Raw genomic sequence first — 112188 nt, forward strand, 5'->3', positions numbered from 1 at the left:
CCCCACCCTGCGCGCTGACGAAGCCCCGTACCGCCGGGCCGTGGCGGCAACGGCCCGGGCCATGGCGGCCGCACCCGGGGTGGGGCAGGTGCTCACCGTCCCGGACACCCCGCGCGTCGGCCCCCACCACGCTTATCTGATCTTCGGGGCCCGGGGCGACGCCGACGCCCGGCAGCGGCTGTTGCCCGTATGGCGCGCCACCGCCCACCACGCCACCGTCGGCGCTTCCGACGGCCGGGTCACCGTCGCGCTGACCGGCGGGACGCCCGTCTTCACCGCCCTGCGCGACGCGGATCTGCGCGACCTGCGGTACGTGGAGGCCGTGACCGTACCGGCCGCCCTGCTGGTGCTCGTCCTGGGGCTGGGCTCGGTGGGGTCCGCCCTGGTGCCGTTGGTGGCCGCCGGGTTGGGAGTCCTCGTGAGCGCCGGGTCGCTCGCCGCCCTCACCTTCCTGCTGCCCGTCGACAGCATGGCGCTGACCGTCGCCACCACCGTCGGCTTCGGTCTCGGCCTCGACTACACCCTTCTGGTCCTGCTCCACTACCGCCGTCACCGCGACCATGGGCTCGTCCCGCGCGCGGCCGCCGACCGCGCGCGGGCGACGGCGGGGCGGGCGGTGCTGTGGTGCGCGGCGGCGGTGCTCGTCACCAGCGCGGCCCTGCTGACCGTGCCGCTGGGCTTCGTGCGCACGATGGCGCTGGCCACCGGTCTCTCCACCGTGGTCACCGCGGCCGTGGCGACCACGGCCCTGCCCGCCGTCCTGCCCCGCCTGGACCGGCTGCAGGAGTGGGGCCGGGTCCGGCGCGGGCGGCCCCAGCGGGGACGCTGGGAGCGGTGGGCCGAGCACATGATGCGCCGCCCCTGGCCGTATCTCCTCGGCGCCGTCGCCGTCCTCGCGCTCGCCGCCGTGCCCGCGGGCGACCTGCGGCTCGGGCTGCGGGTGGACCGCGCGGCGATCGCCCACAGCGCGGCGGGAGCCGGTCTGGCCCGGCTGGAACGGGACGGGCTGGCCGACATCACCCTGCTCGCCCTCCCCCACCGCGCCGGAACGGACCCCGTGGACACCACCACCCTGGTCGACGCGCTGCACGACGACCCACGCGTCACCACCGTCGGGGCCGTGGACAACGGAAACGACCTGACGGTCGTCACCGTCACCGACCGCCTCCCCGTGGACAGCCCCGGGGCCCGCCGACTCGTCCATGACATCCGCTCACTCGCCGCCCGCACCCTGCCGCCGGGCCAACCGGTGTACACCGGCGGTCCCGCCCCCACCCTGGCCGACTTCGTCGGCGCGCTGCGCTCCGCCCTGTGGCAGGTCGGCGCGCTCGCCCTCGCGGGTTCGCTGCTGGTGATGCTGGTGGCCTTCCGCAGCCTGCTGGTCCCGGTCAAGGCCCTGGCCATGAACGCCCTGTCGACGGCGGCCGCCTTCGGGCTGCTCGCCTGGATCACCCGGAACACGGCGGGAACGGTCAATCTCGCGGTGCCGCTGCTGGCCCTGACGATCGTCTTCGGGCTGTCCCTGGACTACGAGGTCTTCCTCGTCCACCACATCACCGCCCACTACCGCGCGGACGGCGACTGCCGCCGGGCCGTGGCGCGCGGGCTGAGCGAGACCGCCCGTCCCATCACGCTCGCGGCGGCCACCATGGCCGTCGTCTTCGCCGGGCTCATGGCCACCCACCGCCAGGACTTCCGCCAGACCGGCTTCCTCGTCGCCACCGCCGTGCTCCTGGACGTCACCCTGATCCGCCTGGTGGTCGTACCGGCACTCATGCGGTTGCTCGGCCATCGCAACTGGTGGCTGCCACGACCGCTGCGCCGGCTGCTGCCCCCGTTCCCCGCCGCCGCGCTGCCCCCGCAACGACCGGCCCCGCCCGTGCCGGTGGCCACCTCGCCCGCCCACCCCCAAGGAGACCCCTTGTGACCCCGCCACGCCTCCTCCGCCCGCTCAGGACCGCCGTCGCGGCGCTGCTCGCGTCGACGGCCCTCGCCACCGCCCCGGCCCACGCGACCGCCGCCCCCGCCGCCCCCACCGACCTGCGCACCGTGCTGCGCTGCCGCGTCGCGACGGCCACCGAACGGCCGATCACGTTCTCCCCCGAACTCACCCTCCAGCCCCGGACCATCCGGGTCACCGGCACCTTCCGCGTGACCCACTGCACCTCGCCGGACGGCTCCGAACGGAACCTGCGCGGCGGGATGGCGATGGTCCAGGGCAACGCCCTGGCCAGTTGCACCGGTGCCTCGCGGATCACCGGTTCCGGCAGGATCGTCTGGTACGACAGCGCGGGTCGCCACGCGGGCGTCTCCCACTTCCGGCCCCTCCGGGACACGGTGAACGGCCACAACCCCGGCGACGCCTTCCTCGGCGGCGTCGTCACCAGCGGGCCGCTCACCGGCGCGTACCTAGCGGGCAAGGCCACCCCCACCAGTGACGTGAGCCAGTGCGCCGGCCTGGGCCTGCGCACGGTGTACGGCACGGGCAGGCTCAGGTTCCTGCGATGAGCCACGACGGCACCGTCCCGCCATCCCCCGGCCTTCCCCGCCACAGCACGATCGCCCAGGTCGCCGTCCACGCGCCGGCCGGCCGCCAGACCGGCGAGGAGATCGAGGACGACATCCGTGCCCGCAACCCGGGCATCCGGCTCCTCCCCGGGCTGCTGCGGCAGATGTACGGCTTCGAGGAGCGCCGCGTGGCACCCGCCGGCACCTGGCCCTCCGACCTGGCCGCCGCGGCCGGGCGCCGCGCCCTGGACCGGGCGGGCCTCGGTCCCGACGCCGTCGACCTGCTGATCTTCGCCTCCGCGAGCGAGGACATGGAGGAACCGGCCACGGCCCACATCGTCGCCCACAAACTGGGCGTCACCGCGCCGGTCTTCGACGTCCAGAACGCCTGCAACGGCGTCCTCAACGCCGTCGAGGTCGCCGACGCGCTGATCCGGACGGGCCGCTACGACCGCGTACTCATCACCACCGGGGAGCTCGGCAGCGCCCTGTCCCGGCTCCCGGCGCGGCACCAGGACGAACTCGCCGCGCTCCTCCCCGCGTACACCCTCGGCGACCTGGGCGCCGCCCTCCTCCTGGAGGCGAGCGACCACCCCGGAGTGCTCGGAGCGACCTTCCACGCCAACTCCGCCGGCTGGCGGGCCGCGACCGTCACCAACCCGTACTTCACTCCCCGGTTCGGCTCGCAGTCCGCACGTTTCGACTCCCACGCCCTGGCCGCCTCCTTCACCGGCATGGAAGGGGCGGCGTTCGACGCGCTGCACGCCCTCGGCCGTACGACGGGCGACATCCACCTCTGCTGCGTCCACCAGGCGTCGGTCCCCTTCACCCACGCCATCCTCGAAGCCCTCGGCGTTCCCGCCGAGAGAGCCGTCTCCACCTTCCCGTGCTACGGCAACGTCGCCACCGCGACCCTGCCGCTGCAACTCGCCGAGGCGGAGCGGCGCGGCTTGCTGCGCCCCGGCGACCTGGTGGCCCTGTTCGGGCTGGCCAGCGGCGCCTCCTTCGGAATGCTCCTCATGGCATGGCACCCCTCCGGAACGCCGAAGCCACCGGCCCAGCGGACGCGGGAGCACACCACCTCCCTCGTGCCCTGACCCGCGGAACCGTCCACGACCGAACCGAAAGGAAACACACCATGACCGACACCTACGCCGTCATCCACTCCATCCTGACCATGACCTTCCGGGTGCCGGACCACGAGATCGGGCCCCAGGTCACGCTGGAGCAGCTCCAGTTGGACTCCCTCGCGCTCGCCGAGTTCGCCCTCCTCCTCGAGGAGCGGATCGGGGTGAAGCTCGACAGCGAGCACGCCACCCGCTTCACCACGCTCGCCGAGATCACCGACCACCTGGACGCCCTGCGGCGCGGGGAGGCGGTGGGAGCCCCGTGAACCCGCCGGGACCACCGGTCGCCGTCACCGGCCTCGGCCTGGTCACCCCGGCCGGAGACGGTGTCGAGGCCACGTGGAAGGGCGTCCTCGAGGGCCGTGGCACGGCGGCCCGCGACCCGCTGCTCGACGGCCTCCCCGTGGACTTCTCCTGCCGCGTGCCCCTGGGCGAAGACGACGTCGACCGGCGCGTCGGGCGGATGTCCTGGCGCATGGGCAGGCCGGCGAAGCTCGCCGTCCTGGCCGCCCGCGAGGCGGTGCGGGACGCGGGGCTGGACCCGGCCGGCTGGGACGGTTCCCGCGTCGCCACCGTGATGGGGTGCGGGATGGGCAACCTGGAGCAGGTAGAGGAGCAGTACCGGCGTCTGGGCCGGCGCGGCCCCGACGCCGTCTCGCCGCTCGCCATCCCCATGATCATCCCCAACCTCGGCGCCGGCGAGGTCTCCATCGACCTGAAGGCCCGGGGGCCGAACCTCGCCCCCGCGACCGCCTGCGCCTCCGGTGCCACCGCCATCGCCGTGGCACGCGACCTGCTGGCCTCGGGCGCGTGCGACGTGGCGGTGGCCGGGGGCGTGGAGGCGGCCATCAGCCGTCTGTCGACAAGCGGCTTCCGGAGCATGGGCGCCCTGTCCGGCCGGACCGACGCGGCCGCCGAGGCGTCCCGTCCGTTCGCGCCCGACCGGGACGGCTTCGTGATGGCCGAGGGCGCCGGCGTCCTCGTCCTGGAGCGCGCCGAGGACGCCGTCGCGCGCGGCGCCCGTCCCCGTGCCCTGCTCACCGGCTGCGGCAGCACCTCGGACGCCCACCACCCCACCGCGCCGCCGGAGGGAGCCCCCGGCGCGGAGGCCGCCCTGCGCACCGCGCTCCGCGAGGCCGGGCTCGCGTCGTGCGAGATCGACCACGTGAACGCGCACGGCACGTCCACCCCGCTCAACGACGCCACGGAGGCCGCGTTGATCGCCCGGGTCCTGCCGCACCGGCCCAGCGTCACCGCGTCCAAGGGCGTCCTCGGCCACACTCTCGGCGCGGCCGGGGCGATCGAGGCGGCGCTGACCGTCCTGACGATCCAGCACCGCCTCGTACCGCCGATCGCCAACCTCACGGCTCCGGCACCGGAGTTCGACATCGACTGTGTGACCAAGCAGCCACGTCGTCAGGACGTCCGCGCGGCCGTCAGCCACTCCTTCGGCTTCGGCGGCCACAACGTCGTCCTGGTGCTCACGGCCACCTGAGCGCCCGTCGCACTCGGAGCGTCACGCCCCGCACGTCACGCTCCGAGTGTGGCGAGCAGTTCGTCCCGGCCGCTCACCCCGGTCTTGCGGAACACCGTCTTCACATGCGTGTTGACGGTGTGCGGGGACACACTCAGGCTGCGGGCGATCTGCTTGGGCGCCGCGCCGGAATGCAGGTGCTGGACGATCTGGCGTTCGCGGGCGGTGAGGCCGTGCCAGGCCGAGAACACGGGCAGCAGCAGGTCCCCGGTGGCCTCCTGGAGGATCACCGCGACATCGCCGGTGCCGTCCGCGTCGAGTGGCTGCGCGTGCACGGCGACCCTGCGGCCGAGAAACGCGGCGGGGCTGCAGGCGACCGGGGCCGGCGCGCTCGGATCGATCAGGTGGCGCCGCGCGGCGAGGGTGATCTCACGCATCGCCACCATCGGCATCCACTCGGGCGCCATGCCGTGTGCCGGGTCGATCTCCCCCAGCCACGCCCGCGCCTCGGGGGTGAGGGAACGCACCTCGTTGTCGGCGCCGACGATGACGACTCCGGCCGGCAGATAGGGCCGGGCGGTACGGGGTTCACCGGCGGTGGCGTACCGGCGCAGCAAGGTGATCAGTGGTGAGGAGATCCGGGCGAGCCGCTCGGCGTCGTCGGGGCCGAAGGCCCTGCCGCCCTCCGACCTCAGCAGGGACAGCAGGCCCCACAGGCCCCGGCCGTCCCGGAGCAGCAACCGCAGCTCGCAGCCGGCGCCGTGCGCCGTCAGGACCTCCAGGGCGCGGCGGCGCCCGGGCGACCTCGGTGGAGGCGCCTGATCAGCGCGCTCGTCGCCGCCGATCAGGCCCACGGGCGCCGGCAGCCGGGCGACGTCGACGGGGCTGAAGGGGTCGTCGCCCAGATAGGACTCGTACAACTGGTCCCGGACGAGCCCGGGGCTGAACGTGTGCAGGAACCCGAACGAGACGGCTCCGGTGACCGGGTTCATCCCGAACAGCCGCAGCCCGTCATGCGCCACGCAGGGGCCGATCGCCCGCGAGACCAGCTCGGCCAGTTCGTCGCGGACGAACCGCTCCCCCACCGCCGCTTCCAGGCGGCGTGCCACCTGGGACACATCTCCGCGCACCGGTTACCGCCAACCGACGTCTTCCTCCGGCCTTCAGCATGTCGGGGCGCGGAGAGGGCGGGAAGCCGCCGGTCCGCTGAGCGGACCGTGAGCTTCCCGCCCAGCAACGGGTTCGGGGCGCGGATCGCGATCGGGGGCGGCGCGACGACATCGCCACCGCCGCCTTCGCGCCGCCTCGTCGTGGCCGTGGTCAGCGGACCACCTTGATGCCGAAGTGGCCGCCGAACTGCTGGCCGAGGCCGAAGGCGATGGCGGAGTGCATGTGGGCGTACATCTCCATGCCACGGGCGCAGACGAGGGGGCCGAGGTCGAGGACGTCGGTCCAGCCGTAGGCCTTGAGCAACTCCGTGGCCTGCCGCTTGGCGTCCGCGTCGTCGCCCGCGACGAACATGGTGTGATCACCGTCGCCGACGGCCTTCGGGTCGACGACGGTGGTCTGCTCCTGGGTGACGAACGACTTGACGACCTTGGTGTCGGGCAGGGCGCGCTGGATGCGCTCGCCGAGGCTGTCGGTGTCGACCGGCTCCAGCTTCGGCATGATCCCCCAGGGCGAAAGAACACTCTGAGTTCTAGGATAACCGCAGGTCAGACGGCGAGAGCCCCGCCCGGCGTTCCGGACGGGGCCCGGCTCTCTGCCCTCCCGGGCCCGCCCCAGGGGCGGTTATCGGCTTACAGGGCTGCGAACCGTTCATGTAGATCCGGGATGCGCTCGGCTGGCCGGCCTAGCAGGTAGACCGTCGTGTGAGTGCGCCGCACCTCATGCTTCAGCGTGAACCCTTGCCTCTCGTTGTAGGCGACCAGCTTGGGGAAGTTGCAGCCGCGTCGGACCCAGGTCCTACCCATGGCGGCGGCGCGGTCCACGGCCCACAGGGCCATGGCGGTTCCAGGCTTGTGTCGGCGGTACGCGGGGTCGGTGACCGACGAGTACAGGTAGTGCGCTGGCTCGGCCAGTTCCTCGTCCGTCCAGCCCCACGGCGGGGTCTGGTCCTGCACGGTGATGAAGCCGATGATCCGTTCGGCGTCGTCGCCGGTGAGGACCCATACGTCGCCGTCGGGGTTCTCCGCCTGTCCGGCGAGGTCGGTGGCGTTCTCCCGCCAGCTCGGTAGTCCGCGTTCCTCCAGCCAGGCCGAGCGGGCGAGGATCATGGTTTCGACGGCGGGGATGTCGTCGGCCGTGGCCGGACGCATGGCGAACATGTCTCTCCTTTTGCGTGGGGTCATGAGAGGAAGGCTTGGGCGGCGAAGTGGAGGTCGAGCACTTCGAGGAGCTGGGCGTCGCCGTCTTCGCGGTACGGCCCTTCGGACAGGCGGCGGACGGCCTGCCGGAGGCCGTCCGGGTCCACCACCTGTTCCTCGAAGAGGGGTGAGCCGTCGTGGAGCATGCGGGCGAACAGGGGGCGGGCGTGGGTGGTGAGGGTGTGCTGGACGACTTCGGCGAAGGATTCGCGCTCGCGGGATTCGGTGACGTCCGTGCTCAGCCCCAGGGCGGCGAGTCGGCGGCGCTGGAGCTGTTTGAGTTCGCGCCAGTGCATCGGCAGCCACTCGCCGAGCTGGACCATGCCGGGGTCGGCGAAGGGGTGCACGGGCCAGATGCCGGCTCGCATGAGGACGGGAGCAGTGGTCTCCAGGGACAGCAGCGTCATGCTGTTGGTGGCGGCCGGCGGGGCGATGTTGTCGTCCGCGTACTCCAGGGCCGCCCGTGCTCGCGGCCCGATCCATGGCAGGGCGTCGCTGATCTCGCCCGTCGACTTGTGCGGGTACTCGTCCTGGGACAGGGCCACCATCTCGTCACCACCGAGGCCGGTGACGACGACGCGGGCCCCGTGCTCGGCCAGGGTCTCGGTCAGGCGGGTGAAGGGGCGATGCAACGGTTCCTCGTACGGGCTGATGCGCTCGCCCCGCACTCGCGCGCACTCCGGGTTGAGCGGGGCGTGTTCCATCGCGTCGACCAGGTGGTCCGGCTCGGCGAAGGGGAGCGTCTTCAGGATCTCGGTTCGGCGGCGGATCTGGTGGGCGCGTCCCGGGCCGGCGATGAGAAGAGCGGCGGTCGGGAAGCGGCCGGGATGGCGTTCGGCGAGACGGGTTCCGACGGTCCCGGAGTCGAAACCGCCCGTCAGATGGAGCACGGTGTCGACCTCGGCCAGCGGGCGCAGGTCCAGGGCGTTGTCCATGGCGGCGACGAAGGCCGCGAGGACATCGGCGTCAGGGGCGAGTTCACGGGGGCCGCTGTGCAGGACGGGTTCGGGGTAGTGCAGGTGCAGATGGCCGCCGTAGAGGGCGGTCGTGCGTTCAGTGACGCGGTAGATGCCGCGGAAGACGGTTTCAGTGCTGTAGCGCGGCCGGTAGATCAGCAGGCGCGCGACCTCCCGGGGCGACAGGCCGGCGGCATGATCGGCGAGGTCGGCCATGTCCCAGGAGCCGTACAGGCTGGAGGTGTCGTAGGCGACGTAGAGCGGTGCGATTCCACCGGGGCCGGCCGTCACCCGGCACGGGAGGCCCGGGGCCGTTTCCACCAGGACGTAGTCGGCGGGCCACTGCTGGGCCAGCTCGGCCGCTTTGTCGAAGTCCCCGGGGGTGACGGTGGCGGGGCCGGGCTGGGCGAGCGGCCGGCCGGCGACCCGTTCGCGTACGACGATTAGCGTGCGGGTGCCATCGGTGACGGCGGTCTGTTCCACCATCGGGTGCTCGAACGGTTCGGCCTCGCTCGTGCCGTCGGCTGTGGCGAACCGGCGGCCGTCCCAGGCCCATGTAGTGCTTGCGTACGGGGTGAGGCGCAACTTGATCAAGGCGTGCTCTCCCTTCGAGAGCCCGAGGGGCACGGCGAGCCGGCCCCTCGGGCGGGTGGAGAAGATCTGTGGATCAGGTGGCGGTCGTGTCGTACGTCTTCGCGCCGTCGGAGGAGCCCGAGGTCTTCTTGTACTCGTGCGTCTCCGCCGGCGTCTGGACCCGGCGGTGCGCCTTGGTGGTGAACAGCCTCTCGAAGCTGCGTGCGCGCCTGAGCGGTGGTGTGAACTCGTTCACGATGTCACTCCTGGTGCTCTCCCGACGCGGGGACCGTCCCCGCGTGGCGGTGCTCTTGCGGACCCGCCCCGGCGGAATGGACCTCAACCAACAGCCGGGGCGGGGGTCGAAGAGGCACTCCCTCGTGGATCACGAGGGTGCCGGTAGTGGTGCTCGTCCGGCCGGTCGGCGGTTCGGGACGGCGGTCAGCGACGCCGAGGGCAGCGCCGGCGAGTTCCCGGTAGTCCGTGAAGGTCCTGGCGCCGCAGCGGCAGCGCATGACGCCGTCCTCGGCGGTGCGTTCCTGCGGAGGGTGGGTGCACCGCACCGCTCCTCGCCTGAGTCCCGCGCCGGCCGGTCTCCTCGAGGGAGAGGGGAAGTCCTCGGGGTCTTCCGGCGGGCGCGGGGAGTCGGTAGTCACAGCGCCGCTACCGACCGGGGGCGGGGCAGCACGGCAGCCCGGGGGTACAGCGGCGCGGCCGTCAAGAAGGCGAACGGGGCAACGACCAGGGCGTACGGCTCCCCGTTACACAACTCGGTCATGGCCTGTTCGTGAGCCTGTTGATCGGACGCCCACGCCCGCAGGATCTGGGTCGGGTCCGGCCGCCCCACCGGGTAACCGGCCCGGAGGAGCCCGAGGTGCTGCGGGTCGACCGGGGCGGGGTCGAGCCGGCTGGCCGCGTACAGGGCGTGCCACCGTAACCAGCGGACGGCCAGGCGGGGCGTTTTCGTCGGCTCTCCCGCCAACGGGAGAAGCCCGGAACCGTCCCGCGCAATACCGTGCAGCTCGCACCAGAACCGGTACGTCGGGCGGCTCACCGTCGCGCCTCGGACCACGGCTCCCGCCGCTTCACGTTGGCGTGCGGATTACCGCACGCGGGTTCGGTCTGCCAGTACGTCTCGGTGTGCAGTTTGAAGACCCGGCAGTCGGAATTGCGGCCGGCGTGACTCAGGGACCAGTACTGACCCGGACCCGCGTCGTTGTCGGTGACCTCCGACACCGCGCCACAGGTCATGCACTCCATCGAATAGATGGCGTCGGGCACGCCTTCACCCGTGAGCAGCCTCAAGGTCCACTTGGCGAAGGTCAGACGCAGCCGAGGAGTCACCGGCGGCCGCCCCCGTCCCGACTGGCCCGATTCGCCTCCGCCAGTCGTGCGCTGAGCTGAACAGACGCCGGGGCCGGCTCGATGTCGGCCGGAGCAGCTTCCCACTCCTTCCCGCCACCGAGCGGGCGCAACTGGTAGCACGGGCCGCATCGGTCCATGACGACCCCTACCCGTTGGTCACGGGTGTCGCGCACGACGTCGTGCCGTTCGTAAGTCCTCTGCCGTGAGTCCTCAGGTCTCACCGCAACCCCCTCGTGTTCGGCGGTTGGTGTGTGCGCTCAAGCGTTGGGGCTCTCGGCTGACATCTCGATGCCGCGGACTTGTCATCTCCACCACCTACGGATGACCCCGTGGGGGTCACATGCCATGGCGACGCCTTCTTGCCGCCGTCTTCACAGCGCGAGGCCCGTTTCCGGCTCCCTGGTGGTATCCCGGTCAGTAGGTGGGCTCACTCGATGATTGGAGAGACCGGGGTGGACAGCGCTCCCGAGACCCTGTTGAGGCGCTTGGCGCGTGCACGCGGCATCGAGCCGTACGCCGCGTTCCGCCCGAAGTACGAACGTGCGGCGCGCGAGTTGAGCACTCAGGACAACGACCCCGAAATCCGACAGGCCACGTTGAGCCAGCGACAGTACGCCCGGTGGCTCGCTGGGGATGTCAAGGAAGCCCCCTACCCCGTGGCCTGCCGGATCCTGCGCCATATGTTCAACCGCTCAGCCAGCGAACTCCTTGCCCTGGCACCGCCGACCGAGCCTTCCCCGCAAATCATTTGCACGGCACCGGCACCGCCGACCATCACGGAAGACGAGCTCCTCATGTCAGCACACGACGCCGCCTCTCACGCCGGCGACGCCGCTTCCCAAGCGCTTTCCCCCGCGACCCTTGACCTCCTTCGCAACGAGGTCTTCACCCTTGCGCAGAGGTACCACCTGAAGCGGCCGGACGATGTGTTCCGAGCCGCGCGTGCCGTTCGCGAGAAGGTCGAACGGCACATGCCGCTCACGCACCGGCCGGACCAGGAGACCGCCCTGTACGTCATCGCGGGCCAAGCGTGCGCCCTGATGGCCTCGGCTGCGTTCGACCTTGGCTCGCAAGAGGCGGCACGCACGCTGACGTACGCCGCGCTCGGCTATGCCCGACCGATCGACCACCACCCCCTCATGGCCTGGAGCAGTGGCAACCTGGGTCTCCTGGCTTACTGGGGAAACAGGCCGGCAGAAGCCGTCGGGCACGTCAGGGCCGCTCAGGAGATAGCGACCTCCGGAACAGGCCAGGCTCGACTCCATAGCATCGCCGCCCGCGCGTATGCGTACCTCGGCGATGCCCGCTCCGTCGAACGCGAGCTGCACGAGGCAGAGGAAGTGAACCGGGATCTTCGCGACGAGCTGCACGACGACGTCGGCGGAGAATTCTCGTTCCCCCCGGAGCGAGCAGCTATGTCGGCTGGTACGTCGTGGGTGCTCCTGGGCGACGGTCGTCACGCTGTGGCCGCCTCCACGAAGGCGATCACGCTGCTGCAAGGAATGCCCGCGCATCAACGGTCCACGAAGGTCGGTGCCGAAGCCGCTGCCGACCTGGCACTCGCCCAACTACTGAACCAGGACCTTGAGGCAGCGACCTCTGCCCTGGAAGCAGTGTTCAACCTCGATCCTGAGCAACGCGTCGACGGCCTCATGTTGCGGATGGCTGGGGTCCGCTCCCAACTGCTGTCCGCACCGTTCCGGCAAGCCCGCATCGCTACCGAACTGGGTGAGCGCATCGAAGAGTTCAGCCTGAACTCAGCCAGGTTGCTGCTGCTTCCGCCAGCTCCCCGAGCGCTCACCTAGCTTCACCCGCGGGTGGCTCGCCATTCCGCCAGGAGCGCCGCTTCCTTCGCGGCATCAAGGCCAATGGCAGCCGCCCGTTCATGCTCCACGGCGTTGTTTCCAGCGGATAGCCACTCCCAGGTGTCGGCAACTGTCTCAGTCAAAGACCGACACACGAGGCCCGCGTCCTGGGCCCGCCTTCCCGAAACCTGCCACGTTCCGGGGTAGGTCCGCCAGAGCGGAATCTCCGTCCACTGCTTCGCCCCACGCGACAGAAGGAAGTCGCCGTCCACCCACTCCAGTTCGACATCGGAACGGCCGGTGGCTTCGATGCAAGCGGCCAGGAAGTCGCCCATGGTCGAGTGCCCGATGGGTGCGACGGCGTTGAAGACCGCGTTGCCGTCGGCCTGTCCGGCCTGGTCGCAGGCGAACTTCGCAATGTCTCGAACATCCACGGGTTGGATTGGCTGCTCCGGTCGCCCAGGGGCAAGCACCACGCCGCCCTTGGCGATGCGACGCAGCCACCACGGCAGCCGCCCCACATACTCGTGAGGCCCGAGAATCACACCGGGCCGCAGAATCGTCAGGGCTTCCCTGGCATTGACTCTCGCGGCCTCCTCGCACTGTGCCTTGTCCTGGCCGTAAGGCACATTGACGTCCGTCGGCATCCCTTCCACCGGCTCGGCCTCCGCCAGGGTTGGCATGCCCTCGAAGAGCGGCAGCAACGGCCACCCTGCGTAAACGGAAACCGTAGACAGATAGACGTACCGGCCTGCCACAGGCCCCAGAGCCCGCGTAGCGGCCTCAACGGTGTCAGCCGACATTCCGGACGTGTCGACTACTGCGTCCCATCGGCCCCGCGCAGCGAGCCTCTTAAGGTCCTCCTCACTCGTCCTGTCCCCCTTCAGCGCGGTGACGCCTTCGGGGTTGGTGCCAGTGCGCCCCCGGTTGAAGACCGACACCTGCCAACCTCTTCGTAGGCCCTCCTCCGCGATACGGCGCCCGAGGAAGTGCGACCCACCCATGATCAGAACGTCCATGCCGAAGATCCTGCCCGCTTGAGTGAGCCTCGCACCACCGTTGGGGGCGCATCAGCTCATGGGTGCGCCCCTATTCCACCGATGCGTGGTCGACAGCCGGGCCGCTGCTCACCCACTGGCTCTCCGCGCGCCTCGCCGCTGTACATGACTTCCCCTCAATGGAGGCAGCGCGTCCGGGTCGTCGGTTACCCACTCCGCGATCTTCTCGTATCTGCCCTCCTTACCTCTGACATACACCACCAACGCCAGGGGCCTACCTGTCCCCTGGGCACAACAGACGAGGCGGAACGCGAACGGCGAGCCGAACTCGCTTCTCGGAGACTCGTACCAGTGTTTCACGGCTACTGAGTAACACCGGGTGATCTGGCCGACCTCCTCCAGCGTGTGTGCCGCACCGCGCATGGCGAACGGTCCGGCCCCTGGGAAGGGGGGCCGAGTCAGCGCTGTCCGCCACTGATCATCTGGCTGTTCTTTTCTTTGCAGTTCCAGATGGGCGTTCGTGCCCAATATCTGAGTGGTCACGTCTCCATCATTACTCGCTCTGCGCGAAGTGAAAACTCGGCGGGACGGCAGCCCCCGCCAGTCCTACGGTCAGTCACCCCGCGCTACACGCGGCACAGTGATGCATATATGAGCCACTGCCCGGGAAAACGTGGTTTAGTTTCAAGGTTGATTGTTAACCTGTAACCGCGCAGGTCAGCGTAATGGTCCACTATGAACAAGCCCTCATACGCGCGCGTTCTGCCAACTCATAGTTGTCACACTCCAACTTCACGCCTGGCGGGGCCAAAAGTTGGCGTGCGACGTGGTTACCGGTCAACTTAGTTGGCCGAGTTGTTTAACTGTTTCATTCGATGAACAGGGCAAGGCCCCCGCCCGGTGGGGCGGGGGCCTTCAGTGCGGATGCCGGCGAACGTTGGCATCCGGCCGGGTGTCAGTACCCGCCGGCCTGGTAGGCGATCTTCTCGAAGCTGCCGTAGGTCGCGTTCGCGTACCGGACGCCGGCGCAGATGCTCGCAACGGGGTCGTAAGGGTCGTCGGGCAGGCTCTTGAGCCGGTAGGCGCGGAAGGTCGGGTCGATCACCTGAAGGAGGCCCTTGGACGGGGTGCCGGCCGCCGCGTTGCTGTCGGTCAGGTTGATGGCCCGCGGGTTGCCGCCGGACTCGATCATGGCCCGGGCCTTGATCGCTGCGGCTGAGGGGACGAGGTCCCCGTTCTTGCGCAGTTCCTCGCGCGCCTGCTCGATCCAGCCGTCCAGGGTGCCGCTGACGGAAGCGCGAGCCCGGTCCTTCTTCGAGGCCGGCGAGGGCATCGGCGCCTTCGCCTTCTCCGTCGGGGGCGGCGTCGTCTTGGGGTCGGTGCTGTCCACGGTGAGGGTCTGTCCGGGGAAGATCAGGTCCGGGTCGGTGACCTTGTCGGCGTTGGCTCCGTAGAGGCGCTGCCAGTCCTCGCCGGAGCCGAGCTGCTGGGCGGCGATGTCCCAGAGGGTGTCGCCCTCGCGCACGGTGCGCATAGTCTTCTTGCTGGTCGTGTTCTTGTCGGAGGTGTCGGCCGTACTCGACAGTGCCGGCGTGGTCGGCATGGCCTTGTCCGGGGCGCCGGAGTACGTGCTGGTGGCGGTGGCCTGGGGTGTGGCATAGGCGGTGCCGGCGAGTGCACCGGGGATGGCGAGGCCGGTCACCAGGGCGGCCGTCCGTTTGCGGTGGATCAACTGCTGTCCTTCATTGCGTCCCGTCCGGCCGGAGCGGCCGGCGGTGTTCTAGGCGGCCTCGGCGAGGTAGCGCGCGAGGTCGAGTACGGCGGCGTGCGTGAACGGTGTGTCGCCCTGGCGGAGGAGTTCACGGGCGCGCAGATAGGCCCGCTCTGCGTTGACGGTGACCGGCTGGGGGATCATGACGTCCCCGATCGTCGCGGCAGCGGCCGCCGGCTGCTCCAGGTTGCGGCCCTCCTTGCAGGGACCCGATTCCACGGCCTCCTCGACGGCGTGAGGGATGGGCTCTGCGACCGTCTCGGTGTTGACCCGCGCGGGTTCAACTGCGGTGGTGAGTACGGGATGGAGGAGGGGGAGCGAGACGGTATCGGACGGGCTCACCGCGACCGGTTCGGGTTCCGGGTCGGTAGGGCTGGTGTCGCGTTCGAGGGCCAGGCCCTCGCGGTTCAGTGCCTCGGTGATCACGTCCTTGTGGTCCTGCTGGCCGTCCTGCGGTCGGGTGGCGCGCTCGGCGAGGTCGGCGAGTACCTGCATCAGGAGCCGGGTTTCACCGGCGTCCAGGTAGACCATGCGCGGTGTCTGCTCTTGCTCGTGGACGGCGAAGGCGATGTCGCCATCCGTGTCCAGGGAGACGGCCAGGTAGTCACCCGGGGTGGAGTTGCAGTTGAAGCGGTAGATCATTTCTCTGCTCTGTGGCGTCGGAGCCGGCGGGGGCTTACTGGTCGGTTTCGGGGGGCGAGTGGCACGAGTCCCAGGAGTCGTCCCATGTGGTCCAGTCCTGGCCGTCCAGGACGGACGCGCCAGCCAGTGCGGCGTCCTCGGGGGTGGCGTAGTAGCTCACCTGGTGATCGCTTTCGTTGATCAGATGTGGCCTACTTCCCGGGCCTTGCGCAGCTTGGTGCGGGCCCGTTTGAGGGTCACGTTCACGGTGTTGTGGGTCTTGCCGAGCACCTGGGCGGTGGTGTGCAGGTCGGGGGTGCCCTTGGCGGTGGCCTCGTTGTAGCTATAGGCGGTGCCGTAGGCGACGGAGACGACTTCCCGTTCGGCGGGGGACAGCACCTCGGCGACGCGTCCGGCGATGACGTGACCGACGGCTATGGAGCGCTCGCGCATCTCACGGTCGGCGGCGTGGTCCGCCAGGGCTCCGACCTCGCGCCAGGTGGCGCCCCTGCCCTGGGCTGGCGGCTGACCGGCGTGGATGCGTTCGCGCCGCTTCGCGCCGACCTGCACGCCCTTGCCGGTGGTCGCCACGCCCTTGCAGCGGACCGCGTCGCGTGAGAGGTCGAGCGGGTGGCACATGTGGTCGGGGAGCTGGCCCTGGTCTTCGGCCCAGCGGTCGCCGCTGGTGTACGCGGAGGAGGACGCGGGCAGGGCTGCCACCCCCGCCGCGGTCGCGGAACTTCCTTCGATCGGTTCGGGGCCTTCGAAGGCGCTGCGGACCAGTGCGGCGAGCTGCGGCGACAGCCGGCGCTCGGGGTCGTCCAGCGAGGTGACGATGTGTACGGCCTCGTCGAAGTTGCCGCCGCTCTGCCGCAGGGCGGCGGCGAAGGTGGCCCGCGCGACGTCGCCGATTCCGGGGACAGTCCAGCGCAGGGCCGCGCGGTGGACGTCGAACTTCGCCCGCTGGAACGCATAGGTCGTGAAGGCGGCGGCGTTGTCAGCGTCGACGTCCCAGTCCTGGAGTGCGCGCCAGAAGGCCAGCCGGGCCTCCTGCATGAGGTCGTCGCGCATCTGGGTCCCGCCGGCGATGCGGGTTGCCCGATCGGCGGCGATCTTCACGGCGGCGCCCTCCAGGGCGTCCAGGATCTGCTCGGCAGCGGCGGCGTCACCGTTCTGGGCGGCGGTGATCTGCTCGGCCGTGATGGTCGTGCGCAAGGGTGGTGCTCCTTGTTCGGTTCTCCGCCGGGCTTGAGTTCGGGTTGGGTACAAACCCGGAGAAAGCGCCCGACGAGGGCCGAAAAAGGGCATGACGAAGCCCCCGGACGGCGGGTAGGCCGGGCGGGGGCGTGACTGGTTACAAAGGGGCCCCTGTGCCGTGATCAGCGCAGGGGCGTGGGAGTGCCGCCCTGCGCGCTACGTGCAGGGCTCGGCGAGGGTGAGCAGGCGGGCGAAGACACCGTCGGCACGGCAGCGCTGTGCGGCCGCGACGCGGGCGGCGCGGAAGAACGCGCGGTACGACCATGCCCGGTGGAGGTGGAGGGCAGGAAACGCGAGGATCAGCCGCACGATCACGCTCGGACGCAGACCGGTAAGCCAGTGCAGCGCCAGGCAGCGCAGACGCTCGATCAGCGCCCGAATGAACACCTCGGGGGCCGCCGATCGGCCGGTGAAACAGCTCTGACAGGATGACGCAGGGCGGATGGTTGAAAGCTGCACAGCCCTTCCACCTCCTGCTAGTTACTCACCAGTGCGCAATTCGCACCGCAGTACTTAAACACGGCATAAACCCCGATTGGCCGTGCCGTGACCCAAATCCGCCGCCGGAACGAGAGACCGTCGGGCGCCCCCTCCATGTGGGGGATGAGGGCGTGATCACCGTGATACTTGCGTGATCTGGGCGAGATGTTCCGTGACCTGATCACGGGTGGAAACCACCTCTGCCCAATCGCTTCCGGGCCCGGGTCCGGGTCAGCCCAGCACCTGGGCCCGGAGGTCGGCGGTCCGGGATAGGTAGGCGGCGGCCTTTTCCAGGACCGCCGGGTCGTCGGCGAGCAGTCCCAGCGCGGCGTTGCACGTGGAGTGCAGGAGGCCACGGGGCAGTCCGGAGACGTGATCGTGGTCGACGACGAGTCGGCCGCCGGAAGCCGGCCCCTCCCCGCAGACCGGGCAGCGCCATCCCTGGGCGGCTCCCATCGACCGGTAGTCCTCGCTCGTGATCCCGTAGGTCCGCCGCAGCCGTCGGTCCCGCTCGCGCGCGGGGACCCGGGCCTGCTTCCTGCGGGCGGTGGTACACGCCTGACAGCGGGAGGTGCGGCCGTCTCCGTTGGAGCGGTGCCGGGGGAACCGGGCGAGCGGCAGCAGGTCGCCGCAGTCGCAGCAGGGCTTGACGCTCATCTGCTCCCGCCTCCTCAGTAGTCGCCGCCCTTGAGGCTGCCCCATGATCTTTTGCCGATGTCCGCACTTGCGGTGATCGGCACGCCGTACAGGTCGAAGTTCATCGCCTTCTCGACGGCTCGCGCGATGTCCTGGGCGTCCTCGGCCGGCGCGGACACAAGGACCTCGTCGTGCACCGGCAGCCGGAGGTAGTCCAGGACGCCGGCGTCCTGCATGTCGCACAGCGCCTGACCCAAGCAGTCGCGGGCGGCTGACTGGACCTGGTAGTTCACGACCGCGTACGTGCGGTCGCGGTCGAGCGGGAGCCGGCGGCCGGTCACCGTCGTGGTGATCATGCCGTTGGCCATGGCCTCGCGCTGCCAGGTGTTCGAGGCCCGCTTGATCTCGGGGAAGACGTGGTCGTAGGTGCGCATGGCCGAACGGACGGCGCCCTCGTCGGCTCCCGTCATGCGGGCGACGCCGGAGGCTCCGCCGCCGAAGATCTTCCCGAAGCCGATGCCCTTGCACAGCGCCCGCAACCGCCCGTCCGGGTCCGGGGCGTCGCCGTAGACCAGGGAGCGGGTGTAGCTGTGCAGGTCCTCGCCGGCGAGGATGGCGGCCTTCATGCGCCTGACGTCCGCGAGTGCGGCCATGACCCGCATCTCGACCGCGTCGAAGTCGCACGAGATCATCACGTGGCCCTCGTCGGCCAGGATGGCGCGGCGGATCATCACGTCCCGGCCGGGAAGCGTCTGCAAGGCCGGCCGGGTGATCGACATCCGACCCGTCCGTGCGGCCAGGGAGTGGATGAAGGGGTGCACGCGCCCTTCGGCGTCCAGCGTTTGCAGGAACGTATCCGCGTACGCCGACTTCCACTTGCCCGCCCTCTTGGAGCGGATGACCGCATCAGCCAGCGGGTTCGGAGTCCGGGCACCAAGGCGTTCCCACGAGGTGTTGAGATCGGCCAAGGCCAGCAGGACGGCCTTGTCGACGCGCAGCGCGCCGCCGGCGGTCCGCTCGGTCAGCGTCTCGCCCATGCCGAGGAGGGCGTCCGCCACCTGCTTGGGCGAGTTGATCGACTCGACGCCGTAGCGGCGGGCCTTGTGCTCGAACTCCTCGGCCTGCGCGTGCAGCCGGTCGGACAGGGCCTTGGTGTACTCGACGTCGCACAGCAGGCCCGTGCGCTGCATGTGGGCGCAGATGAAGGCGATGCGGTGCTCGTACTCCAGCAGCGTCGGCCGGATGCCCAACTCGGCGTGCACGCCGTTCAGGGCATACAGGAGCCGGGCGGTGAGCAGGACGTCGAGTCCTGCGTACGTCTCGTAGGTCGGGTGATCGAGCGGGATGCCGGCGAAGCCCGCGGCCTTGGTCAGGCCGAGGGACCGGAAAACGCGGGTCAGGTCCTCTTGGGTGTCGGGGGCGGCCGGGTCAATGTAGTGAGCGGAGAGAGGCTTGAGGCCGGTGCCCACCCCGCCTTCCTGGGCCTGGCGGGGGTCGACGAGGGTGGCCATGATCTTGGTGTCGACGGTGCGCGGGTAGAGGTGCTCCAGCGGTACGCCGAGGCAGCGGTCCGCCACGAGCCAGTCGAAGGCGGCGTGGTGGATGACGACGCGCGGCAGGTCGAGAAGGACTCGGCGTGCAGCGTCGGCGAAAAGCCGGCCACGTTCGACCGGCAGCACCCACGCGGTGCGCTGGTCGCCGAACTGCGCGAGGCGCAGCCGGTAGTCGGCGCTGAAGATGTCCAGACCGCTGGTCTCGGTGTCGAAGGCGACCGGGCGGCCAGCCGATATGTGGCCGGCCGCCCAGTCCTGGAACGCCCGCACGTCCTGGGCGTCCTCCACCACGTGGATGTCGACCGGCTCCCCGGCGATGACGTACCCGTGCGTACGCAAGCGTTCTTCCTTTAGTTATCGCCCCCGAAAATGCCGGGGCCCCGCCGTGCGGGTTGTGAAAGGTCCAGCAGGTTGCGGAACCCGCGCGAGCCGTCGGAGCGCTGTCCTTCGACCACGCCGGGGAAGGTCCGCACGGCGTCGTAGAAGCGATTGCGGCTCATGGGGTGCTTGATCCCGCATTCCTCGACCCAGGTGCGGTAGCGCTCCCAGGTATCCGGCCGGCGCGTGAAGGCACCCGGTTCGACGGCGAACTCCTCGCCGATGAATCCGGAGAGCGGGTGTGAGGCATCCCGGTAGTGGGCGGTGCGCTTCTCGACCGACGGCGGGAAATCGAGTCCCTGGCCGGCTGCGTGCTTGGCGAACCAGCGCACCGCGCCGGCCACCGCCCATGCGGCGATGCCTTCGCGTTCGCGGTGCAAGGTGGTCGACAGGTGCCGGTCTTCCCGGCCCCGGAAGTCCTGTTCCCAGGGGATGACGCGGACGCGCTGCCACAGTGCGGCGTCGGTGGCGTCCACGTCCGGGCAGTAATTCGTGTCCACCTGCACCAGGCAGGCCGGCCGGAACGTGATGTCGTGGCGGGCGTAGACGCCGCGCGCGCTGATGGTCTGGTCCCCGGTGATGGCCTTCATCAGGGCCTGGTCGAGCTGCATCGAGGCCGGCCACTCCGAGCTGATCACCAGCCGCTTTCCGCGCAGGCCCACGATGTCCGCGCGAGGTCCGCCCGACTCCCGCCGGCGCTGGAACAGGGACGCGTCCACTCGGTGTGCCGCTGCGCCGAACACGTCCTCGAGGGTGCCGGTGAACGTCGTCTTGCCGTTGGTCGTTGGACCGACGTGCATCACGAAGCACCGCTCGACCGACAGCCCGGAAAGCCCGTATCCGACGAGTTCCTGGAGGAAGGCCGGCATGGCCTCGCTGTCCGGGTGGCATTCGCGAAGGAACCGTTCCCAGCGGGGCGCGGGTGCCTCGGGGTTGAAGTCCACGTCCACGAAGAACGTGTTCATGTTCTCCGGCCGGTGCTCGCTCAAGTCGCCCGTGAACAGGTCGACCATGCCGTTTCGGAAGGCTAGCTGGCGGGGGTCGGCGTCGAACTGGTCGACGCTCGCGTAGACGCCGGGAATGGAGGACAGCATGTCCACCATGCCGCGCACCCGCTGCGCGCTCTGGGAAAGGCTGACCCACTTCGCCAGGGCGTCCGGGTTGGCGTGCCCGGACTCCTTGGCCATCTCCGCGACGACGGCCCGAACGTCGGCGTACAGGGCTTCCTCCGGAACCTGGGCCCATTTACGGCCCTGCCATCTGAAAACACCTGCCCCGGGGATCATGCGGACGTTGCCGCCGAGCTTGCGGTAAAGCCGCTCGGCGTTGCCGAGGTCGGTCAGGGGCAGCGGCCCCGGCTCCTCGGCCCCGGTCGGCGCGTGTGTGGCCGAGGCGGGCTCGAGGGCCTTGACCAGTTGCGCCGACCGGACGGCCCGGTGCAGCCGGCCGGCGAACTCCGACGGGTCCTGCTCGCGCCACTCGGTCAGGTCCAGGCCGGCCGGGATGCCATCAAGGCGGCGCACCGGGACACCGGCCCGCAGTAGGGCGCGCGCCAGGTCGTCGGTGAAGGCGTCGCCGGCCCGGTCGCGGTCGCCGGCCAGCACCACGTCCCGGTCGCCCAGGCCGTCCGCCAGCTCGGCCACCAGCAGCTCGTTGCGCGCCAGGCCAGCCCCGCGTACGGCGACCGAGTCGTAGCCGGCCGCTGCGGCGGTCAGGGCGTCCGAGGGGCCCTCGGTGATGATGACGGTCTCGAAGCCGGCTCCGCCCCGGAAGATGCCGTACTTGGCCCAGGTGCCGCCGGTGTTGGCCAGGGAGACCCAGCGGGCCGGGCAGCGGCCGGAGATGTCCCGGCCCTGGGCGCCGCGCGCGACGCCGTCGAAGCCGATCAGGGGGACGACCAGGCGGGGGAAGCGGGCGAAGGTGTCGGAGACGAACTCCGGGTACTCCGCGGCCGGCTGCCACTCGCCCAGTTCCAGGGCCTGAGCCTGCTGCGCGGTCAGTCCGAACCGCTCGGCGACGTAGTCGTAGACCGCGTCACCGGCGGCCATCATCCGCTCGTCCAGCCACACCCGCAGCGCGGCGACCTGCGCCGGGCCGACCGGCGACGAGCGCAGTGCCGGGGCGGTCAGGCCCTCACCTTCGGAGTTGAAGAGGTCGGAGAACGTCAGGCCGGCCGCCTTCAGCACGTCGGCGGTCTTGCAGGCCGCGCGGCACACCATGCGCACCTTGCGGTCCTCGCCGCGCCAGATGCGCAGCGAGGGGTGGTGGTCGTCGTGGCCGGCGCACCGGGCCAGATAGCCGCCGTCCGCGTGCTCCGAGACGTCCTCGAAGCGCGCCAGGATCGAACGGAACTCCACTTGCTTGTCTCTCTTCTCAGTCGTCGGGGGCATCGACCCCCAGAAGCCGGGCCCGGACCCGGCGGAAGGTGCGTACGTCCATCACGGCGTAGCCGTCGCCCACGCCCTTGCGCGGGCGCTTGATCAGCGCCACCCCGAAGGGTGAGCCGGCGTTGTGGGCCTCGCGGTTGGCCTGCTCGACGAAGCCGGCGAGGTCGTACGCCTTGACGGCCTTGGCCTCGCCGGTGAAGGGGTAGGCGTCCAGGTCGCCGATGTCGTTCACGCCTGTCTGCGCGTTGCGGCGCACCTGGGCGTTCCGGTCGGTCAGCCCCTCGTTGAGGTAGGTCCGCAGGGCCGATTCCCAGGCCGTGCCTTTGGCTTTGTTCACGTTGGCCACTACTGGACGTGCCGCCAGCTCGTGCCGTCCACGATGTGGCGGGTGGCTCGTTCGGAGATGCCGAAGGCGTGCCCGAGGGTGGCTAGGTGCGCGCCGGCTGCGGCGGCCGACCGGATGGCGCGGACCTTGTCCTCGTTCAGCTTGGCCGAGCTGTTGCCGGTGCCCGTCGACGGGTGAAGGTCGGGCAGGAGGGCGTCCTGGCGGAACGGCCATCGCATGATCTCCTCGGCGCTGAGCATGCGGCGGCCGGGGAGGGTGGTGCTGGTCAACCTGTCGATCTCCATGGGTTGTCGGTGGTCACGGGGCCGCCGCGCTTCGTCGACGCGGCAGGCCCGCGGAGTCACGTCCGGGTGCTAGAACGGGACCTCGGCCGGCTGGGCGGCCTTGTGGACGTCAATGACGGGCTTGCGGTACCGGACGTCGATGCCGCTCTTGGTCTGGAACTCCACGAGTTCCAAGCGCAGCGTGCACAGCGCGGGGCCGCCGACGGCTTCCAGCTTGTTCTCGACCTCGTGCAGGACCTTGACCAGTTCCCAGGAGCCGGACACGAAGCGGAAGCGGCCGAGGTCGGGCTGGTCGGCGAGGGAGAACGTCACCTCGACGGAGGGGGCCGGGCCCCGGCCGGTCTTGGCCGCGGCCTTGCGGTCGGCCAGCAGGGCGGGACAGCCGCACGGGGTGCCCTTGTCCTCCTCCGGGCTCAGGAATTCCACGCCGTCGCACTCGTGGATGGGGCCCTGCCGGCCCCACAGCACCATGCGGGAGCGGATGCCCTGCGGCCCGTCGATGACGATCTTCACCGCGTCGGCTTCGGTGAGGACTTCCAGCCGGTCCTCGGCCGAGGTCTCCCACTCCTCCGGCCTGCCGCCGTACGCCTTCGCCACTGCGTCGGCGACCTCGGGGTCCCCGGTGGTCACGCGCCAGGCGCTCAGCGATTCCGGGCGGTTGCCCGCCATCCGGCCCGACCGGAACCGCCCTACCGTGTCGCTGCTGAATCGCGGCTTCGGCCGGCTCTCGGGGTCGGTCTCGAAAATGCGCAGGCTCAAGTAATTCTCCGTGCTCTGACTTGCGTTGATGAGCGGAGAGAGGCGCGCGGCGGCTCAGCCGGGTCAGCATGGCCCCTCTCTCGGAGGGCTTGAGTTCGGGTGGGGTACAGCCGCGTTCAGCGGCGTGCCCCGGTCGCCAGCCACAGCAGCACGGCCGCGACCAGGGCGAGCACTACGACGGGTTCGAGGGTCACCGGGACGCCCGGCGCTGGGTCCCGGTGACGAGGGTGGAGCCGCCCGACATCACCGGCTTGCCGATGACCACCTTCGACCGCTCACGCTCCCAGTCGAAGGTCTCACGCAGCGCGAGGAAGTGGCCGAAGACTTCGTCGGAGATCTCCACGGGCTTGAGCGCCCACTGGTCGGCGGTCACGTGCAGGACCGCACCGGCCTCGCACCGGGGCATCGGATGCTTGACCCCGTCGGCGTCGATGATGTGGTCCGCCCGCGCGTAGGCCGTCAGCTGAAGGGAGACGTCCGCGTAGGTGTCCTTCGACGTCTTGTAGTCCAACATCACCGTCTCTCCGTCAATGCGACAGATGGTATCGAAGGACCCGGCGTAGACATGCCGGTCGCTCCAGGCGACGTCTTCCATCCGCAGGAACTCCGGCTGCGCCCGCTCCAGGAACTCGCAGAAGTGCGCCCGGTACGGTTCGAGGTCGGGGTGGACGCGGCGGACGGCCTCCCCCCGCGCCAGGCGCTCGAAGAGGTCGTGGGCGTCGGAACCGAGGGCGGCGCGCTGCTGGGTGTACCTCCTCGCGGCCCCCTTGAGGTAGTCGACCGCCCCGTCCGCGTCGTTCAGCGCCAGTCCCACCACCGAGCCGAGGTTCTGCACCGCGCACTCGGCCGTCATCTTCGCCTGCCAGAACGCCAGGAACGGCTTGGGCAGGCACGAGATGATGGAGGTGACTCCGGGGACCTTGATGCCGCTCTCGGGCTCCACGTAGAACCGTGAGCCGCCCCGCATGATCGTGTTCGCGCCTGCCATCGCACCCTCTCCGCAGCCCCGCCGGCAGCGGGGGTCGTCTCTTGCGAAGGGCTTGAGTTCAGGCGGGGTACAAGATCGGTGGCGACAGCAGGAAAATCGCTGTCGCCACCTTCTTTCCTTATATGCGGGTAGGGAAGAAGGTACGTGCAGCAGCTGTTTTGCTGCACCGCGCCCAGACCCTGGTGATCACTACTGAAGGTCGACGGACGGTCAATAGCGCGGGACGCGCGCTGATCCCCGCTCCTGACTACTGGATAGAGGGGCCGCTGGTGCGCTGGTCACCGCTTGAGCGGAGCCCGCTGCCTTGGACTCCCAATCGCGCCTGCTTCATACAGCGTCCGGCGTCGCCCCTGTCGAAGTCGCCCGCCGCGCGGGCCACAGCATCGCCGTCCTCTTTCGCTTCTACGCCAAGGTCATCCACGGCCTCCAGCAGGAAGCAAACGAAAGGATCGAACGAGCCCTGACAAAGGCCGCCGACACATCAACCGGATAGCCCCTATAACCCCGAAGCCGAGTGCGGGCTGTAGCTCACAAAGAGCCACGGCCCGCACTCATGCTGCGTTCAGACGGGTACTCTGGACGCCAAATACGGTGCCTCCAAGGCAGTTGCTGGCCAGCAAGCCTGGCCAGCACAGCATCAGCACCAGTCTTCGTCGGGTCCGGCCAGCCAACGGATGGCATGTTTCACCGCATTTCGCAGATCTTCATCGCCCCCGGTCTCCGGGCTCCATGCAGCGAAGAAGAGCGGTGGATCAATTGTGAGCCCCCGTAGTTGAGGGCACTCGCTCAGATTCTGGGCGCCACAAACGACAGCCACAATGGGGGCGAGGGCATCTTTGCCTCGGGCGATGAGTCTGTCCAGACGACTGGAGGGATGAATCAGAGCAACATCAAAAGTGCGTCCCATAGTCAGCCATACCGTCATGTCCACCGGCATAGAGTCATGCCGAACCTCGGAGATGGCGACAACGCTACTGAAAAGTATGTGCAGGCGCGCGCTCAAGAGGTGGCGGTAGAACTCGGCCTTCTCTGGCCAGGAAGCCCACGTGGTTTCGCCTTCAATGTCCCAAGCGAGCAGCCCTTGTAGACCCTGGAGCTCGGATGATGGCCGCGCGAGTGGCTGGATCTCCACAACGGACTGCGCGCTCAGCTCCTGAGTAACAGGCACGTGGATCTTCCACCCCTTGCCCGTCGAAAACGCAGTTTGCCTGCTGACGTGCTGCCAGTAGACCCTCTGAGTTTCAGGGTTGTAGAGCATCACAAGAACTGGCAGTGAATGGCCCAGCCAGTACTCAATATGTGCCGTGTCGCCGACGAACCACCAGCCATCTTCAGTAGGTGACGCGAAATAGCTCAGCCCTGCCTTGATCTGCACAGCAAGGAGTTGGCCGGTCGCCTTTGAAGTGGTGCCGTCCACAACCTCTAAGTGCGCGTCGATACCCACATCGACAGTCGGCTGCTCCCTGAAGACCCAACCAAGCTCCCGGGTGACGAGGTGGCTGATCCAGGTCACCCCCTCTCGCTCAAGTTGCTGTGACTGCCGAACCTGCACGACCGCAACCGCCCCCCTGGAGAGTGTGAGCATCCCGTCAGCATCGTACGGCGCAGAGGGTCACGGTGGGCACATAGTTCAGGCAATCGATGCGTACGTCCATGCCGTCGGTAGCAGCAGCCCGGACTGAGATTGGCTGACGAGTTCAACCATCCGTTGGCCCTCGAAGGCCCGGGCCACAGATGGGCCACACGCACTGATCAACGCCGGGATATCAGTGATCCAGACTGAGATAGACCCCACACGAAAGGGGCGCCCCGATCCGGGGCACCCCTTCTGACCTGCGTCAACGCAGAACTGACGGAGGCTGTGGGATTTAAACCCACGGTGACATCGCTGCCACGACGGTTTTCAAGACCGTATTCCTCGGGGAACGCACGAAGGCCCCCGCAACCGATCCAGAGGACCGACCATGGGGGCCAGGAGGGCGGGGTCAGCGCGCCCGGTTGATGGACGGCACGCCGTCCCGGTAGCCAGGCACCTCAGCGCGCACTCGGGCGTCCGCCGCCCACTGCTCGCGCAACTCGTGCGGCGATACCGACACCCGCGGACTCTCGTCCACGGCGTTCAGCACGTTCTCGACGGGCACGGCTCGCAGGAGCTTGATCAGTAGGTGTCGCATCGGCTCTTCCTGGTCTGTTCCATGGCCGCGTCCACCTGGCGGTGAAGCGCGGCAAGTGTTCCGTTGTTGTTGATCAGCAGCTCCCCGTGGTGGAGGGACAGTCGCTCGGATTCATGCACCGTGTCCCGGAGCCCTGGCCGGTCGACGGACCACAGGGCGAAGCCGTGTGCGGCCAGGGCGCGGGCCTCATTCTCGAAACGGACGTCCGGCACGACGACGGGACGGACGTCCCCCGCCCGGCAGGCGGTGCCGGCCTCCTGGAGCAGCACGTCTACCCAGTAGTTCGCGTTGATGTGGTGGCGTACGCCTTCTGTGCCGAGGCGTTGCAGGAAGCGCCGGGCCTCGGGGTAGCGCTCCTTGACCGTTTCCCAGCCGAACAGTCGTACCGCCTCGGCGAGACGCAGGGTGCCGCCGTCCTGCACTGCGGGGGCGATCAGGGGGTCTATCCCGAAAGCCATGTCCTTGAGCGGGTCGGCCAGGGCCATGCGCCGGAATCCGTGTGCTGCGACGAGCCGTGCGGCCACGGTGTCCTTGCCGCTGCGTGCCCGTCCGATGATCCCGATGCCTCGCACCCTTCCCCTTCCCTCGACCGTCGCGAGGGTTGAGTTCGGGAGGGGTACAGCTCAGTCGAGCCGGCCGCGCCCTTCGGTCTTCTTCGAGACGGCGGGCAGGAGCGCAGTCGGCTGCTCGGTGGGGCTGGCCACCTGGGCCAGGATCGCCTCGGCCTCCTCCCGGAGTACGGCGCGGTGGTTGGGGGTGACGCGGGCTCGTGCGCTGTGGCCGAGGAACAGCGTCACGGCGGCCACGACGGCACCGACCAGGGGTTCGGTGTGCTCGATGCCGGCGAGGGCGGGAACCCACGCTCCCAGCAGGGAGAGGGCTGCCACGACGATGGCGCGCACCATCACGGGGTTGTCTCGGATGTCGTTTCTCAGGGTCATGCCTTTCCGGTGACGCGGATGGCCTCGGCGACGATCGCCCCGAGGGCGGAGACGCCGGCCAGGGGCGCGGCGTAGCGCCACCGTTCGATGGCGCGCAGCCGGTTCTCGTGGTCGGCGAGTTCGGCCGCGGTGGTGGTCTGGGTCTGGGTCAGTCCTCGGACGTCGTCGCGCAGGCCCACGATCTGGTCGTAGATCTCGCGGGCGGAGATGCTGACGCCGAGGGAGTCGCGTTCGCTCATGCCGCCGTCACCAGCTCGGGCACGGTGCGCGTCAGCTCGGTGCGCGCGGCGTCCTTCTTCGAGGCCGGCTTGACCGGGCGGAAGGTGATCGAGCCGTCCGCGTTCTTCTGCATGGTCCACAGCCCCTCGCCCAGGGGATCGGCCGGCGCGGGCTTGGCCTTCTCCGGCGGGTCGGTTGGCTTGGCGGGCTTCGGCTGTGCCGGCTTGGCCGGGGCCGGCTCCTGCGGTGATGTCGGCTTCACCTTCGCGGGAGCGGGTGCCAGAAGCCGACGCAGGGATGCGGGCCCGGGGATGCCGTCGGCGTCCGGGCCAGTGAAGCCGAGGGAGCGCTGGAAGTCGGCGTAGTTGAGCTGGTCGGCCAGCGACCAGCGGGGGCCGGGTCCTTCCGTGTAGTGGCGGCTGAAGCCCTTGTCCACCAGTGCCTTGCTCAGGGCGGTGATGTGTGGCCCGGTCGCCCCAGGGCCATACTCCCGTCCGTCGATGGTGACCCGGCCGGTCGGCGGCTCGTCCTGATCCCGCAGGGGCGTGTCGGGTGCCGGTGGGGAGGGCTTGGCCGGAGCGGGCTTGGCGGTGGCCGGGACGGTCAGCTCCTGACCTTCCGTGATCCGGTCGGGGTGGTCGATGCCGGGGTTCAGGGACAGGAGGGCGGAGACGGTGGTTCCGCACAGGGCGGCGATCACGCTCAGGGTCTGCCCGCGCTTGACGGTCCACCGGCTGGGGCCGGCCGGGGCGGTGGTGTCGCCGGCGACGGTGGCGAAGGCGGGGCGGCCGAAGCCGAGGATCATCGACCGGGGCCGGGTGCGGTAGTACACGCCGTCGCCGTTGTTCTGCGAGCCGGCCGCGCCGCTGGAGGTGTTGCCCTCGACCGTCCTCACGCTCACCCCGGGCTCAGCGTCGGCCAGGACGATGCCGACGTGGTAGGCGACACCGTCGCCGTTGTGGAAGAAGACCACGTCGCCGGCCCTGGCCTGCGCCTGTGCGCTGTACCACTGGCCTCGGCCCTTGAAGAACTCGACGTGCGAGGGGCAGTAGGCGAACTTCCCGACCGCCGCCGCGTTGCCGGTCCGCTCGGCGCAGTACGAGACGAACATGTCGCACCAGGGCTGCCAGTTCATCGGGTACCAGCGGCCGAAGACGGTGTCGTTGTTGCGGCCTTCCTTGTACTTCTGGTCGGCCCACTTCCTCGCTTCGGCGAGGAAGGCGTTACGGGAACCCAGTGCGGGTTCCTCCTTTCGAGATGAGAATGACTTGGCCAGGGCCCACATGATTCACAACGGAGCCCTGGCAGCCAAAAATTACCTGACCCTGCCTCCAAATAATGCCTTGAGTGCCAGCAATGCACGCTCTCTGATCCGGGGGTCCGGATGCATGACCGCCGTCAGCAGTACTGCGGAGACTGTTGCCAGAAACCCCGTACCCGGTAGGACAGTTGTCATCTCCATGGCAGGAACATAGCGCGACCGTTCCGCTGTGCGCAAATGGCGACCTTATATATACGGCTCCACCTTATGCATAAGGTCGGCGTGAATTTCTGGAATACCGGAAACAGTAATCCGGAAATTGGCAGGCTAAACGAAAGTGGGCGCCCTGTCGACCTTCGCGAGCTCTTCGTCGCTCAGGTCGTCCTCGCCCAGGGCGGTGACGGCCGGCACCCAGAACGAGGCGCTGGAGGTGTCGGTGGCGGGGGTGTTGCCGCGTAGGAAGAAGCGGTCCGCGCCGTCTCCCTCGGACCAGCCGGTGCGTCCGGGCCAGCGCCAGAACCACCGCAGGGTGCGGTATTTGATCGTGCCCTTGCCGGGGACGTCGTAGGACTGCATGTCCCCGGGACGGACGACGGCGCAGGGGTATCCGCCGGTGTTGTGGGTGGTCTTGCCGGTGTTCGTCTTCAGCTCGACTTGCCAGTCCTGGGCGGAGAACAGGCGCGCTTCCACTCGCAAGATGGGTTTGTTCATGCCGGAGATCGGCACTTCGGCGAGGTCCACCCAGCCGGGGCCCTGGAAGCGGTGGGCGGAGCCGGGGTAGACGGCCACCGACTGGAACCGGTCGGTGCGCCCGCCGCGCGGGGGTGTGCGTTCCAGGTCGCGCAGCCGGCGTTCGAGGTCGGCGAGCTGGTCGACCAGGCTCGGCTCACGGACTAGTGAAGCTCTCCGCATCAAACAGTTCCTCTTGGCACAGGGACAGCTCGCACCGGTCCGAGCCGTCCGCGTTGACCGCGACGCGCACTTCGGTGAGCACGTACGAGCTGTCGATGCGCATGAATTCGTTGGCTGAGACGAGGCGGAGTTTCTGGCCCATGTTCGGGTCGAAATGGTGGGGGGCGTAGACGTCGGGGTAGGTCAGCACGCGCGGGGTGACGATGCCCGTGGCCCCGAAGTGCAGGGCGGTGTCCCCGTGGAGATCGAGAGTGCTCTGGTGCTTGATCGATCCCATGACGTTGACGATGTCGCGCTGCGGGAAGAGCCGGCGCAGCGGTGGGTTGTCGCGGCGGGACCAGACTCCGGCGGTCTTGTCGCTGCCGCTCGCGCCGATGGTGTACGCGGTCGTCGCGATGTTCTCGCCGTTGAGGAACAGCTCCTGCACCTCGCACGTGGTGCCGTCCACCAGGTCCGGCAGTGGCAGACCGGCCGGGTCGGTGGCGGTGCGGGGCGTGCGGTCGACGGTGTTGCGGATGTCGTGGCGCAGCTCGGTGCCGTTGTGGGCGCGCCATGCCGCGCTGCGGAAGAAGAAGCCGCCGATGTTATCGGCGAGGTCCTGCATCACGTCCAGCGAGGGCTTGAACTCGTTCTCGAGGAACGACAGCTCGCGCTTTCGGGGCATCGCGGTGATGGCCGCGGTGCTGGTCTGGATGCCCCACTCGGCGCGCAGGGCCATGCGCTTGAGGATGTCGGACTGGAAGTCACCGCCGGCCTTGGTGGACCATCCGCCGTAGGCGTGGTTGGTCTCGTAGTACGACAGGAAGTCGCGGGCGGCCAGCTCCAGCGTGCGCTCCTCCAGGTCGACGCGCAGGTTCCACACGATGCCGCCCCAGACCATGTAGCCGTCGCGGACGATGCCCAGGACGGTGCGGAACGGCTGGATCGCCGGGTACCGCAGGCGGGCGTCGTCCAGGGCGGCCAGCGGGATGGTCACGGTGGCCTCGGACGGCTTGTCCATGGTGCGCCGCCAGCCGACGCTCACGAAGCGGGGCGAGGCCCGGTAGACGGCGCGCCAGCCCTTCTGCCGGAAGCTGTCGGGGTGCCACCCGGTACTGCCGGTTCCCCGGGTGAAGTCGAGAGCGGGGTCTCCGTCGGGGATGAACTCGTACAACCGGGCTTCGTAGCCCGATTCGGTGACCGCCAGGGCGGCCCCCTTTCGTGCGGATGGTGCGGGTGGATCAGCGCTTGGGATAGGCGACGGCGTGCAGGTAGGTGACCTGGTAGCCGGTGCGCAGGGTGGCGCGGGTCTTGTCGCCGGCGTGCAGGCCGGCCAGGGCGCGGACGACGACGGGCACGCCGGCGGGGGCCTCGAACTGCGTGGCGATGTCCGCACCGCAGCCCTTCGGGGAGCGCTGCGGTCGGGAAGGGGCGCGGAAGACGGTGGCCAGCTTGGTCTCCGCCGCCGTGCCGAGCTGCACCCGGATCTCGACGTCCGCCGAGGCCGGGGGCTGGTCGGAGAAGTCGCCCCACCACGAGGCGGTGAGTTCGACTTGGCGGGCGTACGGCGTGGGTTCGAACCGGACCTCGCCGAAGGGGTTCCAGCGCAGGTGACCGGTGATGGTCAGGCCCAGCTCGGCGTAGTCGCTGCGGAACTGCGCGCCCGGCGTGCCGACCGGCACCCAGGTGCCGGCCGTGGTCCGGGCGTACTCCGTGCCGGCCGCGGTGTCCAGATACAGGGTTCCGGGTGCGGTCACTCAGTCCTCCCTCGGGTAGAGGGCGACGCGCAGGTAGGTGTCGTGCGGCCGGTCGGGGCTGATCTTCAGGCGCATGCCGGCGGTGTCCTGCCCAGCCTCGGAGCGGAAGGTGAAGTCCATCGCGTACGTGACGGCCGTGCCGGCCGGGACGGGATGCATGGTGACGGTGTCAGTGCCGCCGGCACTGCTCCAGGCCGGGGCCCGGAACATCACGGCCAGCTCGTTGCCGCTGCCCTCACGCACGCGCAGCGAGACCGACTCGGGCGTGTCACCGGAGAACGCGGCCCAGGCCATGGCCTTGATGACCGCCACCCGGTCGTACGCGGCCGGAGCTATGGTCACGGACGTCAGCGGCGTCCACCGGCCCTCGTCGGCCCCGGTGAGCGTGACGGCGGCCGGGAACGCTTCGGCGTAGGCCATGCCCCGGCCGGCGCGTTGCCAGGTGCCCGTACGGTCGGCCCAGTACCGGTCGCCGGTGCGGGTGTCGGTGTACCGGGTTCCAGGGGTTGCTATGTCGTGCTCCCTTGGTCGGGGTAGGCGGTGGCGCGCAGGAAGGTGCCCGGTTCGGTGTCCTCGACCTTCACCGTGCACGCGCCGGTGCTGCGGGGTTCGATGCCGTTGCAGTGCCCGACCAGGCGGTAGGTCGCCGACGCGCCGGCCGGTAGCCGGTCGTAGGTGGAGACGTCCGCGCCGCCGCCGTCCGGCCAGCACGGTTCACGGGTGGCCTCGCCGACCCGGCCGGTCAGGGTCCGGCCGTCGGCGAGGCGGACGTCCCGCGTGATCGTCGTGGTGGTGCTGTTGACCCGGGTGGTCTTCCCGGGTCCGTCGGAGTGCCAGGCGATGGCTGCGTCCACCGACACGATCCGCGGGTACGGCGCGGCCGGGACGAGGAGCGAGCCCAGCTCGACCTCCGGGGAGGCGTTGCCTGCGTACCCCATCCGGAAGGCGTAGCGGTCGTTGTCAATGCGGGCCTGCGCGCTGAACGGGCGGCGCTCCGCCGGCTGCCATGTTCCGTCGCCCAGGGCGGTGTACAGGCTGCCGGCGCGGGTGTCGACGTAGGTGGTGCCGGGGGCGATCGGGTCAGCCATTGCCGCCGCTCCCGGTGGTGGCCGGCACGGCGGTGAAGCCGGGGGGCGGGCCTTCGCCGGCCATGACGAGGTCGGCGGAGCCGACCTTGAACGTCTTGCCGGTGCTCCCGGACTCGGCGACCCACAGGGCCCCGTCCTTGGCGTACAGGACCGCACCGTCCTGCGGACGGTCCGGAGCTGCCGCGCAAGGGCCGAGGGTGACGACGCCGGCCGGGGTGACCTTGAACCGCTCGGTGGTGATGTTCTGCTTCACAACCAGATCGCCGCCGACCGTCGCGCCGGTGTTGGCCTCGACCGTGCCCGTCTCGCCCTTGGCGCCCTTGAGACTGCCGAGGAACGCCCAGTCTCCGCCGGCCTTGTTGAACAGGCCCATGGTCGCGGTATTGATCCACTGGTCCCCGTTCAGGCCCTCGGCCTTCGCCGGGTCCACCGTGGCGGCGTAGAACTTGTTGCCGTCGCGGTGCCACCCCTCCTCGGTGCGCACGAAGCGATTGCCGGAGGAGAAGTTGGTGTACTGCGTGCCGAGGCGGAAGCGGGCCAGCTCGGCCGGCGCGGGGTCCTCGCCACGCGCCGGCCCTGTGCGGGTGACCAGATACTGCCCCCACCCATAGGCGTACCGCTGGTCGTAGTCCGGGGGCAGGTTGAGGGTGCCGTCCGGGTAGCGGCCGAACTTCGCAACGACCAGCCGCCGGCCCTCGTCCGTGGCCGGCGGGGCGTCGTCGGGCACCACCTGGGGCACCAGGGCGTTGCGCCAGTCGCCGTGGGCGATGTCCTCGACGTACAGCACGACGTAGCCGGACTGCACGGACGTCGGCACCGGGACTTGCAGGGCGGTGTCGGATTCGACCCAGTACACGCCGCCGGCCTCGTCGCCGTCCTTGATCCACGCCCGGCCCGGGGCGAGTGCGATGTAGCCGGGGCCGTGGAGGGCGGACAGGGAGGGCTCGAAGCTCTCGCGGCTGTCGAAGCCGGCCACGAAGTCCTGCATGGACCCGAACATCCGGCGGAAGCTCTGCGCCGAGTAGTCGGCCTCTTCCTGAAACGCGACGGTGATCACACGAACCTCCCGGGTTGCCACTCGACATGGCCGCTGGCGGCCCCGTCGTAACTCGTCTTGCTCTGCTCGATGGAGACCTCCACTGTCCGGCCGGCCTCCGCCCGCCCCCACTGGGTGAGGGTCGGCGCGACGGGCGTTCCCGCGCTCGCGCCGTCCGCGTAGTGCGTGAGCGCCGGAGGGCCGGTCACGGGGACGTCGAGCACCAGGCGCTCGCCGGCGGTCAGCCGGAACGGCGTGCCGTCCGGCCACCGCTCGACTCCCATGCGTCCCACGATCTGGCCAGCCTCCTTGAACACCAGGACCGGCCCTTCGACGGGTCCGCGGATTTCCGCCCGCAGCGCGGCGGTGTCCATCGACCCGTTCGTCAGCATCGCGGTGCGGGGCGGGCCCCAGCCGCCGTTACGCGGGATGCGCAGCGGCATGCGCAGCGCACGGTGCCGACCGAAGCGGTAGCCGCCGCGCTTGAAGTCGGTGGAGGCGGCCAGCTCCTTGCGGATCGGGCGCACGGCCCGAATCCACGGTTCGGTGCATTCGAGCTGCACGTCGACGAGGGGATGGAACTGTCCGTACGTCTCGTCGACGCTGGTCTCCCGCTTGCGGACGCGGCCGGCGACCTGGGCCCAGGCGCCTTGGGCGACGCCGGGCAGGCAGAAGGAGAACGGCCGCTCGTCGCGGGAATGGGTGAAGGCCGCGGCGACCTCGCCCATGAGGAGATCGAGGTGCTCGGAGGAGTCGGCCATCACCCGGAACGTGATGCTGACGACGCGGCCGCGCATGTAGTCGCGGCCGGGCAGCAGCCCGTCGTAGTTGACGAGTTCGAGGTCATGGGACTTCACGTCCGGCATCGCGGCCAAGCCGTCCACCTTGACCGGCAAAAGCGGGGACTCATCCCCCAGGAGCACGCCTCCGTACGCGAGTGTCCACGGCGTGCCTGTGAACGGGATGCGCGCCGACTTCATCGTTTACCGTCCAATCCGAAGCTGCCATGCGACTTCGCGGCCGATCTCGCGCGGGTCCGCGTTCGTGCTCGCGTTGATCGTGATCGGCCTCTCGGCCCTGTCCGTCTTGCCGTCCCGGTGCTTGTCCCGGTTCTCGTCCGCGCTGCGGCCGGCCTTGCGGCCGAAGTCGCCGACCAGGGATCGGGAGACGATCTGCTGGAGGGGCTGGAGCGCGTCCGCGATCGGATCGCTGTACCCGATGGGCGACGGCCCGAAGTCGGACATGACCGGCAGCGCCATGAACGGCGAGGGCGCCGCGTAGCTCATGGGCATGGCGGCCAGGGACATGAAGCTGGAGAACGGCGAAGTGATCGCGTCCTTGATCCCGGAGATCACGCCGCCCACGGACACCGACTTCAGGCCGGAGATGAAGCCGTTGACGACGTCCTTGCCCTTCTGGACCAGCCACGAGCCGGCATCGCCGATCGCGCCGAGGACCTTGTCCTTCAGGCCCCGGCACCAGCTCACCAGGTCACCCAGCTTCGAGACCGCGCCGTCCTTCGCCCGGCCGAACCAGTCGACGAACTTGCCCGGCAGCTCGCCGAGCTTGGCGCAGGCGTCGCGCACCCAGCCGACCGCGCGGGAGACGGCGTCGGAGATGGCCTGCCAGATGGTCGCCGTGACGTTTCTGCACGCGTCCCAGGCGGACGAGACCTTGTCCTGCACCCACTGCGCGCCCTGCGACGTCGCGTTGGTGATCCACTGCCAGGCGGAGCTCACCTTGTCGGAGCACCACTGCCAGGCCGCGCCCGTCTTGTCCTGCACCCACTGCCAGGCGGCCGGCACCTCGGAGCGCACCCAGTCCACCGCCGTGGCGATGGCCGAGCGCATGGCCTCCCAGGCTTGGGCGAAGAGGTTCAGCGCCCCCATGGTGGCCTGGAGCCCGGCGACGAACTGCATCAAGATCCACGATGCGAGGTCGACCAGGAGCTGCATGGCCTCCGGGTTGTCCGTCAGCGCCCGCATCACCCCTCGCAGCGCCTCGGCGAGGGTGTTCAGCGCCTGCGGCGCGAAGTCGGCCAGGGAAACCAGCAGATCGGCGAAGGCGCTGGTGACGACCGACAGGAAGTTGATGAAGGCGTCGAAGACCTTCGACAGGACCGGCGCGTTCTGCGCGAGCTTGTCGAAGAAGTCCCCGACGATCCGGCCGAGTTCGGCGAACCCCGTCGAGACGTGCTCGACGAAGTCCTGCATCCCCGACTCGTTGAGCGCCTTCGTCAGGCGCGGCAGGAGCTTGTCCGCGAAGCCGGTCAGGCTGCGGACGAGGGGATCGACGTACTGGGTGCCGGCCTCGAAGAAGGACCGGAACATCCCCCGGGAGGAACCGAGCCACCTGCGGATGTGGTCCAGGGCGGCCTTGACCGGTCGCTCCATCACCGAGGCGGCGTCCGCGAAGACGGACTTCGCCTCCTTGGCGACGCCGGAGAACGACGACTTGAGCTTGTCGGTCCCCAGCGCCAGGGCCGCGACGCCGGCCACCAGCGGCAGCAGGGGGACCGCCGCCAGGGCGGCGACGGCGACGAGGCCGGCACCCGCGACGACCGCGAGGGTTGTCAGCGAGGCGACCGTGGCCATCACGGCCACCTGCACGCCGCTGCCGATCGCGCTGCTCGCGGCCCCGGCCGCGCCGGCGATACCGCTGAACGTCTGCCGGCCGCCGTCCAGCAGATCGGAGAAGCCGGCCCGGACGGAGGTGAACGCGGTGCCGAAGCCGGCCGCGATCATCTCTCCGGTGCCGGAGAGGAGCTGCCGGGCGCCGTCGACCGCGCGGCCGACGTTGCCGAGGAAGCCCCGGTCCACCCGTGCCTGAATGCGCACATCGCGCCGGCGGGTGAGCGCCATCAGGCGCGCCTCGGCGCGGCCGGCGTCCACGTCCGGGCGGATGGTCGGGGTGATGCGACGCGCGCGGCGGGCCAGGGCGTCCAGCCGGCCCCGTGCCGTGGCGTCGTCTACGTCCACATGGACACGCACTCGCGCCTGCCGCTCGATGCGGTCGAGATACCGCTGGAGCGACTGGTGAAAGTTGCTCGTGTCCGGGAGAACCTTGATATGGACGCGGCCGCCTTCGGGCCCGCCCGGCCCCGCACCTGCCAAATGGTGCTCCTTGCTAGTTGACGATGAAGGGGGGCGCCTCCGGCTGCTCCTTCGAGCGCTCGGCGACCACGGCCGGGATGGCGACCGACGCGCGGACGGGCGCGAGGTGCGGCGCGCGCGGCCGTTCGCCGGCCAGCGCGGAGACGAAGGGGTTCGAGGCCCGCTCAGCAGTGCCCGAGCCCTTGCCGGGGCGCGGGTAGGGCGTCGGTTTCTCCAGGGCCCCGGGCCGCTTCGCGCGCTGCACGAGAGCCACGTAGGTGTTCCACTGCACCGCGTCCACCAGGTCCGCGAGGATGTGCGCGTGCACGTCCCACCCGACGGCCTGTCGGCCGCCGAGGAGAGCGGCCATGACGGCCGCGTCGTCGGGAAGGTTCTCGACAAGCGCCAGGACGGCGCGGGCCGACATCTCACCCCGGAAGTACGCCAGCAGGTCTACCGAGTAGAACCGGCGCAAGTCCGCGTAGATGGCGGCCCCGTGCTCGTCCAGCAGCCTGACGAGACTCAGGCTTCCGGGACCTCCGCAGCCTCCATCCACGCCTCGAAGATCCGCGAGCGGCCATCCAGCGGCAGCTCGTCCAGAGCCGCCGCCATGGCCTTCTTGTCGGTCGCGACCGCGACCAGGGCCGCGTCCATAGCGTGGATCTTGGTGACGTCCGAGACCTTGTCCGAGCCGAGCGCGTCGATGTGCGCCAGCACGGCCTTGAGGTCGCCGCCCGGCACGGTGGCCAGCGGACGCAGGTGGATCGTTTCGCCGGCGGGGCCGATGAAGGTCAGGCCGGCGGACGCCTTGCTCTCGGCCTCGGCCTTGAGATCAGCGAAGTTCAGTGTGGTCAAGCTGGGTCCTTCTGGGGCTCAAGTTGCGCAGGAGGTTCCCCTGCGAAGAAAGTCGAAGCGTCGGCCGGTGGAGCGCGGGGGCCCGTCCGGCGGATAGGTTCACTGCTCGTCCAGTGGCCGGTCTTGCCTGAGCACGCTGAAGTCATCGTGCTGGCAGCCTGACTTGCTCAGTTCCAGTTGAATGAGGGCGAGTTCAGGACATCGTCGGCAAACCTCTCACAGAGGCACACCCCCTTGGTCAGGATGAGCGGTGCCCTTGGCGACGGCGCAGGTCTCTGGCCCGTGTAGTCGCCCGCTCATACCTAGAACACGTGATTGAGGTCAACATGAGCGGAACCCCCGCTGAAGGTGAAAGCTCCATCACTCCCGAGCCGATCCTCTCCCAGGACAGCGCGGAACTTTCCCTGCCCTCCCTGGAGCTACCAGCACTCGAAGAGGACCTCCTGCTGTCCCTGATGGACGGGGTGGATGCTTCCCTGCTGCCGGAGTCGGCAGCAGGGGAACTCGCAAGCACCGCCGAACCGCTGACGCCCACAGCCAATTCCGACTGGATGGCAACTGTCCCCGACGGTGTCAGCCTGGCCAACATGTCCATCCCGGGCACGCATGAGAGTTGCGCGCGGGTCGGGGACTGGTCGTTCGGCTTTGGTAAGTGTCAGGACACCAGCATCACATGGCAGCTGGATGCGGGGGTCCGATTCTTGGATATTCGCTGCCGGTCGGTTGGAAGCGGTCCAGGTGTCTTTCGCATCCACCACGGTGACATCGACCAAGAAATGATGTTCGGTGACGTCCTGATGGAATGTGCCGAATTTTTGCGGGAACACAATCAGGAAACGATCCTGATGCGGGTATCGGAGACAAAATCTAACGATGCCACTGTATTCAAGAGGATCTTCGAGGAATATTACCTCACGAAGATGGGATGGAGATACCTCTTTCACATCGGGACGAGCATCCCAACCCTAGGGCAAGTCCGCGGCAAGATTGTACTGATGACGCGCGACCCCTATATGGGAGGGCTCGATAGCGGCCATTTCGACACTCAGGACAAGTGGAACAGTCCGAGCATGTCCGAGAAGATCACGGCTATTGACGACCATCTCAATAGAGCGGTAGCCACCACGCCCAAGTCAAAGATCTTCTTGAATTACACCAGCGCCACCAACCCCCCGGGCACGACGCCATCGGACTTCGCGAGGGGCCTCAACCCCTACGTGCTAGCACGCGTCCAGTCCATCTACAATCCCGCCAAGACCGTTGGTGTAATCGCGGCAGACTTTATCGACCGCACCGCCTTCATGGGCGGCGGTGGGAGCTACGACCTGGCATCAGCCATCATCAAGATGAATGACCACAGCCGCCCCAAGCCGCCGCCACGGAAGCGGGTCTCGCTATACATGAAGACAAACGGTCAAGTGGGGGGGCGCCCCTACACGGGTGACCGTGATGAGCACTTCTACCTTTGCGGCGTTGGAGGTGGTTTGGTAATTATCCCTTCCGGATTCGTCCGAATCCGCAGTAGGTATGACTACCGTTCGCTGGACGTGTCCCCCGGTGGTACGGTAACCGTTCAGCAGATGGCAAACACAGCGAGCCAACTCTTCTTCTTGGTGCCAAGGGGTGATGGCTCCTTTGGCATTCAATGCATTTCGACGCCCGGCCGTTTCCTGTACATGCACCAATCCGGCAGTGTGGGAACTAGGCCAGAAACGGAGTTTCAGGACACAAGTTGGAAATTCTCCATGCAAGCCGAAACCATACCCGGGTTCGCTATCCAAAGCTGGTATTACTGGGGGAACTAGCGCCATTCCGGGTGCTCTGAAAATCAGCGATTGAGCGGCCAGCGGCAGAGTAAAACTAGAGCGCGTAGCGCTCGGTCACAGTGCCGGTGGAGCCGCCGTAGCCGAGGATGGTGGCCTTCACGGGCACCTCGGACAGGGCGGCCGGGTCCAAGGTGATGGAGTCGCCGCCGATGATCGCTACCTTGGGGTAGTGCCAGGCGACGGCGTTGTCCCCGTCCGTGCCGACGATCAGCAGGGCCTTTTCCGTGGCCGTGGGGTTCAGCGGGATGTTGAAGCCGACCGGCTTGGAGGTGACGGGGTCGGTGATGACGGCCTCGTCCCCGGCCCCGTAGTAGAGCTTGTACGTCTCGACGGTGAAGTCCTCAAGATTCACCGTAAGCGCGTAGGTCTTCTTCGGGTTGGTCTGCTTCAGGTTCGGGTTCTGCCAAGACCCCAGAGTCTCGGCGTCGTCGCCGTCCACGGACATCTCGATGCCGTTCTCCAGCGACGTGTTGCCCACGTCCCGCCAGGCCGTGGACTTCGCACCGCCGACCTGCGGCATCGTCGCGTTCGGGTCCTTCGGAAGGATGGGAAGCGCCGGCATCGGGGTGCCGACTTCCGCCACGTAGACGTACCCCTGCGAGGGGTTCATGACGGGTTCGATCTTCTCGGCCAAGGGCCGCCTTTCCAGCATGCCAACGGCCCGCCCAGGAAGCCCCAGGCGGGCCGTCGTCGTTCGTTCGTATGCGGTGGGGTTACAAGCCGGCCCACTGGTGGGCGACGCGTGTCGACCACGCGTCCGTGCCCTTGACGGAGACGTCGTACTCGTAGACCTGGCCGACCACCGGGTACGGCTCGGGGGCCACGTGGACCTGCCGGTATCCGTTCTCGTTCGGGGGCCGGCCGGGGGCGGTGACGGTTCGCAGAAGTGCGCCGTCCTTGAAGATGCGGATGGTGTAGTCCTCCGCCCCTTCGACCGGCAGCCACATCACGTGCACCTCGTTCGGCGCGCCGCCGTCCCGCCAGACCTGCACGTCCTTCGGGGCCTCCGGGGCGGGGGCCGGCAGGGTCACGGTGAAGGCGAAGCGCCGCCCGGCCCGGTCCTCGAAGGAACCCTCGAAGGTCGTGGCGGTGCCCGGGTAGGTGTGGTGGCAGGTCACCACGGAGCCGGGGCCGGGAATGTCCACGATCTCCGCCGCCATCAATCACCCCAGGTGATCTGGCCCTTGCCCGCGACGGCGTTGCGGATGGTGGCGGACACCTTGCGCGGGTCGTCCTCGAAGTAGCCGAGCTGGACGTCCAGGTCACGCGGGAGCCGCACGGTCACCGTGGCGGTGGCGGTGTGGCCCTCAAAGCCGGCGTCCTTCCAGGACGGAACGGTGACCGTGACGGTCTTCTCGCCGTCGGCGGTGAAGACATGCCGCTCGGTGACCTTGCCGGCCGAGACAGCAGGAGTGGCGAGCGGAGAGCCGTCGCCCCAGTCCACCGTCACGCCAGGCTTGACGCCGGTGGCCGACAGCACGCCCTCGAAGTTCGAGCCGACGTCCATGGCCCAGGAGATTTCCACGGGCAGGACAGGCGCGGTCCTCACGGTCTTGGTGTTGCCGTCGGCGTCCGTGACCGTGACCATGTGCGCGCCGAGCGTCTTGTACTCGTGCTCGACCACGACCGGGTCGGATCCGATAGTGATATCGGCCATGTGGCCGTCTCCCCAATCCAGGCGCGCGGGGCCGGCGGCTGCGCCGGCCACCTGCGCGCGGTAGTACCTGCCGTTGCCCCGGTCCGCCGCGAGCGCCACCGTCATCGGCGGGCGGGCGGTCAGAGGGCGGGCGTTGAGCTGATAGGTGGCCGTGAACCGGCAGGCTCCCGGGTGGCCGGCGGTCAGGGCGTCGCCCGTCATGAACGGGCCGGTGACCTCGGTGAAGCGGCTGAGGTAACCGTCCGGTCCCCGATGCTGGTCCCGGCATGCGGCCAGCAGGGCACCCCGGGCCTGCCGGGCGAGGAGCGAGGCGGCCGGCCGGGAGGCGGCAAGGGCTTCAACTGTGAACATGCCGGAGTCGATGAAGCGCGGGTCGCAGGCCTTGCCGCCCACCCGCCGGGCGACGACCAGCGGCAGGAGCCCGGCCCACTGCTGCGGCATCGCGACCCGTACCGCCGTGCCGGCGGGCAGGTAGGCGCGCAACGCCTCCAGGACGAGCGCTTCGGTGTCGGGCAGAACGTACACGTTCACCTCCGGCTGCGGGGGCCGCTACCCGCGCCCACCACGTGCTCGATGGCATGGATGCCCTCGACCCATTCGCCAGCCTTGGTGAAGTGGCCGTAGTTGATCGAAGCGCTGTTGCGGTCCTCCAGGTTGACCGAGTAGCCCTTGCGGTGCCGGCGGACCTTGATGCCGTGCTCGAACGCGCCGGTCTTGCGGTGCGGCGCGGCCGCGGCCTTGATCTCGCCCGCCACGACCGTGGCGTGGGCCTTGAGAACCTGCATGACGCCGGGCATCCCGGCAACGGTCTTATGGATGTTGGGCTTCACGTACGCCACCGCTGCCCCCTTCGATCACGGCGGACACGTAGCGGGTACGGCGCGAGGCCCCGTGCACGCGCGGCGGGTCCACCACGTGCCACAGTTCGCCGTCCATCTCGACCCGCGCCCACGTCTGCACCGCCTCACACGGCCCGGTGATCACTTTCCGGCGTACGGGTGCCGCCCAGCCCGTCGCCACCCCTTCCGGGGCGTCCAGGGGCTGCACAAAGGCGCGGATGGTCGCAGGCCGGCCCAGGCCCGGGGCGGTGCCGCCGTACCCGTCGTCGGTCTCAGCCGGCGGGTACACCCGCAGCTCGACCGGGACCCGGCGATCGAAGATCACACGAGCCCCCGCTGGTCGGACGGGTCCGGGTACGGGTAGCCGGCGCACCGGTCGGTGAGGGCGACGGCCCGGACAGTCTCCAGCGAGCGCAGGGCGCTACGGCCTGACAGCCGCTCGATCAGCAGCTGCTCGCCCTTCGACAGGGAGCCACCCACCGCGCCCTGCTCGGGCATGCGGTAGCTGTACTCACCGGCCGATTCGCTCACGAACCCCTCGGGGTTGCGCACGCGGCGCTCGGCCACCGCCAGGACGATGGCCTTGACCGCCGCCGGCACCGGCCGGGGCCGGCCGTCGACGACCGCGCCCCAGGACGGATTCCCGTACGCCCGCACGATCGCCGAGGCGTCGTCCAGGGCGGCCTCGGCCTGCTCACGGTCGGCCCCCGTGAAGGTGCCGCCGTAGCGGCGTTCCAGTTCGGCGAGGTCGGCGAGCCGGCCCGCGGACTGTGTGTCCGACACGTGGGGCCCGCCTTACTTGCCGGTGCCGTTGCCCTTGAGGGTGATCGGCACGTACCGGCAGAACTCCGCGAGACCGGTGATCGGGTCGGGGCCCTCGAACAGCGGCTTGGCACCCGCGAAGACGTCGCAGATCGACAGGTCGGAAAGGCCGGCAGTGTCCCAGTCCTGAATCCAGCGCATCGCGTAGCCCTGGTAGGACTCCGAGCCCGAGTGCTTCACGCCCATGGACGCCTGGGGGGCCCGCACGACCAGGGCGAACGCCTCACGGGTCATCGCCAGCGCGCCGCCCTTGATGTAGTTCGACTTGAAGACCTGGAAGTTGAGGATGTCGCCGACGTTCGCGCTGCGCAGGGCCTCGGTGCTGCCGGACTGGTCGGCGCGGACGAACAGATCGTCCTTGAGCAGTTCACCGTAGAAAGCGGGCGAGACGACCAGGATGCGGCCGGTGTCCGGGACGTTGGCCTCGTCCATGGTGACGCCGGCCGCGATGATGGCCTCGCGCACCGCCTTGGCCTTGGACGGGTCGACCGTGGCGGTCTCCGGGACGGCCTTGATGGCGGCGTTCATCGGCTCCGCGATGGTGCCCTCGATGCGCTCGCCGATCTTGCGGACCTGCGGGGCGAGGACCTGGGCGGCGAAGCTCTCGATGTCCAGCGTCAGCTCGCGCGAGGTGACCTTGACCGGGTGAATGAAGTGGTGGTCCAGGCGGACCGGCACCGAGGACTCGCGGACGTCGAGGTAGCCCTGGGTGCCGCTGCCGATGTTCGGCGTGGCGGTGCCGGCGTCGTGCGCGTCCTGCGTCTGGCCGGGCTTCTTGATGTTGACGACGTTGCCCACGCCGCCGGCGAACTCGCTCTCGGCATCGCGGTGGACCAGACGGCCCAGGACCAGCTCGGCGGCGAGGAGGGAGAGGGCCTGACGGGCGACCTTGCCGCCCGCGTTCTCCGTAGTGATGAAGCTATGAGCCAAGGGGTGGTGCAACTACTTTCGGTACGCGAAAGCCCCTGGGTGCAGGGGCCGGGGGAAGGCGCGCGGATCAGAAGCTGATGGCGCGGATGCGGCGGGTGATCGCCTCGGGGTCGTGCTCGGCCGGCGCGTCGGGCTCCAGCCCGCCCTTGCCGGTGACGGGCTTCGGGGCGACCAGTGCGGCGAGCTTGCGGGCGTCGGCGGCGATCTCCTCGGGCGTCTCGCCCTGGAGGCGTGCCGCGAGGTCGGCGGGCAGGTTGACGCGGGCGGCTTCCTGGTGCCGGAGCACCGAGACTTCCAGCTCCGCCAGCCGGTTCTTATAACCAGCGGCCTCGGCGTCTGCCGCCTTGGCTGCGTCCGCGAGGGAGCGGGCCTCCGCCTGCGCCTTCTCGTACAGCGCGCGGTAGTCCACCGCCGCCTCGGCCTGCTCTCCTGCCGGGGCGCGCTCAGCGGTCGGCGACTCGGCCGGTACCGCTGCGGGCTCCTTGCCGCCGAAGACTTCGGCCGGCGTCGGGGTCGGGGCGGCCGGCGGCTGCTGGGGGGCGCCCACCGGGGTCTGCTCGCTCACGTGGTGCTGCTCTCTTTCTCAAGTTCTCGACGCCATTCGGCCAGGGTCAGGCCGTCCTTGGACTTCTCCTGCCACAGCCGCATGTAGCGCTGGTTCGCTTCGGGGAGCGTGTGGGTGCGGGAGAAGATCGGGCGCGGCTGGCAGTGACAGTCAGGGTGGTAGCGCACCCCGTCCGACATGCCGGCCGTCGCGGCCGACTTGTAGACCGCGCCCCGGCTGGCGAGCATCGCGCACCAGGCGCACGGGTCGGCGTCGGTCTCCCGGTAGTAGCCCAGCGCCTTCGGGTCGCAGCGTACGGCCTCGGCCAGGGCTTCGCGGCCGCCGTCCTCGGCGATCTGCGATCCGGTGCGGGCGGCTTCCTGCCGGGCGGTCGTCATGACCTCGGCCAGTTCCTTCTCGAACTGCGGGTCATCGAGCCGGCCCCGCCGCTCGGCCGCGCCCCGCGCCTTGTCCAGGCGGGCCGTGACCTCGCGGTGGAACGCGCCCTCGGCGCGCCGCTGCTCGGTGCGCTCGTCGTAGCCGACCCACGGGGAATCCTCCACCAGCAGGTGACCACCGCGGCTCGCTGTGCCGGCCTGCGCGCCGGCGGCGCGGTTGAACTCGCGCCACAGCCCTTCGAGGGTCGGCCCCTCGGCCGTGGCCGCGCCGGGCAGGTTGACGACCGTACCGGTCTCCAGCGCGCGCAGTAGCCGGTAGAAGGCGACGGCCAGGGCGTAGGACTTCCGCCGGCCCCGGGCGACGCGGGCCCGGTACTCGCGGCCCAGCGGCCCGGCACCGGTCCGTACGTCCTGCGCGGAGATGCCGGCTAGCCATGCGGTCAGGTCGGCGGCGACCTCAGCGGCTGTGCGCTCCTGCGCCCGCCGGTACGCGGCTGTCGCCCGCAGCGCGTCCGCGCTCGTCGCCATCGTTCACCCCCTCGTCGGGGGCCTTCGCCTGCTGGCTCGCGGCGATCTCGCGCAGCCGCTGTTCCTGGGCGGCCTTCCACTCCTTGACCGCCTCGTCGATGTCCGACTGCGTGAAGCCGGGGACCTTGCGCAGGACGATGCCGAGCGGGACGCCGATCTGCGACAGCTTCAGGCCGGCGTCGGCGGCCTGGGCGAAGGAGCGGTTGCCCCGGTCGGCCCAGACGACTTCGGACTCTTCGTCCTCGAAGCCGGCCCGGTCGCCGGCTACCAGGGCACACAGCCTCATGACCGATTCCCAGCTCTCGCCGAACGCGGCCTGCACTTCGGCGACCTTGCGCATGAACGCGGACTCGGCCGCCGCAAGCGCGTCGGCCGCCATGTTGACCATGTCCGACATCACGTAGTGCGGCGGGGTCTCGGTGACCATGCAGGCGTGCTTGACCGCCATGGCTATGGAGTCCTGGAGATCCTTCGTGGACTGGGCGGGGAGCTGTCCGAACTCGGTCTCGGCGTTCGGGGAGACCAGCAGCGTGGAGGGGTCCAGGACCGGTGGGAGGAACGTCGGCTGCCCGTTCTCGTCGCGCACGGGGTCGCCGTACTCGTCCAGCACCTCCACCGGCGCGAGGCCGGTGGCGAAGCGGATCGCGAACGCGCCGTAGTGCTGGGCGATGAGCATGTTGAGCGTCATCTGGTTGATGCGGTCCTGTGTGGTCATGACCCGCTCGACCAGCCCCTGAGTGCGGCCCTGCAAGTCGACCGCCGGCGCGAACCGCACGACCGGGCACACGCCCATGCCGTGCTGCTCGACCTTCGTGACCTTCGGGTCGCCGGACTCGAAATCCAGGTGGTAGACGGCCTGGTCGTCGATCAGCCGGCCCGTGTGCGGCTCCTGGCCGCCGTCGCCCGGTGTGCGGTCCAGGTGCAGGGCGTACAGCGGAAAGGGGTCGAAGGTGGGGTCCTCGTAGACCGCCACCGTCTTGACCGCGTCGTACGCGCGCACCTGCGGCCGGTCCCGCTTCTCGCCCGGCCGCATCCCGGGCAGGACGGTCACGTAACTGTGGCCGGCGGCGAGCGCGCCCCGGTGGACCTGGTGCTGCCGCTGGTCGAGCCGGTTGGCCTGCCACCACTTCCACTCGGGCGCGTTGGTGTCGCTTCCCGAGCGGCGGTAGCCGTCCACGCCCATGGCGTTGGTCGGCGCGTCCACGATCAGCGGGACGATGTTGTCGAAGGACCGTTTCACCAGGGCCCGGAACTCCGGGTTGGCCTTCTTCGGGATGAACGGTGCGCGGTGGAAGCCCCGCAGGTACCGGTCGGCCAGGTTCAGCCGCTCGTAGTCCCGCTGGATCAGGCCACGGGCGTGGCGTGCGCGCTGCGTGAGCACGCTCGCGACCTCGGTCAAGCTGTCAATACCCTTCGTACGCGGTCAGCTGTGCCACCGCGCGCTGTGGCTTGAGCTTGCCGGACTCGATCAGTCGCCGACGGGCAATCCAGCACAGCAGCAGTGCTGCGTACGCATCGACCTTGTGCCGGCTCTCGCGCGACTCCTTGCGGAAGCTGATGCCGTACTGATTCGGCCGCTTCCGGGCGTTCTCCACGTGCCTGCGCAGTGTGAAGTGGCCTTGGTGAAGGAGTTGGTGGGCTTCGATGGCCCCCACCATGGCCATGTTCTCCGTGGTGATCTCGCGCTGATTGGCGCGCATGTCGTACCCCACCGCGGACCGCGCGTTCGAGCGGATCAGCAGCTTCGGGCCGTACTTCTCGGACCACTGGGCGGTGTAGGTCTCCCAGTACGCCACGTCGGAGAGGAACGCCACCACGTTGTAGGTGGTGAAGGCGTTCGCGACGGCGTCGCTGACGACTTCCTTGTCCACCTCCCAGCCGGCCCCGGCGGGACCGTCGGGCTTCTCCCACACGCCCAGCGGGACGCACATCGCATCGCGCACGCGCATGGCCACCAAGGCTGTGCTGTCGTCGGCCTCGCCGCCGTCCAGGCCCAGGACGATGCGTTCGCCCGGTCGCAGGTCCCGGCCTTCGACCTCGCACCGGCCCCAGTCCTCGGGGTCGACCAGCGCGTCCTCGGCGACGGTCGTCTGGTTCAGGTACTTGCGGCGGGACTCGTCCTCGGTGGTGGACGCCGACCAGATCTCCGGCATGACCCGGTCCGGATTCACCCAGACCGCATCACCCCGAGTGCACAGCAGCGCGGCGCGCAACTGCTCCTCATCGCCGAGGTCGACGCCGGAGGGGGCTTCGACGCTGTCGTAGTACAGGCCCGTGGCCCGGTTCTTGCCGTCACGCTGCTTCTGGAAGTCGTACAGCGTGTTCTCGGCCACCGAGTCCTCGCCGACCACCGGGGCGTTGGTGATCTCCATGTACCGGCCGGAGACCTTGGCGCAGTTCGCGCGGATCGTGGCCGCGAGCTTCGGGCCGTGGTTGCCGGTGACCCAGTGCCACGTCTCGTTCATCAGGGCGAAGCTCGGGCGCCCGCCTTCGGCGGCCCGGTAGCTCGACGCCTTGGCTTCCAGCCGGCAACGCCGGCCGTCGGGCAGCGTCGCGTAACACTTCTCCTGGCCCAGATCGACCGCGTACAGCGCGATCGTCTCGTCCGTCAGCAGCCCCAGCAGGGCCGACATGGTGTTGGTGTTCTGCGTCGCCGAGGTGGCGAAGATCTGAACCCACGGCTCCTTCGCCGGCACTCCCCGAGGCGAGCCGTCCGCGCGCCAGCCGCCGAAGCGGCACGGGCCCATCAGCTCGACCCAGCACACGGACGCCATCATCGGGTCCTTGCCCCAGCCCTTGAGGCGCCTGAGCGTCCCCGAGGTATATGTGAACTCGCCCTCGGCGTCGATGGCGTACCAGCGGGCCAGGATGCGCACCTGTTCCGGGGTGTACCGCCAGTCGGCCCGGAAGCGGTGGGCAGTCCACCGGAGGATGTCCCGGGCAAGGGTCAGCTCGGGGACGGTGTCCTCGACGGTCCGCACGGGGGCGAAAGCCGGCGCGGGCAAGCGCCACCCCCGTTCGGTTCAGTCGGTCATGTACTGGCCTCCGCGTCGCGCCGGGCCTCGGCCTCCAGCCGGGCCAGCAGCACCGGCGGGACGTCCTCCGGGCAAGAGGTAAAGGGCTGCGTCATGTCATGCGCCCACAGGGCCCGCGCCTGTTCGTGCGTGACGCCTCGATCGAGGCAGGCCCCGTAGTAGGCGATCGTCCGGGCGATGCGCAGGGCCTCGTTCGACGGGCCGTTCCCGGCCCTGCTCTTGCGGCGGGCCATCAGCGGCGACCCGCCCACCGGGCACCGGCCGCCGAGCGGGAGTTGTGCCCACGCTCTGGCCCGTCGCCTTCGCCGCGGACCTTCGCCAGCAGCGCGCCGGCCGCCTGCCGGAGCTGCCGGGCCTCGGTGATGCCGGGGTGCAGCACGAACATGCCGGCGCGGTTGCCGCCCGGCACCATCTGCCCCTCGCGGCGGACTAGGTCGTCCAGCGACGCGGCGCGGGCCAGCATGGGGGCGGCGATGTCGATCGCCGCCAGGTCCGCCGGCTCCAGCTCCAGCTCGACCTCGAACCCGTCGACGAGAGCGGCGCGGATCTTGTCCGCGTCCTTCAGCTTGGGATCGATGCGCAGGGCGTCGTCACCTCGGATCTCAGTACGTGGGGGATGCGGCTCTCGGCCAGGCGGCACAAGGGGCGAAGCGGGGAAAAGAGGCGGCCTCGGGATCGCACAGAAACCGAGCTGCTGTCACGCCCCGGTCAGGAAGAATCATGATCAGGGAGCCACCCCCCTGGGGTCGCGAGGTTCGCGATCACTCAACAGCGACCGATCACGCGACACGAACGACAAGTGATCAACAACGTTGAAGCGACAGCGCAGGAGCAAGCCGCACCACCAGGAGCGGCAGCACCCCGGCCCAGCCCACCGAGGGCACGCCACGACGGACACCGCACCCAGACACCACCGTCAGGGCCCGCGCACCAGCACTGTTCCCGAGAACCCGTTGAGCGATGCAGCGAACGCCACCGACCCCCGCCCTCCACACCCACCGGCCAGCGCTCCGCGCGGCCCACCCTCCGGGCCCGCCCCCGGGGTACGGACGGGAACCACCCTGGGTGCTGGTGCAGGGAGGAGGGGGCTTACAGCGCCCCAGGGTGGGGCCTGCGACTTGTGGGACGCTCACGGGTCTCACGGGCCCGCCTTCGGCCGGCCGCGGCTTCCTGCGCCGTCTTGCGGGCGTGATGCCAGTGGCACAGCGACCACAGCGCCTCGGGCCGGTGGTCGTGCGGATCGAAGCGGTGGTCCACCTCGGACGCCTCCTCGAAGCACGGCAAGCCCGTGTCGTAGCGGATCCACTGGCAAAGGTGCGCGTCCCGGGACAGGACAGCGGCGCGGATGCGAGGCCAGTTTCGTGGGAGCTGAGCACGGCGGGTGCTGGTAGACCAGTTGCCGCTCAGGCATCCTCCCTGCTGGCATATGGAAGTCGACGCTCAGCGCCCCGCCCGGGGTCGAACCGTGGGAGGAGAGTCACCACGGGACCGCGCCGGGCGGGGCGGTTGCAGGGCCGCGCTACGGGGCGTCACTCGTCTTATGCGCACGCACGCGCGTGGCGCTCTCGGCCTTGCATCCTGATTAAGTTCGGGTGGGGTACAGCAGGCTGAGGCGCCCGCCGCGAGCGCCCCGAAGGGCCGCGCTGGACGCCGCGCCCAGCAGAAAAGGTGCTGCCCGCCCCTTCTTCCCCTATTACGCGTTTAGGAAAGAAGGTACGGGCAGCGTCTCTTTCGCTGTTCCTTCAGTACGAGATCACGCGGCGGCTTGCCCTGCGGTCCCGCTGCCGAACTTCCTGTCGCGGCCGTGCGGCACCGGCTCCCCAGCTTTCGCCCACTTGATCGTCACTCGTTCGCTGCCGTTAAACCTTCCCCCTCTCTTGGGGACTTCTTCACGATCACGTAATCGATCGCCAAACGGAGCAAATCCCGCTGCATGGACAGGGTGGCCGTATTCCACAGCTCTCGAACCTGCTCCGGCTCGGTCAGGAAACCCACGGCGTCCAACGATGTCGTGGGGCCATGCTGGGCAAGGTCCCTATTGGCCTCGCTGAGAACTTCCCGGGCTTCCTGTTCATGCTCCTCAAACAGGTCTTCCATAAGGTCGTAGCGGCCCTTGTTGCGGTCCTCCATGAGCCGCCGCAGACGCTTTTGCGCTGCCTCCACCGCTTGCACAGCTTCCCGGTGGGCCTTGGTCTCCTCCGGCTTCGTGAGCAAAGCCCATCGCTCGGCCACAGCCAGCAGCAACGGGTCTCCCGCGTCAGAACCACCAACTCGGTTGATCCAGCGAACCGCCATGTAGTCCTCGATGGCCTTCTTGTTGACGGAGGCCGGGGCGGGGCAATCAAGCCCAAGGTAGTGATGCCGGTAGCAGCCGTAGGAATCGCTACCGCACATAGTCATGGCGCCTTTGCAGCCCCCGCACCGCAGGGCGTCCGTCATCAGGTGGATAGCCACGCCCCTCTTGGTTGCTGCGGGCTTGTGGTGTTTTTCGACCTCGGCGAGGGCCTGCGGTTGTCGACGGCTCAGGTTCTCGCGCGCCGCCTTCACGATGTGCAGGGGAATCGGCTCTGTGCCCTCGGCGAGGACGGACACACGCTGTCCGCGTGAGTTCTTGTACGGGATGGTCGGTGGCGCGTTGCCTGCCGGGTTCCGTATGGTCTGCCATCCCTCGTACACGGGGCTGTTCACGAGTCGGTGCACTACAGAGATGGTCCAGGCCCCGCCCTTGGGGGACGTAACGCCGTCCGCGTTCATGCCGTGGCAGAGCTGGCGGCCGGATACCTTGCCCTCGGCGAGAGTGAAGAAGATCCGTTCCACGGTGTCCCATCGATCACCGTGCTCTAGCTTCCGGTCCCCGTTGACCTTGAATCCGAACGGTGCTTTGGCTAGCCACTCTCCCCGATCGCGCTGTGTGCGCTTGGTCTGCACGACGCTGTCAGAGAGCCGCACCGAATACTCGCGGGCCTGCTCGGCGTAGTCGATGATCCTTCGCCGGTCTCCGGGCTCCATGGAGTCCAAGCGGTCGTACCAGAAGATGACGCGCACCTTGCCGATGACCTTTAGGAGGTCTTCCGCTCCCTTGCGGCTGAACCGGTCGAGCCGGTAGCACCAGAGGACGTGAATCTTGCCCGTGGCGAGAGCGTGCAGGGCCTCGTCGAAGTCTTCGCGCTCCCGTTCCTTGAACGCTGACCCCAGCTCTGACCACACGTACTCCGCCGGGACCAGCGCACCAGCTTCTGCGGCCTCTCGGTGGCCCTGCTCGATCTGGGCTTCCGTGCTCAGCTCGCGGCGTCGGTCGCCCGCCCCGTAAACCTTCGACTTACGGGCCAGGATGCCCCAGAGGGGGCGGCCAGCGGTGGAGCCCATGTCTTCCATAGTCGCTCTGACCTGCGGTTTTCGCTCGTTGTGGCAGAAGGCAGAGTGTTCTTGCCGCCCAGGGGGTCGGCCAGGGGTGCTCGACGTCCGGGTTGTAGATGTAGGGCACGGCGTAGTCGATCAGCGTCTTGCCGGCGAGCCGGTCGGCGATGGCGGACAGGGCGGCGACGGCGTTGTGGCCGTCGATGCCGTTGATCACCAGGCCGTCGGAGGCGGCCGCCGCGTCACCGAACGTGTGGAGCTGGATGCCGGGGTGCTCGGCGAGGAACTCCTTGAACGGCGGGGTGCCCATCATGTCGGGCTCCGTGCGGGCCAGCGTGGCCCGGGGGTCACGGGTGCCGACGTGGACCTCGTGGCCGAGGCCGGCGAGCTTGGCGATGTGGGCGCGGGCCCCGCCACCGGTACCGAGGACAGTGATTTTCATGGGAAACCTCCCGTTTTGCTCTATGCGGACAGGTCCACCGTAGGGTCCTTTCAGGACAGAACGTGTCCTCTGAGCGGCATCATGGAATTCATGACGGGATGGAATTCATGACGAGCGGCATGACCGCCCGGCTGCTGCGGCTGCTGTCCCTGCTGCAGACCCGCCGGGAGTGGTCCGGCGCCGGCCTCGCCGAGCGCCTCGGCGTGACGGTCCGTACCGTCCGCCGCGACGTCGACCGGCTGCGCGAGCTGGGCTACCCCGTCGACAGCGCCCGCGGACACGCCGGGGGCTACCGGCTCGCCTCCGGCACCGACCTGCCGCCGCTGCTCCTCGAGGACGACGAGGCCGTCGCCGTCACCGTCGCCCTGCGGACCGCCGCGGGCGGCCTCGCCGGGATCGAGGAGAGCGCCCTGCGCGCCCTCGCCAAGCTCGAGCAGGTCCTGCCGCGACGGCTGCGGGGACAGGTCACCGCCCTCCAGTCCGCCCTCGCCGGCATCGTCTGGGAGGACCGGGGGCCGCGCGCCGACCCGGCGCTCCTGGCCACCCTCGCCGTGGCCTGCCGCGACCACGAGATCGTCACCTTCGACTACACCACCCGTCACGGCACCACCACCCCGCGCCGGGCGGAGCCCTGCCACCTGGTCGACTCGGGCGGCCTCTGGTACCTCCTGGCGCACGATTCCGGCAAGGACGACTGGCGCCTCTTCCGCCTCGACCGGATCTCGGACGCCAGACCGACGGGCCGGCGCGTCCCGGCCCGTCCCGTGCCCGGCGACGACCCCGCCGCGTTCGTGGCCGGCCGCCTCTCCTCCGTCCCCACCCGGCACCGCGCCGTCGCCACCGTCCACGCCCCCGCCGACCACGTCCGCGCCCGCGCGCCCGGCCTGGCCACCCGCCTGACGCCCGTGGACGACGCCACCTGCCGCGTCGACGCCTCCGACGACCACTTGCCCCGCGTCGCCCGGACCCTGGCCGGTCTCGACGCCGACTACACCCTCGACGCCGACCCCGCCGTCCTCGACCACCTCCGCCGCGCCGCCCACCGCATCCTGCGCGCCACCGGCTGAGGCCTCGCGCCGAGTCCTCGCGGCGGGGAGCAGCCGAGCCACCGGGGGGGGAGCGGCCGGCGCGCGGCGCGTCAGACGGTCGAGCCCAGCAGGGTGCCGACCCCGTACGTCACCGCCATGGCCAGCGCCCCGCCGATCACATTGCGCAGCGCCGCCGGGCCGATGGTGGCACCGCCGAGCCGGGCGCCCGCCCAGCCGGTGGCGACGAGGGCGGCGAGGACGGAGAGGACGGTCACCGGGAGCCGCCAGTCGGCCGGCGGCAGGACGATCAGCAGCAGGGGCAGCAGCGCACCGGCGGTGAAGGAGAGGAAGCTGGCCACGGCCGCGGCCCAGGGGTTGGTGAGGTCGTCCGGGTCGATGCCGAGCTCCACGCGCGCGTGCGCCCGCAGCGCGTCGTTCCCGCTGAGTTCCCGGGCGGCGGCCTGGGCCACGCCATGGCTCAGGCCGCGCCGCTCCAGCGCGGCGGTCAGCGCCGCGAACCCGGCGCGGGGATGCGCGCGCAGCTCCTTCTCCTCCAGCTCCAGCGCCGCTCGCTGCGCGTCGCGCTGAGCGCAGACCGACACGTACTCGCCGGCGGCCATCGAGAGCGAACCGGCCAGCAGTCCCGCCAGTCCGGCGGTCAGCAGGGTGCCCCGATCCTCGGTCGCGCCGGCGACGCCGACGACGAGTCCGGCGGTGGACACCACTCCGTCGTTGGCGCCGAGGACGGCGGCACGCAGCCAGTTGAGCCGCGCTTCGGTGGCCTGGACGGGCCCGACGTGGTGCGGCGGGTCATGATCGCTCACGGGGCAAGGATCCCGTCGGGCCGGGCGGGGCCGGTGCGCGGCGCGCCGGAGCCCGAAGTTCCTGTGATTGTCAGCCAGTTGGCGCGCATTCTCCCTCTGTGACATAAAGGATGACATGGCGGATACGTTCAGGAACGCCGAGGCCGAAATCAAGATCATCCTTGCGGGTGGGACGGCGGAGGACGCGCGCCGGTCTCTGGGGCTGGAGCCCGGGAACGGCAAACGCCTCGGCATCCACTTCTGGGACGCCCCCCGGGAGGACGGCGAGGGCATCCGCCTCCCCCTGGCGGAGGCCGGGGCCATCATCCGGCTGCGCAGGCCGGACAGGGGCACCAAGGGAAACAAGGGCGGCGGCAAGGGAGACAGGAGCGATCTCACGGCGAAGCTGCGGCCGTGCGACCCGGCCGCCCTGCCCGCGAAATGGCGCGAGAACCGCGGCGGCAAGGGGTGGGAGTTCAAGGTCGAGGAGGACTGGAGCGGCAGCGACCGCGTCTGGTCGGCCTCGCTCAAGGTGGACGGGACCTTCGAGCCGCCCGCCTCCGGCGACGGGAACGGGCCCGCCCCCTGGCCGCCCCCGCTCACCCCCGGCCAGCGCGACCTGCTGGCGCACGCCGGGATCACCGACGACGGCCTGCGGGACGCCGTCGCCCTCGGCCCGGTACGGGCCGCCAGGTGGAAGCTCTCGCGGCCGGACCTGGCCCGGCCGCTCACCGCCGAGTTCTGGAGCGTCGGCGACGACGGCCCGTGCTTCCTCGAACTGTCCCTGCGCGCCCCGCACGCCGACGCCCCGGGCGCCCAGGAGCTCCTGGAGCGCATCGTGCGGGAGCAGGGCCTCCGGCCCGCTCCACAGCAGGCGTCGAAGACCCAGACGGTCATGACCGAGCTCGCCCGGAACCACCTGCGCGGGGCGGGATGACACATCCGGCGGCCGCGAGGCGACCGCCGGACCGATCTCTTCGGCGGCCCGTCAGTGAGCCGTGCGGGTGTTCCAGATCGCCTGGCTGCCGTCGTAGATCACGACATTGCCGTCGTCCTGGACGGCCAGGCGCGAGCCGGGGTGCCCGGCGGTGCCCGAGTTCCAGACGGCCTTGCCCGAGCGGGTGTAGACCACGAAGTTGCCGTCCTCCTGGAACGCCGCCCGCCAGCCGCTGTTGACGGTGTTGGAGGCCCAGCGGGCCCGGCCGAACTCGTCGTAGACGACGAGGTTGCCGTCGGACTGCATGACCAGCGTGGCGGTGTCGGACGACACCGACTGGTTTCTCTCGAGGACGAACGGCGCGTTGCGAACTTCTGTCGACATGGCTGCGGATGCGCTCGTCCGGGTCGCGCCGGTCGTCGAGGAGGTGTGATCGAGGGTGGCCGCGCCGGCCTGGCCGCCGAGGGTGACGGCCATCAGTGCCGCGGCCGCGAGCGTCGTTGCGGTCTTCTTCCCCACGAAAGGATCCCTTCGTCGAGTTGCTCTTCCACCGGTGCCCCCGGGTGAAGGCGGGCGGAAACGAACTCTCGCAGCTTCCCCGGTCACGGAGGACCGCTCGGTTCCCGTATGACGGGTTCACACCGACCTTTGGCCAAGGAACTCGCGTTCGATGCGTTTCCGCCGGTGAAAACCCGCGCGTTTGGCGGGAACAAGACCGGTACGGTCCTCTCATGTGGTCCTGCTGGAGCGGCGCCACAGGAAGTTGACGGCGGCGTGGACGGCGAGCGCCACCGCCAGGGCCGGGAGGACCTCCCAGGGCACCGCGCCGAACGCCGCCAGCAGGGCCAGGGCCGGGACGGCCAGCGCGGTGGGGAACGTCCCGATCAGTGCGAGGCGGATACGGGTACGGGTACGGCGGTGGCTCACGGCCGGGCTCCTTCGGCGGAAGAGGACGGGGGAAGAGGGCGGAGGGAATCGGAACGGGCGGCGTCCAGGTAGTCGGCCAGTTCCCGCCAGCCGTCGGCCGGAGCCTCCGGCTCACCGGACATCGCGGCCGGGTCGTCACGCCACGCCGCCCGCACGCCGGTGGAGATCCCCGCGTCGCCGCCGGTGAACAGCGTGCTCAGCTCGTCCATGCGCGTCACCAGGCGCCGGACCTTCGGATCGGTGGGCGGGACCCCGGCCGTACGGAGCCGGTCGGCCCGGCGGTAGAGCTCCGGCCATTCGATCTCCAGCAGATAGTGCGCCGCGGGTCCCAGGGCGGCGGCGCGCGTCTCCAGCACCCGCAGCTGGTCGTCGTCCAGGTGGCGGCGCAGCGTGTGCTCGCCCTCCGGGCCGGTGCCGCCGAGGGCGTGCAGCGCGTCGAGCAGCATGCCGGTGGTCGGGTACTGGCCGGCCGCGAGGCTGTCGTCGAGGCGGCGCAGCCGTTGCCGCAGCACGTCGAGCGCGGCGATGGAGGCCTCGACCTTCGCCAGGTGGTCCCGGACCAGCCGCCCGGGGTCCACTCCGGCGTCGAGGCAGGCGGCGATGGTGTCCAGGCCCAGCCCCAGGCCGCGCAGGGCGAGCACCTGGTAGAGCCGGACGAGGTCGTCCTCGGTGTACTCCCTGTGCCCGCCGGCGGTGCGCCGGGAGGGGCTGAGCAGGCCGATGGTGTCCCAATGGTGCAGCGTACGGACGGTCAGCCCGCTGGCCTCGGCGAGCGGACCGACCTTCCAGGTCGTGGAAGCGGTCATGGGGACAACGATGCATCCTCACGCCGCGTGAGGTTCAAGCCGGGACGGCGATCAGGCGACCGGTACGGCTAGTAGCGCAGCACCGCCGCCAGCCGGTCCTCCTCGGCGAGGGTGTCGTCCCGGACGAACTCGACGTCCGCCCCGTTGTCCAGCGCCGCCTCGACGATCTCGTCGACGACGTCCTCGCGGATGGCGGGGTCCGCCGTCAGCGGCTCGGCGGGCTCCTCCAGGCGCACCGGGTGGCCGCCGTTGCCGTCGACGCGGGCGGTGATCTGGTAGTGGTCCTCGACCGCGAGGAGCGCCACCCGGCCCTGGCGGACGGTCTGCCAGATCTCGTCCAGTCCGGAGGTGAAGCGCTTCTGGCCGCGCGCGTCGCTGAGGCGGCGCAGCACCTCCCCCTGCCGTGCGGCGCGGCGCTCCTCGAACGCCGGGCGCAGCACCTCGGCCAGCGCGTGCGCGGACAGGCCGATCGCGCCGCCCTGCTCGGTCCGGGAGGTGATCGCGCCGGGCCTGGGGCACAGCTTCTCGAGGAGGGCGATCTGCTCGCGCAGCCCCACGACGTACAACGGCCGGGGTTCGCGGTCCAGTACGGGCATGAGGGCCCCGACGACGGTGCGCGTGTACTGGCGTTCGCGCTCCACGTGGGCCTCCTCGCGCGCGGTCGTGGCGTGGCTGCCGACCTTGTCGAAGTTGGCGCCGGGCAGGGCGTCCTCGTGGTCGGGGAGGGAGGGGCGGACGGGGAAGCCGTTGGCGATGGTCTCCACGAGGTGGTCCCCGGCGCCGTCCCACAGCCGGGTCTCGGCCTCGGAGAGCACCAGCACCCAGTACGGCTCCTCGGAGAGCCGGGCCGCGACCAGGTTGCGGGTGAGGAAGGTATCCGAGACGACGACGCGCTGCGGCACGGTGCGGGGCAGGTACCAGACCTGGTGCTCGCCCGGCGCGGCCAGGATGAGCAGGCCGTCGCTGGAGTGGGCGAGGTCGACCTCCTTGACCGCCGCGTCGATCTGCGCCTCGACGTCGATGCGCGCCGAGCGGCTCGCCTTCGGGTCGTCGGCGAGCCGTCGCTTGGCCTCCGCGACCGTGTTGCGCAGCCTGACCTGGTCCTCGGTGCTGGTCGGGGCACGGCGCGTGGTCGGCAGGAGCAGTGACACGGCCGGGTACGGGCGCTCACGGCGCAGGTCGCGGAGCGTCTCGTCGGTCAGCTCGCCGATGTCCATCAAGGTCCTCCTCGGGCCTGCGGGGTGTCTTCCAGCTCACCAGAGGCATGGCCGAACGGCCAATCGAGCGGGTCCACCCGGTGCACGGGCGCCGTGCGCCTACCCGTGCGGGGCCCTCCCACACGTCCTACCCGTCTACCCGTCCTACTCGTACGGATGACTTCCCCCGCTCGTCCGACGGCCGGATCGTGGGTCGCGGTAGCGAAGAGTCATGACGAAGCGCACCGCCCGCGGCGTTCTGCTGTCCCTGCTCACCGCCGCGGCGCTGATCGGCGGCGCGTCCGGCCCGTCCGGTGCCCGCTCGTCCGTCCCGCCGGACCACCGTGCGCACGAGGGGACCCGGGCGGCCATGGAGGCGCTGGTACGGGCCGGGATGCCCGGCGTCGTCGGCCAGGCGAGCGAGGGGCGCGACGGGAGCGGCGCCGGCGACGGGCGCCGCGTCTGGAACGGGTCCGCCGGGACGGCCGATCTCGGGCGGCCACGGGCACCGCGGGCGCGCGACCGGTTCCGGATCGGCAGCAACACCAAGACGTTCGTCGCCACCGTGATGCTCCAGCTGGAGGCCGAGCACCGGCTCCGGCTCACGGACACCGTCGAGCGCTGGCTGCCGGGCCTGGTGCGCGGCCACGGCAATGACGGGCGCGCCGTGTCCCTGCGCCGGCTCCTCGACCACACCAGCGGGATCTCCGACTACGCGGCGGACCCCGCCCTCCACAAGCGGCTCTTCGAGCGGGACTTCCTCCGCCACCGCTTCGACACCTACACGCCACGGCAGTTGGTGCGCACGGCCGTGTCCCATCCGCCGGTCTTCGCGCCCGGCAAGGGCTGGAGCTACTCCAACACCAACTATGTGCTGGCCGGGTTGGTCATCGAGAAGGTCACCGGCCACCCCTACGGCCGGGAGATCCGCGACCGTGTCCTGCGGCCCCTGGGCCTGCGCGCCACCTCCGTACCGGGCCGGTCGGCCGCCCTCCCCCGGCCCTCCGGACGCGGCTACATCCGCTTCCCGGACGAGCCGGGTACGCCGTTCCACGACGTCACCGGCATCAACCCGACGGAGGCGTGGGCCGCCGGCGAGATGATCTCCACCGTCGGCGACCTGAACGCCTTCTACCGGGCGCTGCTGGGCGGCCGGCTCCTGCCCGCCCGCCAGCTCGCGGAGATGCTGACCACGGTGGACACCGGGCTGCGCCCGGCGGCGCGGTACGGGCTCGGCATCGCCGCGCGGAAGCTGTCCTGCGGGGTGACGGTGTGGGGGCACGACGGCGGGATCCAGGGCGCGGTCTCCCAGGTGAGCGGCGTCCGGGACGCCTCGCACACGGCCGCGTTCGGCGGCAACGCCCTCGGGGTGCCCTTCGACACGCTCGCCCTGGCGGAGGCCGAGTTCTGCGGGAGGGCGCGGTAGCGCCTCGCGCGTCCCGGGTGGGATTCCATGAGGCGGTCGCGGTCAGCGGAGCTATTCCGCGAAGTCCGGCCAGGAGCCGGGATCCACATGGGTGTTCTCGGGTACCTGTGCGTGGGCGTACCAGCCGCCCTTGGTCTCCCACACCGTTTCGGAGCGGTGGGGGGTGAAATCCACGGGGTGCCCCATGGGCCAGGTGTCCGGCACCTCCCAGGAACGCACCCACGCGTTGAGTGCCGGCCACCCTTTGCACGGGGTGTCGGCCAATCGCCGGAACACCTTGCCGTTGACGCGGCAGAACGGGAAGAACAGCGCCTCGATCTGAATGACGACCTTTCCCGCACGGTTGGTTCGCGTGCCGCCCGCGAGGTCGTGCACCGCCTTGCTCCGGGACGTCGCGGGGAAGAACTGGGCGAAGGCGCCGGCGAACGGGTCCCAGAGGATGTGCGGCGCCTTTTCCTTCCCGTCGTGGGTGAAGAAACCCTGGAGATTGGTGAAGGGAACAAGGTCCAGCGGATGCTCCGGCGTGGCCTTGTCAGTGTCCGCCGTGATGTGCGCGATGGCTTTCGGCGGAAAACCCGGATCGTAAGGAGCGTGGTCACCGAGGTCCATGTTGATGGCGTGCGGCATCCATATCTCGGCCATGATCCGCCTCCTGCCGTCATGTGGTGTTCTTCAAGAGTGATCCCGTGTGCGCGGTCCGGCCACTGGTGGGCGGACCGCCTGTGCCGGGCGTCTCAGCCGCGCACGCGGCAGCGCCGTACGAGCCGTCCCAGATCGGCGAAGCCGTAGCCGTGGGCGCGGGCCGAGGCGATGATCCGCGGCAGGGCGTCGGCGTCCAGCACGGAGTGGCGCGCGTCCGTGGAGCCCACGTGCATCTGGATGATCGCCCCCGGTGAGAACGCCCGCTCCGCCCGCCGGACGACCATGTCCACCGTCACGCCCCCGTCGGGCCCGCGCCAGCCGGCCGTGTCGTCCACCCACTCGACGACGGCGTACCCGAGCGCGTTGACGTCGCGAACGTTCCGCTCGGTGAACTCGCCGTACGGGAACCGGAAGGCCACGGGCATACGGCCCGTGGCCCGGCGGATGGCGCGTGCGGACAGGACGGCCTCCCGGCGCTCCTCGGGGAAGGACAGGCCGGGGAACCGGGGGTGGCTGTAGGAGTGGCTGCCCACGGGGTGGCGGGCGGCCAGCGCGCGGGCCGCCTCGGGGTGGCGGTCGGCGAAGTCCCCCGTCAGGAAGAACATGGCGGGCACCCGCTCCCGGCGGAGCACGGTCAGGACGCGGGTGATGCCGTCCTCGTTCCACGCCGCGTTGAAGGTCAGCGCGATGACCTTCCGGTCCGTGGGGACGCGCCGGAGCGCGGCCCCGGAACAGCCCGGCCGCCCGGAAACGGAACCGGCGCCTGGCCGGCCCACCGCGCCCGGAGCCGCGATACCCGGAGCCGCGGCGGCGAGCATCAGCAGGAGGGCGGCCGCGACCGCTGGCCACCGACGGGACCAGAACATACGCACACTCCTCCCGCGCGAAACCCGGGACGATCTCACGCGATCCGGTGCCGTCCGCTCGCACGCCGTGCCGATAGATCGTTTCTCCTTCCCCCGTACGGGCGATACGGCGCGTGCCGTCCCGGCACCGGGGCAGACCCCTAACGTCCAAGCCGATGACCGGATAAGAGGTACTTCATGCGCCGCACCCCTGTCATGACCCTTGGCACCGCCGCCGTGCTCGGCCTCCTGCCCGGCTCGCCCGGGACCGCCGACAGCGGCGCCCCCACCATCACCGCGTGCCGGCTCCCCGCCCCCACACGGCCGGGCACCCGGTTGCGCGGCACCGTCCCGGTGGCACGCTTGACCTATGGCCCGGCCCAATGACGAGGTCGAAGCGGTCCTCCAGGAGTACGCCGACCTCGTCGCGATCACCGGTGGCGACGCCTTCAAGGCCCGTGCCTACGAGAAGGCCGCCCGCGCGATCGGCGGCTTCCCCACCGACATCTCCACCCTCGACGCCGAGGGCCTGCGCGAAATCCCCCATGTGGGGAAGTCCATCGCCGACAAGGTCCTGGAGTATCTGAGCACCGGCCGCATCCCGGCACTGGAGGAGACCAGGGCGGCGATCCCGCCCGGGGTCCGCGAGCTCATCGCCGTCCCGACGCTGGGCCCCAGGAAGGCCATGACGCTCTACGAGGAGCTGGGCGTCTCCTCCGTGGAACAACTCCTCGACGCCATCCACGACAAGAAGCTGCGCGACCTCAAGGGCTTCGGGCCCCGGACCGAGGAGAACATCCTCCACGGCATCGACCTCGCGCGGAAGGCGGGCGGCTCCGGCGGCCGCATCCTCATCGACGCCGCCATGGACGTCGCGGAACAGATCGTCGCCGAGCTCTCGGGGACGGCCGGCTGCGAGGGGTGCGCGTACGCCGGGTCGCTGCGCCGGATGCGGGAGACCATCGGGGACATCGACGTCCTCGTCGCCGCCACCCGCTCGGGCCCGTTCATGGAGGCGATCGCCGCCCTCCCGTACACCGCCGAGGTCATCGCGCACGGCGAGAAGAAGACCTCGATCCGCACCACGAAGGGTCTCCAGGTCGACCTGCGCGTCCTGCCGCCCGGCTCCTGGGGGGCGGGGCTGCTGTACTTCACCGGCTCCAAGGCGCACAACATCCGCATCCGTGAACTCGCCGTCCGCCACGGGTACAAGCTGTCCGAGTACGGGCTGTTCCACGCCAAGAGCGGGCGGCGGATCACCTCGGCGACGGAGGAGGACGTCTACGCCCGGCTGGGCCTGCCCTGGATCCCGCCCACCCTGCGCGAGGACCGGGGCGAGGTGGCGGCCGGGCTCCGCGACGAGCTGCCCGAACTCGTCGAGGACGGCGACATCCGGGGCGACCTCCACACCCACACCGACCTCACGGACGGGCTGGCCTCCCTGGAGGACATGGTCACCGCCGCCGCCCGGCGCGGCTACTCCTACTACGCCGTCACCGACCACGCGCCCGACCTGTACATGCAGCGGATGACCGACGCCAAGATCCTCGCGCAGCGCGAGCGGGTGCGGGAACTCGACGGGAAGCACCGGCGGATGCGGCTGCTGCACGGCGCCGAGCTGAACATCGGGCCGGACGGGGAGGTGGACTGGCCCGGCGAGTTCCTCGCGGGGTTCGACCTGTGCGTCGCGTCCGTCCACTCGCACTTCAACCAGAGCCGGGCGGAGCTGACCCGACGGCTGGTGCGGGCCTGCGAGAACCCCCATGTGTCGGTCATCGGGCACCCCACCACCCGGCTCATCGGCAAACGGCCGGGAATCGACGCCGACTTCGACGCCGTATTCGAGGCGTGCGCGCGGACCGGCACCGCCCTGGAGATCAACGCCCATCCGGAGCGGATCGATCTGTGCGACGAGGACATTCTGCGGGCGAAACGGTACGGGGTGAAGTTCGCGGTGAACACGGACGCGCACTCCACCACGCATCTTCCGTATATGCGCTATGGCGTGGGAACGGCGCAGCGTGGCTGGCTGACCAAGGATGACATCATCAACACCTGGCCGCTGCAACGGCTGCGCCGTTTCCTGTCCCCGAAATGACGGGGACTCGGCAGGTCAGGATCAGACGGCCGTGGCGGCGGCCTCGGCCGCCGGCGCTGTGGCCTCGGCGTGGCCCTTGGCGCGGGCGCGCTTGGAATGGGTGATCGTCCAGGCGATCAGCAGGGCGGGGACGCCATAGGCGAGGACGGAATTCACGGCGACCATGGCGCCGGTCGACAGCGCGTAGGACAGTCCGACGCGGGCGATCGCCTCGACGACGTATCCGAGGCCCCAGACCATGGTGATCAGGGTCATCGTCCGCCGGAAACTCTCGTGCCGCCAGAGGCCGTTCCAGTGGGCGACGGCGTTCGCGGAGCCGTCGGTGCCGAATTTCCGGCCGAGGTAGAACATCAGCGGGCGAGGAGTGGCCAGGCTGATCAGGCAGACGACGCCGAAGAGGCCGGTGATCAGGGAGTCCTTGACCAGCAGCAGGCGGGCCGAGTGCGGTCCGACGCCGGTGACGGCGATGGTCAGCACCAGGAAGATCAGGGTCAGTACGGCGAACTCGTCGACGCGCCGGTGCCAGATCAGGTAGATGACGACGTCCACCACCGGCCAGACGCCGGAGGCCACAAGGGCGGAGAAGTCGCTCCAGCCGGCGCCGGTGAGCTGGTTGTAGGTGACGAACGGCAGCACCACATTGCAGGCTATGGTCACGGCCCAGCTCAGCATGGCACTGGGCCCGAAGCGCCGGGACGGCGCGGATGACACGTCGGTCATCGATTCCCCCAAGATCAAAAGAGCAAAACGGGGGGACTGTAGGGGAAAGGCGTCACCAGCAGCAAGATCGTTAATCTCAGCCCCTCTTTTATTCACCATATTGGGCGGAAATCCTACTTTCCCTCACCTCCTCGCCCACTCCCCGCCATAGCGTGCCCCCGACGGTCCCATCCACACCGAAAGGCCGCGCACGCGATGCCCAACCCCTTCGAGCTGCCCCGCTTCTACACACCGCACCCGGCCCGTCTCAATCCCCATCTCGAGGGTGCGCGGCGGCATTCGAAGGCATGGGCGCGGCGGATGAACATGGTCGAGGGATCGGGCGTCTGGGACGAGGGGGAATTCGACTCCCACGACTACGCGCTGCTGTGCTCCTACACCCACCCCGACGCCTCCGGCCCCAAGCTGGACGTGGTCACCGACTGGTACGTGTGGGTGTTCTTCTTCGACGACGACTTCCTGGCCCGGTTCAAGCGCACGGGCGACACCGTGGGCGCCCGCGCGTATCTCGACCGCCTCCGCGCCTTTATGCCGCTCGGCCCGGACGACCCCGTGGCGGAGCCCACCAATCAGGTGGAGGCGGGGCTGGCCGACCTGTGGGCGCGTACGGTGCCGGACATGTCGCCGGAGTGGCGGCGGCGCTTCCGGGAGAGCACCTGGCATCTGCTCGAGGAGTCGATGTGGGAGCTGTCGAACATCAACGAGGGCCGGGTCGCCAACCCCGTCGAGTACATCGAGATGCGCCGCAAGGTCGGCGGGGCGCCCTGGTCCGCCCACCTCGTCGAGTACGCGGCGGGCGCCGAGGTGCCCGACGCGGTGGCGGCGAGCCGGCCGCTGCGCGTCCTGAAGGACACCTTCGCCGACGGGGTCCACCTGCGCAACGACCTCTTCTCCTACCAGCGCGAGACCGAGAGCGAGGGCGAACTCGCCAACGCCGTCCTCGTCTTCGAGCACTTCCTGGGCTGCGACACCCAACGGGCCGCCGACGCCGTGGGCGACCTCCTCACCTCCCGCCTCCAGCAGTTCGAGCACACCGCCCTCACCGAGGTCGGCCCGGTCCTGCGGGAGCACGGGCTGGACGCGCGGGCGTACGCCGACGTCTTCGCCTACGTCAAGGGCCTCCAGGACTGGCAAGCCGGCGGCCACGAGTGGCACCTGCGCTCGAGCCGCTACATGAAGAGCACCACGGGCACCCCCCGGGTGCCCGAGGCCCTGCTGGGCGGGCCGCTCGGCATCGGCACCTCGGCGGCCCTGCTGGTGCCCTCGATCCTGGCGGCGCTGCCCGCGCGGCTGCGCGGGTTCACCCACGTCCCGTTCGAGAAGGTGGGCCCGCTGCCGCGCCCCGACTTCGAGATGCCCTTCCAGACCCGGCACAACCCCCACCTGGAGGCCACCCGCCGGCACGGCGTCGACTGGGCCCGCCGCACGGGCATCACCGTCCCCAGCCCTACCGACCCCCTCGCGGGCCACTGGGACGAGGAGAACCTCCACGACTTCGACCTGGGGCTGTGCGCCGCCGGCATCAGCCCGGAGTCGAGCCCCGACGAACTGGACCTCGCCACGGACTGGCTCATCTGGGGCACCTACGCGGACGACGTCTACCCCGCGCACTTCGGGCGGCGCGCCGACGGCCTGACGGCGGCGAAGGACTGCACCGACCGGCTCAAGCTGTTCATGCCGCTGGACGCCGTCGTCACCGAGACACCGCTGAACTGCCTGGAGCGGAGCCTGGCCGACATCTGGGTCCGGACGGTGACGCCCATGCCCGCCGCCGACCGCGCGGTGTTCCGGCGGGCCGTCGAGGGGATGCTGGACAGCTGGCAGTGGGAGCTGACCAACCAGCGCATGAACAAGATCCCCGAGCCGGTCGACTACATCGAGATGCGCCGCGACACCTTCGGCTCCCCGCTCACCATGGCGCTCGCCCGGCTCCGCCACGGCAAGGCGCTGCCCCCGGAAGTCCTCGCCTCCCGGCCCGTCCAGGCGCTGGAGAACGCCGCCTCGGACTACGCCACGCTCATGAACGATGTCTTCTCCTACCAGAAGGAGATCGAGTTCGAGGGCGAGGTCCACAACTCCGTCCTGGTCGTCCAGAACTTCTTCGACTGCGGGCGCGAGGAGGCCCTGGGCATCGTCGCCGACCTGATGAGGTCCCGGATGCGGGAGTTCCTCCACATCGTCGCCACGCAACTGCCCGCCCTGTGCGAGGAGTTCGCGCTCGACGTGAAGGCCCGCATCGCCCTGGACGGCTACGTCCAGGAGCTCAAGGACTGGCTGGCGGCCATCCTCACCTGGCACCGGGAGTGCCGGCGCTACGGCGAGGCCGACCTGGTCCGCCGCCGCGCCGCCTCTGCCGCCGCGCCGCCCCTGCAGGCACCCCTGGGCGCACCGGCCGGCCTCGGCACCTCGGGGACCCGGCTCACGTCCCTCCTGCGGGGCTGACGCCTGGGGAGTACGGCGAAGGCCCCCACCGACCGGTGGGGGCCTTCGCTGTCGTTCAGTGCGCCACCAGGGACTCGAACCCCGGACCTGCTGATTAAGAGTCAGCCGCTCTGACCAACTGAGCTAGCGGCGCGAAACGCATACTACCCGATCGGCTGACGGGCTTGGTGCCATTGGCCCATGGTTGCCCTCCCCTCCTCAGGGGCATGATCGCCCGGTTGGCTCCACCCCTTGCCTACTTCAGGAGATCCCATGCAGCGGATCGGTATCGCCGCCACCGCGGCGGCCGCCGCCCTCGCGCTCGTCCAGATGCCCGCCTCCGCGCAGCCGCCCACCACCGCGGCCGACGGACCGGCGTCCTGGACGGCACCGTCCTGCGCCCGTGTCACCGGTGACGGCTCCGTCACCTTCACCACCGACGACGGCAGGACCCTCGCGCCCACCTCCGGCACCCTCAAGGCCACCGGCTACACCCACGGCCTGGTCGCGCTGGACACCCCGGGCACCCTGCTCGCCACCCACAACGACGCCCTGCTGCGCTCCACCGACGCCGGCTGCGTCTGGCAGCGCGTCGCCACGCTCGGCGGCGCTTCCACGCGGCTGGCCGCGGCACCCGGCGGGCGGGCCTTCGTCTGGCAGAAGAACGGCCGCTATCTCGCCCGCGTGGACGGCACCACCGTCACGCCCCTGAAGGCGCCGACCGCGCGCGTCAGCGGGCTGGGGACCGACCGGGCGCGGCCCGGTCATGTGCGCCTGGCCGGGGCCGACGGGCAGTTGTACGACTCCGTGGACGGCGGGGCCACCTGGCGCCGCGCCGGCACCCCGGCGTTCGGCGGCACGGCGAGCGTCTACGGCGTGGCCTTCGACCCGGCCGATCCGGATCACGCCGTCGCCGGTGGCATGGCGACCGGTGGCGCGGTGACCACCGACGGCGGCGTCACCTGGCGGGCGGCGCGCGGGCTTTCGGCCGACGGCGGGCGGGCGAACCTCTTCGACGCCGCCGTCTCCCCCGCCGACCCTCACGTCGTCTACGCCCTGGGCGTCGACCTGGTGGAGGCCGCGCCGGGCTCGTCCTCCGAGGGGCGGCATCTGTACCGGTCGGCCGACGGTGGCCTGACGTACGCCAAGGTCGTCGACGACTCCGCCGCCGTCAAGCTCACCAACGGCACGCTGCTGGCACCCAGTCCGGTCGACCCGAAGGTCCTCCACTTCACCTTCGGCACATACTTCCAGAACTACGGCACCGATCTGTTCCGCTACGACGCCTCGACGGGCCGGGTGACGGCGACGCACAACGCCTACGACGGCGTCTCCGCGATCGCCTTCAACCCGGCCCGGCCGGAGGTGATGTACCTGGGCGTGGAGGAGGTGCGGGTCGACTGACCCGCAGGACCCCGCCCGTCACGTCACGCGCGCCCACCTTTCTCGCGCGGGGTGCCCTTCACCGTCACGGTGATGCCGGACCGCGCGTTGGCGACGGTCACCGCGTACGGCCCGAACACCCGCTCAGGAGGCGGGAGATAGCCGTCGGGCACCACGGTCTCGCGCAGGTAGTACGCGCCCGGCGGCAGGCCCCGGAAGGCGCAGCGGCCCGCGCGGTCGGTGGTGCAGCCGGGGTCGGCCCGGCGGTCGGGGGCGGCGCCCGCGATCTGGAGCCCGGGGCGGCGGTTGGTCTCGCGCCACAGCTCGAAGCGGGCCCCGGGCAGCGGTCGGCCGGTGCGGGCGTCCTTGGTCACCAGGTGGATCGAGCCGTAGGAGGCCGGGTCGGGGGTGCTGCCGACGGTGAGGGAGACGCCCTCGGCCGCGTTGACGGCGGTGAGCTCGAGCGGCCCGAACACCGTGCGGTCGGGCAGCTTGTAGCCGGGCGGGGGCTGGAGCTCCTGCCAGTAGTAGGTGCCGGGTTCCACGGTGGTGCGGCACACGCCGTGGGTGTCGGAGACGCACTCGTCGGCGGAGCGGGTGTCGGGCCGGTCGCCGGAGGTCTGGAGGCCCGGGACGCCGTTGGTCTCCCGCCAGAGCTGGAAACGGGCGCCCTGCAGCGGCCGGCCGTCCTGGGCGTCCCGGTCCACGACCGTCACCTCTCCGGTGGGCCGGGGCGGGGGCGCGCAGTCGGGGAGGTCGCCGTTGAAGGGGTAGGCGTGGAACTCCTGGCCGCTGCCGCCGCCCGTGGCGGAGGTGTGGGTGAGCGAACCGGCGGTGAGGAAGCGGCCGTTCATGCCCGGCAGGGTGACCGTGGCCTCGCTGGTGGGGTCGCCCACCAGGACGCTGCCCTGGAACTGGCCGGTGCCCAGGAAGTCGACGCGCCGGGCGTCGGGGACGTTCCACAGGAGGCGCTCGCGCAGCCGGTTGAAGGGGTTGTCGTCGGTGGCACCGCCACTGAAGGTGTTGACGACGCGGGAGGTGCCTTCGAGGTTGACGAGGACGGTGGCGCCGGCGGGGATGCCGGTGAAGCGAATGGCCTGCTGGCCGCCGTCACGGCCGACGAGGTCGAAGTTGACGTGGAACACCTGGAGCCGGGAGGTGCCGTCGCCGGTGAACACGGTCTCCGTACCGGTGTTGCGGGCGGTGCCGGTGGCGGGGCGGCCGCGTCCGTCCGCGCCGCGGGCGTAGCAGCGGCCGGCGGCGAGGAGCCGCTCGCGCAGTCCGGCGTAGGGCCGGGCGGCGCCCGAGGCCGCGACGTCGCCGCCGATGACCAGGCCGGAGACGTCGCCCGCGTGCCGGACGACGCCGCGTTCGGCGTCCAGCCGCTGGCCGGGGGCGACGAGGACGTCCCCGTCGGTGGTCAGGAAGTCGGCGCCGTCGGACGGGGGGACGCGGGAGCCGAAGTGGAGGACGCCCACGGTGTAGAGGGGGCCGCCGGAGGTCTTGTTGACGTCGAAGTCGCCGAGGGTCACCACCCGGCCCTCGGCCCCGGCGGCGCCGCCGCGTACGCGGAAGTCACCGCCGGTGAAGAGGTTGATGTTGTCGTCGCGGCCCGTGAACGGCCTGTCGTTGAGGGCCGGGTAGGTCCGGGGGCAGCTGCCCGGCAGGCAGGGGCCGAGGCCGCCGGGCAGCGGGGCCGCCTGGGCGGGCAGGGCCAGGCCACCGAGGGCGGCGGCCGCGGTGGCGGCGCCGGCCGCCGTGCGCCGCAGCCATGTGGTGCACCGGGCGCGGAAGCGGGTCCGGGGATCGTCGGGGGGCCTGGCCGTGCCTTCGTTCACTTTGTCTCCGCCTGGTCTAACCGATTTGTCGACGTTTTCGCCGCACGGTCCCGACTATGGCTTTGACCATCTCTTCAGATATTCCGACGCGCCGGGTCGTGACCCGAACAGCCCCCTCCCCGGCGCGCCCGGCCGGACGGCGTCACGGACGCGGCGTCACCTCGGCCATGGCCGACCAGCCGGTGCCCGGCGTCTCGACGTGGATGATCTCCGGCGTGCTCGCGACGACGTCGGGCATCCAGGCCATGGCGGTCTTGAAGTGCTCGGTGTTGACGTGCGTCTCACCGGCCGCGCTGTCCTTGAACGCCTCCAGCAGGACGAACTGGTGGGGGTTGTCGACGCTCTTGGACCACTCGTAGAAGACGTTGCCGTCCTCCGCGCGGGTGGCCTCGGTGAAGTCCTTGACCAGGTCCAGCCACTCGGCGCTGCGCTCGGGGCGGATGGTGAACTTGACGGCGATGAAGATCATGCGTGCTCCTGGGGGGTGCGAACGGCTGATGCGGACGGCTGAATCGCCACCATCGTGCCCCGGTCCCTCGCGGCCCGCGAACGCCGGTGCGACCGATTCCGGCCCTGCCGGAAAACCGGCCGCGGCCGTCACCCGTTCACCCCACCAGTGCGGCCGCCCGGTCTCGGAGCTCCGCCAGGGCCAGCCGCAGCAGGGGGTGCCCCTCGCTGCCCCGGCGGACCGCGGTGAACACCCGGCGCGTGGGGCCCGGGCCGCGCAGCGGACGGACGGCGGGGGTGAGCGCCGGACGGATGCCGTGGAGCGCCGAGCGCGGGACGAGCGCGACGCCCGCCCCGACGGCCACCAGCGCGCAGACCGCCGAGAAGTCGTCCGAGAGGCACTCCACGCGGGGCCGGAACCGGGCCTCCTCGCAGGCCCGCACCACGGCCTCGTGGACGGGATTGCCCGGCCAGGGGGTGATCCACGGGTCGTCCCGCAGGTCCGTGAGGTCCACCTCGGGCTTGTCGGCGAGGCGGTGGCCGGGCGGCAGGACGGCGTCGAAGGGCTCCTCGTAGAGGGGGGCGTGCAGCAGCCGACCGGCGTCGGAGGCCAGGGCGTCGCGGTGCTCGACGGCCACGGCGATGTCGGCCTCGCCGTCCAGGAGCAGCCGGGCGCTGGTGTGCCCCTCGGCGTCCTTGACCCGCACCCGGACCTGGGGCGCCCTCCGGCCGAGGGCGGCCACGGCGGGGGCGACGACCTCGGTGATGGACGTGGCGAAGGCCGCGACGGTCACCTCGCCCACCAGACCGGTGGAGCACCGGGCCAGGTCGGCCTCGGCCCGCTCCAGCTGGGCGGCTATCTCCACCGCGTGCCCGGCCAGGACGCTGCCGGCCGCCGTGAGCCGGACCGTGCGGCCGCGCCGCTCCAGCAGGGCGTGCCCGGTCTCCGCCTCCAGGGCGGCCAGCTGCTGGGAGACCGCCGAGGGCGAGAGGTACAGGGCGTGGGCGGCCGCGGTCACGGTGCCGTGGTCGGCGAGGGCGCTCAGCACCCTGAGCCGGCGGGGGTCGATCATTTGTCCACTATCGCATTCATGAAGCAGAGCTTCACAGGTGTCATCGCATAACGTTGATGGACTTCACAGTCCTCAGCCGCCACAGTGATCCCCCATGAGGGCATTGGTGAAGACCGCGGCGGGGCCGGGTCTCGAACTGACCGAGGTACCGACCCCCGAGGCCGGTCCCGGGCAGGTACTGATCAAGGTGCTGCGCACCGGCATCTGCGGCACGGACCTGCACATCGACAGCTGGGACGACTGGGCGGCCCGGGTGGTCCGCGCACCCCTCGTCGTCGGTCACGAGTTCGCGGGCGAGGTCGTGGAGACCGGCGCCGGCGTGAGCACCGTGAGCGTCGGCGACATCGTCAGCGGCGAGGGCCACCTCGTCTGCGGCACCTGCCGCAACTGCATGGCCGGCCGCCGCCACCTGTGCATCCGCACCATCGGCCTGGGCGTCCACACCGACGGCGCGTTCGCCGAGTACGTGGTCCTGCCCGAGTCGAACGTCTGGGTCCACCGGCACGAGATCGACATCGACGTCGCCGCGATCTTCGACCCGTTCGGCAACGCCGTGCACACCGCGCTGTCCTTCCCGGTGCTCAACGAGGACGTCCTCATCACCGGCGCCGGCCCGATCGGCATGATGGCCGCGGCCGTCGCGAACCACGCCGGGGCGCGCTCCACCGTGATCACCGATGTGAGCCCCTACCGGCTCGCCCTGGCGGAGAAGATGGGCGCCACCGTCGCCCTCGACGTCAGCGACCGGCGCATCGCCGACGTCATGCCGGAGCTCGGCATGACCGAGGGCTTCGACGTCGGCATGGAGATGTCCGGCCGCGCCGACGCCCTCCAGGACATGATCGCGACCATGTCCCCCGGCGGCCGGATCGCCGCCCTGGGCCTGCCCACCGGCGACGTGAGCATCGACATGGCCACCGTCGTCACCCGCATGCTGACGCTGCGCGGCATCTACGGCCGCGAGATGTTCGAGACCTGGTACGCGATGTCCGTGCTGCTGCGCAGCGGCCTCGACATCTCGCCGGTGATAACGCACCGCTTCGGTTTCGAGCAGTACGCCGAGGCCTTCGCCACGGCCCGCTCCGGCCAGTGCGGGAAGATCGTCCTCGACTGGACCCGTCCGGTCCTCCCCTGACGCCGTCCCGCCCCCACGCCGGTCATCCCCCTGGCGTACGACCACACCACGAGGAGTCCCCCGTGTTCGACAGCATGCGCGAGCACCTGCGCAAGGAGCTGCAGGACATCCGTGACGCCGGGCTGTACAAGTCCGAGCGCGTGATCACCAGCCCGCAGTCCGCGGCCATCAGCGTGGGTGACGGCAAGGTCCTGAACTTCTGCGCCAACAACTACCTCGACCTCGCCGACCACCCCGAGGTCATCGCCGCCGCCAAGACGGCCCTGGACGACTGGGGCTTCGGCATGGCCTCCGTCCGGTTCATCTGCGGTACCCAGGCGCCGCACAAGGAGCTCGAGGAGAAGATCTCCCGGTTCCTCGGCATGGAGGACACGATCCTCTACAGCTCCTGCTTCGACGCCAACGGCGGTGTCTTCGAGACGCTGCTGACGGCCGAGGACGCGGTGATCTCCGACGAGCTCAACCACGCGAGCATCATCGACGGCATCCGCCTGTCGAAGGCGGCCCGCTTCCGCTACCGCAACCGTGACATGGCCGACCTGGAGCGCTGCCTCAAGGAGGCCTCCGGCGCCCGGCACAAGCTGATCGTCACCGACGGCGTCTTCTCCATGGACGGCTACATCGCCCCCCTGGACGAGATCTGCGACCTGGCCGAGCGCTACGGCGCCCTCGTCATGGTCGACGACTCCCACGCCGTCGGCTTCGTCGGCGAGGAGGGCCGCGGCACGCCCGAGCTGTTCGGGGTGACCGAGCGGGTCGACATCATCACCGGCACCCTCGGCAAGGCCCTCGGCGGGGCCAGCGGCGGCTACGTCGCCGCGCGCGCCGAGATCGTGGAGCTGCTGCGCCAGCGCTCGCGCCCGTACCTCTTCTCGAACTCCCTCGCGCCGTCCATCGTCGGCGCCTCGCTGCGGGTGCTCGACCTGCTGACCGAGTCCGGTGACCGCCGGGCGCGGCTGCGGGAGAACACCAAGCTCTTCCGCGCGGAGATGACCGCCGCGGGCTTCGACATCCTGCCGGGCGAGCACCCGATCGCCCCGGTGATGGTCGGTGACGCCGCGCTGGCCGGCCGGATGGCCGCGGCGCTGCTGGAGAAGGGCATCTACGTGATCGCCTTCTCCTACCCCGTCGTGCCCAACGGCAAGGCGCGCATCCGCGTCCAGCTGTCCGCCGCGCACTCCCGCGAGGATGTGCTGCGCACGGTCGCCGCGTTCCGCGAGGTCCGCGACGCGCTGGTCGCGGCCTGAAGCTGAGGTTCATGGGGCCCGTCCCGGTCTTCCGGGGCGGGCCCCACGGCGTGCGCCGGACCTACTCCGCGAGGCCGGCGACGCCCGCCTTCGCGTACTTCTCGTCGAGATCGCCGCTGGGCGCGCCCGCCACGCCGATGCCCGCGACCGGGGCGCCCTTGTCCTGGACGGGGGCGCCGCCGGGCAGGAAGAGGGTGCCCGGGATGTCCTTGAGGTTCGGGGTCTGCTGGAGCCGCTTGACCAGCTCCGAGGTCGGGGCGTTCCAGGAGACGGCCGTGAACGCCTTGCGCTCGGCGGACTCGTAGGACTGCGGGCCCGCGCCGTCCCCGCGCAGGGTCACCACGGTGTTGCCGTCGCGGTCGACGACGGCGACGGACACCTTCTGCCCGTCCTTCTTCGCGGCGGCGAGCGCGGCCTGCGCGGCCTTGGTCGCCGCGTCCACCGACAGCCGGTTCACCTGGACCAGGCCCTTGGCGACCGGGGCCGGGGCGGCGGCGGGAACGGGGGCCGCCGTGGCAGCGACGGCGCCGAAGGTGACGGCACCGGCGACGGCCACGGCGACGGAGCCGGCGATCACACGGGCGCGGACGGAGACGTTCTGGAGGCTCTTCATGGGGAACTCCTGACGGAACTGATCGGAGCCGATCGGGACGTCTCCATCCTCGAAGCGATCACGACCCCTTCCGGTCGTCGGTCCGGAGGGCATCCGCGCGCGGTTCGGACGACCCGGGGTCGACCGATCGGATGATGCGAGGGCGATCACCAGGGGTTAGGACAGAAGACGTGAACACGTACGTGACCGGCACCGCCCCACCGCTCCCGGACCGCGACCCCGACGCGCGGTGGTTCGCCGTCGTCCGGCACACCGCGTTCTTCCTCCTCCTCGGCGCGTCCCTCGTCCGCTTCCTGATCCGTCACGCGGGCCACCCGGACACCCCGTGGATCATCGCCCTGAGCACCCTCCTCGGCATCCTCTACGTGCTCGGCGCGGGCCTCGACGACGCCGCCCCGGCGCACCGGCGGCTGTGGCTCGGCGCGGTCGTCGGGGTGTGGGTGGTGCTGGTGGTCGCGGCCCCGAGCTTCGCCTGGTGCGCCGTGCCGCTCGTCTACACCGCCCTGCGCACCCTGCCCGTCCGGGGCTCCCTCGTGCTGATCGCGGGGCTGACGGTCTTCGTCGTGGCCGCGCAGATCAGCCTCTTCGGCTTCGACCCCAACCTCGTCGTCGCGCCGCCCACCGTCGCCGCGCTGGCCACCGCCGCCTTTGTGCACATGGAGCGGCAGCGGGCCCGGCAGGACGCCCTGATCGGCGATCTGCTGCGCACGCGCCGGGAGCTGGCCGCGACCGAGCGCCGCGAGGGCGCGCTCGCCGAGCGGCAGCGGCTGTCGATGGAGATCCACGACACCCTGGCCCAGGGCCTGTCCAGCCAGCAGATGCTGCTCCAGGCGGCCGACCGGATCTGGACGGCCGACCCGGGCACGGCCCGCCACCACGTCCGCGCGGCGGCGGACGTCGCCGCCCGGGGCCTGGCCGAGGCCCGCCGCTTCGTCCAGGACCTGGCCCCCGCCGATCTGGCGGGCGGGGTACCCCTGGCGGAGGCGCTGCGCGCCCTGGCCGAGCGGGAGCCGGTGCCCGGCCTCGCGGTGCGCTTCCACCAGGAGGGGACGCCCGTGCCCCTGCCGGAGAGCGCGGAGTCGGCGCTGCTGCGGATCGCGCAGGGCGCGCTCGCCAACGTCCGCGAGCACGCGGGGGCGAGCACCGCGGCCCTCACCCTCACCTGGCTCGACGACCAGGTCGTCCTCGACGTCGCCGACGACGGGCGGGGCTTCGACGCCTCCACCGCCCCGGCGGCCGGCCCGGGGCGCGGCCACGGCCTGCCCGCGATGCGGGCCCGCGCGGGCAGGCTGGGCGGCCGGCTGAGCGTGGAGTCCGTGCCCGGCGAGGGCACCGTCGTCTCCGCCGCCCTCCCCCTCGTCTCCCCCGACTCCCCGGAGCTGCCATGAGCGCCGCCACGCCCGTCCGTCTGCTGCTGTGCGACGACCACGCCGTCGTCCGCGCCGGGCTGCGCGCCCTGTTCGCCAGCGAGCCCGGCATCGAGGTCGTCGGCGAGGCGGGTACCGGCGAGGAGGCCGTCGCCATGGCGGCGAAGCTGCGGCCGGACGTGGTGCTGATGGATCTCCAGCTGGGCCCGGGCATCGGCGGGGTGGAGGCCACGCGCCGCATCACCGCCGCGCCGGACGAGGTGCGGGTGCTGGTGCTCACCACCTACGACACGGACGCCGACGTCACCCGCGCCCTGGAGGCCGGGGCCACCGGCTATCTGCTGAAGGCCGAGCGGCCCGAGGAGCTCTTCGCGGCCGTCCGGGCCGCCGCCCAGGGCCGTACGGCGCTCTCCCCGCCGGTGGCCGGCCGGGTCATGGCCCGGCTGCGCGGCACCCGGCCCGCCACCGGCACGCTCACCGACCGCGAGCGCGACATCCTGGACCAGCTCGCGCGCGGCCTCGGCAACCGGGACATCGCCCGGGCGCTGTTCATCAGCGAGGCCACGGTCAAGACCCACCTGGGCCGCATCTACGCCAAGCTGGGCGTGGACACGCGGGCGGGGGCGGTGGCCGTGGCGAAGGAGCAGCGGCTGCTGGGCTGACTTTCAGCCCGTCCGGCGTTTGAGGACCGGGGTCTGGGGCGGAGCCCCAGGAAACGGTGAGAGGGCGGGACCGGGGCCTCATCCCCCACACAGCTAGTAGGACTCCGTTAGGTCTTCCTGGCGGGTTTGTTCGGTGGCATGTTGGGTGTATGGACGCGCTTGAAGTGGGCCGTGTTCGGGTGAAGTTGGGGTTGTTCGTCGCTGATGTGTTCGCGTCGGTGCCGCGGAAGGACCAGCGGGCCAAGAGCGACTGCTATCTGCGGGGGCTGATGCTGGACGGCCGCCGGAAGTCCGTCCAGGCGATGGCCGCGCGGCTGCCGGACGGCAACGAGCAGAACCTGCAGCAGTTCGTGAACCAGTCGACGTGGGACCCCGTTCCGGTGCAGCGCCGTATCTGTGAGCGGATGCTGCCGCTGATCGACCCGGTGGCCTGGGTGATCGATGATGTGTCGGTGCCCAAGGACGGCCGGATGTCGGTCGCGGTGGCCCCGCAGTACTGCGGGGCGCTGGGCAAACAGGCCAACTGCCAGGTCGCGGTCAGTATCCACGCCGCCACCGACACGGCTTCCTGCCCGCTGCAATGGCGCCTGTTCCTGCCCGAGGAATGGGCATCGGACACCGCCCGCCGGACCACGACCCGGATCCCGCCCGGGGTCACGCACCGCGAGAAATGGCGACTGGCCCTGGACATGCTCGACACCCTCGCCGGCTGGAACATGAGCCCACCGGTCGTGGTCGCCGACGCCGCCTACGGCACCAACGCACACCTACGGGCCGCACTGGCCGACCGCAAACTCGCCTACGTCCTGGCCATCCGCGCGGACGTGACCGCCCACCCCTTCGACGCCGAGCCTTCGGCCCCGGCCCGCAACGGGCCCACCGGATGCCGGCCCCAGCCCCGCTACCGCCACCGGGCACCCTCGGTAGCAGCCCTGGCCACCGGCCTCGGACAAGAAGCCTTCACCACCGTGACCTGGCGGAACGGATCAAGAGGGAAACTGCGTTCCCGGTTCGCCGCCGTGCGCGTCCGTCCCGCGGGCAAGGCCGTCGAGCGTCCGGTCAAAGCCGCGGCCTCGGCCGGGCAGGGCTGGTGGGACGGGGTCCTGCCCGACTGCTGGCTGCTGGCCGAATGGCCCGAAGACGCCGAGACCCCCACCGGTTACTGGCTGTCCAGCCTCCCGGCGGACACCCCCATCGCCGACCTGGTGCATCTGGCCAAGATCCGCTGGCGGATCGAGCACGACTACCGCGAACTCAAACACGGCCTGGGCCTGGACCACTTCGAAGGCCGCTCCTGGCCAGGCTGGCACCACCACGTCACCCTCGTCACCGCCGCCCACGCCTTCCTCACCGAACAACGCCTGGCCCCAAAAGCCCCCACACCGGTCTCACCCTCTACCAAATCCTCGACACTCTCCAGGACATCCTGAGGTGCTGGACCGGCATCTGCACCACCTGCCACCAACCCCTGCCCACCAGGACACACACAACAAGACCAAGACAGACCTAACGAAGTCCTACTAGTGGTGGAACGCCGTCGCCACCCGCTCCGGCCGGTCCAGTGGCGCGCTCTGCCGCCGCAGCTCCGGCAGCAGCGCCCCCAGGTCGTCGAGGAAGACGTCCGCGAGGTCCTGCGAGAACCCGTTGCGGCACACGACCCGCAGCACCGACAGGTCCTCCCGGTTCGGCGGAAACGCATACGCGGGGACGAGCCAGCCCCGCTCCCGGAGCCGGCGCGAGACGTCGAAGACGTCGAAGTTGGTGATGCCGTCGGCCGTGGTGAAGGCGAACACCGGCAGTTGGTCGCCGCGCGTCAGCAGACGGAAGTCGCCCAGTTCCCCGATACGCCGGGCGAGACCGCTCGCGACGGTGCGGGAGTTGCGCTGGACGGCCCGGTAGCCCTCGCAGCCCAGCCGCAGGAACGTGTAGTACTGCGCGGCGACCTGCGCGCCCGGGCGGGAGAAGTTGAGGGCGAAGGTGGGCATGTCGCCGCCCAGGTAGTTGACGCGGAAGACCAGTTCGTCGGGGAGCGCCGCCTTGTCCCGCCACAGGGCCCAGCCGACGCCGGGGTAGACCAGGCCGTACTTGTGGCCGGAGGTGTTGATGGAGGCCACGCGCGGCAGCCGGAAGTCCCACTCCAGGTCCTCGTCGAGGAAGGGGGCGATCATCGCGCCGGACGCGCCGTCGACGTGGACGGGGACGTCCAGGCCCGTACGTTCCCGGAGGGCGTCCAGCGCGGCGCAGATCTCGGCGACCGGTTCGTAGGAGCCGTCGAAGGTGGAGCCGAGGACGGCGACGACGCCGATGGTGTTCTCGTCGCAGAGCGCGGCCGCGGCGTCCGGGTCGATGTGGAAGCGGTCGCCCTCCATGGGCACCTGGCGGGCCTCGACCTCCCAGAAGTTGCAGAACTTGTCCCAGCAGACCTGGACGTTGGAGCCCATCACCAGATTGGGCCGGGCCCCGCCGCCCGGGTAGCGGTCGCCATGGGCGAGGGCCCAGCGGCGTTTGAGGGCGAGGCCGGCGAGCATGCACGCCTCGCTGGAGCCGGTGGTGGAGCAGCCGACGGCAGAGGCGGGGTCGGGGGCGTGCCACAGGTCGGCGAGCATGGCCACGCAGCGCCGCTCCAGCTCGGCGGTGCGCGGGTACTCGTCCTTGTCGATCATGTTCTTGTCCCGGCACTCCGCCAGCAGCACGCCCGCCTGGGGCTCCATCCAGGTGGTGACGAAGGTGGCCAGGTTGAGCCGGGCGTTGCCGTCGAGCATCAGTTCGTCGTGGACGAACTGATAGGCGGCGGACGGGGTCATCGGCCCGTCGGGCAGCCGGTGCTGGGGTGGCTCCAGCGCCATCGAGGAGACGGGGTCCGCCTCCCCGTAGAAGGGGTTGACCGCGTAACGGCGGGCGGCGTGCCGGCCGCCGCCGCCCTTGTGCAGCGCCATGCGCGCGTCAGCCCTCGCCGCCCTCCGCGGGCTGCTCGGCCTCGGCTCCCTCGGCCGGGGCGGCGGCCTCGGCGGCGCCCTCCTCCTCTTCCTCCTCGGGGACTTCCTCCGCCTGGGCGGCGACGACCTGGAGCAGGGCCGTGCTCCCGTCGACGGCCAGGGTGCTGCCGCGCGGCAGCTCGATGTCCTCGGCGCGAATGGTGTGACCGGCCTCCAGGCCCTCGATGGAGACGGTGAACGACTCCGGAATATGGGTGGCCTCGGCCTCGATCGGCAGCGCGTCCAGCATGTGCTCCAGCAGGTTTCCGCCGGGTGCCAGCTCCCCCTCGGTGAGGACCGGGACGTCCACGGTGACCTTTTCGCCCTTCTTCACGGCCAGGAGGTCCACGTGGATCAGAAAGCCCTTGAGCGGGTCGCGTTGGACGGCCTTGGGGAGCACCAGCTCGCTCTTGCCCCCCTCGATGTCGAGCCGGATGAGCACGTTCGGCGTCTTGAGGGCCATCCACAGCGCGTGGCCGTCCAGCGCGAGGTGCTTGGGGTCGGCGCCGTGGCCGTAGACGACGGCGGGAACCCTGTTCTCGCGGCGGATACGCCGGGCGGCACCCTTGCCGAAGTCGGTACGCGGTGTGGCGGCAAGCTTCACTTCGGCCATGGGGGCGCTCCTCGGAATTCGTGGCTCTCCGGCCGCCGAGTTTATTCCGGGTTCATCCGGCCGGACCGCCCGGGAAATTCTCGATTGCTCCGTTCGGCCGAGAAACCCATTTCCTTGAACGACGCCCGGCGGCCGTGCCGCCGGGGCCGCGCGGGCGGGGCGAACCACCCGTCCGTGCGCCCTCTCCGCACGCCGGAGCACAGCCGGGCGGCCGCGCTTCGGCCCACGGGCCGTCACCCGTGAACACCGGTGACGACCGGAAAGCACGGTGAAATCATCGGTGCCGCGCAGCATTCCGCATCCGGCCGCCGCCGGGTACCGCCCGTCTGCGCGGACGCGAGGAAAGGGTGGCCCATGCCAGAAATCCGCCTCGAACCACCGCCGGACCGACCGGGCCTCCCGGAATTCCCAGCCGTCGTGGAGCCCGCCGTCCGTGACATTCCCGGGCCGCCGCCGGCCCCCGGCCCCGCCGAACCGGTGGCTTGGGAGCGCACCGCGACCCCCTCCGGCGAGGAGCTGCTCGACCGCGCCGCCCCGGCGGTGCTCGCCGACTCCCGGGCGCGGGCCGCGCTCGACGGACACCGGTACGCCTTCCTGGGCGCCGGCCTGCTCGCCGACGACAAGGACCGTACGACGCCCGCGATCCTGGTGCTCGTCTACGACTACACCGACGACCGCACGCTGGAGTTCACCCTCGACGACGGCGAGCCGCCGGTCCTCACCGGCATGACCGCGGGCCCCGCCCAGCCCGCCCTCTCGGACGCGGAGATCGAGCGGGCGGTGGAGATCGCCCGGGCCCAGTCCGAGGCCGCGCGGCGGGCCCCGGCCGACGCCGTGCCCATGGTGCTGCTCACCAGCGACGAGCGCGGGGGCGACGAGCACCACGGCCGGCGCCGCGCCTATGTCGCCTTCGGCTCCCCCGACCGGCGCATGCCCCAGGTGCGCGTCCTGGTCGACCTCGGGGAGGAGCGGGTGGTCGACGCGGGAAGGAGGGTGGGCGATGAGTGAGTCGGGCCGGATCAGCTGGCCCGCCCAGCAGCCGGTATGGACCTTCGACTGGCGGCTGGCGGACGCCCCCGATGAGGAGGGCATCGTCATCCTCGGCGCCGCCTACCGGGGGCACCAGGTCTTCGCCAAGGCCAGCCTCCCCTCCTTGCGGGTGCGGTACGAGGGGCCGTGCGGCCCGTACAAGGACCCGCTCAACTACAACAACGCGCACCCCACCTCCCGCTGCCCGGGCAGCAGGGTGTGCGTCTACGCCTACTCCAGCGGGGGCCTGCGCGCCCTGAGCGTGGAGTCGTACCACACCATCAGCGCCTACCGGCTCACCCACCGCTGGGTGTTCTGGGAGAACGGCGTGATCATGCCCCGGCTCTTCAGCGCGGGCATCCAGTGCCCCTTCGACCACCGTCACCACGTCTACTGGCGGCTGGACTTCGACATCGACGGCGCGGGGCGGGATCTGGCGCTGGAGTACAACACATATACGGGTGAGGAGGGTTGGGGGGCGGGCTGGCACCCCTTCCGCACCGAGACCAAGCGGCTGAAGAACCCGCCGTCGCGGCGCAGCTGGGCCGTCGTCGACCTGGACAGCCACCGTGGCTACCACGTGCTGCCCGGGCCGAACGACGGCACCGCGGACGCCTTCTCGGCCTCCGACCTGTGGCTGCTGCGCTACCGCGCGAGCGAGGACCGCTACGGACGGCAGGGCAGCGCGGCCGACGACGGGCTGAACGGCTATCTGAACGCCGAGAGCACCGACGGCCAGGACCTGGTCGTCTGGTACGCCGCGCACCTCTTCCACCGCGTCGCCCAGGGGGGCGACGACTGGCACGGCGTGGGCCCGGACCTCGTCCCGTTCGGGCCGTGGTGACCGCGTCAGCCGAGCAAACCTCGCACCAGCCCGCTGATCAGGTCGTTGACACCGCCCACCACACCACCGAGCGTGTTGACGAGCCCGCTCAGCAGGCCCTGCACGGAAGGGATGAGCCCGGCGCCGTCGAACCGGCCGCCGTCGTGCGCGGCCCGCTCCTTGGCGAGCCGTACGGTCGCGACGACCGCGTCGGTCGTGGCGAGCGTGACCGCGCGGAGCTCCGGACGCCCGCTGCCCGCCTGCCGCTCCAGGCCGGCCCGGGCCCGGCCGAGCGCGTCGAGGTTGTCCCGGACCGTCCCGCAGTGCCCGGCGCGGGACCGCTCCGGGCCGAGGGCGGCGCAGCCCGCAGCCTCCTCGGCCGCCTCCTTGCCGACGGCGTTCTCGTCGATGGCCCGCATCGCCTGGCCCGCGGCCTTGCGCAGGGCGTCGGGCGAGGGGGCCTGGACGTGGGCGGTGGCGCCGGACGCGCCGGCCGGCGCGGACACCGTGCCGGCCGTGGTGGGGGCCGCGGTGCCGAGGAGGAGCGCACCGCACACGGTGGCGGACACCAGCAGGCCGGATCTTCGGGGGACACCCATGGAGGTAACTCCTTCGAACAGAAGGGGATCTTCACGAAGACCCTGCGCCGGGTGCGACGCCCCCGCAAATCGGGCCACCCCTCCGGTGACGACGGGTCCCTGACGCGGTGTGCCGCGGTGCGGTCGTCAAGTCGCCAAAACGCTTCAGACCTCCAGCTCGGCCTCGATGCGCCGGAGCTGATGGCGGGCCATCGCGAGGTTGGCGCGCTTGCCGTCGAGCACCAGGTAAAGGAACAGCCCGCTGCCGCCCCGGCCCGTCAGCAGCCTGATCAAGTGGTACTGCGTGCCGAGGGTGATGAGGATGTCCTCGATGCTGTCCTGGAGGTTGAGCATCTCCATGGCGCGCAGCTTGGCCCGGACGACGTCCGTGTTGCCCGCGGCCGCGACGTTGAGGTCGAGCGACGACGAGCCGCCCAGGGTGCCCAGCGCCATGCCGCTGCCGTAGTCGACGAGGGCCACGCCCAGCGTGCCGTCGATCGAGTTCATCGCGTCCTTGAGGGCCGTCTCGGTGTTCGCCATGGGAAATCCATTTCTTTGTCGATGAATTTGTCGATGAATTTATGGATGGATACGTATGGGGCACTACGCCTGGCGTTGTCGCTCCAGCGCGCCGTCGACGAGCTCGGCGATGCGGGCGCCCGCTCTGCGGGCCTCCAGGTTCAGCCGCCCCACATTGGCGTCGGCCGACGCCAGCAGCGTCAGCACGCTCGCGGCGCCGGCCGCGTACGTGGCCACGTAGCCGAGTTCGCCGCTGACGACGAGTTCGCGGAACCCGCCGTGGCCCACGGCGTCCGAGAGCCGCGCGCCGACCCCCAGGGCCGCCGCGGTCAGCGCGGCCAGCCCGTCCGGTTCGGCACCGGTGACGAGATGCGCGATCACCAGCCCGTCGGTGCTCGCCACCATGGCACCGGTCAGATGCGGTACCCGGACACGTAACCCCTGGAGCTCGGCGAGCACCTCGGGTGCGGCGGTCATCGGCTGCCTCCTTACGACGAATTGCCTCAACGCGCGCCTCATCATGGGATCGGTGGGACCCGGCCGGCACCCGGCCCGGTCGCGGAGCGTCTCAGGGTCACAAGGCCTCCAAAGCGTCGCGGATCCGTTGGAGCAGGAAGATCTCCGGTGCGTCGGCGGGGACCTTCGCGGCCGGCGCCGCCGGGCGGGCCCGGCGGGGCGGTGGCGTGCCGGGGGCCGGGGTCCGCACCAGCCCCGCCGCCGCCAGCCGCCGGACGTCGAGGAGGGTGGCGAAGGCGGGGCGGCCCAGCGCGCCGGCGATCTGCGTCGGCGTCCGCACCCCGTCGGCCGCGGCCAGCACCGCGCCGGACGGGGACCGGCGGACGGCCCTGGGCGCGGGGACGGGTACCGGGACGGGGACGACCGGGGACACGTCGAGCGCCGGGCAGGGCCAGGCCCGCTCCAGCAGGCCCCGGCGGCGGCGCACTTCACGCCGCACGGCCGCCACGGAAACGGGACGGACGGGACCGAACCAGTGGCGGGCGCCCCGCAGGAACCGGTCGGGGGCCCGCTGGGAGCCGTCGAGCGGGGACAGTACGAAGTAGGCCGCGTCGAACAGGGCGCTGAGATGGCACAGTTCGAGCTCGCCCCGGCTGAGCCTGCCGCGTTCGACGAGCAGGCTCCCCGCGCGGTGGTCCGGCCCGCCCTCGGCCACCGCCTCCTCCCAGCTCTCCCGCGACAGCCGGCCGCTCGCCGTCAGCCGCCACCCCACGTCCGGCACGACCGGGCTCTCGGCGTGCACCAGGGCGCCGTCGGCGAGGTAGAGCGCCCCGGCCCGGCCGTGCAGCGCCCCCGTCGCCCGCTCCCGGACGAGCCGGTCCAGCGTGGCCGTCACCACGGCCCCGCCCGTCACCACGGCCGTCATGCCGACACCAGCCGGGTGGCCAGGTCCTTCATCCGGAACAGCGCCACGGCGAGATTGGCCTCCGTCCGGTCCAGCCAGACGTAGAGGAAGACACTGCTGTCGAACGAGGTCGCCACGTACCGGAACAGGTGGTAGCTCCCCCGCGCCGTGACGATCAGCTCCTCGACCGGCCCGTCGTGGCGTGCGCCGCCCGTGAACCCACCGTTCTCGACGGCGAGCCGGGCCAGTTCGGCGGCCTCCGCCGCCGACGCCTCGTGATCGCCGTCCGGTCCGTCGCCCACCGCCCCCAGGGTGAGCCCGCTCGTCCAGTCCACCAGACTCGCGCCCCGCGCCCCGGGAATGGCCATGGCCTCCGTCAGGCACCCGTCTATTCCGGTCACACGATCCTCTCCAGCCGCGCGACGGCAACAGGGAGCGCCGCGTATCGGTACAAGGCTCGGTACATGGGGGGTGATCACCAGGGGATGTGACCCATGCGACGGAAGGTAACCGATACGGATGGCAGAGGGTGAGGGTTTTGGCATTTTCCTTCGGCACATGTGCGGAGGTGCTATATGCCTGACGCGTTGGGCGTTAGGGTGAACGCCGCCGGTCCCCCCACGTTCGGCGGCGATGCCCGCCTGCCCGTCCGTACCGATCGTGGAGTTCCGCCTTGGCCATAGCCACCGTGTCCCGTCCCGCGTTCCGCCGGCGCCTCGCCGCCGCGTGCGGGCTCGCCCTCGCGACCGCGCTGACCCTCACCGGGTGCACGGGGGACGACAAGTCGCCGACGCGCCCGTCCGCTTCGCCGTCCGCGTCCGCCTCGGCGTCGGCGTCCGCGTCCGCGTCGTCCTCACCGTCCCCGGACCCCACGGGGAGCGCGACGCACGCCACCACGCCGTCCCCCGGGTCGGCGACCCACGTGCCGAAGGCGCCGCCCAAGACGCGCGGGCCGCAGACCGAACCCCCGGCGCCCGGCGCGGAACAGACGGGGGCGGCGGGGGCGAAGGGGTCGTCCACGTCGGAATCGTCCTGCGAGATCCGTTCCGACGCCGGGAACTGCTACAAGGCGGGCCAGTTCTGCCGCAAGGGCGATGTGGGCGCCGGTACGCACGACGCCCACGGCCGCCCCATCACCTGCGGCGGCGACGGCGGTCGCCCGCGCTGGCACTACTGACCGCCGGGCGGCCGCCGCGCGCACGATCCGGGCGGGCGGCGGCCGGGCACCCGGGCGGGGCGTGCCGCCGGGGCGGCGTGCCAGGGCCGGCCATCGGCTTCCGGCCCCGGCACGCGCCCGGGGGACCGAGCGGGGACGACATCCCGTCCGGGCTGTGACCAGCATGCCGTCGCGCGGCCGCGGCGCGCAGGGGCCGAACGGTCCCCGCGCGGGGACACCCGGGCCTTGCCGTCGCCCCGGGCCCGGCGCACCGTGGAAGGAGCGAGGGCTCGACGGCCGGAGGTGAGCACGATGACGGTCCCCGAACCGCAGGCTCCGCGCTCCCCCGAGCCCGGAGCCGCCGTGGCGGCTGGGGCCGCCGTGCCGCCCCCGACGGAGACCATGGCCTGGGTCGTCGACCACACAGCGCCCGCCGCCGAACGGCCGCTGCGCCGGGAGCGCAGGCCGCTGCCGGAACCGGGCCCGTACGATCTGCTGATCAAGGTGCGGGCGTGCGGGGTGTGCCGGACGGATCTGCATCTGGCGGAGGGCGATCTGCCGCCGCGCGCGCCCCGCCGTACGCCCGGCCACGAGATCGTCGGCCGGGTGCTGGCCGCCGGGCCGGCCGCGGAGGGCTTCGCCCCCGGCGACCGCGTCGGCGCCGCCTGGCTCGCGGGCACGTGCGGGACGTGCCGGTACTGCACCGGCGGCCGGGAGAACCTCTGCCCGGACTCCCGCTACACCGGCTGGGACGTCCACGGCGGGTACGCCGAGCACGTCGTCACGGACTCCCGTTTCACCTACCGGCTGCCGGAGGGCCCGCCGGACGAGGAGCTCGCGCCGCTGCTCTGCGCGGGCATCATCGGCTATCGCGCCCTGCGGCGGGCCGAGCTGCCGCCCGGCGGCGCGCTCGGCATCTACGGTTTCGGCGCGTCCGCCCATCTGACCGCACAGCTGGCGATCGCCCAGGGCGCGTCCGTGCACGTCCTCACCCGTGCCGAGCCGGCCCGCCGGCTGGCGCTCGAGCTGGGCGCGGCGTCGGCGGGCGGCACGTACGACGATCCGCCCGTGCCGCTCGACGCGGCGATCCTCTTCGCTCCCGTCGGGGATCTCGTGCCGGTGGCGCTGGCGGCCCTCGACCGGGGCGGGACGCTGGCCGTGGCCGGAATCCATCTCACCGACATCCCGGTGCTCGGCTATCAGCGGCACCTCTTCCAGGAGCGGACCCTGCGCAGCGTCACCGCCAACACGCGGGCGGACGGGCGCGCGTACCTGTCCGAGGTCGCCCGGCACCGGCCGGTGGTGCATGTGCAGCCGTATCCGATGAGCCGTGCCGACGAGGCGCTCGCGGACCTGGCGGGGGACCGCGTCACGGGCGTGGCGGTGCTGGTCGCGGAGGAGTGAGCCGAGCCGGCCCGGCGGCGCGTCCTGGCCGGATCGGGGCCGTTCGGCCCATGGCGGTCCGACAAATGTTGGATCATGATCCAAACAGGACGGCATGCCGACGAAACGATGAGGAGCCGGAGCGGTGGAGCAGCAGTCAGCGCGAGCGGGGGCGTTCTCCGCGGAGCGGCCGATCCGGGTGTTCCTCCTGGACGATCACGAGGTCGTACGCCGGGGTGTGCACGATCTGCTCGACGGCGAGGACGACATCTCGGTCGTCGGCGAGGCCGGCAGCATCGCCCAGGCGCTGGCGCGCGGGCCCGCGCTCCGTCCCGACGTGGCGGTGCTGGACGTCCGGCTGCCCGACGGCGACGGCATCACGGTCTGCCGCGAGCTGCGGTCCCGGATGCCGGGGCTGACCTGTCTGATGCTCACCTCGTTCGACGACGACGACGCGCTGCTGGACGCCATCATGGCGGGGGCGTCCGGCTACGTCCTGAAGCAGATCAAGGGCTCCGACCTGGTGGCCGCCATCCGCACGGTCGCCTCCGGCCAGTCGATGCTGGACCCGGCGACGACCACGCGCCTGATGAACAGCCTGCGCGGCGAGGACGAGCAGCCCGAGCCGGAGGACGAGCGCCTGGCCGGGCTGTCACCGCGCGAGCGGGAGATCCTCGGCCTCATCGGCGACGGCATGACGAACCGTCAGATCGCGGAGCGGCTCTACCTGTCCGAGAAGACGGTCAAGAACCACATCTCGCGGATGCTCGCCAAGCTCGGTGTGGAGCGCCGCATCCAGGCGGCCGTGCTCGCGTCGAACGTCGCCCGGCCGTCCTGACCCTCTCCCCCGTCATACCTCGCCCGTCGCGCCTCGCGTCACACCCTCGCGGGAGCGGTCCGGCAGCGGGATGCTCCACGTCAGGGTCGTCCCGCCGCCCTCCGGCGCTGTCAGCCGGAGCCGGCCGCCGTGGCGGGCGGCCCGCTCGGCGAGGTTGCGCAGGCCGCTGCGGCGGCCGCCCTCGCCCTCCGGCATCCCGGCACCGTTGTCGGTGACCGTCAGCGTCAGCCGGCGGCCGTCGTTGACGACGGCGACGTCGGCCGACCGGGCGTGGGCGTGCCGGGCCACATTGGCCAGGGCCTCCCCCAGGACGGCGGCGACGTCCTCGGTGACCTCGCGCGGCACCTGGGTGTCCAGCAGCCCCTCCATCCGCAGGCTCGGGGCGAAGCCGAGGAGCGTGCCGCCCTCGCCGACGGTCTGGACGACCCGGGTGCGGAGCCCGTGCTGGGGAGCGGTCTCCCGGGAGCGCAGACCGAAGATCGTGGATCTGATGATCTTGATGGTCTCGTCGAGGTCGTCGACCGCCCGCTGGACGCGCTCGGCGGCCTCTGGGTGGTCGATGAAGCGGTCGGCGCTCTGGAGCGTCATACCGGTGGCGAAGAGCCGCTGGATGGCCAGGTCGTGGAGGTCGCGGGCGATGCGGTCGCGGTCCTCCAGCACGGCGATCTGCGCGGCGTCCGCGCGGCGTTCGGCGAGCTCCATGGCCACGGCGGCCTGCCCGGCGAAGGCGAGAAGGGGTTCCGTCTCCTCCTGGGTGAACGGCGCGCGGCCCTTGGCCCGGGCGAGCAGCAGCACACCGCGCACCGCGTCACCGGAGGTGAGCGGCACGGCCACGGCGGGACCCGCGGCGCGGCAGGGCCCGGCGGCGTTCGCCGGGTCGGCGGCGAGGCCCGCGCTGAGGACCGGCCGGCCGGAGGCGTACGCGCTCCCGGCGAGGGTGCCGTCGGCCGGCAGCACCGTGCCGCGCAGGTCGTCGGCCTCCTCCCCCAGGACGGCCTCGACGGTCAGCGCGGGCTCCCCCTCCGGCAGGGGCAGGGAGACGGTGACCAGGTCGGCGGAGGTGATCTCCTTCGCCCGCTCGGCGATCAGGCCGATGACGTCGGCCGGCCGGACGCCGGACATCAGACGGTTCGTCACCTCGGCGCCCGCGCGCAGCCAGCGCTCGCGGCGGGTGGACTCCTCGTACAGCCGGGCGTTGTCGATGGCGACGCCCGCGGCGACGGCGAGCGTGGCGAGCACCTCCTCGTCCTCGTCCTCGAAGTCCGCGCCGCCCCGCTTCTCGGCCAGGTAGAGATTGCCGAAGACCTGCTCACGCACCCGGATGGGCACGCCCATGAAGCTGTCCATCGGCGGGTGTTCCGCCGGGAAGCCGTACGAGGCGGGGTGCGCGGAGATCCGGGGCAGCCGCAGCGGCTCGGGATGGCGGATGAGCTCGCCCAGGATGCCGTGGCCCGAGGGATACGGCCCGATGGCCTTGATGTGCTCCTCCGGCAGCCCGACAGTGAGGAACTGCGACAGCGTCCGCCCGTCCGGCCCGATGACGCCCAGCGCGCCGTACCGGGCGTCCACGAGCGCCACCGCCGCCTCGACGATCCGGCGCAGCACATGCTCCAGTTCCAGCTCCCGGCCGACCGACATCACGGCTTCCAGGAGACTGTGCACCCGGTCCCGGGTGCCGCGCGCGGCGTCGATCCGGGCCTGGAGCTCCTCCAGCAGCTCGTCCAGTCTGAGCTGGGGTAAGCGCACCACCATGCCGTGCCTCCTCGTAGGCGCGTCCGAACCTTCACGGACGGACGACCCGCCCACCCGAGGACCACCGTATCCGCTGGCGGGGGCACCGGAGGAGCCGGGTCCGGGCCATGAAGTGGCCCGGACCGGGCATCGGCCGAGGCGTCGGATCAGGTGCCGCTCTTGCGCCCGTAGACGTAGACGTCGTCGCCGTTCTTCAGCATCGACCAGTACGTTTTCGCGTCCCCGCGCCGCATGTTGACGCAGCCGTGGGAGCCGGGTGCCGACCAGACGCTGCCGTCGATGGAGTGGAACGCCTGCCCGCCGTCGAAGAACTGGCTGTACGGCATCCGCACCTTGTAGATCGTCGACCAGTGGTCGACGCTGCGCCAGTAGATCCGCTTGAGCCCGGTCCGCGTCTCGTACCCGTCCCGGCCGGACCGTATCGGCACCGGCCCGAACGCCAGCCGCGAGCCGTCCTGTATCCAGCTCAGCTGACGGGTGAGGTCGACGCAGGCGATCCGCCCCTTGTCGACCGGGCACTTGCGATCGGCGTTGGGGTTGCTCCCGGCGGCGCGCTGTTTGGCGACGAGGTCCATGACGCCCCAGGTGACGGGCCCGGCGTAGCCGACGGCGGGGCTGATGCCGTGGTCGAGCTGGAAGTCCCGGATCGCCCGGCAGTCGGCGGCCGACTGCCGCCCGTCGACGGGCCGCCCCAGGAACCGCTCGGCCTGCTTCTGGTACGGCCCGGCCCCGGCGGTGCAGGAGGCCGTGGCCGCCTGCGCGCTGCCCGCCCCCACCACGCCGGACAGCGGCACGGCCAGCACGGCCGCCGCGCCGAGGAGAACACCGAGTCGTCCGCGTACACGGACGTTCGCTCTCTTCACTGCTGCGCTTGTCATGCCCGTAGGACACACGGGGAGGCCACTTGGTTGCGCTTCGAATCGGTCGGCATGGTGCCGCCTGTTGGGGTGCCAGAATCCGCCCTCCTGGCGACCGCTCCTCGACCAGCTCCTCCCGTTAGCTGGACATGTCAGCTACTCCGGCGAAGGGAAGATCTCATGAGGAACATCCCCCTCAAGGCGGCCATGGCCGGCGCGATGGTCCTGGTGGCTCTGGGCAGCTCCGGCTCGACCGCCAACGCCGTTCAGGCCGGCGGCGGCACGGCCGACACCGTCTCCGCGAAGCCCGTCCACCTCGCCGGCTCATTGATAACGAACGACAAGAGCGGCAAGTGCCTGGAGGTGGAGGGCTCCAGCTCCAAGAACGGCGCCCGCGTCCAGCAGTGGGACTGCAAGGGGCAGGCCGGTGCCAACTGGGGCTCCAGAGCGGTGGGAGGCGACTACATCCAGATCGTCAACCTCAACAGCGGCAAGTGCCTGGAGATCGCGGACTCCCGTAGGGAGAACGGCGCTCCGGCCCAGCAGTGGGCCTGCGTCGACGGTGTCGCGACCCAGCAGTGGATCGCCTACTCCAATGGCGTGATCGTGAACAGGAACAGCGGCAAGGTCCTGGAGATCGACAATGGCAGCACCCGCAACGGCGCCCGGGCCCAGCAATGGGAATTCGCCAACGTGAAGCAGCAGATCTGGACCTACTGACCGGCGCGGCACGGGGCGGACAACCGAGGGGGCGGCATCAGTTGCTGATGCCGCCCCCTCGCTCGTCGCGCCGCACAACGGCCTCGTACGGGCGTGAAGACCCCCGTACTCCACAACCCCGTACTCGGCCGCATGACTCCAGTGAAGTCGGTCAGCCGGTCGGTGTCGGGTCGGCCTTCGGGCGGATCCGGGTGGCCAGCCGGGTCAGCAGTGCCGCGGCCGACGGATTGCGCACCACGAAGTGGACGTCCCACCGCGCGCCACGCGCCAGATCGGCCTCCACGGCCGCCCAGAGCGCGCCGATGCTGGTCCGGTACGGCAGCCCGCCCCGGCCCGCGCCGAGCAGGGTGAAGCACACCGAGCGCAGCGGCGGGCCGAACTCGTGCTCTTCCTCAGCCAGGATCGCGAGTGCCCGGGTCGCGGCCCGGGTGACGTCGGCGGGCTGGACGTCGTAGTCGTTCGTGCCGCCCCGGGGCACGGCGACGGCGGCGTGGTAGACGCGGCGTATGCCCTGGCCGGTGAGGGCGCCGGCGCCGGTGGCGGCCACCGTGCCGGCCGGCACGGGACGGCCCAGGGCGCCCTGCCGCGCGACCCAGGCCCGGAGCTCGTCCCGGATCCGGTCCTCCAGGATGTCGCCGGTCACTCCGCGGACGGCCCCGGCCCGGCGCAGGGACGCCGAGACCGACGACTTGTAGGGCTCGGGCAGCGCGAAGAAGACGTTGGTGGGGGCCACCACGACGTCGACGTCCCGCAGCAGGTCGACCGGGTGGACGTGCACGGTCACGGGGACGGTCCGGCCGCGGACGGCGACGGGGACGACGCGATGCGTGGTGCCGAGGTCCCACCGGTCCCCGGCGGCCTCCTCCCCGAGGCCGTCTATGGCCTCGGCGACCTGACCGAGCAGCATCAGCTCCTGATCCTTGCGGAACCGCTCGATGCTCACGCCGTAGATCTCGGCCGCGCGTCTTCGCCGGTCGGCGCCCGGCCAGTCGCGGGTGCCCTGCGCCAGGCCCAGGGTGTACTCGGCGGCCGCCCGCAACGTCCCCTCGTCGAGCCGGCACACGGCATGCCGGATCAGTTCCTCGACGGAACCGTTGGACGTCCGTGCGGCCGCCGTCCGCTGCAGCACCGGTACCCGCAATGTGCGCAGCTTTACGAGCCCGGCTCTTCTGATTTCTTTCAATTCCCCCAGCATCGACGCGTAGTCTTCGTCGTTTATCGGCACGTCCGGCACCATGGCACCGTGCGCCGCGGGCGGACAAGTGACTACGTGGCCAGCATGAGAACCCGGGTCAGTGCCATGGGCTGACGACGGCCGCGCGCAGCGGCGCCAGGATCCGGTTCACCGCGGCGACACCGGCGGGGGATCCCAGGTCCTGGAATTCCTCCACGGGAAGCACGGTCAACGGCTCCTTTCCGCACCGGTCCTGGAAGAGCACGGCGGCCAGGCGGGGCCGGCGTCTCCGGGACTGCCAGACCAGGCCGGCGGCGTCGGGGTCCTGCGCGCGCAGCTCGCTCGCCCACCGCCGGGTCTTCGCGTACCCGTCGCCCTCCGTCTCGAGCAGCCAGGAGTCCTGGCAGACGGCCGCGAGGTCCTCCTCGCTGATCAGGGAGATGAGCTTGTGGTCGCACCGTGTCCGCACCGCGCTCAGCGTCCTGTGGGCGATCGCGGCGTACGGGACGAGACGCATGCCCGACTCGGTGTCGAAGTCGAGCGAGCGCAGCAGCGTCTCGGCCAGCGCGGTGGCCGGATCGCTCGCCAGATAGAGATAGGGATAAGGGTCGTACGACGTGCCGTCGAAGCGGTTGCCGCCGAAATGGGCGTCGGCGGACACGGGATTGAACTGCGTCGCCGGACGGGCCCTGTTGTGCACGCGCCACCATTCCGTGCCCGCCGGGAGCAGATACGCGCGGGGGCGCATCGTGTACAGGGCGGGCGATACGTTGCCTGTCATCAGTCCCCCTCCACCAAGGCCCGGGCCACCCCCGTGAGCTCTTCGTCCGGAACCGCCCCGAGGAACGAGACGGGTGGTCCGCCCAGCCAGGTGTTGCCGCTGAGCCACCAGTCCGCGGCGCCCCAGGGATCGACGTGCGCCATGAGCAGCCGGTTGACCTCCCGGACGACGGGGACCGGGGGCCCGCCGGAGCCGAGGGCGAACTGGAAGGCCGGGTAGCGCGCGCCGCGCAGCGGGTCGTCCAGCCGGATGAGCTCGCGGGGAGGCCGCCCGCCCGCGCACCGCGACCGTGCCTCGTCGGCGGAGAACGAGGGCGCCGTCAGCACGCGGCGCCGCACCTCGGTGACGACGGCGGCGGTGTCCGCCCCGGGTTCCGGAATGTTCATTCGCTTCACGATGGATCCCTCCTCGTCCCGCTCGGCGGCCCGCGCCGTCGGCCTGGTCATCAGCGCGCCCGTGGCGGGCACCGGGCCGTCCGGCGCCCGAGGAGCGGGGACGAGCAGGGCGTTGAGCGCCGGCCAGACCGGATGGTCGCCGGGAAGTGCCCTCAGGACGTGCCGGATGTCATGAACGGCTCGCAGTGCGACGGCGGGATCGTCCGCCGCGTCCACGAGGTGCCGGACGAGGGCCATCAGCGACCGGTACCGGTCGTCGTCCAGTCGGCCCCGGAGGCCGCCCGCGTCGTCCCTCAACACGGCGAGCAGTTCTTCGGCGTGGTCCATCCGGTCTCCCCTCCAAAAACCAGCGATCTGCGCCGCACGCATCGTGAAGCACGAATGAAACGGCTGAATAGTTTCTTCCGCTTCGACCGCCGGCGGAGTCCCCTGCCGACGCTGTCCGAATACCACTGTCCGCGCCCTTTGAATCGGTCCGCGGCGCGAGGGAAGTTGCTACGTTCCGAGTCGCCGCCTTCGCTTCCGGCGCGACGGAACGACCACGTTCCGGACGAAGGTGTGGCGTGAATTCCACTGGAGGATTCGGGGGAACCAATTCCGGTGAAAACCGCTTCCAAGGTCGTCAGGGCAGTCGCCCAGATCCTCGACGCGGACGGCGGCGTGGCGGGTACGGGATTCGCGGTCGCCGCGGACACCGTCATCACCTGCGCGCATGTCGTCCGCGCGGCCGGTCACGGCCCGGGTGCCACGGTGTGGGTGGCCTTCCCGCACGCGAACGCCGCCGGACACGTCCAGGCCCATGTCCTGCCCGGCCCCTGGCGGCCGCCCGGTGCGCAGGACATCGCCGTCCTGCGCCTGAAGAGCGCTCCGCCGGGTATGGACGCACTGTCCCTGGGATCGGCCGAGGGCTGCCGGGGGCACCGGGTGCGCACCTTCGGGTTTCCGGCCCAGGCACCGCCCGGGGGCCATTTCGGGTACGCGGAAGCCGGCGATCTGCTGGCGGGCGGCAACGGAGCCGACAGCACACTGCTGCAACTGACCGACGCGAACGACATCACCACGGGCTTCAGCGGCGGGCCGGTGATCGACGAGATGACCGGACTGGTCATCGGCATGGTCACCTCCATCGCCGCACCCGACCGGCACCTCAAAGGGCTGTCCGTGGCCTACGCCACCCCCACGCAGGTCCTGCGGGAGGCCTGGCGGGAACTCGTCGAGCAAGAGGTGTCCCCGTACCGGGGGCTGGAACCGTTCACCGCCGAGCACTCCGAGTGGTTCCACGGCCGGGACGCCGCGGTGCACGGTGTGCTGGAGGCGCTGGGCACGCAACGACGGCTCCTGCTGCTCCTGGGGCCGTCCGGCGCGGGGAAGTCCTCCCTCGTCCAGGCGGGGGTGCTGCCCGCCCTCGCCGCGGGCGGCCTGCCGGGGAGCGACCGCTGGCTGCCGCTGGTGGTGCGGCCCGGGCAGGACCTCGTGGCCGAGCTGGAACACGCGGGCCTGACCGTGGCCGCCACCGACGGGATCATGCCGTCGGTGCGACGCCGGCTGGCCGCCGAGCCGGGTCACGACCGCGTGCTTCTCGTCATCGACCAGTTCGAGGAGATCCTCGCCCGGCCGGCCCCCGGGGAGAGCCGGATACCGGAGAAGTGCGCGGCCGCCGCGCAGGCGCTCATGGCGCCCGGCACCGAGCTCGCCGTCATCCTGGTCATGCGGGACGACTTCTACCCCCAACTGGCGGCCCTGGCGCCCGAACTGCTGGCGGCCGCGACCCCCGGGCTGCTCAACGTGCCAGCCGCGCTCAGCACCCCGGAGCTCCGGGCGATCATCACCCGGCCCGCCCGGGCGGCGGGAGCGCGTTTCGAGGACGGGCTGCCGGAACGCATCATCTCCGACGTCCTCGCCGCCAGCCCCACCCGGCAGGCGTCCACCACGCTGCTGCCGCCCCTGGAGCTGGCGTTGAGCCAGTTGTGGGAGCGGCGCTCCGACGGCCGGCTCACCCACCAGGCCTACCAGCAGCTCGGCGCGATCACCGGCACCCTCACGGCCTGGTGCAACACCGCCCTCCATCAACTGCCGTCCGGTCACCGCCCCGTCGCCAGGCGCGTCCTCACCGCCCTGGTCCGCCCCGCCGACGAGAGCCACGGCACCCCGGCGACCCGCCAGCAGGTGCCCCTCACGCGGCTGCGCGCGCTGGCCACCGAGGCCGCGCGGCCCGAGCACGGCCGTGCCTTCGACGACGTCCTCGCGGCCCTGACCCGCCACCGCATCGTCACCACCCGCACCGCCACCGAGCGCGGCGGCGCGCCGGGCGAGCCCACGGCCGAACTCATCCACGACTCGCTCATCCGCGACTGGGGCGATCTCCGTGACTGGGTGGCCCAGGACCACCGCTTCCAGGTCTGGCTGCACCGCACGGCCGGGCAGCAGGCACGCCACATCATCAGCGGCCTGCCCGGGGACCTGCTGCACGGAACCGACCTCGCCGAGGGCAGGGACTGGGCCCGCCGGCGCCCCCTCCCCGAGGAGATCGCCGAGTTCCTGACGGCCAGCCAGGAGCGTCAGCAGGCCGGGGTCCGTCGTGGCCGGCTCGTCAACACCGTCCTGGCCGGCCTGCTCGCCCTCGCCCTGATCGCCACGGGAGTGGCCTTCTGGGAGATGCAGACGGCCGTCGACGCCCGGCACAAGATCCTCGCCGAGCAGCACAAGACCCAGTCCCGGCAGCTCGCCGCCCAGTCCGGTGCCCTGATCGACACCCAGCCCGACCTCGCCTCGCTGCTGGCCGTCCAGGCCTACCGGACCAGCCCGACCGACGAGGCCAAAGCGAGCCTCTACCGGGCCGTCGCGCTGCCCCTCCGGCACCGCCTCACCACCCACACGGCCCGGGTGAACGCGGTGGCCTTCAGCCCCGACGGCAGGATCCTCGCCACCGGCGGCGCCGACAGGACCGTACGGCTGTGGGACACGGCCACCGGCGAGGCCCGAGGGACCCTCGAGGGGCACACGGACATCGTGTCGTCGGTGGCTTTCGGTCCCGACGGCAGGACCCTCGCCACCGGCGGTGCCGACGGGTCCGCGCGCTTGTGGGACATGCCGAGCCGCAGGCTCCGGGGGGTCATCTCCGGCACCGGCAGCGCCGTGGAATCCGTGGCGTTCAGCCCCGACGGCACCGCGCTCGCCACGGGCACCAGGGACGGCGCGGCTCGATTGTGGAACACGGCGGACAGCAGTATCCGGAGCGGCCTCATCGGCCACACCGACGCCGTACGGTCGGTGGCGTTCAGCCCCGACGGAAAAAATCTCGCCACCGGCGGCACCGACAGGACCGTACTGCTCTGGAACACGGCCAGTGGGGAGATCCAACGGCGCATCGAGTCGATCGACGCGGTGAGGTCGGTGGCCTTCAGCCCCGACGGCAGGACCCTCGCCACCGGCGAGGGTGATGGAAGCACCCGGCTGTGGGACACGGGCAGCGGCCAGTCCCGGGGGACCGTCGCCACCCGCGCCGATCACGTGGGGTCGGTGGCGTTCAGCCCGGACGGCAGAACCCTGGCCGTCGGCGGCAGCGACGCGAGCGTACGGCTCTGGGACATTGCCGCGCGCGGGTTCACCGCCGCGTTCGCCGGCCATCACGGCATGGTGATGTCCGTGGCCTTCAGCCCCGACGGCAGGAGTCTCGCCACCGGCGGCACGGACAGGACCGTACGGCTCTGGAACACCACCGGCCGGGAATCCCGCAGCACCCTCACGGGCGCCACGGGGACGGTGAACACGGTGGCCTTCAGCCCCGATGGCAGGAGTCTCGCCATGGGCGGTGAGGACAGGACCGTACAGCTGTGGGACGTGACCGGCAGCACACCACGCCGTTCCCTCACCGTGCGCACGGATCCCGTGAGTTCATTGGCATTCAGTCCCGACAGCAGAATCCTCGCCACTGCCGGGGGCGGCAGAACCGTACGGCTCTGGGATTCGGTCGACGGCGAAACCCGCGGCACCTTCACCGATCCCGACAGTGACGTGGAATCGGTGGCGTTCAGCCCCGACGGCAGAACCATGGCCACCGGAAGCGCCGACGGCATCGTGCGCCTGTGGGACGTGGCCAACGTGGAAATGAAGGAGAAACTCTCCGGCCATGCCGACAGAGTTCAATCGGTGGCCTTCAGCCCCGACGGCAGGATCCTGGCCACCGGCGGCCGGGACAGGACGGTATGGCTGTGGGACGTGGCCGACGGTAGATCCCGGAACATCCTCACCGGCCACACCGACCAGGTGAACGCGGTCGCTTTCAGCCCCGACGGGAAGACGCTCGCCACAGGCGGCGCCGACAAGACAGTACGGCTCTGGGACGTGGCCAACGGAATCCCCCGTGACACCCTGCCCGAGCATGAGGGTTCCGTCCAGTCGGTCGCGTACAGCCCGGACGGCAAGACGCTGGCCACCAGCGGCGACGACAAGACCGTACGTTTGAGGAACACCACCGACGGTGAGATCCGCAGGACCCTTACGGGCCACACCGGCCATGTGAGGTCGGTGGCCTTCAGCCCCGACAGCGACACTCTCGCCACCGGAAGCGACGACAAGACAGTACGGCTGTGGACCGTGGGGGTTCCCGACGCGGCGGAAGCCGCCAGGACGCTCTGCCGGGCCCTCCACCGGGACTTCACCTACCCTGAGCGTTCCGCGTACCTGCGCGACCTGCCGTCCGGCCCCGCGTGCCCGGATTCCTAGCGGCACCCCGCCCCGCCCTCCTGGAACCCGAGGTTTCGGAAGGGCCGGGTGGGGATACCCGACCGCGATGACCGAGTACGGCTATTTCCTGTCCTGTGAGGAGCACTCCCCCAGGGATCTGGTCGAGCAGGCCCGGATGGCGGAGCAGGCGGGGTTCAGCTCGCTGTGGATCTCCGACCACTTCCACCCGTGGACCGGCGAGCAGGGGCACAGCCCCCTGGTGTGGTCGGTCATCGGCGCGGTGTCCGAGGCCACGTCGCTGCCGGTGGAGACCGCCGTGACCTGCCCGACGATGCGGCTGAACCCCGTGGTGACGGCGCAGGCGGCGGCCACGAGCTCGGTGATGCTGCAGGGGCGTTTCCGGCTCGGGGTGGGCAGCGGGGAGGCGCTCAACGAACACATCCTGGGCGGGCCGTGGCCGCCGGCGGCGGTGCGGCTGGAGATGCTGGAGGAAGCCGTCCAGGTGATGCGGCTGCTGTTCGAGGGCGGCCAGGTCAACCACCGCGGCAAGCACTACACCGTCGAGAACGCCCGCCTGTACACGCTGCCCGAGGCGCCGGTGCCCATCGACGTGTCGGCGTTCGGGCCGGCGGCCACGGAGGTGGCCGGGCGCATCGGCGACGGGCTGGTGACGATGACGCCGGACCAGGACGCGGTGGCCCGCTTCCGGCGCGCGGGCGGTGGCCAGAAGCCGGTGCAGGGCGGGCTGAAGGTGTGCTGGGGCCCGGACCGGGAGGCGGCGCTGGACACCGCGCACCGGCTGTGGGCCGTGGAGCAGCTACCGGGCGAGCTCAATCAGGTGCTGCCCACGCCGGCCCACTTCGAGCAGGCCACCGAGCTGGTGACACGCGAGCGCGTGGCCGGATCCATCACGTGCGGCGACGACGTCGACGCCCATGTGGAGGCGTTGCGCGCGTACGCCGACGCCGGGTTCGACCGGGTGCACGTCTCGCAGATCGGCCCCCTTCAGCGGGGCTTCTTCGACTTCTACCGGACGAACGTGCTGCCCCGGCTGACGGGATAGGGCGGGGCCGCCAAGGCTGCCCCGCCCGTCGGGCCGCCGCCTACGCCTTGCGGAGGCGGCCGATGATGCCGTCGATGTCGCCGCGGAAGAACTCCGTGCGGAAGAAGTGGCCGCCGCCGTCCTCGTGCGCCTCGTAGGGGATGCCGGCCCGGTCGAGGAGGCCGCGGAACTCCCGCTGGCCGGCCAGGACCTCGGGCTCGTTGAGCCAGTCGAAGGCGGTCTTGGGGGCCGTACCGGCGACCATGAAGATCCGCTTGTTCCGGTAGCTCTCGACGCGCTCGACCGGGTTGTCGGCGCTCACCCTCCGCTGGTCCCACGGCACGCCGTAGACGGTGGCGCCGCCGAGGTCCAGGGCGGACGTCGTGTTCGCCCAGTGGACGACCAGGCCGCCGTCACGGCGGAGGCTGGCCGGGCCGGAGTAGGAGCTCACCGAGGCGAAGTGGCCGTAGTACTTGGCCGTGTACTTCAGCGCGCCGAAGCCGCCCATCGAGAATCCGCCGATGGCACGGCCGTCGTACTCGGCGAACGTCCGGAAGTTCGCGTCGATCCACGGGATCAGCTGGTTGATGTGGAAGTTCTCCCAGTTGCGGGGACCGACGTTGGAGCGGACGGGGTTGGAGTACCAGCCCGTCTTCCCGCCGTCGGGCATCACGACGATGATCGGCTTGCCGGCGGTCAGTTCGCGGATGCCCGCGCGGTCGAACTCGATGAAGTCGCCCCCGCCGCCGTGGAGCATGTAGAGGACGGGGTAGGTGCGTCCGCTGGTGTGGTAGTCGTCGGGGAGCAGGACGTTGACGGCGGGCTTCCAGCCGATCTCCGCGGTCTCGAAGCGGTAGTACCACATGCGGGGGTCGTTCTCGCCGCGTTCCGCGACGCGCAGCCCGAAGCCGTCGCCGACGGCGTGGGCCGCCGACGCGGTCGCGAGGACGCCTCCGGCGCCGAGCGCCACCGCGGCGGACAGGCCGCTCGCGGCCTTCAGCAGGCTCCTGCGGGAAGGGCTGTACTCACTCACCATGACCTCCTGGTCATCGAACGAAGAACTCATCGGAAGAACTCATGTCCCGTGGTGGATCGACGGCCCGCAAGGTAGTGGCGGCGTGCCGGGGCGCGGCATCCGGAACGATCCGGGGTGACAGCGCCCGGCGGTCACCGGTAGGAAGGTGTGGGGCGCGGGCACACGGGAAGCGCGGGGCGGTCCTTGGTGCGCACGGCGGGCAGCCAGGCGGTGGGCCGCGCGGAGCCGCGTGGGAGCCGGACGCGGAACCAGTCGGCGGACCACGTGCCCGTCTCGTCGACGATGGGCACACCGTGGGACAACTGACAGTCGACGGCGAGGACGTCGTCGTGCCACACCCGTGCCGGAACGACGTTGTCGATGGTGTAGGGCCGCAAGGGGTCGATCGCCAGGCCGAGGCTGCACTCGGCGTTCCGGTCCTGGCGGTCCTGGCAGGACCGTTCGACGTTGAACACCCGGATCCGGCCGTTCGGCGCGGACCCGGGGCCGGGGGGCGGGGCGGATCCGGGATCGTGGAGGACGGACGCCCAGCCGGCCACCACGGCGCACACCGCGACGGCCACGACAGCGGCACACGTACGGAGTCGATGGCGTCCCGCCTTCCCGCCGCTGCCCGCCCCTTCCGGCCGGGCGTCCTGCCGGGCGTTGATGCGGGCCAGCAGGCTCTCGGCGGTGTGGGCGGCGCGTGCGGAGTGCGTGGGTGCCAGGCAGTCGGCGGCCAGAGCGCGCCAGAACGGGGGCACCGCGTTGTCCATGCGCAGCGGTGCCCGTCCCTCGGCGTACTCCTGCGTCGAGGCGGCGCGCGAGACGGGGGTGGCGCCGGGGAACGGCGAGGCTCCGGAGGCGAACACCTGGTGGATGATGATGCCCAGGGCCCAGATGTCGGCGCTGGGCCGGACCGTTACCCCGTGCTCGCCGAGCGGGGCCTTCCAGCGCTCGGGCGGAAGGTAGTCGAAGGTGCCCATGGGGGGCGCGTAGCCGTGGGTGCCCCGGTCTCCGGTGAGTTCCGTCGCGAGCCCGAAGTCCGAGAGCCTGACCGAACCGTCCGCCATGAGCAGGACGTTGTCCGGTTTGAGGTCGCCGTGCACCCAGCCGGTGGCGTGGAGGTGCGCCAGGCCCTCGCAGATCTCGGCGACGATCCGGCCGACCTCGGCCTCGGTCGGCCCGCCATCCGTCGCCCCGTCTTCGAGCGCGTCCCGCAGGCTGCGCTCGGCCCGTTCCATGACGAGCACGATCGCGCCGTCCAGGAAAGGGTCGCCCGGCTCGCTGAGCACGAAGGAGCCCAGCAGGGGTATGAGCCGGGGGTGGCGGGCCCGTCGGGCGAGTTCCACCTCGCGCCGGGCCGTCTCCGCGACCTTGCGGGCCTGGCGCGGTGCGAGGCCCTCGGTGGGCAGGATCTTGAGGGCGACGTCGTCGGCGGTGTCGTCGTCCTGCTCGGCCCGGCGTCCCGCGTAGACCGTGGCCCAGCCGCCGGTCCCGATCGGCGCGGTGACCTCCCAGTCGCCGACGCGCCGGCCGGGCGGGAGCGGCCGGTGGCTCATGGCGCGGTCTCCCACGCCGCCGCGCCCGTTCCGGCCCGGGGTGGCAGCAGCGCGAGGTGTTCCTCCCGTACGAGCCCGAAGCGCAGCGCGAGCCCGACGATCGCCTCCCGTTTGCCGTTGCGGCGGGCTCCCCGGCCGGTTTCGGCCCCGGCCGGCGTGGCGATCCGCATCTTCTCCTCGGCGAGGTAGTCGATGTGCGAGCTGACGGCCCGGGCCGTCAGCCGGGCGCAGGCGGCGTGTCCCCGCAGCCGTTCGACGATCTGTGGGGTGGTGGGCACCGCCACGGGCGACTCGTCGCGCAGTCTCGGTTCGCAGAGGGCGACCAGCACCAGGAAGTAGGTGGCGGTCTCGTCCAGGGAGTACGCGGTGACCGTGCGGTTCTCCCAGGGGCCGCCCGCGCCGTCGGGGTCCAGGTAGACGTGGTCGGGCGCGTACACGTGGAAGGCGACCGTGCTGCCGCCTCGGGTGGGCAGTACGACCCTGGAGAACTCGAAGGGGATGGGTGCCCCGGCCCGGCGCGGCGGCACCCTCAGGTACTCGCCCGCCCCTTCGGGGTTCTCCACCAGATAGCACTGGGTCGCGCTGTGATTGCTGAGCTGCCAGTGGTCGTCGGTCACCCGGATCTCCCCCGCCAGCCGGGAGATCGCCTCGTCGACGAGGCGGAGCTCGACGGGGGTCGTCGCGGAGCCCCGGCCGAAGCGGGCCACCTCCCCCGGGCCGAGCCGTAACGTGACCGCGTCGCCGTACGGCTCCCCGTCGGCGTCGCCGCTCCCGTCCGGCGGACGGTTAGCGCTTCCCGGCGGACGGTTACCGCTTCCCTGTGGCAGATGGACGACTATCCCGCTCACTCCGCCCCCTCCTTACACCCCGTTAACAGCTGTCACACAGGGGTGAACACTACCGAGCCCGCGTTCGGTCGCGAGGTCAGGGCTGTCGCCCCAGTAGCGCCAGCAGCCGCTGCCAGGAGTCGGCGTCCGGGGGCGGTTCGACCGCCGGTGCGAACAGGCCCGAGCCGGAGAGCGCGCCGGCGTAGGGCTCCACCTCGTGGCGGGTGAAGTCGACCAGGGCCTTGGAGGGGTGTTCGTCCGCGCCGATGGCCCGGGAGAGGTCCCACGCGTGGACGACCAGGTCGGCGATCATCTGGGCACAGTACGCGTGGGTGGCGGTGCGTCCGTAGGACAGCTCCACCGTCCCGGTGAGGGCGCCCCGGGCGGCGAACGCCTCGCGGGCGGCCCCGGCCGCCCGTTCCCAGGCGGCGACGGGGTCGTCGCCCAGCTGGTCGCCGTCGAAGGCGTCGCCCACGTCCGCGATGCCCTTGCCGTCCAGCAGGGGCGGTACCCACAGCTGTTCGACGGTGAGGTGGTTGACCAGGTCGCGCACGGTCCACTCGGTGCAGGGGGTGGGCGCCGTCCACTGGTCGGGGCGGACGGCGCGCACCCGGTCGGTGAAGAGGTCGAGTGCCTCCGCGTGGCGGGCGCGCACGGTCCTGCGCCGCGATTCGGAGGGGGTCGGGTCAGCGCTCATGCCACCCATGGTCCGCCCGCATGCGGGTCGCGGCGAACGCGGCGGCGACGAACGCCGCGCCGGCCGCCAGGGCGCCCCGGTGCTCGGAGAGCCACAGCTGCGGGCCGTGCGTCCGGGCGCCCATGCCGAAGTCGCCGTGGGCGCCGTGGTCGTGGCCGCCGTCCCCGTCGACCGGGTGCCACAGGTTCACGTCGGGCAGCGGGGGCGTCGGTTCCGGGCGCTGCTGGGCGTCGTAGGCGGTCCGGGCGAGGTAGCGGTCGAGCAGGCCGGGGGCGACGGCGTTGGCGAGGAGGGTGGCCACCGTGCTCGCGCCCACCCAGTACTCGCGGCGGCGCGGGTGGGCGGCCGCGAACAGGATGGCGCGGGCGGCGAGCTCGGGCTCGTAGACGGGCGCCACGGGCCGGGGGCGGCGGGGCATCCGGTTGAGCACCCAGCCGAACTGCGGGGTGTTCACGGCGGGGAGCTGGACCATGGTGGTGCGGACCTTGCTGCCCTGGTGGAGGAGTTCGCAGCGCAGGGACTCGTTCCAGCCCTGGATGGCGTGTTTGGCGCCGCAGTAGGCGGACTGGAGCGGGATGCCCCGGTAGGCCAGCGCCGAGCCGACCTGGACGATGGTGCCGTGGTCGCGCGGGAGCATCCGGGTCAGCGCGGCGTGGGTGCCGTACACATAGCCCAGATAGGTGACTTCGGTGACGCGCCGGAACTCGTCGGGCTCGATCTCGACGAAGGGCGCGAAGACGCCGGTGAAGGCGTTGTTGACCCAGACGTCGACCGGGCCGAAGACCTCCTCGATCCGGTCGGCGGCCTCGGTGACGGCCCGGTGGTCGGCCATGTCCACGGACAGCGGCAGCGCGGCGCCGCCGGCCCGCAGGACCTCCTCGGCGGCGGCGTCCAGCCCCTTGCGGCCGCGGGCGAGCAGCGCCACGCTCGCGCCGCTCGCGGCGAAGGCCCGGGCGGTGGCCCGGCCCACGCCGCCGCTCGCCCCGGTCACCACGACGACGCTCGGCTGGTTTCTCTTCATCACCGGAGCCGGGTACCCGGGCCGGTGCCCCGTAAACAGACCGCTGACCCATAAACAGAAGGCCCGGTAAGAGGGTTATCACTCACTTTCACCCGTTCCGGTGATTGTGACCCGTGTCGTCACCGCTCACCCTGGAATCCGGGCCGCCGGGGGACGGGGAGCGCCATGCAGCGGACAGCGAACGTTCCGGTGGCGGTCACCACGCAGCACAACGACAACCGGCGCACCGGCCTCAACGCGTGCGAGACGACGCTCCATCCGGGCAACGTCACCCCGGCCTCCTTCGGCCGGCTCTTCAGCCGCGCGGTCGACGGCCATGTCTACGCCCAGCCACTGGTCCTCCCCGGCGTGGAGCTGCCGGGCCGGGGCCCGCGCGACGTGGTCTACGTGGCGACGATGCACAACAGCGTCTACGCCTTCGACGCCGTCGACCCCGCCGCCTCGGCCCCGCTGTGGCGCACCTCGCTCGGCCCGTCCTGCCCGCTGCCCGACCCGGAGATCGGCCCGCCGCACTACCGCGACATCGCGGTCGAGGTCGGCGTGGTGAGCACCCCCGTCATCGACGCCGCGCGCAAGGTGCTCTACGTGCTGGCGTTCACCAAGGAGGCGAACGGCCACCACCACACGCTGCACGCCCTCGACACCCGCACCGGGCAGCCCGTCCTGGGCGGGCCCGTGCGCGTCGAGGCGAGCGTGCCGGGGACGGGCGACGGCAGCGTGGGCGGGCGGCTCGCCTTCACCAGTGCGCGGCAGATCCAGCGCTCGGCGCTCACCCTGGCGAACGGCACGGTGTACGCCGCCTTCGCCGCCTACGGCGACCGGAGTCCGTACCACGGCTGGGTGTTCGGCTTCGACGCCCTCACGCTGCGCCGCACGGGGGTGTACGTCACCACGCCCGGCACCGGGCTGGGCGGCATCTGGCAGGCCGGGCAGGGGCTCGCCGTGGACGAGGCGGGGTGCCTGTACTTCATGACCGGCAACGGCGGCTTCCGCCCAGACGGCTCGGAGCTGGGCGACAGCGTCGTCAAGCTCCGCCCGGACCTGACGCCCGCCGACTGGTTCTCGCCGTTCAACAACGCCGAGCTGGACGCGGCCGACGCCGACCTGGGATCGGCCGGGCCACTGCTGATCCCCGGCACCCGGCTGCTGCTGGGCGGGGGCAAGGAGGGCAAGTTCTACCTGCTGGACAGGGAGGCCCTGGGGCACTTCCACGCCGGTTCCGACAGCCAGATCCCGCAGAGCTTCTACGTGGTCGCGCCCGACGCGAACAGCCATCACATCCACGGCGGGCCGGTCTACTGGGACCTCCCCGGCGGCCCCTGGTTCTACGTCTGGCCGGAGAACGCCTTCCTGCGCGCCTACCGCTTCTCCGGCGGGCGCCTCGACGTGTCCCCCGTGTCGACGAGCACCACCACCGACCCCACGGGCGTGCCGGGCGGCTCCCCCGGCATGCCCGGCGGGATGCTGTCCGTCTCGGCCGCCGGCCGGGACCCGGACTCGGGCCTGGTGTGGGCGTCCCACCCCTGGCGGGAGAACGCCAACCAGGCCGTGGTGGACGGCGTCCTGCGGGCCTACCGGGCCCGCGACCTCACCGACGAGGTGTGGCACAGCAGGATGAACGCCGCCCGGGACGACGTCGGCAAGTTCGCCAAGTTCGTCCCGCCGACCGTGGCCAACGGCCGCGTCTACCTGCCGTCGTTCTCCGGCGCGCTGCACGTGTACGGCCTGATCGGCTGACCGGCGACGGCCCGGGGGGCCGGGCGGCCGGGCAGTCGTGCCGTGCCCGGCCGCGGCCGGGCCTCCGCGCGCAGGGCCGCGGCGAGCAGGACGAACCACACGCCGACGAGCAGCAGATGCGCCCGCTGGGGCGCCCCGTGCCAGCCCGGCCGCCCGAACAGCGGCCCCACCGTGGCCAGCGCCGTCGTCATGGCGGTGCCCAGCACCCACGGGCCCCAGCGGCGGACGGCGGGGCGGGACGGGGCGCCGAGCGCCGCCGAGGTCACCAGCAGGGCCATCGAGGCGAACAGCGCCAGGTGCACCAGCGCGCTGGTGGTGGTGTGCCAGGGGTTGACCGCCTCACAGGGACTCTCCACCGAGGGGGCGCAGCGCATCGGGACGGCGACGTCGGCCACGGAGGCCACGCCGAAGGCCACGAGCGACCACCAGCCGGCGTCCTCCCAGCGGCCCGGCGACCGGCCCCGCGCCAGCAGCGCCCCCGCGACGACCAGGGCTGCGGCCAGGAGTTCGATGCCGCCGAAGAGCCCGTGGAAGCGCTGGTCGGCGGCGTAGAGCTCGCTGACGTAGGAGTGCCGGGGGTCCAGGCCGGTGGGCAGGAGGAACTCCAGCACCCAGTCGTTGTAGACCACGGCCGCCGTGGCCAGCAGCAGCGGGGCCCACACCGCTCGCGCGGTGCGCGGGTCACGCGTCGGGCGGGGCATCAGCGCGGGCGGACCGGGGGCGGGCCGTACGCCGGGGGCGCCGGCGGCTGCCCGGGCGGCGTGGTGACGTAGGGCGTGGTGGGCGGCGGCGCGGTGGTGGGCGGCGACTTCGGCGGGGGCGGGGGTGCCGGCGGGGTCTGCTGCCCGCCGCCCTGCGACGTGTTCGGCTTGGGGCTCATCGTCATCCCGCCCTTGGGGGCCGAGGTGGAGCGGTCGTCCTCGCCGTCGGTGCCCACGGGCCGTTCGAACCACTCACCGGTGTCGGGGTCGTAGACGACGAAGTACTCGAGGACGGAGTCGGCGGGGGTGACCGCCACGACGTCGGAGGCCTTGTAGAGGGGCCAGGAGTCGCCCTTGGCCGTCGGGGTGCCCTTGGCGGCGACCGGCGGGCTCAGCGGGTTGCCGCAGGCGCAGCGCACCCGGGGCATGCCCCGGTCGTCGACGAGCACGGCCGTGCCGGCCTGGAGGACGGACTGGTAGCTGGTGACGGAACCGTCCTTGAAGCCGTGGTTGGTGACCCGGGTGTCGGCGCGCAGTTGCAAGGGCGTCAGGCCGCGCAGATAGGCGGCGAGGCCGTTCTGCTCGATACCGGCGGCGCCCGCGAAGGCGCGGCCCCTGGCCTGGTCCTGGGTCAGGTAGCCGATCTGGCGCTCCACGTCGCAGCTGGCGTTGTGCCGCGAGCCGCCGTACAGGCCCCGGGTGTCGCCCTTGACGTTCCGGGTGCCGCCGTTGCCGCTCGTACCGGCCGGGACGACGGGGTGGGCCGACGCCGACGCGCCGTAGTCCTTGGCCGTCGACTGGGTGAACGGATCCCTGCCGTTGGCCGACGCGGACTGGAGGTACACCTCACCGGCGCCGCCGGAGCCCTGGCGGAGGAAGAAGACCACGAGCGCGGCGGCGACGACCAGGGCGGCGAGCGAGACGAGCGCCGTCTTCGACCGCCACCAGCGTGCGCCTCCCGGGCCCTCGTCGGGGGTGCCCCGCCCGCCGGCCGGCGGCGCGGGCGGGCCGCCGGGACCGCCCGGTCCGGTGGGGCCGCCGGGGGTCTCGGGGCGGGGGGCCGACCAGTCGGGCCGGGTCTGCTCCGGCTCGCCCGCCGGGCGGTCCGGCGGCTGGGAGCCCCGGCCCGACAGGGGGCCGGACGGCGGGCCGGAGGGGCGGTTGGCTGACGGTGGCTCGGACGACACGTCCCTGACTCCTCGGTGGAGGTTTTTGTTCCTTTTCACCACACCTGGGCACATTGTGTGTACCAGACCCAGGGGCCCCGCAAGCGGGCGTACGGGTTGCTCCCGGACAGCGTTAGCCCGCCCGCGCGCCCGGACGGGTGGCGTGCCACGCGCTGGCTTACGTTGGCGGCATGAGCGAGCTGCGTGCCTGGGGGGACGCCCTCGCGGCCGTGGCCGCCGGGCTGGCCGCCATGGCCGCGGTCGCCGCGCTCGGCCTGTGGACCGCCGGGGCCGGGGCGCTGGGGGCCGACGCGCTGGCCCCCGTGATCGCGGCCACCGTCGTCAGCGCCGTCGGCGGGACCGTCGAGCTGTCGGGCGGCGCCGGCTTCATCGGCCGTACGGGCGCGGGGCTGGCCGTCGTACCGCTGTCGGTGACCCTCGCCGGGGCGCTGGCGCTCGCGCTGGTCTTCCTGCTGCCGATGCGCCATCACGCGGTGGCGAGCGGAGCCGCGTTCCTCGGCCGGGCCGCCCGGACGGCCGTGGTGTGGGTGGTGGCGCTGCTGCTCGTCGCGCGGGCGGCCCGGCACACGTTCCGCATCCGTCTGGACGAGGACATCCTCGACGAGCTCGGCGCGGCGCTGGGCGTGACGCCCACGGTCGGCTTCCGCGCCGCGGCCGGGCCGACGGTCGGCTACGGGCTGCTGTGGCTGCTGGTCCTGCTGGTCGTGGCGACGGCCGCGTCCCGGAGGACGCCGCTGCCCTCGCGGCTGCTGCGTTTCCAGGACTCCGTCCGCCCGGCGGCGTTCGCGGTGCTGGTGCTGCTGCTGGGCTATGTGGTGCTCGGGCTGTTCGCGGGCCTGGTGGTGGCCGCCACGCGCGGGCACGCGGACCGGACGTTCGCGGTCCTGCTGCTGGGGCTGCCCAATCTCGCCTGGATGGGGCTCGGGATCGGGCTGGGCGGCGCGTGGGAGGGGCGGGTCCCGGACGGGATCGGGCTGCCGATGCCGCAGGCGCTCGCGGCGGTCCTGCGGGAGGGCGGCGAGGGGACCGCGACGGTGGACCTGTCCTCGCTCTCCGCCCAGGACGGACGGGCCTGGCTGCTGGCCCTGCTGGCCGCGCTCGCCCTCCTGGCCGCGGGCTTCCTCACGGCCGTGCGCTCCCCCGCCGGGACGAGCCCCTGGCGGCTGGCGATCCGCCTCGCGGTGGCACTGGCGCTGGCCTTGCTGGTGATCGGCCTGCTCACCCGCATCTCGGCCCGCTACGGCCTGTCCCTGCTGGGCGTCGGCGACCTGGGCGACTTCGGCGGCGAGGTGACCCTCGACCCACGGCTGTTGCCGCTGGTGGGTTGGGGGTTGCTGTGGGGGCTGGTGGCGGGGTTCCTGGGCGGGGTGCTCGTAAACCACCTGCGCCGCAGGGAGTCGGGGCGGGTGGGGTGACGCCCCGCCCGCCCCCCCCACGCACGTGGGGCCGTGGTCGGCGGTCGTCCGCCGGCCACGGCCCCGGGCCGACCGGGGCCTCCCCTCCCCGGGTCGGCCCGTCGTGTGACGCGTCAGACCTGACGCGTCACACGACGCACCGCTTGTTCAGTCGGCGCCGAAGGCGCCGGCGTCAGCGCTTGAGGTTGGCGTTCGCCGAAGGCGTGTTCGCCTCGGTGACGTTCACGCCCGCCCACGCCGCGTCCACGGCCTTGTACTCCGCGCCGTCCTGACCGTAGATGTCCGCCGCCGCCTGCAGGGTGGCCTTGCGGGCGTCGTGGAAGTCGCTGGTGGAGACCAGGTAGCGGCTCAGGGCGCGGTAGAAGATCTGCTCGGCCTTGGCGCGGCCGATGCCGGTCACCGTGGAGCCGTCGTACGTCGGCGAGTCGTAGCTGAAGCCGCCGATCGTCTTCTTGCCGCTGCCCTCGGCCAGCAGGTAGAAGGCGTGGGAGGAGACGCCGGAGCCCGCGTGGACCTCGCGGTCGTAGGAGCCCTCGTCCCAGTAGTCGACCGTGCCCTCGAGCTTGTCCAGCGACGGCTTGTCGAGGCGGCGCAGGAAGGTCTGCTGGAGGCCGAGCTTCTCGCCGAGGAGGTAGTTCGGCGGGTTGGCCGAGTTGTTGGTGGCGAACTCCACGCCGGTGCCGAAGATGTCGGCGAAGGACTCGTTGAGCGAGCCGGCCTCGCCGAACTGGTTCTGGTCGTCGTCGACGCGGGTGGGCTGGAAGTTCGCGGTGGCCTCGACGACGCCATGGGTCAGCTCGTGACCGGTGACGTCCAGGGCGACCAGCGGCTGCTTGAACGTTTTTCCATCGCCGTCGCCGTAGAGCATGCAGCCGCAGTCGGGGGACCAGAAGGCGTTGCCGACGTTGCTGCCGAAGTGGACGAGGGCGTGCGGGCCGACGCCGTCGTTCTTGATGCCGTTCCGGTCGAACGTCTTCTTGTAGTAGTCGAACGTGGCGGTGATGCCGTACTGGGCGTCCACCGCGGCGCTGGCGGAGTCCGACGTCGTGCCGTTGCCCCACTTGTTGTCGGTGTCGGTGAAGGCCTTGCCGCTGCTGAAGGTGCCCAGCTGCTGCCGGCCCGCGTTGCGGGTCTCGGCGTTGCCGCGGCTGGGGTCCTTCAGGGTGAAGGAGGTCCGCGCGGTCTGGGTCGTGATCAGCGGGACGTTGCCGACGAAGATCGAGGAGCCGCTGCCGGTGGCCTGCGCCGGGAAGGCGCCCGCGGCGGGCTTGACCGGGCCGGGCAGGGGCTTGGTGTTGACGCGCGGCGTGGCCTGGACGCCCTGCTCGCGCAGCTTCGCCTTCAGGGCGGGCGAGATGAACGCGTCGGAGAGCGGCGTCTTGCTGATGACTTTGCCGGACGCGGCGTCGACGAGCACCGAGTGGGCGGCACCGGCCTCGGTCTTCGGGGTGCCGGTGACGGTCACCCGGTAGGCGAGGACGGCCTTGTCGGCGCGGGCGTCCACCACCAGCTCGGGCTTGCCGGCGGCGGTGCCGTCGGCCGACGCGGCGGCCTTGGCGGCGGCGTCGGAGGCGCTCAGCTTGGGGGTGACGCTGGGTACGGTGACCTGGCGGTTGGCCGAACGGGTCACGCCCAGGTAGGAGTTCTTCGCGTCCAGGTGGACGACGAGGTCGCCACCGATGACGGCGACGCCGTGCTGCGACCGCTCGAAGCGGACGTGCCGCTTCCCTTCGGGGTCGGTGAGGACGTCCTTGGCGGTCAGCGTGTCCGCCGAAGTGACTCCGGTGGCCGCCGCGTTCGCGACGGCGGCGTTCCGCGCGGCCTTGACGACGTCCGCCTGGACACCGCCGGCCGCGATGTTCGCGGCGGTCGCGGCCGGGGCCTGGGCCGCGGAACGGGAGGGGAGGGTGTCGGCCGCGGCCGTGCCGGCCATGGTCGCCGCGGCGGCGACCGCGACGGCGATGGTCAGCGCGCGTCTGCCGGTCGAGGCCGATATGAAGTTCGTGGGGGATGTACGCACGTTTCAGCGCCCTTTGCCATGAGGGCGGTTCGGGTGACCGGACCGCCTGCGTGCACGCGGTGCCGGTTCTGCCGCACCACGGGGACCCCTGGTCCAGGTCCCGTGGATGACCATGCACCCCCTGGCATGCCCATGAAAAGAGCGAAGAGGCTTCTTGTCCGAACAGTTGATCTATCGTTTACAAATAACCAACACACCGTTACGACAGCGCAACTTCCTGTCGACTTGCGGGGAAGGATGCGGCAACGCGCCGAAAGGTTGCCGCCGTTGGCCAACTGATCACTATGTGAGACGGGACCGCCGCTACCCCCGCCAGTCGCCGCCCGGCACCATGGTTCCCGACGCCCGCAGCCGGCGCGCCACCCGGTCCGCCGCGAGATACACCCACCCCCGTACCGGACCGCCGCCCTCCACCAGCACGTCGCACACCACACGCTCGTACAGGTTGAGGGGATCGCCCGGCACGTAGTCCTCCAGAGCGTCGAGCGCGGCCAGCACCCGGCCGTACTCCCCCGGCGCCACGGTGATCAGCTCACCGCGGATCTCGCCCTCCGCCCCCGCCACCGCGTACGGATAGCCCGGCCCCTCGTACAGCACCGCGCCCCGCAGCCGCGCGGGTTCCTCCGCGACCGTCCGGCCGCGCAGGAAGCGGTCGTGGTTGTGCCGCCCGGGCCGCAGCGTCCCGTAGACGAAGACGGGCAGCCCTCCGGAGTCCTCCGCCACCACTCCCGCGCTCCCTTCCCCGGCCGTCCCCCGGCCATCCGTCTCCCCTTGACACCGTCCGGCACCGCCGGAAGGCGGGCGGCGGCGGTCGGCCGTAGCCTGGAGCCATGGGAGAGCGGTCGGTCGCGCCCTCCGCGCCCGAGCTCGTCGTCGAGGCCGACGGCGGCTCGCGGGTGATGAGCCCCGACAGGGTCTACCACGTGGGGCGCGACCCCCTCAGCGACATCGTGCTGCACGACGGGCGCGTCTCGTGGCACCACGCCACCCTGCGCGCCGTCGCGGACCACTGGACGCTCGAGGACACCGGCAGCACCAACGGCACCTACGCCGAGGGCCACCGCGTGACCTCGCTCGACGTGGGCCCCGGCAGCGTCGTCCGCTTCGGCAACCCCTCCGACGGGCCCGCCGTGCATGTCACCGAGGCCCTGGCGCGCCCCGCCGACCGGCCCTCCGCCGTCTCCCACCCGTCGGGCACCAGCACCTTCCGCCAACCCACCTCCGTACGCCCCCTGCCCACCCGCACCGTACGGATCGGCCGCGCCGCCGACAACGACCTCGTCCTCGACGACCTGATCGTCTCCCGGACCCACGCCGAGCTGCGCGCCCTGCCCGACGGCGACTACGAGATCGTCGACCTCGGCAGCCACAACGGCACCTACCTCAA

Annotated in this window: 113 protein-coding genes, 2 tRNA genes and 1 pseudogene (2 of these 116 only partly in view); 31 read left to right on the forward strand and 85 right to left on the reverse strand. The window is 71.3% G+C overall.

Annotated elements, in window-relative coordinates; translation table 11 throughout:
• The 5 genes in view from EKH77_RS02660 to EKH77_RS02680 are tightly spaced (at most 41 nt apart) and all read left to right on the forward strand, a layout consistent with a single transcriptional unit that may run on beyond the window.
• Positions 1–1927, forward strand: partial view of an MMPL family transporter gene (locus tag EKH77_RS02660; protein ID WP_164737711.1) — the 3' portion only. Its footprint begins 212 nt before the window's first position; only the last 1927 of its 2139 coding nucleotides appear in the window; its start codon lies off the left edge, out of view; the stop codon is at positions 1925–1927.
• Complete coding sequence (locus tag EKH77_RS02665; protein WP_126912826.1) at positions 1924–2508, forward strand: hypothetical protein; 585 nt, start codon at positions 1924–1926, stop codon at positions 2506–2508. Before EKH77_RS02660 ends, EKH77_RS02665 begins: the two co-directional genes overlap by 4 nt.
• Positions 2505–3605, forward strand: coding sequence for a 3-oxoacyl-ACP synthase III family protein (locus EKH77_RS02670; RefSeq protein ID WP_126912827.1), 1101 nt, complete (start codon positions 2505–2507; stop codon positions 3603–3605). The genes EKH77_RS02665 and EKH77_RS02670 overlap by 4 nt, the downstream gene beginning before the upstream one ends.
• Positions 3606–3646: 41 nt before the next feature.
• Positions 3647–3901, forward strand: a complete 255-nt coding sequence (locus EKH77_RS02675; protein WP_126912828.1) for a phosphopantetheine-binding protein — start codon at positions 3647–3649, stop codon at positions 3899–3901.
• Positions 3898–5130 carry a beta-ketoacyl-[acyl-carrier-protein] synthase family protein gene (locus EKH77_RS02680; RefSeq protein ID WP_126912829.1) on the forward strand — a complete coding sequence of 411 codons (1233 nt, stop codon included), beginning with the start codon at positions 3898–3900 and terminating at the stop codon, positions 5128–5130. Before EKH77_RS02675 ends, EKH77_RS02680 begins: the two co-directional genes overlap by 4 nt.
• A gap of 35 nt (positions 5131–5165) precedes the next feature.
• On the opposite strand, the gene EKH77_RS02685 is transcribed toward EKH77_RS02680, so the two are convergent.
• From EKH77_RS02685 to EKH77_RS02710, 6 genes are all read right to left on the reverse strand, one after another.
• The gene (locus EKH77_RS02685) at positions 5166–6218 is read right to left on the reverse strand and encodes a helix-turn-helix transcriptional regulator (RefSeq protein ID WP_206279797.1); all 1053 of its coding nucleotides are present in this window, start codon (positions 6216–6218) and stop codon (positions 5166–5168) included.
• A 211-nt stretch (positions 6219–6429) separates the two neighbouring features.
• On the reverse strand, positions 6430–6777 hold the full coding sequence (locus EKH77_RS02690) for an NADPH-dependent F420 reductase (protein WP_240667189.1): 348 nt from the start codon (positions 6775–6777) through the stop codon (positions 6430–6432).
• 131 nt (positions 6778–6908) lie between these two features.
• Complete coding sequence (locus tag EKH77_RS02695) at positions 6909–7436, reverse strand: GNAT family N-acetyltransferase (protein ID WP_126912830.1); 528 nt, start codon at positions 7434–7436, stop codon at positions 6909–6911.
• Positions 7437–7456: 20 nt separating this feature from the next.
• Positions 7457–9025, reverse strand: coding sequence for an asparagine synthase-related protein (locus tag EKH77_RS02700; protein ID WP_126912831.1), 1569 nt, complete (start codon positions 9023–9025; stop codon positions 7457–7459).
• 73 nt (positions 9026–9098) lie between these two features.
• A complete protein-coding gene (locus EKH77_RS32875) occupies positions 9099–9260 on the reverse strand; it encodes a hypothetical protein (RefSeq protein WP_164737712.1) in 162 nt (53 codons plus the stop codon).
• Between the two features lie 794 nt (positions 9261–10054).
• A complete protein-coding gene (locus EKH77_RS02710; protein WP_126912833.1) occupies positions 10055–10285 on the reverse strand; it encodes a hypothetical protein in 231 nt (76 codons plus the stop codon).
• A gap of 518 nt (positions 10286–10803) precedes the next feature.
• Between EKH77_RS02710 and EKH77_RS02720 the strand changes: the two genes are divergently transcribed.
• Positions 10804–12174 (forward strand): hypothetical protein, encoded by a 1371-nt coding sequence (locus EKH77_RS02720; RefSeq protein ID WP_164737714.1) that lies wholly within the window; start codon positions 10804–10806, stop codon positions 12172–12174.
• A 2-nt stretch (positions 12175–12176) separates the two neighbouring features.
• On the opposite strand, the gene EKH77_RS02725 is transcribed toward EKH77_RS02720, so the two are convergent.
• From EKH77_RS02725 to EKH77_RS02780, 13 genes are all read right to left on the reverse strand, one after another.
• Complete coding sequence (locus tag EKH77_RS02725) at positions 12177–13193, reverse strand: NAD-dependent epimerase/dehydratase family protein (protein WP_126912836.1); 1017 nt, start codon at positions 13191–13193, stop codon at positions 12177–12179.
• Positions 13194–14127: 934 nt separating this feature from the next.
• A complete protein-coding gene (locus EKH77_RS02730) occupies positions 14128–14904 on the reverse strand; it encodes a LysM peptidoglycan-binding domain-containing protein (RefSeq protein ID WP_126912837.1) in 777 nt (258 codons plus the stop codon).
• A 48-nt stretch (positions 14905–14952) separates the two neighbouring features.
• Positions 14953–15585 (reverse strand): hypothetical protein, encoded by a 633-nt coding sequence (locus EKH77_RS02735; protein ID WP_126912838.1) that lies wholly within the window; start codon positions 15583–15585, stop codon positions 14953–14955.
• A gap of 34 nt (positions 15586–15619) precedes the next feature.
• On the reverse strand, positions 15620–15745 hold the full coding sequence (locus tag EKH77_RS34260) for a hypothetical protein (RefSeq protein ID WP_276319216.1): 126 nt from the start codon (positions 15743–15745) through the stop codon (positions 15620–15622).
• Positions 15746–15765: 20 nt separating this feature from the next.
• Positions 15766–16779 carry a sigma-70 family RNA polymerase sigma factor gene (locus EKH77_RS02740; protein ID WP_164737715.1) on the reverse strand — a complete coding sequence of 338 codons (1014 nt, stop codon included), beginning with the start codon at positions 16777–16779 and terminating at the stop codon, positions 15766–15768.
• Positions 16780–16977: 198 nt separating this feature from the next.
• Entirely contained in the window at positions 16978–17208 is a 231-nt protein-coding gene (locus EKH77_RS02745; RefSeq protein WP_126912840.1) for a hypothetical protein, read from the reverse strand.
• A gap of 324 nt (positions 17209–17532) precedes the next feature.
• Positions 17533–17958, reverse strand: a complete 426-nt coding sequence (locus tag EKH77_RS02750) for an endonuclease VII domain-containing protein (RefSeq protein WP_164737716.1) — start codon at positions 17956–17958, stop codon at positions 17533–17535.
• Between the two features lie 14 nt (positions 17959–17972).
• Positions 17973–19829 (reverse strand): DNA polymerase, encoded by a 1857-nt coding sequence (locus EKH77_RS02755; RefSeq protein WP_126912842.1) that lies wholly within the window; start codon positions 19827–19829, stop codon positions 17973–17975.
• Between the two features lie 11 nt (positions 19830–19840).
• Entirely contained in the window at positions 19841–22225 is a 2385-nt protein-coding gene (locus EKH77_RS02760) for a phage/plasmid primase, P4 family (RefSeq protein WP_240667190.1), read from the reverse strand.
• Positions 22226–22241: 16 nt separating this feature from the next.
• Complete coding sequence (locus tag EKH77_RS02765) at positions 22242–22592, reverse strand: hypothetical protein (RefSeq protein ID WP_126912843.1); 351 nt, start codon at positions 22590–22592, stop codon at positions 22242–22244.
• Positions 22593–22600: 8 nt separating this feature from the next.
• Positions 22601–22870: a hypothetical protein gene (locus tag EKH77_RS02770; RefSeq protein ID WP_126912844.1), complete on the reverse strand. Its 270-nt coding sequence runs from the start codon at positions 22868–22870 to the stop codon at positions 22601–22603.
• 84 nt (positions 22871–22954) lie between these two features.
• The gene (locus EKH77_RS02775; protein ID WP_126912845.1) at positions 22955–23644 is read right to left on the reverse strand and encodes a hypothetical protein; all 690 of its coding nucleotides are present in this window, start codon (positions 23642–23644) and stop codon (positions 22955–22957) included.
• Positions 23645–23834: 190 nt separating this feature from the next.
• Positions 23835–24632: a hypothetical protein gene (locus EKH77_RS02780; RefSeq protein ID WP_126912846.1), complete on the reverse strand. Its 798-nt coding sequence runs from the start codon at positions 24630–24632 to the stop codon at positions 23835–23837.
• A gap of 334 nt (positions 24633–24966) precedes the next feature.
• Between EKH77_RS02780 and EKH77_RS34265 the strand changes: the two are divergent.
• A pseudogene (locus tag EKH77_RS34265) lies at positions 24967–25125 on the forward strand (site-specific integrase); the annotation flags it as partial.
• A gap of 144 nt (positions 25126–25269) precedes the next feature.
• On the opposite strand, the gene EKH77_RS02790 reads toward EKH77_RS34265, so the two are convergent.
• The 17 genes from EKH77_RS02790 to EKH77_RS02865 all read right to left on the reverse strand — a co-directional run bounded on the left by EKH77_RS02790 (position 25270) and on the right by EKH77_RS02865 (position 37946).
• Positions 25270–26217, reverse strand: a complete 948-nt coding sequence (locus tag EKH77_RS02790) for a DUF4365 domain-containing protein (protein ID WP_126912848.1) — start codon at positions 26215–26217, stop codon at positions 25270–25272.
• Positions 26218–26485: 268 nt separating this feature from the next.
• Positions 26486–26573 (reverse strand) — tRNA-OTHER (locus tag EKH77_RS32880).
• A gap of 44 nt (positions 26574–26617) precedes the next feature.
• Positions 26618–26806 (reverse strand): hypothetical protein, encoded by a 189-nt coding sequence (locus tag EKH77_RS02795; RefSeq protein ID WP_126912849.1) that lies wholly within the window; start codon positions 26804–26806, stop codon positions 26618–26620.
• The gene (locus tag EKH77_RS02800; protein WP_126912850.1) at positions 26791–27378 is read right to left on the reverse strand and encodes a hypothetical protein; all 588 of its coding nucleotides are present in this window, start codon (positions 27376–27378) and stop codon (positions 26791–26793) included. The genes EKH77_RS02795 and EKH77_RS02800 overlap by 16 nt, the downstream gene beginning before the upstream one ends.
• Before the next feature lie 51 nt (positions 27379–27429).
• Entirely contained in the window at positions 27430–27747 is a 318-nt protein-coding gene (locus tag EKH77_RS02805; protein ID WP_126912851.1) for a hypothetical protein, read from the reverse strand.
• A complete protein-coding gene (locus EKH77_RS02810; protein ID WP_126912852.1) occupies positions 27744–27986 on the reverse strand; it encodes a hypothetical protein in 243 nt (80 codons plus the stop codon). The genes EKH77_RS02805 and EKH77_RS02810 overlap by 4 nt, the downstream gene beginning before the upstream one ends.
• Positions 27983–29251 (reverse strand): peptidoglycan-binding protein, encoded by a 1269-nt coding sequence (locus tag EKH77_RS02815; protein WP_126912853.1) that lies wholly within the window; start codon positions 29249–29251, stop codon positions 27983–27985. Before EKH77_RS02815 ends, EKH77_RS02810 begins: the two co-directional genes overlap by 4 nt.
• Before the next feature lie 303 nt (positions 29252–29554).
• Complete coding sequence (locus EKH77_RS02820; protein WP_126912854.1) at positions 29555–30139, reverse strand: hypothetical protein; 585 nt, start codon at positions 30137–30139, stop codon at positions 29555–29557.
• Positions 30114–31292, reverse strand: coding sequence for a hypothetical protein (locus EKH77_RS02825; RefSeq protein ID WP_126912855.1), 1179 nt, complete (start codon positions 31290–31292; stop codon positions 30114–30116). Before EKH77_RS02825 ends, EKH77_RS02820 begins: the two co-directional genes overlap by 26 nt.
• A gap of 67 nt (positions 31293–31359) precedes the next feature.
• The gene (locus tag EKH77_RS02830) at positions 31360–31875 is read right to left on the reverse strand and encodes a hypothetical protein (RefSeq protein WP_126912856.1); all 516 of its coding nucleotides are present in this window, start codon (positions 31873–31875) and stop codon (positions 31360–31362) included.
• A complete protein-coding gene (locus EKH77_RS02835; RefSeq protein WP_126912857.1) occupies positions 31876–32295 on the reverse strand; it encodes a hypothetical protein in 420 nt (139 codons plus the stop codon).
• Positions 32296–32384: 89 nt separating this feature from the next.
• On the reverse strand, positions 32385–32963 hold the full coding sequence (locus EKH77_RS02840) for a hypothetical protein (protein ID WP_126912858.1): 579 nt from the start codon (positions 32961–32963) through the stop codon (positions 32385–32387).
• Positions 32956–34020: a hypothetical protein gene (locus EKH77_RS02845; RefSeq protein ID WP_126912859.1), complete on the reverse strand. Its 1065-nt coding sequence runs from the start codon at positions 34018–34020 to the stop codon at positions 32956–32958. The genes EKH77_RS02840 and EKH77_RS02845 overlap by 8 nt, the downstream gene beginning before the upstream one ends.
• On the reverse strand, positions 34017–34874 hold the full coding sequence (locus EKH77_RS02850) for a hypothetical protein (RefSeq protein WP_126912860.1): 858 nt from the start codon (positions 34872–34874) through the stop codon (positions 34017–34019). Before EKH77_RS02850 ends, EKH77_RS02845 begins: the two co-directional genes overlap by 4 nt.
• A 108-nt stretch (positions 34875–34982) precedes the next feature.
• Entirely contained in the window at positions 34983–37112 is a 2130-nt protein-coding gene (locus EKH77_RS02855) for a phage tail protein (protein ID WP_126912861.1), read from the reverse strand.
• 13 nt (positions 37113–37125) lie between these two features.
• Complete coding sequence (locus EKH77_RS02860; RefSeq protein ID WP_164737718.1) at positions 37126–37647, reverse strand: hypothetical protein; 522 nt, start codon at positions 37645–37647, stop codon at positions 37126–37128.
• Positions 37614–37946, reverse strand: a complete 333-nt coding sequence (locus EKH77_RS02865) for a hypothetical protein (RefSeq protein ID WP_126912863.1) — start codon at positions 37944–37946, stop codon at positions 37614–37616. Before EKH77_RS02865 ends, EKH77_RS02860 begins: the two co-directional genes overlap by 34 nt.
• A 311-nt stretch (positions 37947–38257) precedes the next feature.
• On the opposite strand from EKH77_RS02865, the gene EKH77_RS02870 reads away from it, so the two are divergent.
• Entirely contained in the window at positions 38258–39751 is a 1494-nt protein-coding gene (locus EKH77_RS02870) for a phosphatidylinositol-specific phospholipase C domain-containing protein (protein WP_126912864.1), read from the forward strand.
• 55 nt (positions 39752–39806) lie between these two features.
• Here the strand turns inward: EKH77_RS02870 and EKH77_RS32885 are convergent, their stop codons facing one another.
• The 15 genes from EKH77_RS32885 to EKH77_RS02945 form a co-directional block, all read right to left on the reverse strand.
• Positions 39807–40406 (reverse strand): hypothetical protein, encoded by a 600-nt coding sequence (locus EKH77_RS32885; protein ID WP_164737719.1) that lies wholly within the window; start codon positions 40404–40406, stop codon positions 39807–39809.
• A 79-nt stretch (positions 40407–40485) separates the two neighbouring features.
• Positions 40486–40932 carry a hypothetical protein gene (locus tag EKH77_RS02880; protein ID WP_126912865.1) on the reverse strand — a complete coding sequence of 149 codons (447 nt, stop codon included), beginning with the start codon at positions 40930–40932 and terminating at the stop codon, positions 40486–40488.
• Complete coding sequence (locus EKH77_RS33315; protein WP_206279798.1) at positions 40932–41954, reverse strand: PKD domain-containing protein; 1023 nt, start codon at positions 41952–41954, stop codon at positions 40932–40934. Before EKH77_RS33315 ends, EKH77_RS02880 begins: the two co-directional genes overlap by 1 nt.
• A gap of 2 nt (positions 41955–41956) precedes the next feature.
• Positions 41957–42214, reverse strand: a complete 258-nt coding sequence (locus EKH77_RS02890; protein WP_240667191.1) for a DUF5403 family protein — start codon at positions 42212–42214, stop codon at positions 41957–41959.
• 25 nt (positions 42215–42239) lie between these two features.
• The gene (locus EKH77_RS02895; protein ID WP_126912867.1) at positions 42240–42593 is read right to left on the reverse strand and encodes a hypothetical protein; all 354 of its coding nucleotides are present in this window, start codon (positions 42591–42593) and stop codon (positions 42240–42242) included.
• The gene (locus tag EKH77_RS02900) at positions 42590–43051 is read right to left on the reverse strand and encodes a hypothetical protein (protein ID WP_126912868.1); all 462 of its coding nucleotides are present in this window, start codon (positions 43049–43051) and stop codon (positions 42590–42592) included. The genes EKH77_RS02895 and EKH77_RS02900 overlap by 4 nt, the downstream gene beginning before the upstream one ends.
• A gap of 12 nt (positions 43052–43063) precedes the next feature.
• Entirely contained in the window at positions 43064–44020 is a 957-nt protein-coding gene (locus tag EKH77_RS02905) for a P22 phage major capsid protein family protein (RefSeq protein ID WP_164737721.1), read from the reverse strand.
• 67 nt (positions 44021–44087) lie between these two features.
• Positions 44088–44585 carry a hypothetical protein gene (locus EKH77_RS02910; protein ID WP_126912870.1) on the reverse strand — a complete coding sequence of 166 codons (498 nt, stop codon included), beginning with the start codon at positions 44583–44585 and terminating at the stop codon, positions 44088–44090.
• Positions 44582–45490: a hypothetical protein gene (locus EKH77_RS02915; RefSeq protein ID WP_126912871.1), complete on the reverse strand. Its 909-nt coding sequence runs from the start codon at positions 45488–45490 to the stop codon at positions 44582–44584. The genes EKH77_RS02910 and EKH77_RS02915 overlap by 4 nt, the downstream gene beginning before the upstream one ends.
• Positions 45420–46889 (reverse strand): phage portal protein, encoded by a 1470-nt coding sequence (locus EKH77_RS02920; RefSeq protein ID WP_164737722.1) that lies wholly within the window; start codon positions 46887–46889, stop codon positions 45420–45422. The genes EKH77_RS02915 and EKH77_RS02920 overlap by 71 nt, the downstream gene beginning before the upstream one ends.
• A 4-nt stretch (positions 46890–46893) precedes the next feature.
• Entirely contained in the window at positions 46894–48495 is a 1602-nt protein-coding gene (locus EKH77_RS02925) for a terminase (RefSeq protein WP_126912873.1), read from the reverse strand.
• A 26-nt stretch (positions 48496–48521) separates the two neighbouring features.
• Positions 48522–48758 carry a hypothetical protein gene (locus tag EKH77_RS02930; RefSeq protein WP_126912874.1) on the reverse strand — a complete coding sequence of 79 codons (237 nt, stop codon included), beginning with the start codon at positions 48756–48758 and terminating at the stop codon, positions 48522–48524.
• Positions 48758–49165, reverse strand: a complete 408-nt coding sequence (locus EKH77_RS02935) for a hypothetical protein (protein ID WP_126912875.1) — start codon at positions 49163–49165, stop codon at positions 48758–48760. Before EKH77_RS02935 ends, EKH77_RS02930 begins: the two co-directional genes overlap by 1 nt.
• A gap of 1202 nt (positions 49166–50367) precedes the next feature.
• Entirely contained in the window at positions 50368–51891 is a 1524-nt protein-coding gene (locus EKH77_RS02940; RefSeq protein WP_164737723.1) for a recombinase family protein, read from the reverse strand.
• Positions 51845–52324, reverse strand: coding sequence for an NAD(P)-binding domain-containing protein (locus tag EKH77_RS02945; RefSeq protein WP_346429045.1), 480 nt, complete (start codon positions 52322–52324; stop codon positions 51845–51847). The genes EKH77_RS02940 and EKH77_RS02945 overlap by 47 nt, the downstream gene beginning before the upstream one ends.
• 107 nt (positions 52325–52431) lie before the next feature.
• Here EKH77_RS02945 and EKH77_RS02950 point away from each other — a divergent pair, with 107 nt between their 5' ends.
• A complete protein-coding gene (locus EKH77_RS02950) occupies positions 52432–53391 on the forward strand; it encodes a helix-turn-helix transcriptional regulator (protein WP_126912877.1) in 960 nt (319 codons plus the stop codon).
• Positions 53392–53462: 71 nt separating this feature from the next.
• Here EKH77_RS02950 and EKH77_RS02955 read toward each other — a convergent pair whose 3' ends face one another.
• A complete protein-coding gene (locus EKH77_RS02955) occupies positions 53463–54176 on the reverse strand; it encodes a VIT1/CCC1 transporter family protein (RefSeq protein ID WP_240667193.1) in 714 nt (237 codons plus the stop codon).
• 115 nt (positions 54177–54291) lie between these two features.
• On the opposite strand from EKH77_RS02955, the gene EKH77_RS02960 reads away from it, so the two are divergent.
• Complete coding sequence (locus EKH77_RS02960; RefSeq protein WP_126912879.1) at positions 54292–55092, forward strand: hypothetical protein; 801 nt, start codon at positions 54292–54294, stop codon at positions 55090–55092.
• A 51-nt stretch (positions 55093–55143) separates the two neighbouring features.
• Here the strand turns inward: EKH77_RS02960 and EKH77_RS02965 are convergent, their stop codons facing one another.
• From EKH77_RS02965 to EKH77_RS02980, 4 genes are all read right to left on the reverse strand, one after another.
• Positions 55144–55611: a hypothetical protein gene (locus EKH77_RS02965; RefSeq protein ID WP_126912880.1), complete on the reverse strand. Its 468-nt coding sequence runs from the start codon at positions 55609–55611 to the stop codon at positions 55144–55146.
• Positions 55612–55821: 210 nt separating this feature from the next.
• Positions 55822–56019, reverse strand: coding sequence for a hypothetical protein (locus EKH77_RS02970; RefSeq protein ID WP_126912881.1), 198 nt, complete (start codon positions 56017–56019; stop codon positions 55822–55824).
• Positions 56016–56825 (reverse strand): MerR family transcriptional regulator, encoded by an 810-nt coding sequence (locus EKH77_RS02975; protein WP_126912882.1) that lies wholly within the window; start codon positions 56823–56825, stop codon positions 56016–56018. Before EKH77_RS02975 ends, EKH77_RS02970 begins: the two co-directional genes overlap by 4 nt.
• A gap of 68 nt (positions 56826–56893) precedes the next feature.
• Entirely contained in the window at positions 56894–58042 is a 1149-nt protein-coding gene (locus tag EKH77_RS02980) for a hypothetical protein (RefSeq protein WP_240667194.1), read from the reverse strand.
• A 211-nt stretch (positions 58043–58253) separates the two neighbouring features.
• Between EKH77_RS02980 and EKH77_RS02985 the strand changes: the two genes are divergently transcribed.
• The gene (locus tag EKH77_RS02985) at positions 58254–59447 is read left to right on the forward strand and encodes a serine hydrolase domain-containing protein (protein WP_126912884.1); all 1194 of its coding nucleotides are present in this window, start codon (positions 58254–58256) and stop codon (positions 59445–59447) included.
• 51 nt (positions 59448–59498) lie between these two features.
• Here EKH77_RS02985 and EKH77_RS02990 read toward each other — a convergent pair whose 3' ends face one another.
• Together EKH77_RS02990 and EKH77_RS02995 are read right to left on the reverse strand one after the other, a co-directional pair.
• A complete protein-coding gene (locus EKH77_RS02990) occupies positions 59499–60089 on the reverse strand; it encodes a hypothetical protein (RefSeq protein WP_206279799.1) in 591 nt (196 codons plus the stop codon).
• Between the two features lie 92 nt (positions 60090–60181).
• Positions 60182–60955, reverse strand: coding sequence for a polysaccharide deacetylase family protein (locus EKH77_RS02995; RefSeq protein WP_126912885.1), 774 nt, complete (start codon positions 60953–60955; stop codon positions 60182–60184).
• A 177-nt stretch (positions 60956–61132) separates the two neighbouring features.
• On the opposite strand from EKH77_RS02995, the gene EKH77_RS03000 reads away from it, so the two are divergent.
• Together EKH77_RS03000 and polX are read left to right on the forward strand one after the other, a co-directional pair.
• Positions 61133–61321: a hypothetical protein gene (locus EKH77_RS03000; protein WP_126912886.1), complete on the forward strand. Its 189-nt coding sequence runs from the start codon at positions 61133–61135 to the stop codon at positions 61319–61321.
• Positions 61305–63032 (forward strand): DNA polymerase/3'-5' exonuclease PolX, encoded by a 1728-nt coding sequence (polX, locus tag EKH77_RS03005; RefSeq protein ID WP_126912887.1) that lies wholly within the window; start codon positions 61305–61307, stop codon positions 63030–63032. Before EKH77_RS03000 ends, polX begins: the two co-directional genes overlap by 17 nt.
• A gap of 21 nt (positions 63033–63053) precedes the next feature.
• Here polX and EKH77_RS03010 read toward each other — a convergent pair whose 3' ends face one another.
• Complete coding sequence (locus tag EKH77_RS03010; protein WP_126912888.1) at positions 63054–63752, reverse strand: VC0807 family protein; 699 nt, start codon at positions 63750–63752, stop codon at positions 63054–63056.
• 195 nt (positions 63753–63947) lie between these two features.
• On the opposite strand from EKH77_RS03010, the gene EKH77_RS03015 reads away from it, so the two are divergent.
• Positions 63948–66194, forward strand: a complete 2247-nt coding sequence (locus tag EKH77_RS03015; protein WP_126912889.1) for a terpene synthase family protein — start codon at positions 63948–63950, stop codon at positions 66192–66194.
• Positions 66195–66253: 59 nt separating this feature from the next.
• Here EKH77_RS03015 and EKH77_RS03020 read toward each other — a convergent pair.
• Positions 66254–66327 (reverse strand) — tRNA-Lys (locus EKH77_RS03020).
• 119 nt (positions 66328–66446) lie between these two features.
• Here EKH77_RS03020 and EKH77_RS03025 point away from each other — a divergent pair.
• Complete coding sequence (locus tag EKH77_RS03025) at positions 66447–67577, forward strand: WD40/YVTN/BNR-like repeat-containing protein (protein ID WP_126912890.1); 1131 nt, start codon at positions 66447–66449, stop codon at positions 67575–67577.
• Between the two features lie 23 nt (positions 67578–67600).
• Here EKH77_RS03025 and EKH77_RS32890 read toward each other — a convergent pair whose 3' ends face one another.
• The 3 genes from EKH77_RS32890 to EKH77_RS03040 form a co-directional block, all read right to left on the reverse strand.
• Positions 67601–69394, reverse strand: coding sequence for a choice-of-anchor A family protein (locus EKH77_RS32890; protein ID WP_164737724.1), 1794 nt, complete (start codon positions 69392–69394; stop codon positions 67601–67603).
• Between the two features lie 142 nt (positions 69395–69536).
• Entirely contained in the window at positions 69537–69863 is a 327-nt protein-coding gene (locus tag EKH77_RS03035; RefSeq protein WP_126912891.1) for a putative quinol monooxygenase, read from the reverse strand.
• 136 nt (positions 69864–69999) lie between these two features.
• Positions 70000–70914, reverse strand: coding sequence for a LysR family transcriptional regulator (locus EKH77_RS03040; RefSeq protein ID WP_126912892.1), 915 nt, complete (start codon positions 70912–70914; stop codon positions 70000–70002).
• 94 nt (positions 70915–71008) lie between these two features.
• Here EKH77_RS03040 and tdh point away from each other — a divergent pair, with 94 nt between their 5' ends.
• On the forward strand, positions 71009–72049 hold the full coding sequence (tdh, locus tag EKH77_RS03045; protein ID WP_126912893.1) for an L-threonine 3-dehydrogenase: 1041 nt from the start codon (positions 71009–71011) through the stop codon (positions 72047–72049).
• A 62-nt stretch (positions 72050–72111) separates the two neighbouring features.
• A complete protein-coding gene (locus EKH77_RS03050; protein WP_206279800.1) occupies positions 72112–73296 on the forward strand; it encodes a glycine C-acetyltransferase in 1185 nt (394 codons plus the stop codon).
• Between the two features lie 61 nt (positions 73297–73357).
• Here EKH77_RS03050 and EKH77_RS03055 read toward each other — a convergent pair whose 3' ends face one another.
• Positions 73358–73909: a GlcG/HbpS family heme-binding protein gene (locus EKH77_RS03055; protein WP_126912894.1), complete on the reverse strand. Its 552-nt coding sequence runs from the start codon at positions 73907–73909 to the stop codon at positions 73358–73360.
• A gap of 131 nt (positions 73910–74040) precedes the next feature.
• Between EKH77_RS03055 and EKH77_RS03060 the strand changes: the two genes are divergently transcribed.
• The 3 genes from EKH77_RS03060 (at position 74041) to EKH77_RS03070 (ending at position 77368) form a co-directional block, all read left to right on the forward strand.
• A complete protein-coding gene (locus EKH77_RS03060; protein WP_430980970.1) occupies positions 74041–75297 on the forward strand; it encodes a sensor histidine kinase in 1257 nt (418 codons plus the stop codon).
• The gene (locus EKH77_RS03065) at positions 75294–75938 is read left to right on the forward strand and encodes a response regulator (RefSeq protein ID WP_126912896.1); all 645 of its coding nucleotides are present in this window, start codon (positions 75294–75296) and stop codon (positions 75936–75938) included. The genes EKH77_RS03060 and EKH77_RS03065 overlap by 4 nt, the downstream gene beginning before the upstream one ends.
• Positions 75939–76087: 149 nt before the next feature.
• Entirely contained in the window at positions 76088–77368 is a 1281-nt protein-coding gene (locus EKH77_RS03070) for an IS701 family transposase (RefSeq protein ID WP_126912897.1), read from the forward strand.
• Between the two features lie 90 nt (positions 77369–77458).
• Here EKH77_RS03070 and EKH77_RS03075 read toward each other — a convergent pair whose 3' ends face one another.
• Together EKH77_RS03075 and EKH77_RS03080 are read right to left on the reverse strand one after the other, a co-directional pair.
• Positions 77459–78874: a glutamate decarboxylase gene (locus tag EKH77_RS03075; protein ID WP_126912898.1), complete on the reverse strand. Its 1416-nt coding sequence runs from the start codon at positions 78872–78874 to the stop codon at positions 77459–77461.
• Positions 78875–78881: 7 nt separating this feature from the next.
• Positions 78882–79526, reverse strand: a complete 645-nt coding sequence (locus EKH77_RS03080) for a 50S ribosomal protein L25/general stress protein Ctc (protein WP_126912899.1) — start codon at positions 79524–79526, stop codon at positions 78882–78884.
• Positions 79527–79880: 354 nt separating this feature from the next.
• Between EKH77_RS03080 and EKH77_RS03085 the strand changes: the two genes are divergently transcribed.
• Together EKH77_RS03085 and EKH77_RS03090 are read left to right on the forward strand one after the other, a co-directional pair.
• On the forward strand, positions 79881–80534 hold the full coding sequence (locus EKH77_RS03085) for a hypothetical protein (protein WP_126912900.1): 654 nt from the start codon (positions 79881–79883) through the stop codon (positions 80532–80534).
• A complete protein-coding gene (locus EKH77_RS03090) occupies positions 80527–81399 on the forward strand; it encodes a hypothetical protein (protein WP_164737725.1) in 873 nt (290 codons plus the stop codon). Before EKH77_RS03085 ends, EKH77_RS03090 begins: the two co-directional genes overlap by 8 nt.
• A gap of 5 nt (positions 81400–81404) precedes the next feature.
• Here the strand turns inward: EKH77_RS03090 and EKH77_RS03095 are convergent, their stop codons facing one another.
• The 5 genes from EKH77_RS03095 to EKH77_RS03115 all read right to left on the reverse strand — a co-directional run bounded on the left by EKH77_RS03095 (position 81405) and on the right by EKH77_RS03115 (position 84236).
• Positions 81405–81977, reverse strand: a complete 573-nt coding sequence (locus tag EKH77_RS03095; RefSeq protein ID WP_126912902.1) for a hypothetical protein — start codon at positions 81975–81977, stop codon at positions 81405–81407.
• Between the two features lie 144 nt (positions 81978–82121).
• Positions 82122–82496 (reverse strand): hypothetical protein, encoded by a 375-nt coding sequence (locus tag EKH77_RS03100; RefSeq protein WP_126912903.1) that lies wholly within the window; start codon positions 82494–82496, stop codon positions 82122–82124.
• Positions 82497–82559: 63 nt separating this feature from the next.
• A complete protein-coding gene (locus EKH77_RS03105) occupies positions 82560–82994 on the reverse strand; it encodes a roadblock/LC7 domain-containing protein (RefSeq protein ID WP_126912904.1) in 435 nt (144 codons plus the stop codon).
• Between the two features lie 55 nt (positions 82995–83049).
• Positions 83050–83856: a transcriptional regulator gene (locus EKH77_RS03110; protein WP_126912905.1), complete on the reverse strand. Its 807-nt coding sequence runs from the start codon at positions 83854–83856 to the stop codon at positions 83050–83052.
• On the reverse strand, positions 83853–84236 hold the full coding sequence (locus tag EKH77_RS03115) for a hypothetical protein (protein ID WP_126912906.1): 384 nt from the start codon (positions 84234–84236) through the stop codon (positions 83853–83855). Before EKH77_RS03115 ends, EKH77_RS03110 begins: the two co-directional genes overlap by 4 nt.
• A gap of 272 nt (positions 84237–84508) precedes the next feature.
• Between EKH77_RS03115 and EKH77_RS03120 the strand changes: the two genes are divergently transcribed.
• The 3 genes from EKH77_RS03120 (at position 84509) to EKH77_RS03130 (ending at position 87212) form a co-directional block, all read left to right on the forward strand.
• The gene (locus EKH77_RS03120; protein ID WP_126912907.1) at positions 84509–85012 is read left to right on the forward strand and encodes a hypothetical protein; all 504 of its coding nucleotides are present in this window, start codon (positions 84509–84511) and stop codon (positions 85010–85012) included.
• Positions 85013–85393: 381 nt separating this feature from the next.
• On the forward strand, positions 85394–86395 hold the full coding sequence (locus EKH77_RS03125) for a zinc-dependent alcohol dehydrogenase family protein (RefSeq protein WP_206279992.1): 1002 nt from the start codon (positions 85394–85396) through the stop codon (positions 86393–86395).
• 124 nt (positions 86396–86519) lie between these two features.
• Positions 86520–87212 carry a response regulator gene (locus tag EKH77_RS03130; protein WP_126912909.1) on the forward strand — a complete coding sequence of 231 codons (693 nt, stop codon included), beginning with the start codon at positions 86520–86522 and terminating at the stop codon, positions 87210–87212.
• 12 nt (positions 87213–87224) lie between these two features.
• Here EKH77_RS03130 and EKH77_RS03135 read toward each other — a convergent pair whose 3' ends face one another.
• The gene (locus EKH77_RS03135) at positions 87225–88964 is read right to left on the reverse strand and encodes a GAF domain-containing sensor histidine kinase (protein ID WP_126912910.1); all 1740 of its coding nucleotides are present in this window, start codon (positions 88962–88964) and stop codon (positions 87225–87227) included.
• A gap of 146 nt (positions 88965–89110) precedes the next feature.
• Positions 89111–89842, reverse strand: coding sequence for a L,D-transpeptidase family protein (locus EKH77_RS03140; RefSeq protein WP_126912911.1), 732 nt, complete (start codon positions 89840–89842; stop codon positions 89111–89113).
• Between the two features lie 159 nt (positions 89843–90001).
• Between EKH77_RS03140 and EKH77_RS03145 the strand changes: the two genes are divergently transcribed.
• Positions 90002–90541 (forward strand): RICIN domain-containing protein, encoded by a 540-nt coding sequence (locus EKH77_RS03145; protein WP_164737726.1) that lies wholly within the window; start codon positions 90002–90004, stop codon positions 90539–90541.
• Positions 90542–90692: 151 nt separating this feature from the next.
• Here the strand turns inward: EKH77_RS03145 and EKH77_RS03150 are convergent, their stop codons facing one another.
• The 3 genes from EKH77_RS03150 to EKH77_RS03160 are packed head-to-tail and all read right to left on the reverse strand — an operon-like array spanning position 90693 to position 93218.
• Positions 90693–91778, reverse strand: a complete 1086-nt coding sequence (locus tag EKH77_RS03150) for a hypothetical protein (RefSeq protein WP_126912913.1) — start codon at positions 91776–91778, stop codon at positions 90693–90695.
• Between the two features lie 55 nt (positions 91779–91833).
• On the reverse strand, positions 91834–92496 hold the full coding sequence (locus tag EKH77_RS03155) for an RES family NAD+ phosphorylase (RefSeq protein ID WP_240667196.1): 663 nt from the start codon (positions 92494–92496) through the stop codon (positions 91834–91836).
• Positions 92496–93218, reverse strand: coding sequence for a hypothetical protein (locus EKH77_RS03160; protein WP_126912914.1), 723 nt, complete (start codon positions 93216–93218; stop codon positions 92496–92498). The genes EKH77_RS03155 and EKH77_RS03160 overlap by 1 nt, the downstream gene beginning before the upstream one ends.
• Positions 93219–93491: 273 nt before the next feature.
• Here EKH77_RS03160 and EKH77_RS03165 point away from each other — a divergent pair, with 273 nt between their 5' ends.
• Together EKH77_RS03165 and EKH77_RS03170 are read left to right on the forward strand one after the other, a co-directional pair.
• Positions 93492–97616 carry a trypsin-like serine protease gene (locus tag EKH77_RS03165; RefSeq protein WP_126912915.1) on the forward strand — a complete coding sequence of 1375 codons (4125 nt, stop codon included), beginning with the start codon at positions 93492–93494 and terminating at the stop codon, positions 97614–97616.
• Between the two features lie 67 nt (positions 97617–97683).
• Positions 97684–98640 carry an LLM class F420-dependent oxidoreductase gene (locus EKH77_RS03170; RefSeq protein WP_126912916.1) on the forward strand — a complete coding sequence of 319 codons (957 nt, stop codon included), beginning with the start codon at positions 97684–97686 and terminating at the stop codon, positions 98638–98640.
• Positions 98641–98680: 40 nt separating this feature from the next.
• On the opposite strand, the gene EKH77_RS03175 is transcribed toward EKH77_RS03170, so the two are convergent.
• From EKH77_RS03175 to EKH77_RS03195, 5 genes are all read right to left on the reverse strand, one after another.
• Positions 98681–99655: an alpha/beta hydrolase gene (locus tag EKH77_RS03175; protein ID WP_126912917.1), complete on the reverse strand. Its 975-nt coding sequence runs from the start codon at positions 99653–99655 to the stop codon at positions 98681–98683.
• Positions 99656–99786: 131 nt separating this feature from the next.
• Entirely contained in the window at positions 99787–101196 is a 1410-nt protein-coding gene (locus EKH77_RS03180; RefSeq protein WP_126912918.1) for a serine/threonine-protein kinase, read from the reverse strand.
• Positions 101193–102044: a serine/threonine protein kinase gene (locus tag EKH77_RS03185; protein ID WP_206279801.1), complete on the reverse strand. Its 852-nt coding sequence runs from the start codon at positions 102042–102044 to the stop codon at positions 101193–101195. Before EKH77_RS03185 ends, EKH77_RS03180 begins: the two co-directional genes overlap by 4 nt.
• A 76-nt stretch (positions 102045–102120) precedes the next feature.
• On the reverse strand, positions 102121–102720 hold the full coding sequence (locus tag EKH77_RS03190; RefSeq protein ID WP_126912919.1) for a TIGR03086 family metal-binding protein: 600 nt from the start codon (positions 102718–102720) through the stop codon (positions 102121–102123).
• The gene (locus tag EKH77_RS03195) at positions 102710–103741 is read right to left on the reverse strand and encodes an SDR family oxidoreductase (RefSeq protein WP_126912920.1); all 1032 of its coding nucleotides are present in this window, start codon (positions 103739–103741) and stop codon (positions 102710–102712) included. Before EKH77_RS03195 ends, EKH77_RS03190 begins: the two co-directional genes overlap by 11 nt.
• 165 nt (positions 103742–103906) lie before the next feature.
• Here EKH77_RS03195 and EKH77_RS03200 point away from each other — a divergent pair, with 165 nt between their 5' ends.
• Positions 103907–105478 (forward strand): hypothetical protein, encoded by a 1572-nt coding sequence (locus EKH77_RS03200; RefSeq protein ID WP_126912921.1) that lies wholly within the window; start codon positions 103907–103909, stop codon positions 105476–105478.
• On the opposite strand, the gene EKH77_RS03205 is transcribed toward EKH77_RS03200, so the two are convergent.
• Both EKH77_RS03205 and EKH77_RS32895 read right to left on the reverse strand, forming a co-directional pair.
• The gene (locus EKH77_RS03205; protein WP_126912922.1) at positions 105427–106179 is read right to left on the reverse strand and encodes a DUF998 domain-containing protein; all 753 of its coding nucleotides are present in this window, start codon (positions 106177–106179) and stop codon (positions 105427–105429) included. The two genes, EKH77_RS03200 and EKH77_RS03205, sit on opposite strands and share 52 nt — an antisense overlap.
• The gene (locus EKH77_RS32895) at positions 106179–107366 is read right to left on the reverse strand and encodes a DUF6777 domain-containing protein (protein ID WP_164737727.1); all 1188 of its coding nucleotides are present in this window, start codon (positions 107364–107366) and stop codon (positions 106179–106181) included. The genes EKH77_RS03205 and EKH77_RS32895 overlap by 1 nt, the downstream gene beginning before the upstream one ends.
• 170 nt (positions 107367–107536) lie before the next feature.
• On the opposite strand from EKH77_RS32895, the gene EKH77_RS03215 reads away from it, so the two are divergent.
• Positions 107537–108781, forward strand: coding sequence for a streptophobe family protein (locus EKH77_RS03215; RefSeq protein WP_126912923.1), 1245 nt, complete (start codon positions 107537–107539; stop codon positions 108779–108781).
• Between the two features lie 172 nt (positions 108782–108953).
• Here the strand turns inward: EKH77_RS03215 and EKH77_RS03220 are convergent, their stop codons facing one another.
• The gene (locus EKH77_RS03220) at positions 108954–110714 is read right to left on the reverse strand and encodes a M4 family metallopeptidase (RefSeq protein WP_126917850.1); all 1761 of its coding nucleotides are present in this window, start codon (positions 110712–110714) and stop codon (positions 108954–108956) included.
• 390 nt (positions 110715–111104) lie between these two features.
• The gene (locus EKH77_RS03225) at positions 111105–111527 is read right to left on the reverse strand and encodes a gamma-glutamylcyclotransferase family protein (protein WP_126912924.1); all 423 of its coding nucleotides are present in this window, start codon (positions 111525–111527) and stop codon (positions 111105–111107) included.
• Positions 111528–111631: 104 nt separating this feature from the next.
• Here EKH77_RS03225 and EKH77_RS03230 point away from each other — a divergent pair, with 104 nt between their 5' ends.
• Positions 111632–112188 carry the beginning of an FHA domain-containing protein gene (locus EKH77_RS03230; protein WP_126912925.1) on the forward strand. It continues 1813 nt past the right edge of the window, so the window shows 557 of its 2370 coding nt (coding positions 1–557); its start codon is at positions 111632–111634; its stop codon lies off the right edge, out of view.

The sequence above is a fragment of the Streptomyces luteoverticillatus genome, from assembly GCF_003970715.1.
Lineage (GTDB): Bacteria > Actinomycetota > Actinomycetes > Streptomycetales > Streptomycetaceae > Streptomyces > Streptomyces abikoensis.

Excerpts from the sequence above, each read along its gene's own strand:
- EKH77_RS03155 (WP_240667196.1), bottom strand. The coding sequence starts at position 92,496 with ATGACAGGCAACGTATCGCCCGCCCTGTACACGATGCGCCCCCGCGCG.
- EKH77_RS02980 (WP_240667194.1), bottom strand. The coding sequence starts at position 58,042 with ATGGACATCGGCGAGCTGACCGACGAGACGCTCCGCGACCTGCGCCGT.
- EKH77_RS03040 (WP_126912892.1), bottom strand. The coding sequence starts at position 70,914 with ATGATCGACCCCCGCCGGCTCAGGGTGCTGAGCGCCCTCGCCGACCAC.
- tdh (WP_126912893.1), top strand. The coding sequence starts at position 71,009 with ATGAGGGCATTGGTGAAGACCGCGGCGGGGCCGGGTCTCGAACTGACC.
- EKH77_RS03060 (WP_430980970.1), top strand. The coding sequence starts at position 74,041 with ATGATGCGAGGGCGATCACCAGGGGTTAGGACAGAAGACGTGAACACG.
- EKH77_RS03105 (WP_126912904.1), bottom strand. The coding sequence starts at position 82,994 with ATGAGGCGCGCGTTGAGGCAATTCGTCGTAAGGAGGCAGCCGATGACC.
- EKH77_RS02750 (WP_164737716.1), bottom strand. The coding sequence starts at position 17,958 with ATGAGCGTCAAGCCCTGCTGCGACTGCGGCGACCTGCTGCCGCTCGCC.
- EKH77_RS03095 (WP_126912902.1), bottom strand. The coding sequence starts at position 81,977 with ATGGGTGTCCCCCGAAGATCCGGCCTGCTGGTGTCCGCCACCGTGTGC.
- EKH77_RS03125 (WP_206279992.1), top strand. The coding sequence starts at position 85,394 with ATGGCCTGGGTCGTCGACCACACAGCGCCCGCCGCCGAACGGCCGCTG.
- EKH77_RS03085 (WP_126912900.1), top strand. The coding sequence starts at position 79,881 with ATGCCAGAAATCCGCCTCGAACCACCGCCGGACCGACCGGGCCTCCCG.
- EKH77_RS03200 (WP_126912921.1), top strand. The coding sequence starts at position 103,907 with ATGCAGCGGACAGCGAACGTTCCGGTGGCGGTCACCACGCAGCACAAC.
- EKH77_RS02725 (WP_126912836.1), bottom strand. The coding sequence starts at position 13,193 with ATGGACGTTCTGATCATGGGTGGGTCGCACTTCCTCGGGCGCCGTATC.
- EKH77_RS02735 (WP_126912838.1), bottom strand. The coding sequence starts at position 15,585 with ATGATCTACCGCTTCAACTGCAACTCCACCCCGGGTGACTACCTGGCC.
- EKH77_RS02915 (WP_126912871.1), bottom strand. The coding sequence starts at position 45,490 with ATGGCGACGAGCGCGGACGCGCTGCGGGCGACAGCCGCGTACCGGCGG.
- EKH77_RS02790 (WP_126912848.1), bottom strand. The coding sequence starts at position 26,217 with ATGCTCACACTCTCCAGGGGGGCGGTTGCGGTCGTGCAGGTTCGGCAG.
- EKH77_RS02930 (WP_126912874.1), bottom strand. The coding sequence starts at position 48,758 with ATGGCCCGCCGCAAGAGCAGGGCCGGGAACGGCCCGTCGAACGAGGCC.
- EKH77_RS02880 (WP_126912865.1), bottom strand. The coding sequence starts at position 40,932 with ATGGCGGCGGAGATCGTGGACATTCCCGGCCCCGGCTCCGTGGTGACC.
- EKH77_RS03035 (WP_126912891.1), bottom strand. The coding sequence starts at position 69,863 with ATGATCTTCATCGCCGTCAAGTTCACCATCCGCCCCGAGCGCAGCGCC.
- EKH77_RS03220 (WP_126917850.1), bottom strand. The coding sequence starts at position 110,714 with ATGGCCGGCACGGCCGCGGCCGACACCCTCCCCTCCCGTTCCGCGGCC.
- EKH77_RS02670 (WP_126912827.1), top strand. The coding sequence starts at position 2,505 with ATGAGCCACGACGGCACCGTCCCGCCATCCCCCGGCCTTCCCCGCCAC.
- EKH77_RS02985 (WP_126912884.1), top strand. The coding sequence starts at position 58,254 with ATGACGAAGCGCACCGCCCGCGGCGTTCTGCTGTCCCTGCTCACCGCC.
- EKH77_RS03015 (WP_126912889.1), top strand. The coding sequence starts at position 63,948 with ATGCCCAACCCCTTCGAGCTGCCCCGCTTCTACACACCGCACCCGGCC.
- EKH77_RS03080 (WP_126912899.1), bottom strand. The coding sequence starts at position 79,526 with ATGGCCGAAGTGAAGCTTGCCGCCACACCGCGTACCGACTTCGGCAAG.
- EKH77_RS02810 (WP_126912852.1), bottom strand. The coding sequence starts at position 27,986 with ATGAGCGAACGCGACTCCCTCGGCGTCAGCATCTCCGCCCGCGAGATC.
- EKH77_RS03070 (WP_126912897.1), top strand. The coding sequence starts at position 76,088 with ATGGACGCGCTTGAAGTGGGCCGTGTTCGGGTGAAGTTGGGGTTGTTC.
- EKH77_RS03075 (WP_126912898.1), bottom strand. The coding sequence starts at position 78,874 with ATGGCGCTGCACAAGGGCGGCGGCGGCCGGCACGCCGCCCGCCGTTAC.
- EKH77_RS02890 (WP_240667191.1), bottom strand. The coding sequence starts at position 42,214 with ATGCAGGTTCTCAAGGCCCACGCCACGGTCGTGGCGGGCGAGATCAAG.
- EKH77_RS02795 (WP_126912849.1), bottom strand. The coding sequence starts at position 26,806 with ATGCGACACCTACTGATCAAGCTCCTGCGAGCCGTGCCCGTCGAGAAC.
- EKH77_RS02695 (WP_126912830.1), bottom strand. The coding sequence starts at position 7,436 with ATGTTCGCCATGCGTCCGGCCACGGCCGACGACATCCCCGCCGTCGAA.
- EKH77_RS03065 (WP_126912896.1), top strand. The coding sequence starts at position 75,294 with ATGAGCGCCGCCACGCCCGTCCGTCTGCTGCTGTGCGACGACCACGCC.
- EKH77_RS03090 (WP_164737725.1), top strand. The coding sequence starts at position 80,527 with ATGAGTGAGTCGGGCCGGATCAGCTGGCCCGCCCAGCAGCCGGTATGG.
- EKH77_RS03100 (WP_126912903.1), bottom strand. The coding sequence starts at position 82,496 with ATGGCGAACACCGAGACGGCCCTCAAGGACGCGATGAACTCGATCGAC.
- EKH77_RS03000 (WP_126912886.1), top strand. The coding sequence starts at position 61,133 with ATGCGCCGCACCCCTGTCATGACCCTTGGCACCGCCGCCGTGCTCGGC.
- EKH77_RS02840 (WP_126912858.1), bottom strand. The coding sequence starts at position 32,963 with ATGGCTGACCCGATCGCCCCCGGCACCACCTACGTCGACACCCGCGCC.
- EKH77_RS03025 (WP_126912890.1), top strand. The coding sequence starts at position 66,447 with ATGCAGCGGATCGGTATCGCCGCCACCGCGGCGGCCGCCGCCCTCGCG.
- EKH77_RS02995 (WP_126912885.1), bottom strand. The coding sequence starts at position 60,955 with ATGTTCTGGTCCCGTCGGTGGCCAGCGGTCGCGGCCGCCCTCCTGCTG.
- EKH77_RS03190 (WP_126912919.1), bottom strand. The coding sequence starts at position 102,720 with ATGAGCGCTGACCCGACCCCCTCCGAATCGCGGCGCAGGACCGTGCGC.
- EKH77_RS02975 (WP_126912882.1), bottom strand. The coding sequence starts at position 56,825 with ATGACCGCTTCCACGACCTGGAAGGTCGGTCCGCTCGCCGAGGCCAGC.
- EKH77_RS03215 (WP_126912923.1), top strand. The coding sequence starts at position 107,537 with ATGAGCGAGCTGCGTGCCTGGGGGGACGCCCTCGCGGCCGTGGCCGCC.
- EKH77_RS03175 (WP_126912917.1), bottom strand. The coding sequence starts at position 99,655 with ATGGTGAGTGAGTACAGCCCTTCCCGCAGGAGCCTGCTGAAGGCCGCG.
- EKH77_RS02815 (WP_126912853.1), bottom strand. The coding sequence starts at position 29,251 with ATGTGGGCCCTGGCCAAGTCATTCTCATCTCGAAAGGAGGAACCCGCA.
- EKH77_RS03145 (WP_164737726.1), top strand. The coding sequence starts at position 90,002 with ATGAGGAACATCCCCCTCAAGGCGGCCATGGCCGGCGCGATGGTCCTG.
- EKH77_RS03010 (WP_126912888.1), bottom strand. The coding sequence starts at position 63,752 with ATGACCGACGTGTCATCCGCGCCGTCCCGGCGCTTCGGGCCCAGTGCC.
- EKH77_RS03135 (WP_126912910.1), bottom strand. The coding sequence starts at position 88,964 with ATGGTGGTGCGCTTACCCCAGCTCAGACTGGACGAGCTGCTGGAGGAG.
- EKH77_RS02960 (WP_126912879.1), top strand. The coding sequence starts at position 54,292 with ATGGCGGATACGTTCAGGAACGCCGAGGCCGAAATCAAGATCATCCTT.
- EKH77_RS03055 (WP_126912894.1), bottom strand. The coding sequence starts at position 73,909 with ATGAAGAGCCTCCAGAACGTCTCCGTCCGCGCCCGTGTGATCGCCGGC.
- EKH77_RS02940 (WP_164737723.1), bottom strand. The coding sequence starts at position 51,891 with ATGGGCTCCACCGCTGGCCGCCCCCTCTGGGGCATCCTGGCCCGTAAG.
- EKH77_RS03150 (WP_126912913.1), bottom strand. The coding sequence starts at position 91,778 with ATGGTGCCGGACGTGCCGATAAACGACGAAGACTACGCGTCGATGCTG.
- EKH77_RS02945 (WP_346429045.1), bottom strand. The coding sequence starts at position 52,324 with ATGAAAATCACTGTCCTCGGTACCGGTGGCGGGGCCCGCGCCCACATC.
- polX (WP_126912887.1), top strand. The coding sequence starts at position 61,305 with ATGGCCCGGCCCAATGACGAGGTCGAAGCGGTCCTCCAGGAGTACGCC.
- EKH77_RS02780 (WP_126912846.1), bottom strand. The coding sequence starts at position 24,632 with ATGGCAGGCGCGAACACGATCATGCGGGGCGGCTCACGGTTCTACGTG.
- EKH77_RS02720 (WP_164737714.1), top strand. The coding sequence starts at position 10,804 with ATGATTGGAGAGACCGGGGTGGACAGCGCTCCCGAGACCCTGTTGAGG.
- EKH77_RS02820 (WP_126912854.1), bottom strand. The coding sequence starts at position 30,139 with ATGCGGAGAGCTTCACTAGTCCGTGAGCCGAGCCTGGTCGACCAGCTC.
- EKH77_RS03195 (WP_126912920.1), bottom strand. The coding sequence starts at position 103,741 with ATGAAGAGAAACCAGCCGAGCGTCGTCGTGGTGACCGGGGCGAGCGGC.
- EKH77_RS03170 (WP_126912916.1), top strand. The coding sequence starts at position 97,684 with ATGACCGAGTACGGCTATTTCCTGTCCTGTGAGGAGCACTCCCCCAGG.
- EKH77_RS02835 (WP_126912857.1), bottom strand. The coding sequence starts at position 32,295 with ATGGCCTACGCCGAAGCGTTCCCGGCCGCCGTCACGCTCACCGGGGCC.
- EKH77_RS03180 (WP_126912918.1), bottom strand. The coding sequence starts at position 101,196 with ATGAGCCACCGGCCGCTCCCGCCCGGCCGGCGCGTCGGCGACTGGGAG.
- EKH77_RS02675 (WP_126912828.1), top strand. The coding sequence starts at position 3,647 with ATGACCGACACCTACGCCGTCATCCACTCCATCCTGACCATGACCTTC.
- EKH77_RS02990 (WP_206279799.1), bottom strand. The coding sequence starts at position 60,089 with ATGGCCGAGATATGGATGCCGCACGCCATCAACATGGACCTCGGTGAC.
- EKH77_RS02950 (WP_126912877.1), top strand. The coding sequence starts at position 52,432 with ATGACGAGCGGCATGACCGCCCGGCTGCTGCGGCTGCTGTCCCTGCTG.
- EKH77_RS03160 (WP_126912914.1), bottom strand. The coding sequence starts at position 93,218 with ATGGACCACGCCGAAGAACTGCTCGCCGTGTTGAGGGACGACGCGGGC.
- EKH77_RS03205 (WP_126912922.1), bottom strand. The coding sequence starts at position 106,179 with ATGCCCCGCCCGACGCGTGACCCGCGCACCGCGCGAGCGGTGTGGGCC.
- EKH77_RS02690 (WP_240667189.1), bottom strand. The coding sequence starts at position 6,777 with ATGCCGAAGCTGGAGCCGGTCGACACCGACAGCCTCGGCGAGCGCATC.
- EKH77_RS03140 (WP_126912911.1), bottom strand. The coding sequence starts at position 89,842 with ATGACAAGCGCAGCAGTGAAGAGAGCGAACGTCCGTGTACGCGGACGA.
- EKH77_RS02805 (WP_126912851.1), bottom strand. The coding sequence starts at position 27,747 with ATGACCCTGAGAAACGACATCCGAGACAACCCCGTGATGGTGCGCGCC.
- EKH77_RS03110 (WP_126912905.1), bottom strand. The coding sequence starts at position 83,856 with ATGACGGCCGTGGTGACGGGCGGGGCCGTGGTGACGGCCACGCTGGAC.